Below are 111,899 nucleotides of genomic sequence, written 5' to 3' on the forward strand. Positions count from 1 at the left end.
TGCATAAGTCTGTGGGTCTTATGAGTTCAACGCTCCGTACACCTCCTCGGCTATGTTCGAAAGGGTGACGCGATCGAGGTCGCCCGTTACCGCCCAGGCCAACCCATTGTCCCTCCAGTAAAAAGCTTGGACGTTGCCGTCCTGGGCAAACCGGAAGGACGTGTCCGATCCATTGGTGGACGGCCGGACGTAGAGCGTGATGCGGCGACCCGCCGCATCCTGGTACATAAGCTGGGCGGCTGGTCCCTGCGCGTCGGACAGCAGCCGCCCGCCCACCAGATCATAGCCCTGGGCGGCCAGGCGCGGAGCCCGCAACGGCTTGCCCAGGCGTTTCGAAAGCCAGCCCACCAGATGGGCTTCCTGGTCGGCCCCGACCTCCACCGGGTGGCGGACCTCCACCACGAAGACACGGTGCGCGGCGACCGCATCCGCGACGAAGGCGGCGCTTCCGGTTCCATACCCCGTCCAGCCGTGCGCCAGCCAGCCCATCGCCCCACCGGCCAGGAACACCAACAGCGAGGCGGCGAGTGCCAGCGCCCAGACCGCCACGCGGCGTTTCGGCCGGACGACCGCCCCGGTCGCCATTCCGGCCGGCGGCGCGAAGGGCTGCGCCAGGGTGTCCGGCAGCGAGCGGTCGAGCAGCGGGCCAAAGGATGTGCTGAGCATGGCCCGCTGGGTGCGGTAGCGCTCGAACCGGCGAGCGTCCTCCGGATTGTCGGCGAGGTGGCGTTCGACGTCGTCGCGACGGTCCTCGGGCAGTTCGCCGTCCAGCCAGGCGTGCAGGTCGCCCTCGGTCACGGGGGCACCCCGACCAGCGCCGCTTCCCGCTCCATTTCCCGCGATCATCACTTGATCCTCCTCACCACCGTCTCCTCGCCGCCGTCCAAAAGGACGCGCAAGCGCTCCCGCGCGCGGGCGAGCCGGGACATCACCGTGCCGACCGGCACCTCCAGCACCTCCGCCGCCTCGCGGTAGGACAGCCCTTCCATGCCGGTCAGCAGCAGGATGGTCCGGTGCTCCTCCGACAGCTGGCCGAAGGCGCGGACGAAGTCGCGCACCGACCCGCGGTCAGCCGGCTCCGCGCTGAGCGCAAGGTCGTCGGCGAGGTCCTCCACCGGCACCTCGGCGCCGCGCCGTTTCCGCCAGCGCAGGCCGGAAACGTGCAGGTTGTGCAGGATCGACAGCAGCCAGCCGCCGAGCCGGGACACGTCGCGCAGCGCGTGCCGGTTGGCCAGCGCCTTCTCGACGCAGTCCTGGACGAGGTCGTCGGCGTCGGGCAGGTTGCCGACCAGGGCGGCGGCGTAGCGCCGCAGGCGCGGCACCTGCGCGGCGATGGCGCCGGCATCGACGGCTGTCGAGGAAGGGTCTGGCGGGGGCATGGTGCGGCGGCGCTCCCTGGGAAGGTCGTCCTGCCATCCAGGACGCCCGTGAGGCGCCGATTATTCCACGGCTTCGCCCTTCACGTCGCCGAAAAGCCGGATTTGCCGTCGAAGTTGCACAGGTTCTCGGTCTGGGTGAAATCCAGCCCGTTGCCGGCGAGCCGGCCCAGCAGCTCCACGATGTCGCCGTGGGTCACGGTGGCGCCGTCGCGGGCGGAGAAGCGGCAGCGCCAGTGGTCGGTGTAGAAGGCGTCGGCGTTGCCGTCCGGCCAGACCTTCTGGGACCGGTTTGAGATGCTGGCCAGCTCCAGCTCCGGCGTGGTCAGCGGCTGCACCAGCCCGGCCAGTTCGTCCGGGCTGCCGCCCGACCAGTGCAGGAAGACGTCGACCCCGACCAGCTCCTTCAACGCGATGCGGCGGGGCGACAGGCGCACGCCGGATTCATAGGCCGGGCGGGCGGTGACCGCATAGCCGACGCTGGGCAGCGTCACCGGCATCTGGCCCAGCCGCTCCACCACCGCCTGGGCGAAGGCCTGGGTGCCAACGCGGCGGCGGCTGACTCCGCGGGTGAAGATGTCCACCGTGTGGACCCCGTCCTCGATGGTCTTGAGCCAGGCGTTGTGGATGCGGGCGGCGACGTCGCCCTGGCCAATGTGGACCAGCATCATCACGGCGGCCATCAGCAGGCCGGAGGGGTTGGCGATCCCCTGCCCCGCGATCATCGGGGCGGACCCGTGGATCGCCTCGAACATGGCGCAGGCGTCGCCGACGTTGGCTGAGCCGGCCAGCCCGACGGAGCCGGTGATCTGGGCGGCGATGTCGGACACGATGTCGCCGTAGAGGTTGAGGGTCACGATGACGTCGAAGCGCTCCGGCTGGTCGGCCAGCCGGGCGGCGCCGATGTCGACGATCATGTGGTCGGCCTTGATCTCCGGATACTCGGCGGCGATCTCGTGGAAGATCTTCAGGAACAGGCCATCCGTCATCTTCATGACGTTGTCCTTGACGAAGGCCGTCACTTTGCGCCGGTGGTTGGCGCGGGCGTAGTCGAAAGCATAGCGCACGATGCGCTCCGACCCCGGGCGGGAGATCAGCTTCACCGACTGGATCACGTCGTCGGTCTGCCGATGCTCGATGCCGGCGTAGAGGTCCTCCTCGTTCTCGCGGATGATCACCACGTCCATGCGCGAATGGCGGGAGCGGACGTAGGGATGGTAGGCCACGCAGGGCCGCACGTTGGCGAACAGCCCCAGCGTGGTGCGCGCGGTGACGTTCAGCGACTTGTTGCCGTAGCCCTGGGGCGTGGTGATCGGCCCCTTCAGGAAGACGCGGGTGCGGCGGATCGAGCCCCAGCCCGCGGCGTCGAGCCCGCCCGCGTGGCCGCGGCGGTAGACCGCCTCGCCCGCCGGAACCTCTTCCACCTTCAGGCGGGCGCCGGCGGCGTCCATCACGAAGAGCACGGCGTCCGTGATCTCGGGGCCGATGCCGTCGCCGCGGGCGACCGTGATGGGGGTGATTTCGCGCATCCACACACTCCAGAGGGAACGCGCGACCCTAGTCGAAAATCCCCTGGACGTTCAACATGCGCGCTCCGCCGGAGGTGGGCGGCGCGGTGACGCGGCCCCGGCATGAGACGCCGCAAATCAGCGCGAGCGCAATCGCCGGGCGACGTTGCGGGCCATAACCGTGACAATCAGGCGGTGAAAGGGCTTCACCACGGCGAAATAGCCGGTGCCGAGCCCGTTGTTGATTTTGACGATGGTGGAAACGGCAAGGCTGTTCCCCCGCTCCCCCCTTTGCAGGAGCAGCGAGACCCGGAAGTCGAGATGCCGGTCGTCCTCCCCGAACACGGCCTCATCCCCGGTCAGGGCAATGATGCGGAACACGCCGATGGACTGCCCGACCTGGAAGGGCGGCGCGATGTCGGGCGCGCCCATCGGCCCGGTCTTCAGCCCCAGCGGCGTGACCAGCGCGTTGCGCAAGGCGAGCAATCGGTCGACCCACCGGGGGGTGGAGGCGAAGAAGGCCGGGATCACCTCGTCAATGCTGACGGAGGCCGGGCCGATGTCCACGACGCAGGAGTCGCGATAGCCATAGTGCGGCGCATCCTGCGTCAAAAGGGAGGCTGCGGGGATGGTGTCTTGGATCATGCTCGCCTCGTTGTCCGGGGCCAGTGCAGCAAAGCGGCAGCTTAGAACACAGGGCGACATGGCCGAGGGATGGGGCAAAAGGCCGCGAGGGTAATTTCAGGCGGGCGCCGGCGGCGTCCATCACGAAGAGCACGGCGTCCGTGATCTCGGGGCCGATGCCGTCGCCGCGGGCGACCGCGATGGGGGTGATTTCGCGCATCCACACACTCCGAAGGGAGCGCGCGCCCCTGGTCGAAAGCGGCCCCGGAGTTCAATGGACGGCGGTCAACCACCCCGGGCGGCGGGGTGACGCGCCCCCGCCGCCCCTTCAGTGCCATTCAGGCGGTCCCGTTCAGGCGGCGCGGATGCCGGCCAGGAAGCGCTCCACCTCCGCCCGCAGGTTCTCCGACTGGCGGGACAGCTCGCCGGCCGCCCCCAGCACCTGGGTGGCGGCGGAGCCGGTCTGGGTGGCGCCCTCGCTCACATCGGTGATGTTGGTCGTGACGAGATGGGTGCCCTGCGCGGCTTCCTGGACGTTGCGGGCGATCTCGCCGGTCGCCGAGCCCTGCTCCTCGATGGCAGAGGCGATGATGGTGGCGATCTCGTTGATGGTGCCGATCGTGTCGCCGATTCCGCCGATTGCCGACGCCGCACCGCTGGTCGCCTCCTGCATCGAGGCGATCTGGCCGGCGATCTCGTCGGTGGCCTTGGCGGTCTGGTTGGCGAGGTTCTTCACCTCCGACGCCACGACGGCGAAGCCCTTGCCGGCCTCCCCGGCCCGAGCTGCCTCGATGGTGGCGTTCAGCGCCAGCAGGTTGGTCTGGCTGGCGATGTCGGTGATCAGCTTCACCACGTCGCCGATCCGCTGCGCCTGCGCCACGAGTCCCTGGACACGCTCGTTGGTCTGCTGCGCCTCGCTGACCGCCAAGCTGGCGATGCTGGTCGAGCGCGACACCTGCCCGCTGATCTCCGTGATCGAGGCGGTCAGTTGGTTGGTGGCCGACGCCACGGTCTGCACGTTGACCGACGCCTGCTCGGCCGCCGCCGCGGTGCCCGCCGCACGGCCCTTGGTCTGGTCGGCGGTCGTCAGCATGCTCTGGGCCGTCGCCTCCAGCTCCGTCGCGGCCGACGCCACGGTGCGCAGCATGCCCGAGACGTTCGCGTCGAAGGTCTCGACCAGCCGCTCCAGCGCCTGCGCACGCTGTTCCTTGGCGCGGCGTTCCTCCTCCTCCGCGGCCATCATGCGGTCGCGGTCGACGGCGTTCCTCTTGAAGACCTCCACGGCCTTGGCCATGCCGCCGATCTCGTCCCCGCGGTCGAGGCCGGGGATCGCCACGGAGATGTCGCCGGTCGCGAGGCGCGCCATGGTGTCCGTGATCCCCGCGACCGGACGGCAGATGCCCGCGCGCGAAACCATGACGCCCAGCAGGATGGCCGCCAGCGTGCCGCCGCCGCCGACCGCCAGCATGATGGTGATCATGAGGTTGTAGAAGTCGTCCAGGTCGTCGTTGGCCTTCTGGACGACGGCCATGCTCTGCTTGGACACCACCTCGATGTCCTGCCCCAGCTTGGTGCGGACGGCGCGCGCCTCCGGAGTGTCGCCGGCCTTGCGGGCCATGTCGGGGCTCACCTCGGTGCCCACGCGGGCAACCTCGTTCCGGCTGTCGATGAAGCCCTGCGCACTCTTGCGGATGTCCGCGAGTTCGGCCCGGCGGTCGGGCGGGGTCAGGTTCTCCCAATTTCCGAGCAGCTGACGCATGGTGTCAGTCGAGGCGCGGATGCCCTTGGCGAAGGGAACGGCCTCGTCGGTCGTCTTGGCGGCGTAGATGCCGCGGCTGTCCATAACGACCTTGAAAATCAGCCCATTGACCTGCTCCGCGATCAAAGCCCGCTGCGACAGGTTCTGGATCTGGTCGACCTTCTGATCATAGATCTGCATGCCGTAAAGGCCGACGCCCCCGACGGCCATCGCGACCACGGCCAGCATCGCCACCACGCTGTAGATTTTGGCGCTGATGCCGATCCGCGCGAGAACAACCCCCATGCCCCTCGTCCCCCTGTGACGCCCTATCACGTTTGTGTACGAATAGGTTTTGAGGCCGGCGCAAAGGCGCACAAGAGACAACCGACCAGGATTCCATCGCGCATCCATCCTGTTGCTGAAAAGCACCAGAATCGAAGGAAGAATGGCCCCATCCCGCTTTGCGACCACCAGCATCGCCACAATCAAAACATTCCTACCGAAGTCGGCAGCCTCGCCGGCGGCGGCGCCCGGAGCGTTGGGTGAAACGTTATGAAACACCGTGAAACATGAAATGCGATGATGTTGCACGCGCCCTGACCGCCAAAAATTCGAAATCATAGGATTTATATCCTTGTTCTCCCACCGAGGCAATGGTGGAGAAATTGGTTGCTTGAGAAACCATCAGCGTAAAACGCTTTTACGCTTCGCAGCGGTGAATGTGCTCAAAGCCTCATAAAGCTTGATGCGGAGACACAAGCGAGCACCAAACCACCACCTTTTTGCAAGAATAGCATACATAATTTGTTAACCCGGACAGGGCGATGTTCGTACCACGCACACAGAGTGGACGAGGGAGCGCCACGCTCCTCCGCCGATGTTCCGTTCAAGGTACGGAAGAACAGAGAGATCCGGGCGATGGACACGATGATGACTGTGAATGAAGGCATGGCTAACCGTCAGGCCGCTCCCCATGACACGCTTTCGCTGCTGCGCCGCGTCGAGGCGCATCTCGCGCGCCACATCGACGTCGTCGGTGGCGCGGCGGCGGCCCCGACGACGGCCGAGTTGCTCGGCGACGTTCGGGCGATCCTCGACTGAGCGAACCAGCTTCAGTTTGGTGATGCCGTGAAAGAGCCCGGTCCTTCCCGAAGGACCGGGCTCTTTCACGTGCGCTGCCGCAGAGCGGGCCGACTGTTCATTGGCCAGCTATTCATTGGCCAGCTGTTATTGGATGGTGAGCCGCCGCTCCACGGACCCGGCCCGCCGTTCCCACTCCACCGGCACGGACAGCACGAAGACGGCCCCGCCCCCGTCGCGCGGGTGGTGGGTGACGGTGCCGCCGTGCAGGTCGGCGATGGTCCGGACGAGGGTCAGGCCGATGCCGGTGCCGGGGACGCCAGCGCTGTGGGTCCCGCGGTAATATTTCTCGAAGACGCGCCCCACCTCCTCCGCCGGGATGCCGGGGCCGCGGTCGGCGACGGAGAGGACCAGGGCAGCGCCCTCCTGCCCGGCCGTCAGGTCGATGGCGGCGTCGTCGGGGCCGTAGCGGCGGGCGTTGTCGAGCAGCACGTCCAGCGCGATGCCAAGAAGGTCGGGGTCGGCCGTGCAGGTTTCCGGCAGGCCGGCGATGTCCGCGACGATGGCCGAACCGAGGCTGCGCTGGCGGTCGATCACGCGCTGGACCATCGATGCCGGGGCAAAGGAAGCGATCTTCACCGGCAATTCCTCGTCGACGCGGTCGCCGGCGAGGCAGGTCTCGATCAGGTCGATCACGCGCCGCACCGAGCGGCGAATCAGGGCCAGGCGGCTGCCCACCCCGTCGCGCTCCGTCGGCACCAGCCGCTCCAGCATCTGCACCGAACTGTCGATCACCGCCAGGGGCGTCTTGAATTCGTGAGTCGCCATGTCGAGGAAGGTGCGCAGGCGCTGGCGCGCCATCTGTTCGCCGGCCAGCGCGCGCTCGATGTCGCGGGTGCGCAGGGCGACGCGCTCCTCCAGGCGGCTGTTCGCCTCGCTCAGGGCATGGGCGTGGCGGCCCCGCTGCACGAACAGGACGAAGACGAGGCCGAGGAGAAGCGCCAGCACCCCGATGAAGACGAGCCCGATCATCGCCTCGGCGAAATGGGCCTCCAGGATCGACGGCTGGCGGAAGCGGACCTCCGTGCCGGGCGGTAGCGCGCGCTCGTCGATGCCCCAGCGGCGCAGCTGCCGCCAGTCCACCACAGGCTGCGAGGAATAATGCTCCTCCGCCGGCTCCGCCCGTTCCGACGGGCCGTCGGCCAGAAGCCGAAGCGCCGCCTGGGTGGCGACACGCCCGGCGATGCCGGAATCGTTGACGTAGCCGCCCACAACCCCGGTGCCGACGCCGGTGCCGATGTCGCTGTCGAACAGCACATAGACCGGCGCGGACGACACCTGGGCCAGACGCGCCGCCACCGCGTCGGGCCGGTAATGGCGGCCGGTCCGGTCCACCGTGACGTGGGTGTAGAGGACGATGCTGCCGGGCGGCAGGGCGGCAAGGCGGCGCTCCAGCTCCTCCACGGTCAGGTCGTGGAGGTGTTCGACCGCCATCGGGCGGGCGGGATTTCGGGCCAGCGCCGTGCGGGCGATCCGCGCGAGGTGATGCGACGGCGCCGTGTCGTCGGACACGATGACCAGCCGGGTGGCGGCCGGGTTCTGGGCCAGCGCCATCTCAACCGTCTGGTCGATGTGCGGGCCAGTCGTCACGCGCACCGCGACCGCCGTGCCGGCGGCACCCAGAATGTCGAAATTCGGGAAGATGCCGACGACCGGCGCGTCGCCGAACAGCGACCGCCCATGCTCCGCCACGAACCGGATGGCCGGCGCCCCGTCGGCGATGATCACGCGGGGGTGGGCGTCACGGTACTTGACCCGCAGGAACTCCGCCCAGGCCTTGTCGTCCGGCCGGTCGGGAAAGCGGACGCGGTCGAGCATCTCGACATACAGGTTCACCGGGTCGCCGCGCACGGCCAGCTCCTCCCGCGCGGCGTCGAGCATCGCCTCGGTCCAGCTGACGGTCAGGCTGAAGGAGGAGATGAACAGGACGCCGCCGGCCTCCGCGTGCGCCGCGCGCGAAAGCCCGCCCCCCAGCGTCATCAGAAAGGCGAGCGCTCCCAGCAGGACCGGCAGGACGGTCGCCCGCAGGCACACGGGCCAGCCCCGCCCGCCGCGACGGCACACCGATAGGAAGAAAGGCTTCATGAGGCTGACGGCTGGGATTATTCGCGCGACCGGCGCATACCCCCGCACACTATGGGAACGCCGGAACGCTTTCCAAAGGAAAAGCGCGGACATTCGTCTACGGGCGATTGTGTCGCGTCACCGCAGCAGCTCCCGCATCGCCGCGTCCAGCCCTTCCAGGGTCAGCGGGTACATGCGGTTGTCCATCAGGCGTTGCAGGATGCGCGTGCTCTCCGTGTAGCCCCAGTAAGGCTGCGGCGTCGGGTTCAGCCAGACGGCCCGGCTGTAAACCGACAGCAGGCGCTGCATCCAGGCCTGCCCCGGTTCCTCGTTCCAGTGCTCGACGCTGCCGCCGGCGTAGACGATCTCATAGGGGCTCATGGCCGCGTCGCCGACGAAGACCAGCTTGTAGTCGGCCGGATAGGTGTGCAGGACGTCCCAGGTCGGTGTGCGCTCGTCATGGCGGCGGTGGTTGTCGCGCCAGACGCTCTCGTACACGCAATTGTGGAAGTAGAAGTGCTCCAAGTGCTTGAACTCCGTCCGGGCGGCGGAGAACAGCTCCTCGACCAAGCGGATGTGGTCGTCCATGGACCCACCGATGTCCAGGAACAGCAGCACCTTCACGGCGTTGTGCCGCTCCGGCACCATCTTCAGGTCCAGCCAGCCGGCGTTGCTGGCCGTGGCGCGGATGGTGCCGGGCAGGTCAAGCTCGCTGGCCGCCCCGCTGCGGGCGAACTTGCGCAGGCGGCGCAGCGCCACCTTGATGTTGCGGGTGCCGATCTCGACCTGGTCGTCCAGGTTCTTGAACTCCCGCTTGTCCCACACCTTCACGGCGCGGCGGTTGCGGGATTCGTGCTGGCCGATGCGCACCCCTTCCGGGTTGTAGCCGTAGGCGCCGAAGGGCGAGGTGCCGGCCGTGCCGATCCATTTGGAGCCGCCCTGGTGCCGGCCCTTTTGCTCCGCCAGTCGCTGGGCCAGCGTCTCCATCAGCTTCTGCCAGCCGCCGAGCGCCTGGATCTGCGCCTTCTCCTCGTCGGTCAGGAAGCGCTCCGCCAGCTTGCGCAGCCATTCCTCCGGCAGGTCGACGACGGGGATTTCCTCGCCGCTCTCGCCCCCTTCGGCCGCAAGTCCCTGGAAGGTCCGGCCGAAGACGTGGTCGAAGCGATCCAGGTTGCGCTCGTCCTTCACCAGGCAGGCCCGGCTGAGGTAATAGAAGTCATCGACGCGGAAGGCGGCGACGCCGCGCTTCATGGCCTCCATGAGCGTCAGGTACTCGTTCAGCGAGACCGGCACGCCCGCCTTGCGCAGCTCGAAGAAGAAATTCGTGAACACGCCGTCCCTCCGCCCGTCCCATTCATCGTAGCGCCGACCCGCCCGGAACGCCAAGCCGGGAACGCCAAGCCGGGAACGCTATGCCCGGAACTCCAGCCAGGTAGATTATGACCGCACTCCTCGACTTCGCCCGCGCGCTGGAATTCGCCGCGCACAAGCACATCGACCAGCGCCGCAAGGGCGTGCGCGCCGAGCCCTACATCAACCACCTGTCGGAGGTGGCGTTCCTGGTCGCCGAGGCGACGGAGGGCAAGGACCCGGTCGTCGTCATCGCAGCATTGCTGCACGACACGCTGGAGGACACCGACGCCAGCTACGAGGAGATCGAGCGGCATTTCGGCGCGGAGGTCGCCAGCGTGGTGGCCGAGACAACCGACGACAAGCGCCTGCGCAAGGCGGAGCGCAAGCAGCGGCAGATCGACACCGCCCCCACCGCCTCCCCCCGCGCGAAGCTGGTGAAGCTGGCCGACAAGGTGTCGAACCTGCGCTCCATGGCCTACAGCCCGCCCGCCGACTGGCCCCTGACCCGCAAGGTCGAGTATTTCGAATGGGCCCACGCGGTGGTCGGCGGCCTGCGCGGGATCAACCCCCGGCTGGAGGCCTTGTTCGACCGCGCCTACGAGGACGGGCTGGCGGAACTGCGCGGCGACGGCGTGTAGATCCGTTTCCGGCCAAAGCGTTGATTTGCCGCAATGTGACTACATCACCGAAGGCTTATAAAGGAGGGGCTAGGTTGGCAGTCGCGTCAGCGCGAGGTCGCAAACCATGTCCCTCTCCTCTCATGTTCCCGCCGCAACCGACGCTGAAGAGCCGGGACAGCGGTGGTTCATCCAGCGCCCGAAGGTCTATCCCGCCGACGTCCACGGCCGGTTCCGCCGGCTGAAGTGGCTGGCGCTGGTGATCCTGCTGGGCATCTACTACGTCACGCCGTGGATCCGCTGGGACCGCGGGCCGGGCATTCCGGACCAAGCCGTGCTGGTCGACATGGTCGGCCGCCGCGCTTACTTCTTCTGGATCGAGATCTGGCCGCAGGAGGTCTATTACCTGACCGGCCTGCTGATCATCGGCGCCTTCGGCATCTTCTTCGCCACCACCCTGTTCGGGCGCGTCTGGTGCGGCTATGCCTGCCCGCAGACGGTGTGGACCGACCTGTTCCTGTGGGTGGAGCGCAAGCTGGAAGGCCCGCGGACCGAGCGCATCCGCCTGGACAAGGCGCCGATGACCGCGCACAAGCTGGCGCGCAAGGCGTCCAAGCACGCCGTCTGGGTGCTGATCAGCCTGATCACCGGCGGCGCCTGGATCTTCTACTTCAACGACGCGCCGACCCTGCTGCGGGAAATCGCTACCGGAGAGGTGTCGCGCGGCGTGGTGACCTTCGCGGGCCTGTTCACCGCCACCACCTACTTTTTCGCCGGCTGGGCGCGGGAGCAGATCTGCATCTACGTCTGCCCCTGGCGCAGCTTCCAGGCGGCCATGGTGGACGAGGACACCCACATCGTCACCTACCAGGACTGGCGCGGCGAGGGCCGTGCGCCGCTGCGCAAGTCGCAGAGCTGGGAGGAGCGGACCGCGGAGGGCCACGGCGACTGCATCGACTGCAAGCTGTGCGTCCACGTCTGCCCGACCGGCACCGACATCCGCCGGGGGCAGCAGATCTCCTGCATCGGCTGCGGATTGTGCGTCGACGCCTGCAACGAGGTGATGGCCCAGATCGGCCGACCGGGCGACCTGGTGCTGTTCGACACCCGATCCAACCAGGTCGCCAAGGCCGAGGGGCAGTCGGCGACCGTCCGCCTGATCCGCCCGCGCACGGTGATCTACGCCCTGATCATGCTGGTGGTGGCGGGGATGATGGTGGTGTCGCTGGCGATGCGGCCGAACCTGGACGTCAGCGTGCTGCGCGACCGCGCGCCGTTGTTCGTAATGCTCTCGGACGGCGACGTGCAGAACGCCTACACCATCAAGATCCTCAACAAGACGCACGGCGCGCGCACCTACCGCCTGTCGGTGGACGGGCTGAGGAACGCGGAACTGTCGGTCGCCAGCGTGGACGGCCAGTCCGGCCCGGCCCTGACGCTGGGAGCGGAACCGGACTCGGTAGCGACCTACCGCATCTTCGTCCGCGTGCCGCGTGGGGCGGTGGCGTCGGGCTCGACCGACGTAACCGTGCTGGCGACGGACGGGGCCAGCGGCGAGGTCGGTCGGCACCGCAGCGTGTTCATCGCGCCATAGGAAGGCGCCGTAAGGCCGAAAAGCCCTCTCCTATCCTGGATGGGAGAGGGCTTTTCGTTTGCTCAGTGCATGTGGGCGGTCGCGGCCGCGGCGCCGGAGAGGAGCGTCGGGTCGAGCATGCCGAAAATCATGGCAACGTGCGCCACGATCAGGAACAGGCCGACCAACGCCGCGTGGATCGCCATGCGGCCGTGCTCGCCGCGCCCCCGCGCGACAAACCCGAGGTCCAGCAGCGCGATGCCGCCCAGCGGGACGATGCCGGCGAGGTAGAAGCCGACCGCCAGCACGTCGGCCGGCCCGCGCCAGCCGCCGCCGGTGGTCAGCGGAATGACCGCGTTCTGCAGCAGGTAGGCGAAGACGCCGGTGAAGTAGACGCCGACGGTGACGCCGGCCCAGCGGTTCACCAGCCGCACCGGGCTGTCGTAGTTGCGGCTGTAAAGCAGATACAGCTCGCTGATCGCCACCGTCTCCGCCAGGATGACGGGGACGGCCATGAAGATCAGCAGGTTCCAGGGCTGGTTGACGGCCAGCAGTTCCATGTAGTGGGTCATGGTCATGATGTGACTCGCGCGTGTTCGGCAGGCGCGCCGGAGCCGTGAAAGGCGGCGCGGCCCGATGTCGGGGAAAAGGCGACGGAACGACGGTTGAGTCAGGCGCGCGGCGGCGGCAGGGGCGGCGCGTGGGCGACGGCGGCTGGCGCGTCCTCACCACCCGGCAGGACGGCCGCCACGCGATGGGCGAAGGGAGCGCCGACGCGGACCGGCAGGCCGGCCAGATCGCAGGCCCCGGTCAGGCAGAGGCAGCCCGCGGTGGCATGGGCGTGGTCCCGGCCCGGTGCCGCGGGGGTGTCCGGGTGGTCGCAAGGGGCCTCGTCCGGGGTGCCGCAATGCGACGCGGCGTCGACCGCCTGCGGGTGAAACGCCACATGCGGCTGCGCGTGATGCATCCCCTCCGGAGCGCGCAGGGGCACCGCACCGCCGCCGGGGAGACCAGCGATCAGGACCAGAAGCGCGAGGAAGGACAGCAGGCGGGCCATGGGGGCATCCTGGACCTCCCCGCCGGGCCACGTCGTTGATGTCGATCAAGCGGCCGGGGAAAGCCCGGCCCTCACCGCCCCTCCCGCTTGGCGAGGAAGGCCAGCCGTTCCAGCAGGTGCACGTCCTGCTCGTTCTTCAGCAGGGCGCCGCAGAGCGGCGGGATCAGGGTACGGGCGTCCTTGGCGCGCAGCGTGTCCGGATCCACGTCCTCCACCATCAGCAGCTTGAACCAATCCAGAAGCTCCGACGTGGAGGGCTTCTTCTTCAAACCAGGCACGTCGCGCAGCGCGTAGAACAGCGACATCGCCTCGCGCAGCAGATCGCGCTTCAGGTTCGGATAGTGAACCTCGACGATGCGCTCCATCGTCTCGCGGTCGGGGAAGCGGATGTAGTGGAAGAAGCAGCGGCGCAGGAAGGCGTCCGGCAGTTCCTTCTCGTTGTTGGAGGTGATGATGACGATCGGCCGCTGCGCCGCCTTGATCGTCTGCCGCGTCTCGTAGACGTGGAATTCCATGCGGTCGAGTTCGAGCAGCAGGTCGTTGGGAAACTCGATGTCGGCCTTGTCGATCTCGTCGATCAGCAGGACGGGCGGCACCGGAGCCTCGAACGCCTCCCACAGCTTGCCGCGGACGATGTAGTTGCCGATGTCGTGCACCCGCTCCTCGCCCAGCTGGCTGTCGCGCAGGCGGCTGACCGCGTCGTACTCGTAAAGGCCCTGCTGCGCCTTGGTCGTCGACTTGATGTGCCAGGCGAGCAGCGGCCGGTTGAGCGAGCGGGCGATCTCCTGCGCCAGCACGGTCTTGCCGGTGCCGGGCTCCCCCTTCACCAGCAGCGGGCGCTGCAACGTGATGGCCGCGTTGACCGCGACCATCAGATCCTCGGTGGCGACGTAGGACTCGGTGCCGGTGAAGCGCATGCCAATCGGTTCCGCTGGGTTGGTTGGAGGGCCCGCGCATCCTTCCAGCACGGCGGGCATCGTGCAAGACGGAACCGCCGGATACGGCGCGGCGTTCCCATCGACGGGAGGTGCCGCATGACCGATCGCAATTTCTGGCCGGAGTATCTGGAGCAGCACCGGCACCCGGTGAACCGCGCGCTGCACGTCACCGGCACGGCGGCGGCCACCGCGCTGCTGGCGGTGGGATTGCTGCGGCGCGACCGGCGCGCGCTGCTGGCCGCCCCGCTGGTGGGCTATGGTGCGGCGTGGCTGGGCCATTTCCTGGTGGAGCGCAACCGGCCGAAGACGTTGGAGGCGCCGGTCGCCTCCCTGCTGTCCGACTACCGCCTGCTGGGCCTCGCGCTGTCCGGGCGGCTGGCGCGCGAATACCGGCGTTACGGCATCCCGGACCAGCCCGGTATCGTGGTCCGGAACACGGCGATCCAGAAGACGGCGGCCCGGCCGGCAATGATCCAGGAGGCGGTTACGCCGTCTTCGCCAGAGCGTTCGGCCCGACGATGTGAGGAACCATCTTCATATCCGCCATGAGGATGTGCTGGACGAGCCATTCCGCGGCGAATTTGTAGATGCGCTCGGCGACCATCTTCGCCGGTTCCTCCATGAACTCTTCGCAGATGTCCTGCAGCGCCCGCCGGGCGGTGTCGTGCTGCAGCTTGTGCACGGCATAGTCCGGGTATTCGACGGCGAGCATTAGCTTCTCCTCGCGGTCGAAATGGGACTTCGTGTATTCGCACAGGCGCAGCAGGGTCTGGGCGGTCAACCGCGGATCATAGGCCGCTTGGTTGATCGCTTGGTCCAGGTCGTTCACGCAGCGGATCATTTGTTTGTGATCTTCGTCGATCCGCTCGATCCCGACGCTCATCCTGCTCCGCCACATGATGTACGGCATGCGCACCCCCTGGCCGGGCATTTCCTCCGTTCGTGAAGGTAAATGTCCGGGCCGGAGTGGCACAAGAGGTCGCAGCCGAAACCGGTTGCGACACGACGTAGCAGGGAATTGCGCTTACGACGCAACTTTCGACGCGACGGCCTTTTCGATCGCATCGACCGCCGCAGGCGCCAGCGACGCGTCCGGGCCGCCGGCCTGGGCCATGTCCGGACGGCCGCCGCCGCCCTTCCCGCCCAGGGCCTCCGCACCCACGCGGACGAGATCGACCGCGCTGAACTTGGCCGTCAGGTCGTCGGTGACGCCGACGACGATGGAGGCCTTGCCCTCGTTGGAGGCGATCAGCACGACGACGCCGGAACCGACCTGCTTCTTCAGCTCGTCGGCCATCGGCTTCAGGTCCTTGGCCGGCAGGCCGTCCACGACGCGCGCGGCATACTTCACGCCGGCGATGTCCTTCGCCTCGCCGCCGCCGTCTGCCTTCGCACCGCCGCCCATGGCGACCTGACGGCGCAGTTCGGCCAGCTCGCGTTCCATCTTCTTGCGCTCGTCCACCAGGGCGGCGAGGCGGGTCGGGACCTCCTCCGGACGGACCTTCAGGACGGAGGCCGCCTCGGTCAGCAGGTGGTCGCGCTCCGACAGCCAAGCCTTGGCGCCAGTGCCGGTCAGCGCCTCGATGCGGCGCACGCCGGCCGCCACTGCGCCCTCGGCGACGATCTTCAGCAGGCCGATGTCGCCGGTGCGACGAACGTGGGTGCCGCCGCACAGCTCGATGGAATAGTCGCGGTCAAGCTCGCCGTGCGGGCCGCCCATGGAGACGACACGCACCTCGTCGCCGTACTTCTCGCCGAACAGGGCCATGGCGCCCATCTGGCGCGCCTCGTCCGGGGACATCAGGCGGGTGACCACCTCGCTGTTGGCGAGGATGCGGCGGTTGACCTCGTTCTCCACCGCGGCGATGTCGTCCTGGGTCAGGCCGACCGGCTGGCTGATGTCGAAGCGCAGCCGCTCCGACGAGACCAGCGAGCCCTTCTGCGTGACGTGCTCGCCCAGGCGATGGCGAAGCGCCTCGTGCAGCAGGTGGGTGGCGGAGTGGTTGGCGCGGATGGCCGAGCGGCGCTCCGTGTCCACGCGCAGTTCCACCATGTCGCCGACCTTCAGCGTGCCCTTGGTGACCGTGCCGATGTGGGCCCAGACGGCACCCAGCTTCTTCTGGGTGTCGGCGACCGCGAACTCGGTGCCCTCGGCGGAGAAGATCACGCCGGAGTCGCCGACCTGACCGCCCGACTCGCCGTAGAAGGGGGTCTGGTTCACGATAACCATGACCTCGTCGCCGAGCGCCGCCTGCTCCACGCGAGCGCCGCCCTTGACGATGGCGGTCACCTTGCCCTCGGCGACCTCGGTGTCGTAGCCGAAGAACTCCGTGGCGCCGAGCTCGTCCTTCAGCTCGTACCACAGCGTCTCGGTCGCCGCCTCGCCCGAGCCGGCCCAGGACTCGCGGGCCTTGCGGCGCTGCTCGTCCATGGCGGCCTTAAAGCCGTCCTCGTCCACCGGGCGGCCCTGGGTGCGCAGCACGTCCTGCGTCAGGTCCAGCGGGAAACCGTAGGTGTCGTACAGCTTGAAGGCAACGTCGCCGGGCAGCGGCTGGCCCTCGCCCAGGCGGCCGACCTCGTCCTCCAGCAGGCGCAGGCCGCGCTCCAGCGTCTGCTTGAAGCGGGTCTCCTCCAGCTTCAGCGTCTCGACGATCAGCGCGCGGGCGCGGTTCAGCTCCGGATAGGCGTCGCCCATCTGCTGGATCAGCGCCGGGACGAGGCGGTGCATCAACGGCTCGCGCGCGCCGATCATGTGGGCGTGGCGCATGGCGCGGCGCATGATGCGGCGCAGCACGTAGCCGCGGCCCTCGTTCGACGGCAGGACGCCGTCGGCGATCAGGAAGGAGCAGGAGCGCAGGTGGTCGGCGATGACCCGGTGCGACACGGCGTGCGCGCCGTCCGGCGACGTGCCGGTGCCCTCCGCCGAGGCCATGATCAGGGCGCGCATCAGGTCGATGTCGTAGTTGTCGTGCTTGCCCTGCAGCACGGCCGCCAGACGCTCCAGCCCCATGCCGGTGTCGATGGACGGCTTGGGCAGCGCGATCAGGTCGTTCGGCCCGCGCTGCTCATACTGCATGAACACGAGATTCCAGATCTCGATGAAGCGGTCGCCGTCCTGGTCGGGCGAGCCCGGAGGACCGCCGGCGATGTGCGGGCCGTGGTCGAAGAAGATCTCCGAGCAGGGACCGCAGGGGCCGGTGTCGCCCATGCGCCAGAAATTGTCGTCGGTCGGGATGCGGATGATCTTGTCGTCCGACAGGCCAGCGACCTTGCGCCAGATGCCCGCGGCCTCCTCGTCGGAGGTGTGGACGGTGACCAGCAGCTTGTCGGCCGGAAGCCCGAACTCCTTGGTGACGAGGTTCCAGGCGAACGCGATGGCGTCGTCCTTGAAGTAGTCGCCGAACGAGAAGTTGCCGAGCATCTCGAAAAAGGTGTGGTGGCGCGCCGTGTAGCCGACGTTGTCCAGGTCGTTGTGCTTGCCGCCCGCGCGCACGCACTTCTGCGAGGTGGTGGCACGCTTGTAAGGTCGCGGCTCCGCGCCGGTGAAGACGTTCTTGAACTGCACCATGCCGGCGTTCGTGAACATCAGCGTCGGGTCGTTGCGCGGAACCAGCGGCGACGACTCCACGATCTGGTGGCCGTTCTTCGCGAAATAGTCCAGGAACGTGCGGCGGATGTCGTTGGCGGTCTTCATAAGCGTGTCCAGGCTCCGGCTACGGTCGGCAACAGTCGGCGGCGCGGCCTTGTTCGCGGCCGAAACGTGCTTTTAGCGTGACTTGGTGTGGCTGTCCACAGACTGCCAGCGTCGCGGGCATCGCGATGCGGCGCCGCGGGCCAGCCAACGCGGCGTCAGGTCGCGTCGACAGGACGCAGTGTTCTTGCTTCATCGGCGGCGCGGACGGGCGGTGGAATAGGCCACCGCCCCGCCGCTCATTAGGAGGCTCGTAGGATGAAACGGATCCTCGAACTCCTGATCCTGCTGTTGACGGCGATCAAGCTCGCGCTTGACCTCCTGAACCGCTAGGACCGGGCCGGCGGGCGGGTGCAGGAACATCCGTCCGCCACGCCTGAATATAGGGTTATTCGCGGGTTCGGGCAAGATGGCCCAGCCCATGTGCGGCAGGGCGACATATGGCCAGTGCGGCCGCCGGCGCGAACGGCCGCCGATGCATGATTGACGGCATCATTCTTAAGAACAAATTGGACGAAAGAGTCATTGGTGCGCTTTTTCGAATATTGCGCCGCAGCTCTATCAATATCAATGGCTTATCATAACGACTCGGCGGCATTGTTCTTCCGTATAATACTGACATGTTGAGGAAGCCAATTTATAGACAACATCACTTATTTGCAATGGTTTGACCGTTGTACTTTCGTACAGAGCCTCTCCCCGAGGCCGCACAACACGGACATCACCCCCTTTCATGATCTCCGTTGAGGAGGCGCATTTTTCGCAATTGCGGCAAGAGACTTGCCGTGCGCGCACAATTTTCCGAACGAAAGTACCATTGTTTCCTAATACCCAAACGATCGTATTAGTCCGCCGCACAAGCAGGCGATGGGTCAATTGTTGCGGCCGGCATCTCTGTAGTGAATTCCGGCGCGCGGATGGCCCCTCCTGGACTTCCGGGGACGACGTTTTATAAAGGAAAGACAAAAGCGATGCTGAATGATCCTGGCTCGAAGCTGCGCAAATCCATTGGTTCCCTGGCCCTCAAAGGCGGCGTCGCGGCGGCGGCCTGTGTGACGGCGCTGTGTGTGACGGCGGCTTCGCCGGCCTTGGCGGGTTCGGTGACCCAGCCGGGCGAGACCGTCGGCCTCGCGGTCGGTGCTCCGCTGCCGGAAGGCATCTATTTCGTCGACACCTTCGATTGGGGCGTACGCGAGGGGCAGAACGGCGCTCCCGACACGACGCTGGCCGTCAACATTCCGGTGGTCGCCTGGTCGACGCCGGCCAAGGTGCTGGGCGGCCGCGTCCAACTGCTGGCCGCCCTGCCCGCTCTTGCCGTCGGCGTCCAGGACAGCAACTTCACAAGCGGCATCTACAACCCGCTCCTGGCCGGGCAGCTGGCCTGGGACCTGGGGAACGGCCTCGGCGTCAGCTACCTGCTGGGCGTCTATTTGCCGGTGGGCAACAAGCTGGGCTTTGACTCGACCTCGATCAACCAGCGTGTCGGCATCAGCTACACCGCCGACGACTGGAACCTGACCGCCAACACGATCTACGGCATCCACACCCGTTCGGCGTCGCGGACGATCAACCCGGACTTCCTGAACCTCGACGTGACCGCCACGAAGAATTTCGGCAAGTGGACGGTCGGCCCCGTCGGCTTCGCCTCCTGGGACCTGAACAAGCCGACCTCCACCTACAAGAAGCAGGAGCAGGTCGCGCTGGGCGCCCTGGTCGGCTACAACTTTGAAAAGGTGATCCTGCAGGGCTACCTGACCCGCACGGTCCACGAAGAAAACTACGGCGGCACCGACACCCGCGCCTGGGGCCGCCTGATCGTTCCGTTCTGATCACGTATGAAACGCGCCGGGGCGGAGCCATCCCTCCGTCTCGACGCCAAAGAAAAAGCCCCTTCCCGGCAGACCGGGAAGGGGCTTCGTTCGTCAGCGCACAAGCGCCGCGGCTCACTCCGGCGTAGCGGCGTCGCCGTCGGTTTCCGGGGTGCCCATCATGGCGTCGGCGACGAGGCCCGCGTTGCCACGGATCTTGGCCTCGATGGCGTCGGCCGTGGCCGGGTTGTTGCGCAGGTAGGTCTTGGCGTTCTCGCGGCCCTGGCCGATGCGGGTACCGTCATAGCTGAACCAGGCGCCCGACTTCTCCACCACGCCGGCCTGGATGCCGAGGTCGAGCAACTCGCCCACCTTGGACACGCCCTCGCCGTACATGATGTCGAACTCGACCACGCGAAACGGCGGGGCCATCTTGTTCTTCACCACCTTCACGCGGGTCTGGTTGCCCACCACCGTCTCGCGGTCCTTGATGGCGCCGATGCGGCGGATGTCCAGGCGGACGGAGGCGTAGAACTTCAGCGCGTTGCCGCCCGTGGTCGTCTCCGGGTTGCCGAACATCACGCCGATCTTCAGGCGGATCTGGTTGATGAAAATCACCAGGCAGTTCGACTTGGAGATGGAACCGGTCAGCTTGCGCAGCGCCTGGCTCATCAGGCGGGCGTGCAGGCCGACGTGGCTGTCGCCCATCTCGCCTTCCAGTTCGGCGCGCGGCACGAGGGCAGCGACCGAGTCGACCACCAGCACGTCGATGGCGCCGGAGCGGACCAGTGTGTCGGCGATCTCCAGCGCCTGCTCGCCGGCGTCGGGCTGGGAGATCAACAGCTCGTCCACGTTCACGCCCAGCTTGCGGGCGTAGGCCGGGTCCAGCGCGTGCTCCGCGTCCACGAAGGCGCAGGTGCCGCCGCCCTTCTGGGCCTGGGCGATGGCGTGCAGGGCCAGCGTCGTCTTGCCCGAGCTTTCCGGCCCGTAGATCTCGATGATGCGGCCGCGCGGCAGGCCGCCGATGCCCAGCGCGATGTCGAGGCCGAGCGAGCCGGTGGATACGACCTCCGTCTCGACCGTGTTCTCGCGGGCGCCGAGCTTCATGATCGAGCCCTTGCCAAAGGCGCGCTCGATCTGCGCCAGCGCGGCGTCCAGGGCCTTTTGCTTATCCATGGAATCCTTCTCGACCAAACGAAGCTGTGCGGACGACATGCCCGTCCCCCCTTGTTAGATCACATCTACGGCCCTGGGCCAACGGTCTTGCTATGACGTGCAATGTACCAGTTCCGTTCTCATCGGCAAAGGCTAAAGTTCATCAAACGTTCTCATTTCGGCGATTATGCCGAAGGTGCTAGGCGGCTGGCGCGGCGTTGATGCCCGCACCATGTCCGGCCCGTTCGCGCCTGTCCGCAAGACGGGCTACGGAACGGGTTCGGAGAGGTTTCGATGAAGGTTGAACGGTCCACCCTCGACCGCATGATCGACCGGCTGACGACCCAGCGCACGGCGCTGGGGTGGGCGGCGGGATGCGTCGAAGGGACCCATGGTATGGTGATGGAGATCGGCCTCGGCAAGGGTCGGACCTACGATCATTTGCGCCGCCTGTTCCCGCCCCGGGACATCCTGGTGTTCGACATGTGGGCGCGCGTCCCGTCCGACCTCCGGCCCGACGAGGACCGGCTGTTTCTCGGCGACTTTCGCGAGACCCTGCCCGCGGCGGCGGAGCGGTTCCGAGGCACGGTGCGGCTGGCGCACGCCGACATCGGCAGCGCGAAGGAGGAGGACGAGGACGGCATCCGCGCCTGGATCGGCGGGCTGATCGAGCCGTTCCTGGCCCCGGGCGCGCTGGTGCTGTCCGACCGCGGCATCGGCACGGGCCGCGCCGGCTGGGAGCCGGTCGCGGTGCCGGGGACGGAGGTTTGGCCGTACCACGCGTGGCGGGTGTCGTCGGCCGCGTAATTCGGCCAACTATTTCCCTTCCCGCATGACCTCCTTCACTTTGGAAGCCAGCTGTTTCAGGGAGAAGGGCTTGGGCAGGAAGTGGGCGACCTCGACACCGTCGATCTCGCCCAGGCGGTCCTCGGCGTAGCCGGAGATGAAGATCACGCGCATGTCCGCGCGCTTCTGCCGCACGTGGCGGGCCAGCGTCGGGCCGTCCATCTGCGGCATCACCACGTCGGTGATCAGCAGGTCGATGCCGGTGCCATCCGCCCCGATCTGCTGGAGCGCGGCCTCGCCGTTCTTGGCTTCCAGCACCTGATAGCCCTTGTTGCGCAGCGCACGGGCGGAGAAGACGCGCACCGCGTCCTCGTCTTCCACCAGCAGGATGGTGCCGGAGCCGGTCAGGTCGCTGCCGCGGCGCTCGCGCGGCTCGCCCTGGTCCGGCCGCTTCGCCTCGCCCTGGTGGCGCGGCAGCAGGATGGTGAAGGTCGTCCCCTCGCCCACCACCGACTCCACCAGCACGAACCCGCCGGTCTGCCGCACGATGCCGTAGACGGTGGACAGCCCCAGGCCGGTTCCCGACCCGACCTCCTTGGTCGAGAAGAAGGGCTCGAAGATGCGCTGCAGGTTCTCCTTCGGGATGCCGCAGCCGGTGTCGATGACCTCGATGGAGACGTAGTCGCCGGCCGGGATCGTTTCGTGCTCGCGGCGCAGCGGCTGGTCGACCGTGTGATTGGAGGTGACGATGGTCAGCCGCCCGCCGCCGGCCATGGCGTCGCGCGCGTTGACCACGAGGTTGATGATCACCTGCTCCAGCTGGTTCTGGTCCACCTTCACGAAGCCGATGTCGCGGCCGTGGAGCATCTTCAGCTCGATGTTCTCGCCGATCAGGCGGCGCATCAGGTTCGCCAGCTCCGCCAGCACGTCGGTGACGCTGAGGATGCGCGGCTGGAGCGTCTGCTGCCGCGAGAAGGCCAGCAGCTGCCGCACGAGGTTGGCGGCGCGGTTGGCGTTCTGCTTGATCTGCATGATGTCGCTGAAGGACTGGTCGCCCGGCTTGTGCCGCAGCAGCAGCAGGTCGCAGAAACCGATCATCGCGGTCAGCAGGTTGTTGAAGTCGTGCGCCACGCCGCCGGCCAGCTGGCCCACCGCCTGCATCTTCTGCGACTGGGCGAACTGCGCCTCCAGCCCCTTGCGCTCCGTCATGTCAATGAAGTGGAGCATGAGGTCGGCGCCGCCCCCATCACTGCCCGCGCCGCCGCCCACGCCACCAACCCCGCCGGCGCGGCTGTCGAGCCGCCGCGCGTAGAGCTGGGCCACGAGGTCGCGCCCGCCGGACAGGCGCACCTCCAGCGGGGTCGCCGGGTCCGCCCCGCCCTGCACCGCCGACAGCCGCTCGGCCACCGTCACGCGCTCCGTCGGCACGAACAGGTCGGTGATCGGCCGGCCGATGACGCTGCCCGCGTCGGTGCCGATCAGCGCCAGGAAGGCCTGATTGCATTCCGCCAGCCGCCCGCCGTCGTCGACGCGGGCGATGCCGATGGGCGCGTCCTCGAAGAAGCGCTGGAAACGCTGTTCGGACAGGCGCAGGGCCTCCTGCCACTCGCGCTCCGGAGTCAGGTCGCGCACGACGGAACGGGTGTGCACCGAGCGCCCGTCGTCCCCGACCACCACCGTCTGTGCCACCGAGGCCTGGAAGCGCCGCCCCTGGAGCCCGCGCATGGTAACGTCGCCGCGCTGCTCAAGCCCGCCGCCCTCCAGCAGGTCGTAGGGGGCCGAATTGGCGGTGGCGGGCGGGTTCGCCAGCACGTCGTGCAGCCGGCGCCCGCCCCCAATCCCCCCATCCACGAGGTCGCCCGGCGTGCAGCCCAGCCACTTCGCCAGGGTGGCGTTCACCAGCAGGAAATGGCCGTCCTGGTCCACCGAGAAGAAGCCGATCGGCGCGTTGTCCATGAAGTCGGCGAGCTTCGTCTGCTCGCGCTGCATGACCTGCTCCAGTTCGCGCCGGGCGGTGATGTCCTCCACGCGCCAAAGGATGGCGCCGGGATGGCCGTCGATCGGCTGCGCCTGGACGCGCCGCCACTCCACCCCCTGCCCCTCGGTGGGAACCGGAAGCTCCACCGTCCCGGCCGCCCCGCCGCGTACGCGGTCGAGCAGGCGCCGGAACTCGCCCGCGCTGTCGGCGTCGGCGGCGAACTGGCGTTCCAGCGCGTGGATCGGAGATTCGTCCTCGGTCCAGCCGGTCAGCCGCCGGAAGGCGGCGTTCACGAAGACCGCGCGCCCGTTGCCGTCGCAGACGAACTGGCCCGCCGGCACGCCCTCCAGCGCGCCGCCCAGCAGCGAGCCGATGTGGGACAGCCGCTGCCGCGCGCGGCCGAGCCGCAGGGCGAGCCCCGCGATGCCCAGCGCCGCGAGCACCACGCCCGCCCAGCCGATCGGATCGTGGTCGAGCACCAGCCCGGCGCCCATGGCCGCGAGGCCGGCGAGGATGAGAACCGCCAGCGCGGCCGTCGCAAGCACCCCGCCGGAGCGTTCCGGCGTATGGCCCGCCCATTCGGCGGGGCTTTCGACGCGGGTGCCGTCGAGGAAGGAAGAGGATGCGTCGTCCACCAAAGCTCCGGGTCTGCCGTTCGCCACAAACGGGGCCACAAAATGGGGAAAGCCTGGCCGGATCGATCCGGTGCGGCTCCCGCCGTTTTGAAAGGCCGCCGGCCGCCGTCAGTTCCGGACCGAACGCCCTTTCAGCTTGAAAACATAGGTAATGACTTCCGCCACCGCGCGATAGTGCTCGGACGGAACCTCCTCGTCGATATCGCATGCGGCATAGAGCGCACGGGCGAGCGGGGGGTTCTCCATCACCGGAACGTCATTCTCCTTGGCGATTTCGCGGATCCGGAAGGCGACGGCGTCGGCGCCCTTGGCCACGACCATCGGCGCGGACATGGCCGAGGAGTCGTATTTCAGCGCGACGGCGAAGTGGGTCGGGTTGGTGACCACCACGTCCGCGGTGGGCACGGCGGCCATCATGCGCTTGCGGGCGCGCTCCATGCGGATCTGGCGGATGCGCCCCTTGACCTGGGGATCGCCTTCGGCGTTCTTGTGCTCGTCCTTCACCTCCTGCTTGGTCATCCGCATCTTCTTGTTGTAGTTGAAGCGTTGCCAGAAGACATCGGCGCCGGCCAGCACGGTCAGGACCGACAGTACGCCCACGATCAGGCGGAAGGCGAGGCTGTCCATCTCGCGCAGCAGCAGCATCATATCGATGCCGATGAAATGCTCGATGCCGCTCATCATCGGATGGAGGGCCATGTAGGCCACGCCGCCGACCACCGCGAGCTTCGCCATGCTCTTCAGCAGCTCGACGCCCTTCTGGGCGCTGACCATGCTCATCAGGCCGGGAAGCGGGTTCAGCTTGCCGAACTTGGGCGAGATCAGGCCCCAGGAGACGTGGAAGCCCTTCTGGAAGATGGTCGCGGCGATGCCGGCGGCGCCCAGCAGCAGGATGGGCAGCCACAGCGCCCACAGCGCGTCTTTCAGGACCCGGATCAGGAGAAGCCCGACGGAAGCCTGGTCCATGGGGAACTGGTCGACGTTCTCGAAATAGTAGGACAGGCGCGGCACCATCCCCTTCAACGTCTTCGGCAGGAATGACGTCAGCAGGACGAGCATGGTGGCGACCAGAAGCCAATTCCCGACCTCCGGCGACATCGGCCACTGGCCTTCCTCGTGGGCCTTGTCGAGCTTCTTCTGTGTCGGGTCTTCCGTTTTGGAAGCGTCATCCGCGTCTTCGGACACCGGCGTTTCCCCGCGGTCAGGTCGGTCTCAGGAAATCGACGAAGGTCGATTCGAAGTGGGTCAGCCAGAACATCATCATCGCCGCCAGCGTCAGGGCGAACATGAACAGGCCGATCGCCACCTGGACGGAGGTGAACAGGAAGAAGACCTGGATCTGCGGCGCCAGCTTGTTCAGCAGGCCAAGCGCCAGGGCGAACAGCATGCCGGTGATGAGGAAGGGCGCCGACATCTGCACGCCGAGCAGGAAGCTCTTCGACACCAACTGCCCGACGACGTTGGCCATGTCGTCGATGGGAATGGCCCCACCCGGCTGGAAGGTGGAATAGCTGTCGACCACCGCCATGATCAGCAGGTGGTGCAGGTCGGTGATGAACAGAAGCAGCAGGCCGAGCCAGCCCATCAGCGCGCCCGGCAGCGAACCCTGGGTGGCCATGGCCGGGTTGAACATCTGCGCGTTGGACAGGCCGGTCTGCAAGGCGATGATGGTGCCCGCCACCTCCAGCGCCCCCATCAGCAGGCGGGCTACAGTGCCGAGGAAGATGCCAACGGCCATCTCCCCCACCATCAGCACCAGCAGGCGGAAGACGTCCCCCGGCATGCCGGGCATGCGGTCGCGCAGCACCGGGGCGACCAGCGCGCTGACGGCCAGCGAGAAGAGAAGGCGCGTGCGGGTGGAGACGAAAGCGTCGCCGATGGTCGGCATCACGCTGAAGGCCGTTCCGACGCGCGCGAAGACGAGCAGCCAGACGAACAGCTGCGCGCCCAGGAACTGCTGCAGCAGGCTCATCCGCCGCGGCCGGATACGCCGCCACTGGAAAAGGCGCCACCGGAAAAGGCGCCGCCGGAGAGGGCGCCGCCGGGCAGGTTGCCCGCGTTCGGGACCCCAGTACCGCCCGTGCCGATCGCGACGATGCGGTCGGCGATCTCATGCTCGAAGAAGGACCGCAGCTCGCCCATCATGAAGGGCGCCAGCAGGATCGACAGGCCGAAGACCAACAGCACCTTCGGAACCATGGCCAGCGTCTGCTCGCTGATCTGCGTCACCGCCTGGAAGATCGAGATGACCGTGCCCACCCCCATCATGATGACGAGGATCGGTCCCGCCACCATCACCAGCGTGACGATGGAGGTGCGGCACAGCTCGATGACGTCGGTCTCGTTCATGGCGGCAAACTTTTCGACGGCAATTTATTCGGCGGCGTGCCGTCAGATCGGCATGCGCAGGATTTCCTGGTAGGCGTTCAGCACCTTGTCGCGCACGGTGGTGACGGTCTGCAGCGTGACCTCGGCGTTGGTCACGGCCTGGACCACGTCGGTCAGGTCGGCCTGCCCGACGGCCGCCATGGCCGACATCTTCTCGCTGTTCTTCATGGTGCCGATGGCGTCCTTGGCCGTCTGCTCCAGCACGTCGCCGAAGCTGGCGCCGTCGCGCGGGGCCAGGCCTGGGCCGTTGGTCCGGGCGGCCGTGTTGGCGTAGGCCGCGGCGGCGTTGATGGGGTTGACCATGGGACCCGTATCCTTCCTCTAGACCGTACCGGCGTCAGCCGCGGAGAATGTCGCCCAAGCGGCGTCAGCCGCGGAGAATATCAATGGTGCGCGAGAGCATCTGGCGGGCGCTGTCGATGGCGCTCAGGTTCGCCTCGTAGGTGCGCTGCGCCTCGCGCATGTCCATGGCCTCGATGACCGTGTTCACGTTCGGCATCAGGACGTAGCCGTCGGCGTCGGCCGAGGGGTGCGAGGGGTCGTAGCGTCGCTCGAAGTCCTTCTTGTCCACGTCGATTTTGGCGACGCGGACCGTGTCCACGCCCGTCTGGCGGTCGAGCGCGTTCTGGAAGGTGACGACCTTGCGCCGGTACGGCAGGTCGCCCGGCGTTTCCGCCGTGGTGTTGGCGTTGGCAAGGTTTTCCGCGATGACCTTCAGGCGCGTGCCCTGAGCCTTCATGCCGGCCGCGGACACCGCCATCGACTTGTAGAGATCCATGTCCCGCCTCCCTCAGCCCCTACTCTCAACTCTGGCCGTCCCGCCGCGCCGTCAACCGCCGCTGCGGATCGCCGATTTGATCATGTTGACCTGCTTCTTGTAGAGGTTCGTGATGGTCTGGTAGTCCATGCCGGTCTGACCGACCTTCATCATTTGCTCTTCAAGAACAACGTTGTTGCCGTCCGGCTTCGTCTCGTACGGGTTGCGGACCCGCTGCTCCTTGTTCAGGCCGCCGGGACCGCGGGTGCCCGCCAAATGCATGGGGTTGGTCGCCGTCGTCTCCAGCCGGCGGCCGTCGGACAGCGCGTCACGGAAGGTGAAGGGCTTCAGGTCCATGCCCTTGTAGTCCGGCGTGTCCGCGTTTGCGATGTTCTGGGACAGCACCTGCTGGCGCTGGGTCAGCCAGTCCATCTTGCGCGACATCAGCTTGAAGAGGCCGAGATTGCCGAGGTCCATGGCCCTGTTCCGGATTGCAGGCCGCGCGCGGTGGCGACGGCCCGGATGCACCAAGTCAGGGTGATCATCGGCTGTTTAAGTTAATGAAAGATGAATGCGCGGGGCCGGACTCGCCCTGGACGGGTCGGCGGATCGTGCTAAGCTGCCGGCGCAGAACGCACCCCGGAAGACGATTCGCCATGACCAAGCCCGCCCGCTCCGCCACCCTCGCCGCCTCTTTCGCCCTGGCCCTGGGCTTCGCCGCCGCCCCGGCGCTCGCCGACGGGGGCCTGTCGGTGACCGGCCCCTGGGCGCGGGCCACCGCGCCGTCGGCGCGCAACGGCGGCGCCTTCATGGTGGTGACCAACGGCGGGACGGAGCCCGACCGCATCGTCTCCGCCCAGACCCCCGTCGCGGAGAAGGCGGAGCTGCACACCCACCAGATGGACAACGGCGTCATGAAGATGCGGCCCGTGGACGCCATCACGGTGGCCCCGGGCGAGCCGGTGACGCTCCGCCCCGGCGGGCTGCACGTCATGCTGCTCGGCCTGAAGCAGCCGCTGACCCAGGGCAGCCATTTCCCGGTGACGCTGACCTTCGCCAAGGCCCCCCCGGTGACCGTCGAGGTGCCGGTGCTGGGCGCCGCCGCCATGGGGCCGGAGGGCGCCGCCATGACTCATGACGGCATGAACCACGAGCACATGCAGCACGGCGCCATGGACCACAACAGCCCGGAGCATGAGGCCATGCACCAGCAGCACATGAAACAGATGCAGCAACAAGGCCAGTGAACGTCCGGGGAAACGGCCCAAGGGAACGGCTAATGCGGCTTCACGCTTCGTTAAGCATGTTCCTCCAGGATGCGCGCAACGACTTAGGCCATTCGGCAGGAATCCCTTGTCCGCGCCGTCCTCCAACCACCGCCCTCCCCCACGCCGCCCCGTCGCGGTGGCGCTGAAGTACGAGCCGGGCGCGCAGTCCCTGCCGCGCATCGTCGCCACCGGAAAAGGCCATGTCGCGGACCAGATCCTGGAACTGGCCTTCGCCAACGGCGTGAAGGTGCGCGAGGACGCCGACCTTGTGCAGATCCTGTCGGCGGTGGACATCGACAGCGAGATCCCCATCGAGGCGATCGCCGCGGTGGCCGAGATCCTCGCCTACGTCTACCGCGCCAACGGCACCCTGCCGCCCTCTTCGGAACCGGCCCCGGAATCGACCGACAACGCGAAGGCTCCGGTCGGAGCCTCACCCATCGGGACCGTGCCATGACCGCCGCCCTCCTCCGCGACATCGCCGCCGTCTCCGCGGCCCTGGACGACGCCTGCGCCCAGGCCGAGGCCGGCGCGCCCATCGATCTGGCCGGGCTCGAGTCGCGCGTCGCCGAGCTGTGCGCCGCCGCCGAGGACCACCGCGGAGGCGCGTTGGCCGAGCCGCTGCGGGCGGAGTTCCAGGCGCTGGTCGCGGCGCTCGACGCGCTGGCCGGGGCGCTGGCCCGCCAGCGCGAGACGATGGCCGCCGCCGCCGAGGGCCGGCCGGACCCGCACAGCGCCCGCCAGCGCGCCGCCTCCGCCTATGGTCGCACCGCCACGCCCGCCGCCACGCCCGCCTCTGCGCCCATGCCCCCTTCCGACAAGAAGCCGTCCTGACCCATGGACCTCGATCAGTACATCCGTTTCATCGTCGCCCTGCTGTTCGTCATCGCCCTGATCATGGTGGTGGCCTGGGTGATGCGCCGCGTCGGGTTCGGCGGGCTGGTGTCCACCCCGTCGCGCCAGCGCCGGCTGGGCGTCGTCGAGGTGCTTCCGCTGGACGGCAAGCGCCGGCTGGTGCTGGTGCGCCGCGACGACCAGGAGCATCTGCTGCTGCTGAGCGCCTTCGGCGACACGGTGGTGGACGGCGGTGCGCGCGGTGGGTTCCGCGGGGCACTGTCTGACACGGCCGGACCGGCCCAGGCGACGGAGACCCGGCCATGAGCGGGCCCAAGCGTCTCGCGCTCGCCGGCGCGCTGGCACTTGTCATCGGCGTCGTCGGCGGGCTCGCGGCCAGCCCGGCGCTGGCCCAGAGCATGACCTTCGACTTGGGCGACGCCGGCGGCACCGCGACCGGCCGCATCGTCCAGATGATCGCGCTGATCACCGTGCTGTCGCTGGCGCCGTCGATCCTGATCATGATGACCGCCTTCACGCGCATCGTCATCGTGCTGTCCTTCCTGCGCTCGGCGCTGGGGGTGCAGCAGGTGCCGCCGAACACGGTGATGATGTCGCTGGCGATGTTCCTGACCTTCTTCGTCATGGCCCCGGTGTTCGAGCGCTGCTACACCCAGGGCATCCAGCCGCTGATCAACCAGGACATCGACGAGATGGAGGCGTTCCGCCGGACCGCCGCCCCCCTGCGCGAGTTCATGCTGAAGCACACCGGCGAGAAGGATCTGCGCCTGTTCATGGACATGGCGCGGATTGAGAATGTCCAGGAGGAAAGCCAGACGCCGCTGCAGGTGCTGGTGCCGGCCTTCATGATCTCGGAGATCAAGCGCGCCTTCGAGATCGGGTTCCTGCTGTTCCTGCCATTCCTGATCATCGACATGGTCGTGTCGTCGATCCTGATGTCCATGGGCATGATGATGCTGCCGCCGACCATGGTGGCGATTCCCTTCAAGATCATCTTCTTCGTGCTGGTCGACGGTTGGTACCTGATCGCCGGATCGCTGGCGCGCAGCTTCGGCACGCTGTAGCCCGCATACACAAGAAAGCGCAGATCGTCGCAGGCGCAACAGCGCCGGGACGGGCGGCGCAGCTTGCGCTAGAATTGGTCCCTGGAAGCGCGTATGACGGTTCGACCGGTCGCACGCCGCCGCCCGGCATTGCGCGCTTTGCTTGAGGCTTCTTCGTCCAGAACCGGACCCCCTAACGGACCTCGCCCCCTTCCCCACATGTCAGAAACGACCCTGAAAGCCGCCGCTCCCGATTCGGGCAAGCTGGCCGCGCTCACGCTCGGCGCCCTGGGCGTCGTCTACGGCGACATCGGGACCAGCCCGCTGTACACGCTGCGCGAATGCTTCTCGCCGGAGCACGGGCTGGCGCTCACCCCGGAGAACATCATGGGCATCATGTCCCTGGTGTTCTGGGCGCTGGTGATCATCGTGACCGTGAAGTACGTGCTGTTCGTCATGCGGGCGGACAACAAGGGTGAAGGCGGCATCCTGGCGCTGCTGGCGCTGGCCACCAGCAGCCGCCCGGACGCCAGCGGACGCCTGTCCGGCCTGATGGCCATGGGCCTGTTCGGCGCCGCCCTGTTCTACGGCGACGGCATGATCACCCCCGCGGTGTCCGTGCTGGGCGCCGTGGAAGGGCTGGAGGTCGCGGAGCCGGCGCTGGAATCCATCGTGGTGCCGCTGACCGTCGGCATCCTGATCGCCCTGTTCGCGATCCAGAGCCACGGCACCGACAAGGTCGGCAAGCTGTTCGGCCCGATCATGGTCGTGTGGTTCGTCACGCTGGGCCTCCTGGGCTTGGTCCAGCTGGTCCAGCAGCCGCGGGTGCTGATGGCGCTCAACCCGGCTTACGCGGTGGCCTTCTTCCAGAACAACGGCTGGATCGGCTTCCTGGTGCTGGGCGCGGTCGTGCTGGCCGTGACCGGCGGCGAGGCGCTCTATGCCGACATGGGCCATTTCGGCCGCCACCCGATCAAGGTCGCGTGGCTGACGGTCGTGCTGCCGTCGCTGCTGCTGAACTACCTCGGCCAGTGCGCGCTGCTGCTGAGCGATCCGGAGGCCGTGCGCAGCCCGTTCTATCTGCTGGTGCCGGAATGGGGCCTGTACCCCATGATCCTGCTGTCCACCTGCGCCGCCGTCATCGCCAGCCAGGCGGTGATCTCCGGCGTGTTCTCGCTGACGCGGCAGGCGGTGCAGCTGGGGCTCTGCCCACGGCTGGACATCCGCCACACCTCCAACGAGGAAGGCGGCCAAATCTACATTCCGCGCGCCAACTGGGGCCTGCTGATCGCGATCATCGGCTTGGTGGTGTGGTTCGGCTCCTCCAGCCGGCTGGCCACCGCCTACGGCATCGCCGTGACCGGCGACATGTGCATCACCACCGTCCTGGCGCTGGTCGTGGCCCATCGCCGCTGGGGCTGGAGCGTGCCGGTCTGCGTCACGCTGGGGGCGCTGTTCCTGAGCGTGGAGTTGTCGCTGTTCGCCGCCAACGCGGTGAAGATCCCGCACGGTGGCTGGGTGCCGCTCGCCATCGCCGCCGCCGCGCTGGGCTTGATGTCCACGTGGCGCCGCGGCCGCGCCGTGCTGGCGCACCGGCTGGCCGAGGAATCGCTGCCGCTGGACAGCTTCATCAAGCGTCACGCGAAGTCGGGCGACATTCAGCGGGTGAAGGGCACCGCGGTCTTCATGACCTCCGGCGCCGCCACCGTGCCGATGGCCCTGCTGCACAACCTGAAGCACAACCAGGTCATGCACGAGCGCATCGTCTTCCTGACCGTGCTGGTGGAGGACGTGCCGCGCGTGCCGGCCAAGGACCGCGTCGTCCTGGAAGGGCTGGCCGACGGCTTCTACCGCCTGACCGTGCGCTACGGCTTCTCGCAGGAGCCGAACATTCCCAAGGCGCTGCGTCTGTGCAAGGCCTTCGGGCTGGAGTTCGACGTGATGACGACCTCCTTCTTCCTGGGCCGCGAGACGCTGATCCCACGGATCAACCCGCACATGGCGCTGTGGCGCGAGAAGCTGTTCGTCGTGATGTCCCGCACCGCGGTCAGCGCCACCGACTTCTTCAAGATCCCGCCCAACCGCGTGGTGGAGCTGGGCACCCAGGTGCAGCTGTAGCCTGGGCGCTCCACGACGGACTCGGTTGCGGGGTCACGCTCCGGGCGGCTTGATCCTCCAGATCGCGGCGGGGTTCTGGTTCGGGTCGAGCCAGACGTGCTGGAACTTGCCGATCCAGGTGAAGCGGTGGCCACTGAACAGGTCCTCCACCTGGACGTGGGCGCCGTCGGGCAGGCCCAGCTCCCACAGCGGAACCTCGATGGTGCCACCGTGGCCGTTGTGCGGGTCCAGGTTCACCGCGATCAGGATCACGTTGTCCTTCGCCTCCGTCATCTTGCCGTAGAGCAGGATGTTGTCGTCGAAGGCGTTGTAGAAGCGCAGGTTGGTGAACTGGTGCAGCGCCGGGTTTTCCGCCCGGATCTGGTTCAGCTTCTTGACGTAGCCGACGATGTTGCCGGGCTTGTTCCAGTCCCAGTGCCGGATCTCGTATTTTTCGGAGTGGTTGTACTCCTCCTTGCCCGGGTAGGGATCAGCCTCGCAGACGAAATACGGGGCATAGAGGCCGTAGACACCGGACAGGGTGGACGCCAGCACGGCGCGCATCATGTGCGCGGGCCGCCCGCCATGCACCAGGATCGGCGGCAGGATGTCCGGCGTGTTGGCGAAGAAATTGGGCTGCATGTAGTCCTTGGACTCGCCCTGGGTCAGCTCCGTCAGGTACTCGGTCAGCTCCGGCTTGGTGTTGCGCCAAGTGAAGTAGCTGTAGGACTGGGTGAAGCCCAGCTTGGCCAGCCGCTTCATCAGCTTCGGCCGGGTGAAGGCCTCGGCCAGGAACAGCGCGTCGGGGTAGCGGTCCTGCACCTCGCGGATCATCCATTCCCAGAAGGGGAAGGGCTTGGTGTGCGGGTTGTCGACGCGGAAAATGCGCACCCCCTCCTCGCACCAGAACAGGACGACATCACGCAGCGCGTACCACAGGTCCGGGTAGGCTTCGCGGTAGAAGCTGACGTTGACGATGTCCTGGTACTTCTTCGGCGGGTTCTCGGCGTAGCGGATCGTGCCGTCCGGGCGCCAATAGAACCACTGCGGGTGCTGCTTGATCCAGGGATGGTCGGGGGAGCACTGGACCGCGAAGTCCAGCGCGATCTCGATTCCGTGCCGCCGGGCCTCCTTTACGAGGCGGCGGAAGCCCTCGTGATCGCCGATCATCGGGTCGATCTCGGTGTGGCCGCCCTCGGTCGCGCCGATGGCGTAGGGCACGCCGGGGTCATTCGGGCCGGGGTTCAGCGTGTTGTTGCGCCCCTTGCGGAAGCTGCGGCCGATCGGGTGAATCGGCGGGAAGTACAGCACGTCGAAGCCCATGTCCCGGATGAAGGGCAGCATGTTCGCGACGTCGTCGAAATTGCCCGGTCGCGACGGGTCGGGCGAGGCGGAGCGCGGGAAGATCTCGAACCACGCGGAGTAGCGCGCGGCCGTGCGGTCCACATAGACCTCCAGGTCGCAGCCGTAGCGCGACAGGTACTGCCGCTCCCCATACCGCGCCATGATCCGCCGCGGCTCGTCCGACAGGGCGTAGGCGATCAGGTCCTCGCCCTGGAGCGTGGTCATGCGCTCCACCACCCGCTCCAGCGCGCCCCGGCCCTCGCCGTCAGCAAGGCCGACGGCGTGCTCGACGAAGCGGCGGCCCTCGATCAGCTCCAGGCTGACGTCCATGCCGACGTCGTGCTTCTTCTTGAAGTCGGCGCGCCAGCTCTCCCACACGTCGCGCCAGGCGAGGATGCTGTACTGGTAGCGGCTGTTGCGGGTCAGCGGCACCTTTCCGACCCAGCGGTCGTTCTCGAAGAGGGTCATGGGCACCTCGCGCCACGCCTCCTCGTCCACGGGCCGGTAGATCACGCGGGCGGCCAGCACGAAGGTGCCGTCGGTGTAGATGTCGGCCCAGACCTCCAGCGTGTCGCCGACCACCCGCTTGACCGCAAAGCGCCCGCCCTCGATCTCCGGATAGACGTTCTCGATGGTGACGCGCCGCGCCGCCAGCTCGTCCATCCAGGCGCGCGAGTCCTTGTCGTGCTGCGGCCCCTGCTCGCCCAGATGGTGCAGCTCGATGGGCCGGCGCTGCGCCGGGCGGGCGCGGAACACGCGCATCTCCAGCGGGCGCAGGCGCAGGTCGCGGCCGGGCTCAAAAGGAACGGGCTCGGCGTCCGGGGTCACGTCCTCGAAGTCGGCGAAGGTGCCGCCGGTCTGCGCCAGCACCGGGCCGGGGTCGATGGGGTGCGCCTGCGACTCGTCGGGGTTGACCAGCAGGACGGAGCAGCTGTCCCCCTCCCCATTGGCCCAGCCCTGCGTGCTGCGGACCAGCCCGACCACCGGGTTGTGGGGCGACGTGACGCGGCGCTGCGGCCCCTCGACGTTCAGCGCCGGGGTCTCCGCCTTCATGGCGTTGACCTTGCCGATGAAGCCGGTCAGGTCGAGCTTCGGCGTTTCCCAATCCTCCGGCGTGGTGTGGACCACGTCCAGCTTGCGCGTGAAGCCGTACTCGAACCCCACGGGCATCATCACGCCGGTGGAGAAGGAGGCGGCGAACAGGTAGTGCATCTTCAGCTGGGCGGCCAGCCGCTCCGTGTCCTGGCTGCCGACCTCCGCCGCCAGCCGGTCGGTGTCGTGGCTTTCCGGAAAGGCGATGGAGGGCGCGATCCAGCGGAATTCGTCATACTGGTCGAGCAGCCAATCCGACTTGAAGTCCCACCACTTGGCGCTGTTGAACAGGAAGTCGAAGCCGGCGCCGCACAGGTCGCGCACCTGCTCCACCGTGCAGCCCAGCGTCTCCGCGAAGAACTTGACCTCCGGGTCGACGGCGCGGGAGGAGTCGATCAGCGACTTCCAGACATCGGCCGGGATCTGGTAGGCGGCGTCGCAGCGGAAGCCCTTCACGCCCAGCCCGATGTAATGGCGCAGGTAGTGCGTCCAGTACTCGACCATCCCGGCCCGCGCCTCCGGCTTGTCGTAGTCGAGCATGGCGAGGTCGCCCCACACGGTGACCAGCGACGGGTCGACCGGGTCCACGGCGCGCGGGCTGTACAGTTCGCCGTCGCCGTCGCGCCGGTACCAGTCCGGATGCTCCCCGACCAGCAGCGCGTCCTTGGCCGTGTGGTTGATGACGAGGTCGAGCATCACCGACTGGCCGTGCCGCCGCGCCTCGGCGATGAAGCCGCGCAGCAGCTCGTCCGGGTGTTCCGGCGCACTCCCTTGGAGTCGATCATGCAGCCGGTAATAGTCCTTCACGGCGTAGAGGCTGCCGGAAAAGCCCGGATAGTGGATCGGGTTCAGGAACAGCCAGTCGAATCCCATGCCCTGGATGCGCGGCAGGTGTCCCGCCCAGTCGCGTACCGGGCCGATCAGGGTGGGAAACAGGTTGTAGATGCGCGGTCCAGCGGTGGCCATCCGGGGTTCCTCGTGGTCGGCTGTGGCACGCCCGCCCGGCTTGCCGGTTGACAAGCCGCAAGCCCCCCTATGGGATCGCCCCATATGGGATTGCTCAACGGCGGCAACGGAAGCCCGGCGGTGCGCACGCGCTCAACCCCGGCGAGGCGCGAAGGTTCCGCCATCGGCGGCAGCGGAAGGGACAGGAATGGGAAACGGGAACGGCAAGATCCGCCTCGACAAGCTGGACGTCAAGGCGGCCACCATCGCCAGCAAGGAGGAGTACGAGAAGCGACTCGACAAGCTCCAGAAGGAGCTTCTGCACATCCAGCAGACCTACTGGCACGAAAAGCGCCGCGCCATTGTGGTGTTCGAGGGTTGGGACGCCGCCGGCAAGGGCGGCTGCATCCGCCGCCTGACCGAACCGCTCGACCCCCGCGGCTTCCACGTCTGGCCGATCAGCGCGCCGACGGCCGAGGAGCAGGGCAAGCACTACCTCTACCGCTTCTGGACCAAGCTGCCGGCGCCGGGCACCTTCGCGGTCTTCGACCGCTCCTGGTACGGCCGCGTGCTGGTGGAGCGGGTGGAGGGCTTCGCCGGCAAGGACGACTGGAAGCGCGCCTACGACGAGATCGTCGCCTTCGAGCGGATGCTGACCGACGACGGCGCCCGCATCATCAAGATCTTCATGCACATCACCCAGGACGAGCAGCTCGACCGCTTCCGGGAGCGGCTGACCAACCCCTACAAGCGCTGGAAGCTGACCGAGGAGGACCTGCGCAACCGGGCGAAGTGGGACGACTACACCAAGGCCATCGAGGCGATGTTCGAGAAGACCTCGACCGACACCGCGCCCTGGCACGCCGTCCCCGCCAACTCCAAATGGTACGCGCGCCTGAAGGTGCTGGAGATCGTGACGGAAACCCTGCGCAAGGGCGTCAACGTCGCCCCGCCGCCCATCGACCTGTCCGTCGCCAAGGTCGCGGCGGAGGTGCTGGGCATCCATCTCAGCTTCGGCGTGGACGGGAAGGAGCCGTGAGTTGGGTTGCGCTGCGCTCCACCCAACCTACGGGCCCTGTTGGGAAGCATCGTAGGTCGGGTGGAGCGCAGCGCAACCCGACACCCGCCGCCAAGCCCGCGGGTCAATTGTCCTGAGCGCAGAGGTATAGGGAAAAACCGCAAGGGAACGCGCGATTCGCTCACCATGGGACCGTCACGTCGTCGATGGGAGGGTGAAACATGCGGACTGTTGTTCTGGGAGCCCTTGTTGCCCTTTCCGGCGCCCTGGCCGGGCCGGCCGCGGCCGAGACGTCGCATCCGGTGCCGGCCCCCGCCCTGCACGTCCAGACCGGAATCGCCGGGGGCGTGTACCGGGACGGGACGGGGATCTGGGACATCATGTGGGAGGCCAAGGGCTGCGGCGCGGCGCGCGAGGCCATCTACGCCATCCGGTTCCCGAAGCCCTACGCGGCCGTGCCCGTCGTCACCGCCGCCCTCACCACAGTCGACGTGGCCAATGCGACCAACTGGCGGCTGAAGACCGACGTCTATGACGTCACCAAGGACGGCTTCACCCTCCGCTTTGGCACTTGGTGCGACACCAGTGTCTACAGCGCCAAGGTCCAGTGGACGGCGTTCGGGGTTCCCGCACATTAAAGCGAACTTCGGTTCGCTTTAGATTCACACGTCCTCATCCGCCGGCTCTCAGCGGATGCCTTTGGCATCCGCCTGCCGCCAGCGGGAACTTCGTTCCCGCGAGAGGCCAAGCTTCGGCCGCCAATCTCTGAACAGAAAGCTGGCGGCCGGGACCACGGTCGCGGTCCAAAGCGGATCGCAATCCGCTTTAACCGGCCGGTTCGCCCGCCGCATCAATCACGCCCGTAGAGGCTCCGCTCGCCCAGCTCCTCGCCGCGCTGGCGCTCCAGCTCCTGGCTGTAGCGGCGGAGCGCATAGGCCTCGGTGATGTATCCGGCGATGCGGCGGTCGGTGCGCGCGGTCAGCACCGGCAACGCCTCCACCTCGCAGGCGTGAAAACGCTGGAGCACGCGGCGCACGTCGTCGCCGGGCAGCACGAAGGCCTCCGGGTGCCGGGCCAACTCGCCGACCGGCTGGTGTGCCGCTTCCTCGCCGAGGGAGGGGTCGTGCACCGCGTCCATGTCGATCACCCCGGCATAGGCGCCGCTCGGCTCCACCGCGAAGACCTGCTTGGCCGAGCCCACGGGGTAGAGCCGGCGCAACGCGTCCACGGTTTGGGTGGTCAGCACGGTCTTGGCATCGGCGCGCATCAGCCGCAGGGCGGTCAGCTCCGCCACCCAGCCGATGTCGTAGGCGCCGCGGATCGGCACGCCGCGCAGGTGGAAGCGCCAGGTCGCGAAGGAATAGCCGAAGGCCTGCCGCACGACGGTGGTGGAGACGACCACCCCGATCATGACGCCCGACGCCGCCCAGAAGTCCTGCGTCGCCTCCAGAACCAGAAGCACCATGGTGACCGGCGCGCCGACGATGCCGGCGGCGACCGACCCCATGCCGACCAGCACCAGCAGCATCCGGTCGATGCCGAGCCCCGGGACGTACGCGTCGACGGCGCCATAGAGAACGCCGCCGAACAGCCCGCCCAGCAGGAGCGACGCGCTGAACAGCCCGCCGCGGAAGCCGGAGCCCAGCGACAGGGCCGACGCCACGATCTTGGCGAGGAGCAGGATGGCCATTGCCTGCAGCCCGTCGGTGACGTGCGCCGGGTCCGCGCCGGGGCCGGCGCCCAGCACCTGCGGCACGGCCAGCGCCAGCGCGCCGAGGCAGAGGCCGCCCAGCGCCGGGCGCGCCCACACGGGAACCGGCAGGGCGCGGAATCCGCGTTCCGCCACCGTGACCGCCTGCATGGCGAGGATGCTGACCCACCCCGCAAGAAAGCCCAGCACGCCGCAGCCCACGTAATCCAAGCCCTCGACCGCAACGGGGCGGACGAATTGCAGCGGCATGTCCGCGTCGGTCAGCCCGTTCGCCACCGCCACGGCAGTCACCGCCGCCGCCCCGACCGGGGCCAGCGTCGCGATGGTGTAACCGCCGAGCACCAGCTCGAACGCGTAGAAGGCGCCGGCGAGCGGGGCGTCGTAGGCCGCCGCAATCGCCGCCGCAGCACCACAGCCGACGAGCGTGCGCAGGTCGGCACGGCGCAGGCGAAGCCTCTGCCCCACCACCGAGGCGAGGCCGGAGCCAGCCTGGGTGTAGGCCGCCTCCATCCCGACCGACGCGCCGGAGCCGTTCGACAGCATGGTGGACAGGGTCAGGCGCAGGCTGTCGATCAGCGACATCTTGCCGCCGTACAGCGCGTTCGCCTCGACCGGGTCGACGATCTCGTTGGGCCGCCAGCGCCGCACCAGCTTGACCAGCAGGCCAAGCGCCAGCCCGCCAACCGCGGGCACCAGCGCGATGCGCCAGGGATCGCCCGCCACCGCCTGGCCCAGGTTCATCCCGTCCGGCAAATCGAAGGCCGTCGCCTGCGCCCAGGCCACCGCCTCGTGCAGCAGGGCCACCGCAAACCCGATCACGCCGCCGATCGCGGCGGCCAGCAGAAGGACGGCGAGCGTGCTGTTGCGCAGGCTCTGCCGGGTCAGCGTCGCGGTCGATCGCTCGCTGGTCAGGATGCTGGCGGCGTCGCTCGCCGCCCCACGGATTCCGGTGACGTCGTCGGGCATGCCTTGCATAACCGCGACGGACGGATTTCGCTCCGCCCGCGCGGGTAATGCGCTAGCCCTTATTACGGCTTGGCCTTCTCCGGCGCGGCCGCCTGGGGAGCGGCCGGGGCTCCCGCCTGCGCGGCGGGCGCCGGGGCGGTGGCGATCTTGCGCAGCACCTCCGCGAGGTTGTCGCGGACCTTGTCGGCCAGCGCCTTGTCCGCATCGGCGGACTCGTGGAACAGCACGGTGAACAGGTGCGCCGACGACAGGAAGAAGGTCAGCGAAACGTGGAGGTTGCCCTCCTTCAGCGTGCAGTCCATGGCGCCGGTGCGCAGCGACAGGCCGGGGAACTCCTCCGCGGGATTCAGCGTGGCGGCGTGGGTGCCGTCGCAGCGCTTCTTCATCGCCTCCACATAGGCCTCCGTCAGGTCGGCCAGCTTGGCGTCGTCGCCGACCACCCGCTCCTTGATGCCGCCCATGATCGGGCCGATGCGCCAGGCGAGGTCGGCCGGGCGTTCGTCCTTCGGGATGTTGTCGAGCGCGACCGCCTGCGCGTCGCGCACGCCGGCGGCCCTCAGCAGGTCGGATAGCCCGGCCGGGAGCGCCGGGCCCTTCGGCTTGCCGTCCTTGCCGGTGTTGGACGCGGTGGACATCGGCGGCACGTCGCCCGACTTGTCCACGCAGGTCTTCAGGTCGCCGAGGATCTTCTTGGTGCCCTTCAGCTGGAACACGATGCGGTCGCTGTCGGAGGAGAAGACCAGCTCCTTGCCGCTCATCATCGCGCTGTACAGCTCGTCGTCCTTGCCGTTGGGGACGACCAGCATGTCCGGCTTCGGCGCCACGGCGATGCGCTCGCGCGTCAGCTTGCCGTCAACGGAGACCTTCACCTTCCACTGCTGCCCGCCCGGCAACTCGGCGCCCGGGATCCCGATGCCCAGGTTCACCTCGCCCTTCGGGTTGCGCGCAACCATCAGCGTGTGGCCGGTGTCGAAGCGGCCCTCGATCGCGCAATAGGCGAACTTGCCGTCCTTGTCCTTGGCCGGCCCGCCCTCCCAGCCGTCCTCCAGCACCGACGGGCCGGACTTGGTCGGCGCGGTGCCGGGTGCGGGCGCCTGCCCGGCCGGCGTGGACTGTGCAGCGGGGGCAGCCGGGACCGCCGGCGCTGCGGGAGCGGGCGCCGCGGGCGCTTGGTTGGACGGAAGCGGGTAGTACATGACCGGCGGATCGACCGGCACCAGCTCCGCCACCTGCGGCCCGGCGGCGTGGGCGGCGGTCGCCCCCAGCAGCAGAAGGGCGGAAAGCGCGACGGCGGCGGACGTGTCGGTCATGGTAAAAACTATCCTTGGGGGCCTGCAGGGGGGCGAATCACCGCCGGAAGCTAGCCCTGCACGCCCGGATCGGCAAGCGGAAGAGGAACGCGTCTCCAGAAAGTTCACCCACCCCGGAGCAACCGCCCGAACGCCCGCCCATTACCCACCCAGAAAGGCCTCGCGCAGGGCGTCCTCCGGCAGCTTGTCGGCCGGTCCGTCGTGGACGATGCGCCCCAGCCGCATCAGCACCGCGCGCCCGGTGGCGGCCAGCGCTCGGGCGGCGCTCTGCTCGGCGACCAGAACCGTCGTGCCGGCGGCGGCGATGGACCGCACGGCGCCGAACACCTCGCCCGCCAGCTTCGGCGAGAGGCCGAGCGAGGGCTCGTCCAGCAGGAGAAGGCGCGGCCGCCCCATCAGCGCGCGCCCGACCGCCAGCATCTGCTGCTGTCCGCCGGACAGCCGCCACGCCCGCTCCGCCGCCTTGCCGGCAAGATCGGGGAACAGCGCGAACACCCGCTCCAAGTCGTCGGCGCGGGCGGCGCGGCCCAGCGGGCTCGCGACCTCCAGGTTGTCGCGCACGCTCATGCCAGGGAATACGCGCCGGCCCTCCGGCACATAGCCGAGGCCGCGGCGGACGCGCTTTTCCGGGGCAAGGGTCGTGATCGCCTCCCCGTCCAGCCACAGCCCGCCGCCGCGCAGCGGGACGAGACCGAGGATCGCCTTCAGCAGAGTCGACTTGCCCGCCCCGTTCGCTCCCAGCAGGGCCACCGCCTCCCCCGCGGCGAGCGACAGGGACAGGTTGTTCACCGCCACGGCGCCGCCATAGCCGGCGGTCAAACCCTCGATCCGCAACAGCGGTTCCGGCTCCGGAACGGTCACGGCGCGTCCTCCCCCAGATAGGCGGCAACCACGGCCGCGTCGCCGCGGACGCCCGCGGGCGGGCCGTCGTAGAGGGTGCGCCCCTGGTCCAGGCACAGCACATGGCCAGCCAGCGGCAGAAGGAAGCCCATGTCGTGCTCCACCACCAGCAGCGCCGTGCCCGCGGCGGCGATGGCGCGCAGGTGCCCGGCGAGGTCGGCCTTCTCCGCATCGGTCAGCCCCGCGGCCGGCTCATCGAGCAGCAGCACCGCGGGCTGGCGGGCGAGCGCGCGGGCCAGTTCGACACGCCGGCGCAACGCCGCGGGCAGGTCGGCGCAGGGCCGCTGCGCGAGGTCCGCCGCGCCCAGCCGCTCCAGCGCCCAGAGCGCGTGGGCCTCCGCCTCAGCGACGCTGCGGTCCCGCTCCAGCCGGGCGGCGGCGACCGCCTCCAGCACGGTGGCCCCCTCGGGCAGGCTGACCGCCTGGAAGGTGCGCGCGATCCCAGCCCGCGCGATGCGGTCGGGCCGCTTTCCGGCAAGGTCTTGCCCAGCCACGACGACGCGGCCGGCGTCCGGCCGCTCCAGGCCGGAAATCAGGTTGATGACCGTCGTCTTGCCGGACCCGTTGGGGCCGATCAGCCCGGTGATGGATCCCGCTTCCAGCGTCAGCGCGACGCCGTCGACCGCCCGCACGCCACCGAAGGCCTTCCTCAACCCCTCGACCCGCAGAACGGCGCCTTCTACAGATGCCGCCGCGGAGGGCGCCACCGCCGCCGGAAGCGCCCGCCTGCGCGGCGGAAACAGCCGGTCCAGCAGGCCGGTCAATCCTTCCGGCAGCAAAACGATGGTTGCCAACAGCGCCACGCCGTAGACGATCAGGTAGCTGCGCTCCAGGAAGCGGAACCACTCTGGCAGGTGGACGAGCAGCACGGCGCCCAGCACCGCCCCGGCGACGCGCCCCCGACCGCCGACCACGGCGATCGCCAGGATGGAGACCATGACCGGGAACTCCAGCACCTCCGGCGAGACCACGCGCTGCGTGTGCACGGACAGCGCGCCGGCCGCCCCAGCGTAGACCGCGCTGAGCGCGAAGGCCCCCAGCCGCAGCCGCCCGACGTCGAGCCCCAGCGCGCCCGCCGCCAGCGGGTCGTCCCGCACCAGCGTCAGCGCCCGGCCCCAGCGCCCGCGCGCCAGGCTCCAGGCCAGCGCTCCGCCCAGGGCGACGAAGCCCCAGACCACAGCCGCGAGCGGCAACCCGCGCGGCACCGCCCAGCCGAACAGCACGATCCCCGGCACGCCCGGCAACCCGTTGGCGCCCCCGGTCAGGCCGGGGCAGTTAACCGCCAGCAGCAGGACGACCTGTGCGATGCCCAGCGTCGCCAACGCGAAGTAATGGGACTCCAACCGCAGCACCGGCAGGCCGACCAGCAGCGCCAGTAGGAACGGCACCAGGATGGACAGCGGGAAGGTCGCCGCGAAGGTCCAACCCAGTTGGCTGCCCAGGATGCCCGTGGCGTAGGCCCCAACCCCGAAGAACGCCCCGTGGGCGAGCGACAGGGCGCCACCCAGCCCGAACACGATCTGGAACCCGATGGCCGCCAGCGCGTACACCCCCGCCACCGTCAGCACGCGCAAGCCATAGGGTGACGCGTACAGCAACGCGTACGCCCCCAGCACCGCAAATCCGATTCCCTCCCCCGCCCAGCGGGGGAGGGTAAGGGTGGGGGTCGGTTTCAGCACTCTACGCACGGCGCCGCGCCGCCTCCCCGAACAGCCCTTGCGGCCGGGCCAGCAGGATGACCAGCAGCGCGGCGTAGAGCAGCCCCAGCGCCACGGGGTAGGACAGCACCGACGACACCCCCACCTCGAACAGCGCAATCAGAAGCGCGCCGACCACAGCACCAGGGACCGATCCCCAGCCGCCGATGGTCACTGCGATGTAGGCCTTCAGGATCAGGTCACCGCCCGCCGTCGGCGTGACGAAATAGCGGTTGGCGAGCAGCAGCCCCGCCGCCCCGGCGTAGGCGGTGCCGAGCGCAAAGGTGACCAGGATCATCGCCGTGACCGGCACGCCGCAGGCCCGCGCCATCTCCGGATCCTGCGCGGTGGCGCGCAGCCGCCGGCCGACCTGCGTCCGCGCGAACAGCCATTGCTGCCCGGCGATCAGCAGGCCGGCGACCGCGATGATGGCCAGCGACTGCTCCGCCACCACCAGCCCGCCGAGATCGACCGTCCCTCCGGACAGCAGCGGCGGGGCCGCGCGCGGCTCCGGCCCGAACAGGACGGAGGCTCCGTTCTGCAGGATGATGCCCACGGCAATGGTGCTGATGAAGACCGCCACCGGCGGGCTCCGCCGCAGCGGCAGATAGGCCGCCAGCGCCAGCAGGAGACCGAGCGCCGCCATGATCACCAGCACCACCGGCAGCAGCGCGATCCCGGGCAACGGGATCAGCGGAGCCAGCGCGACCGCCAGCAGCCCGCCGGCCGTGACGAGGTCACCCTGCGCGAAATTCACCGCGGAGGTCGCGTTCAGCACCAGCACGAACCCCAGCGCCACCAGCGCGTAGGCGGCGCCCAGCGCCAGCCCGTTGACGAGGAGCTGCAGGGTGGTCAATCGCCCGCTCTCCTCACTTAACCACGCCAGTGATGTTGTCGTAGCGCTTCACAATGGCCGGCACGCGCGACGCGCCGTCGTAGCAGACGATCACCGCCGAATGGGCCATGTTGCCCTTGCCGTCCGACGTGTAGGTCATGGCGAGCCCCTGGTGGGTGCCGGTGGACAGGGCCTTGCGCACATCCTCGGCCGAGCGGGCGCCGGCTTTGACCGCGTCCAGCACCATGCGCGTGCCGTCATACTGGCCGAGCGCGAAGGCGTCGGGCTCCGCGTTGAAGGCGGCGCGGTAGGCGGCGGTGAAGGCTTCCACCTCCGGGCTGCCGCCAGAGATGGGCGAGGCCGCGGTCTCCGCGCAGACGCCCTTCAGTTCGGCGGGTTCCAGAAGGGCTGCGGTGCTCGGCTGGTGCATGGCGGAACCGGCGACGATCGGGACCGGAATGCCGCTGGCCGCCGCCTGACGGACAAACAGCGCCGTGGGGGCGGAATGCAGGTGCAGGACCAGCACGTCCGGCTTGGCGGCCAGCGCCTTGGTCAAGACCGGCAGAAGGTCCTTCGCGGCGGGGTCCACGCCTTCCTCGAACACCAGCTCGGCCCCCAGCCGCTTGAAGGCCGTCTCCAGGTGCGCCTTGCCGCTCTGTCCGTAGGCCGTGGTCTGGTAGATCAGCGCCGGGCGCTTCTTGCCCAGTTCCTCGACGACGTAGCGGGCGTGCGCCTCCTTGGTCACGGCGTCGCCGGGGAAGAAGCGGAAGACCCAGGGGTTGCTCTGCTCCGTGATGCTGGCGGTGCCCGACACGGTGACGAGCGGCAGCTTGTACTCCGCCGCCAGCGGCAGCATCGCCAGCATCTGCGTGCCCAGCATGCTGGCGACCACCGCGGTCACCGGACCGCCGGCCGCCCGCTCCAACGCCGTCACCGCCGCTTCCGGGGAAGTACCGGTGTCGATCACGGGTGCGTCGGCGGTGATGCCGGCCGGCGGATTCTTCAGCGCCAGCAGCGCCCCGTTGCGCTGGCTGGTGCCCTCCAGCGACAGGAAGCCGGTCAGCGGGACCAGGACCGGCACCGAAACGGACTCCGCCCGCGCGGCCCCGGACGCCGCGCAGAGAAGGGGCACACAGAACAGCAAAGGCAGAATCCGCCGCATGGTCGTCTCCTCATGGCCGGCGGGGAGCGCCGCGCGAGGATGGGAGCCTTGGGGGCGTGCCCTCGAACGGTCGGCTCCCTTCGCTGGCATGACCCAGATCAGGTTCGATGGGTGTTGTCTCAGCCCGCCGCATCGCGGGCACCCCAGCCGTACGCACGCACAGTGTCGCCCCGGCGGCCCACCTGTCAAGAAAGCGCACGGTGTCCGGATTCATGAATCTGAAATCGATCCGCCACGATACCGTTCGCCTTTCCGTGATCCTGTCCGGCCCTCTCACACGGCGGCATACGGCCGTCGCCCAAGGTCGCAGAAGGACACCGGCCGATGCATCCGGCATCGCAAGGCTCCGCCGCAGGACGTTCCGCCGCTCCGCGCGTGGTGCCGTTTCGTACGGTCATCACCCGGTCGGACGCGCGCTGCCTGCACGTCGCCCTCCACGGGCGCATCGACTACGCCACCCTGCCCCGGCTTCGCCCCATGGTCCGCGACCTCGCGGACTCGCAGCACCGGTGTCTGCGCATCGACCTGTCCGGCGTCGATTTCGTGGATTCCTGCGGAATCGGCTTGCTACTGACTTTGCAGACCTTGATCGCGGACCGGGGCGGCAGGGTCGGATTCGAGAACCACACGCCCCGGGTACGGCGCATCCTGAAACGCAGCGGCGTGGCTGCCCTCCTCGCGCCGGCCCTGGGCTGTTCCGAACGCGCGCCGGTGCTCCGCGCGGCCTGAGCGCTGGTGCCGGGATGCGAAGGCCGCGCCGATGCGGCACTTGGTCGCTCGCTTTGGTGCAGAAACAACTCATCTGACATCGGGATAAAAATGTTCGTAGGTTGTATTACCATTAAGGAGAGATAACCAAGCACGGCCGATCGCCGAAAAGGACGCCTGATGCACGCCACCTCAGCCGTTTCGCCCTCCGTGCCGTCCCGGACGGCGGGCTCGGATCGGGAGAGTTTGGATCGCGACCTCTGGCGCATCGACGCGCGGACGGAGGCGATGCTGCGGACGCTGGGCCCCGCGCTCGGCCCCGTTCTCGACACCACCATCGACGCCTTTTACGCCTTCATGGCGAAGCAGCCGGACGTCGCCGCCCTGCTGTCCGATCCGGACCGCACCGCGTCGATCCACCGCGCCCACCGGGCGCAATGGGACGCATTCTTCGCCGCCAACTTCGACGCCGACTACCTGGAGCGCGTGCGCAGGCTGGGCCAAGCCCATCAGAAGGCCGGGCTGGAGCCGAAATTCTACATGGCCGGCTATTCCATGCTGCTGGAGCGCATGGCCGCCCACGTGATCCGCAGCCACCGCTTCGACCGGGACCGGGCGGCGGCCGAGGTGGGGGCGCTGATCCGCGCGGTGCTGATGGAGGCGGAGCTGGCGCTGTCCGTCTACCACCACGCCGCCACCAGCTCCGACATGTCTGCCGAGATGGAGGAGTTCGCAGAGGGCTTCGAACGCGAGCTGGGCGAGGCCTTCGACCTCGTGCGCCACAACGCCGCCAGCATGGAGGGTGCCGCCGACGAGGTGCTGGGGGCGGCCAACAAGGTGGCGAGGGAGGGCGAACACGTCACCGACGCCTCCGAGCAGACGAACATGAACGCGCGCCTGATCGCGCTCGCCGCGCGCGGCCTCTCGGAGTCCTTCAGCGAAATCACCGCGAAGGTGGAGCACGCCACGGATAGCTCCCGCAGCGCCGCCGGGCGCTCGCAGGAGGCGCAGGCCTCCGCCCAGACGCTGGCCGCCGCGTCGGAACGGATCGGCAGCGTCGTCACCCTGATCGAGCGGATCGCCAAGGAAACCCGCCTGCTGGCGCTGAACGCCTCCATCGAGGCGGCGCGCGCCGGCAACGCCGGAAAGGGCTTCGCCGTCGTCGCCAACGAGGTGAAGACGCTGGCCGACCAGACCAACAGTGCCACCGGCGACATCCGCACCCAGATCGAGGCCATGCAGGCTTCCATCTCCCGCACGGTCACCGCCATCGAGGCGGTCGCCGGGCGCGTCACCGCGGTAACGGAGGACATCGCCTCAATCACAGAATCGGTCGGCGAGCAGGCCATCGTCACCCGCGACATCGCGGACAACGCCGACGAGATGGCCACAAGCATGCAGAACGTGCACGAGAGCATCGAGCGCGTGGCGCAGGCGGCCGAACGCTCCACCCGGAAGGCCAGCGAGCTGTGGGAGAACGCCACCGGGCTGGTGCGGCAGATTTTCGGCATCAAGCGGCGCGTCACGGCCAGCCTGCGCGGAACGCGGTTCGGCAACCGCCGCCGGGAGGACCGCGTCGCCGTGGACGTCGCCGCCCGCGTGGAGGTCGACGGCCTGACCTTCGACAGCCGGCTCGACAACATCTCCATGTGCGGCTGTCAGGTGCGCGAGGTGCAGCTGGCCAGCGCCGACGGCTATGCCATCCGCCTGGACATCGAAGCGCTGGGGCGCGCCACCGGAACCATCGTGGCCACCGAGCGCGACATCGCGCACGTCCGCTTCGACCCGCTGCCGCCGGACTTCGCCGCCCGGCTGAGCGCGGCGCTTGCGCGCTGGAACGCCGCGGACCAGGAGCTGGTGGCACTGGCCCAGGAAACCGCCCGGGCGATCGGCGGGCTCTTCGACGAGGCGCTCGACCGCGGCCGGATCGGTTTCGACGCGCTGTTCTCCGCCGAATACACGCTGGTCCAGGGCAGCGACCCGCCCCAATTCACCGCGCCCTTCACCGACCTGTGCGACCGGCTGCTGGCCGACCTCCAGGACCGCGCGATGGCGCAGCATCGGCGGATCGCCTTCTGCGCGGCGGTGGACCGCAACGGTTACCTGCCGACCCACAACCGACGCTATTCGGAACCGCAGCGGCCGGACGATCCGGACTGGAACAACGCGCACTGCCGCAACCGCCGCATGTTCGACGACGCGACCGGCCTCGCCGCCGCCCGCAACCGGCAGCCGGTACTGATCCAGACCTACCGCCGCGACATGGGCGGAGGGATGGTGGTCTCCATGAAGGATGTCGCGGCGCCGATCTATGTGAAAGGCAAGCATTGGGGCGCCTTCCGCATCGGCTGCGAAGACCGGGTGCAGGGATGATTCGACTCTCCGTTGAATTCACCCTATAGTATGCACCGTTTCCCAGGGATGCTCCCATGCCGGACGGCCGCACCGAACACGACCGCATCACCAACCTCGCTATCCAGGTCGAGCACTACGCGCACGCGACCAACACGGAGTTGCGTGCCCTGCGCCAGGGGCAGGAGCGACTGGAAGGCCGCATGGGGCGCCTTGGGGAAGGGCAGGATCGGCTGGAAGGCCGTGGACCGGCTTGAGGAAGGCCAGGAGCGGCTGGAAGGTCGCATGGACCGCCTTGAGGAAGGACAGCAGCAGCTGCGCGTTGAAGTCAACGAGCTGAAGATGGACGTCAAGGAGTTGAAGACGGATGTCGCCCAACTGAAGGTTGACGTCAGCGACCTGCGCGATGGGCAGAAGCAGATGCAGGAAGCCATGAACGAGAACTTCCGGCAGCTGTTCGTCATTCTCAACACCCACCAGGGCTGACGCCGCTCAGCCACCGCGGCGCATCGTCTCCCGGTGCAGGATGTAGAGGCCGCTGGCGATGATGATGCCGGCCCCTGCCAAGACGGCCGGGGTGGGCAGATCCCCGAACACCAGGAAGCCGAACAGCGTCGCCCAGATCATCCCCGTGTACTCGAACGGCGCGACCACGGCGGCTCGCCCCAATCGGAAGGCCTGGGTGATCAGCACCTGCGCCACCCCGCCCAGGGTCCCGACCAAAAGCATCAGGCCGACGTGGTTCCAGTCCGGCGCCACCCAAACCGGCACCGCCGCGATCCCGCTGACCGCCGTCGTGGTCAGCAGCAGGTAGACGACGATCGCCGTGTTGGTTTCCGTCCGGGACAGGCCGCGCACCGCGATCATGGCCAGCGCGTAGAAGAAGGCGGCCGCCACACCCACCAGGATGGGCAACATGGGCGCGTCCGCCTCCGGCCGCGCCATCACGACCACACCACCAAACCCCACCAGCACCGCGGCCCAACGGCGCCAGCCCACGGGCTCCCCCAACAGCGGCATGGACAGGGCGGTGATGAACAGCGGCCCCGCGAAGCTGAGGACATAGACCTCGGCCAGCGGCAGGTGCTTGAAGGCGAAGAAGAAGCAGCCCATCGACAGCAGGCCGGCGAAGGACCGCCCGACATGGGCGAGCGGGCGCCGGGTGCGCAGGCTGTCCCAGCCGTTGCGGGCCAACGACACGCCGCCGACCAGCGCCAGCGCCACGGCCGACCGCACGAACATCAGCTGCGCGACGGGGAAATCGACGCTGAGACGCTTGATCAGCGTGTCCATGCCCGCGAACAGCAGGATGGACAGCAGGAAGCACCCGATGGCGGTGCGGGTGTCGTCGTCGGCAATGGGAAGGGCGTCGGCTCGGCTCATCGCTGCACATTATCTGAGCAGCAGGCGCCAAGCCCAATGCCGCAACCGCAGGTCAGGCCCGCGCAGCCCTTCCGGAGCGCAGGGCAAGGCCACTGCCCATCACGATCAGCGTGCCGACGAGCGTGTCCCAGCCCGGCCCTTCCCCGAACAGCAGCGCGCCGAACAGCACCGCCCACGCCATCGAGCTGTAGGACAGCGGTGCCAGCACGGCGGCGGGGACCAGCCGGTAGGCCTGAGTCATGGCCAATTGCGCCGCGGTGCAGAGCAGGCCGGCCGCGGCCATGCCCACGAGGCCGACCGCGTCGGGCCAGACGAAATCCGGCAGCATCAGCGCGCCGCCCAGCACGCCGCAGGCAAGCGTGAAGTAGGCGACGATTGTGGCGTTGTGCTCCGTCCGTGCCAGCCGGCGCACGCAGATGGTGGCGAGCGCGCTGCACAGCGTCCCCGCCACGCACAGCAGCGCCATGCCCGACAACGCGCCGTCCCCCGGCTTCAGCATCACCAGCACGCCAAGGAAACCGACCACCACCGCCACCCAATGCCGCCGGCACACGGATTCGCCCAGCAAGGGGGCCGACAGGGCGGTGACGAACAGCGGGCCGGCGAAGCTGATCGCGTAGACGTCTGCGAAGGGCATGCCGGAGAAGGCCATGATGAAGCAAAACACCGACAGCGCCCCGACGGCCGACCGGACCAGATGCGCCGCCGGCCGGCGGGTGGCGAGCACGCCCCACCCGCCCGCGCGCGCCAGGACGACGGCGAGCGGGATGGCCGAGAACAGCGAGCGGAAGAACATCACCTCGGTCGCGGGAAAGCGGACCGTCAGGGTCTTCTGAACCACGTCCATCATGGCGAACAGCAGCAGGGAGCACAGCATCCAGGCCACCCCGCGCCGCAGCGGACTCCACCGCTCCGGCCAGACCAGCGCACGGGTAGACGCGGGCAAGGGTGCGGGAAGCGCGCCAGCGAGCGCGGTGTCCGTGGTCATGGGGCAAACCGGGAATGATGGTTGGCGGTCATAGGCCTTTTAGACGAATGCCCGTGATCGGCGGGTGCGAAGCATCACCGCCCCCGATTTGTCCCGCATGGCCCAGCACAACGGTGGGTTTTCCCCGTGTCACGCCCCTGCAAGTCGCGCTTCGCGAAACGACGGAACAGGCGCAAAGCGGCGATTTTGCGTAGAAACCCAGGCGTTTCGCGGAACTGCGCTGGCCCGCGCGGCCGCCGCGGGCAGTCTGTCGGCCATCACCTTGCCCACCATCACCTTGCCCAACGACGCATTCACGCACGGCGAAGGCCCGACCATGACCGTTTCAACCCCCGTCCGCATCGTCCTCGGCTTCTCTCCCTGGATCGCCTTCGGCGCGCTCCAACCGCTCAGCGGCCTGTGGCCGTCTCTCAGCGCGCTTGGCATCAGCCTCGGCCTCTGTGCCCTCGACCGTCGGCGCGGGTCGCTGAAGGCGCCGGAGCTGGTGGCCGCCGCCTTCTTCGCAATTCTCCCGGCCTGCGGGGCGCTGGGCTGGTCCTGGCCCGCGGAGAACATCGGCCTCGTGATCCATCTCGTCCTGGCCGCCATGGCCTTCGGCGGCATCGCGCTCGGCGTTCCCTTCACGCTGCAATACGCCCGCGAGGAGATGCCGCGGGAGTACTGGCACCTGCCGCAATTCGTCGCCATCAACTCGGTCATCACGGCGGTGTGGGGCGTGATCTTCCTGGTCGGCGCCGCGGCCTTCTGGATCGCCCCGCCCTACGCCCCGGCGATCGGTTCGGTCGCCGCCGTGGCCGGTATCCTGGTGAACCGCCGCCTGCCCGACCGGCTGATCAAGCGCGCCATCACGAAGCAGCTGGCCGCACGGGAGCCCTTCAATTGGCCGGCGCCGGCCGTGATCGGCGCGAAGGACCGTGATTTCGACCGCGACGTGGTGGTCGTCGGCGCCGGCATCGGCGGGCTGACCGCCGCCGCCCTGCTGGCGGAGGCCGGCGCGCGCGTCACGGTGCTGGAGGCGCACGACCGGCCCGGCGGCTTCTGCAGCAGCTGGGACCGCAGGGTCCGCCTCGCCGACGGCTCCGTCGGGCGGTTCGTCTTCGACGCCGGCGTACACGACATCAGCGGCGCGCGGCCCGACGGGCCAGTCGGGCACCTGCTGCGCACCGTCGGTGCTGCGGAGCGCGTCACTTGGCAGCCGGTGACCCGCGGCGTCCTGATGGGCGACCGGTTCCGCCTCCTCCCCGGCGAAGCAGACGACCTGGTCGCCATGGTCGCCGCCGAGCATCCGGGCAGTGCCAAGGGGGTCGCGGCCTTCATGGCGGTGATGCGCGGTGTCTACCGCGACCTGTTCCTGGACTGCGGGACCACCGGCCTGCCCCATATCCCACGCACGGTGGATGCCATGCGCGCCTACCCCCGGACCTGCCCGCACGCCTTCCGCTGGCGCGACACCGGCTTCCTGGCGATGCTGGAGCAGTTCGTGCCCGACGAGGGTGCCCGCCGGCTGCTCGCCAGCCTCACGCCCTACCTGTCGGACCGGCCGGAGACCCTGCGCGTCGGCCAGATGGCGCCAATCTTCGGCTATTTCTTCGACGGCGGCGTCTATCCGCAGGGCGGGTCGCAACGTCTGGCCGACGCCCTTGCCGACAGCATCCGCGACAAGGGCGGTGACGTCCTGCTGCGCACCCCCGCTGCCCGCATCCTGGTGGAAGGCGGCCGGGCCGCGGGAGTCCAGACCGCGGAGGGACGGCGCATCGCCGCCCCGGCGGTGATCTCCAACGCCGACGTTCGCCGCACCATGCTGGAGCTGGTCGGGACCGAGCATCTGCCGGACGACTACGCCGCGCGTTGCCGGGCGTTGCGCCCATCCACCTCCGGCTTCATGGTGACGCTGGCGCTCGACGTGGTGCCGGACCTGCCGGCCATGTCCTTCCTGACGGAGGAGAGCATGGCCATCGCCCTGCCGTCGGCCCACGACCTTTCGCTGGCGCCGCAGGGCTGCGCGGCGGTGTCCCTGATCAAGCTCGCGCCCGCGGAGGATGGCTGGAACCGCGAGGCACCGGACTACCGCGCCCGCAAGGAGCGGGAGGGCGACGCGATGATCGCCGCGGCCCGGCGCCTGATCCCCGACCTGGACCGCCACATCCTGCAGCGCCAGGACGCCAGCGCCGCCACCTTCGCCCGCTACGCCCACACGACGGGCGGCGCCATCTACGGCGTCGACCCGACACAGGGCCCCCTGCCCTGCAAGACGCCGGTCCCCGGCCTCTGCCTCGCCGGCGGCGGCGTCTATCCCGGGCCCGGCGTGGAGGCCTGCGTCATCTCCGGCGGCCTCGCCGCGGAGGCGCTGGCCGGGCCGACCGGGGCGCGCCGTCCGGCTGAGGAGCTTTGCGCGGCGTAGCCGTGTTGGAAGGATTCACCACCAAGACACCAAGGCACCAAGAGGTCCTTACGGCGCGGTCGCATCGTCTCCGGCCGGCGCTACCCACTTGGTGTCTTGGTGCCTTGGTGGTGAAAAACGTTACCGCCCGATCCGCTCGGCGATCAGCGGCCCGGCCACCGGGGCCGTGTCGGCGACGGTGAAGGCGCGGCGCAGCAGGATGGTCGCCTGCTCCACCTGGGCCTCGCTGCGGGCGTGGACCAGGGCGAGCGGCCGGTTGGCCGGCCCGACCGCGGCGCCCAGGCCGGCCACGTCGGCCAAGCCCACCGCGAAGTCGATGGGGTCGGTCGTCTTGGTCCGCCCGCCGCCCAGCGCGACCACGGCGATGCCGACCGCACGGGTGTCGATGGCGGCCACCACGCCCGCGCGCTCCGGATAGACCGGGCGGACGATGGGAGCGGCGTCCAGGTAGCGGTCGGGCGCTTCCAGCAGGTCGGCCGGGCCGCCCAGCGCCTGCACCATGCGGGCGAAGCGATCCGCCGCCCGCCCGCTCGCGATGGCTTCGTCGAACATCGCGCGGCCTGCGGTGGCGTCGGGCGCCAGCTTGGCGAGCGCCAGCAGTTCCGCCCCCAGCGCCGCGGTGACCTCGTACAGGCGCGGCTCCGCCTTGCCGCCGCGCAGGATGTCGATGCATTCCCGCATCTCCAGCGCGTTGCCGGCGGTCAGGCCCAGCACCTCGTTCATGTCGGTCATCAGCGCGACGGTGGGCAGGCCGGCGCCTTCCGCCACCGTGACGATGCTCTCCGCCAGTTCCCGCGCCTTGGCGTAGTCGGGCAGGAAGGCACCGGAGCCGAACTTGACGTCCATCACCAGCGCGTCGAGCCCGGCCGCCAGCTTCTTCGACAGGATCGAGGAGGTGAGCAGGTGGATCGTCTCCACCGTCCCCGTGACGTCGCGGATGGCGTAGAGGCGGCGGTCGGCCGGCGCGATGTCGTCGGTGGCGCCGATGACCGCGCAGCCGACCTCCTTGACGACCTTTTCCAGCAGCGCCCGGTCGGGCTTGGCGCGGTAGCCGGGGATGCTCTCGAACTTGTCCAGCGTGCCACCGGTATGGCCGAGCCCGCGGCCGGAGACCATCGGCACGAAGCCGCCGCAGGCCGCCAGCGCCGGAGCGAGGATAAGGCTGGTCTTGTCGCCGACGCCGCCAGTCGAATGCTTGTCGACCACCGGTCCGGGAAGGTCCAGATGGTCCCAGCGCAGGACGTTGCCGGAGTTCCGCATCGCCAGCGTCAGGGCGACGCGCTCGTCCAGATCCATGCCCTGGAAGAAGATGGCCATGGCGAAGGCCGCCGCCTGCCCTTCCGTGACGGAGCCGTCGGTGATGCCCTGCACGAAGGCATCGATCTCGGCGGCGTCGAGGCGCGCGCCGTCGCGCTTCTTGCGAATCAGTTCCTGGGGAAGCATGCGGAGTCCGTGTTGTGCCGGGCTATCAAGGGTTGCCCATCAATAGCCTGCCGTCGCCGGCACGGCCACCGTGTCGTCGCCCTTGCCCCCATGGCCGCTCGCCGCCAGAAGCGAGTCGAGCAGGCTCGATGCGCCGAAGCGGAAGGTCTTCGGCGTCGCCCAGCCCTTGCCCTGGAGCTGGTCGGCCAGCGCCAGGAAGGCCGCCGCGCCGGCCGCGTCGCGGATGCCGCCGGCGGCCTTGAATCCCACCGTCCGGCCCGATTCGTGGATGACGTGCAGCAGCAGCGTCGCCGCCTCCAGCGTCGCGGCCGGCTGCACCTTGCCGGTGGAGGTCTTCAGGAAGTCGGCGCCCGCCGCGATGCTGTCGCGCGCCGCCCAGGCCAGCAGGTCCGGGTCGGGGAAGCAGCCGGACTCCAGGATCACCTTCATGGTCACATCCGGCCCGCAGGCGTCGCGGCAGGCGCGGATCACGCTCATCGGCTGGGTGCGGGCGCCGTCGATGAAGGCCTTGTAAGGCAGCACCACGTCGATCTCGTGCGCGCCGTCCTTCACCGCGGCCTTCGTCTCCGCCGCCACCGATGGGGCGTCGGATTCCCCCTTGGGAAAGTTCACGACCGTGGCGATCTTCACGCCCGAGCCCTTCAGGGCCTTGCGCGCGGTCTTCACGAAGCGCGGCCAGATGCACACGGCGGCCACCGTGCCGGCCGGCGTCACCGCCCGCTTGCACAGGGCGTCCACCCGATCCTCGGTGTCGTCGTCGTTCAGGCTCGTCAGGTCGAGCAGGCCGATGGCGCGTGCGGCGAGCTTCGCGTCGGCCTTCGCGGCCGCGGCGGTGTCGAGCGCCTGTTGCAGGTCGGCGGGGAGTTTCATGGCCGGCGTCCGTCCTCTTCGTTCAGCCCTTCCAGAAAGCCGACCAGCAGCCGCTCCAGGTCGGAGGCGGCGGCCGAGGCGGCCCGCAACGTCTGGTCATGGTCCACCGGCCCGTCGCCGAGCCCCACGCCCAGATTGGTGATGACCGCGCATCCCGCGACCCGCAGGCCGCAATGGCGCGCGATGATGCATTCCGGGACGGTCGACATGCCGACGGCGTCCGCACCCAGAACCTTCAACATTCGGACCTCGGCGGGCGTCTCGAAGGACGGACCGGGATAGGCGGCGTAGACGCCCTCCACCAGGTCGATGTTCTGCTCCAGCGCCTTGCGGCGCATCAGCGCGCGCAGATCCGGGTCCCAGGCGTCGGTCATGCTGGGAAAGCGCGGGCCGAAGCTGTCCTCGTTCGGCCCGGTCAGCGGGTTGGCGCCCAGCAGGTTCAGGTGGTCGGAGATGGCCATCAGCCGGCCCGGCCCGACCTCCACCCGCAGGGACCCCGCGGCGCAGGTCAGCACCAGCGTGTCGCAGCCGGCGAGCTTCAGCGCGCGGATCGCCGTCTTCAGCGCATCGAACCCGTTGCCCTCGTAGGCGTGGACGCGGCCCTGCATGCAGGCGACGGGCTGCCCGCCCAGCTGTCCCATGACGAGGCGGCCGGCGTGGCCCTCCACGCTCGGCACCGGGAAGCCGTCCAGGTCGCGGTAGGAGACGGCGATGGCGTCCCCGATCCGGTCGGCGAGCCCGCCGAGGCCGGAGCCCAGCACGATCCCCACCCGGGGCCGGAAGCCGGCGGCCCGGTGCAGGATTTCCGCGGCGGCGCGTGCGGCGGTCATGGCAGTCGGTCCTTAAAAGTCCAGGTTATCGGGGCCGAACGAATGCGGCAGCAGCTCGCCGAGCGTAAACGTGCGACGCAGCCCCTCCGGTCCGCAAACATGAATTTGCGTCTCGGGCGCGGCGAACTCGCGCAGCCGCTGGCGGCAACCGCCGCAGGGCGTGCAGAGGATGCCGTCGTCGGGTTTTCCGCCCATCACGACGATCTCGCGGATCTTGCGGTCGCCGCCGACGACCATCGCGCCGATGGCCGAGGCCTCGGCGCACTGTCCCTGCGGATAGGCGGCGTTTTCCACGTTGCCCCCGGCGTAGACCCGGCCGGACTCGCCCAGGATCGCCGCCCCTACGGAAAAGCGCGAATAGGGGGCGTAGGCCTTGCCCATGGCCTCGCGCGCCGCATCGATAAGGTCGGTTAAAAGGCTGTTCGGGTCGGACATCACCGTTCCTTCACGTACGGAATGCCGCTGGCCTTGGGCGCCACCGCCTTGCCGACGAAGCCGGCGAGGAGGAGCACGGTAAGGACATAGGGCAGCATTTGGATGAATTGTACGGGTATAACGCCGACCACCGGCAGAGGTACGCCTTGCAAGCGGACCTGCACCGCGTCGGTGAAGGCGAACAGCAGGCAGGCGAACAGGGTCGGCCAGGGCCGCCACTTGCCGAAGATCAGCGCCGCCAGCGCCAGATAGCCCTTGCCCGCCGTCATGTCGCGCACGAATCCGGCGCCGTGCGCGGTGGACAGGTAGGCGCCCGCCACCCCCGTCAGCACGCCGGTGATGATCACCGCCTGATAGCGAAGCTTCGTCACGGAGATGCCCGCCGTGTCCACCGCCGCCGGGCTTTCCCCCACGGCGCGCAGGCGCAGCCCGAAGCGCGTGCGGGTCAGCACCCACTGCGTCGCGACCACCACCAGGACGGTCAGCCAGATCAGCACGTTGGCGTCGTCGAAAATCTCCCGGTAGATCGGGCCGACGATGGGGATGGGGGACAGCGCCTCCACACCCGGCAGGTGGATCTGCGGCAGCCTTGCGGAGGCCGGCAGCAGCGGGGTCTGCCCGCCCTGGTGGAACCAGGCGTAAGCCAGCGTCGGGGCCAGCCCGGCGACCAGGATGTTGATCGCCATGCCGGAGACGACTTGGTTGCCGTTGTGGGTGATGCAGGCGAAGCCGTGCACCAGCGACAGCGCCACCGAGGCCGCGACGGCGGCGAGCAGGCCGAGCCAGGGATTGCCGGTGCTGGAGGCGACGGCGGCGGCGAAGAAGGCGCCGGCCAGCATCTTGCCCTCCAGCCCGATGTCGACCACGCCCGCCCGCTCCCCGTAGAGCGCGGCGAAGGCGGCGAGCACAAGCGGGGTCGCCACGCGGATGGTGGCGTCGACCAGCAGAATGACGGCCAGGAAGACCTCGTCCATGTCAGGCCCTCCCCTCGTTGCGCGTGCCCTCGTTCTTTTTGGGGGGCCTGCGGAACAGCGCCTCAACCTGCGGCTTGAACAGGTTTTCCAGCGCGCCGGCGAACAGGATGACGAGTCCCTGGATGACCATCACCAGCTCGCGGTTCACCGTGGGATACTCAAAGGACACCTGACCGCCCCCCTGCGCCAGCATGCCGAACAGCAAAGCGGCCAGGATGATCCCCAGGGGATGGTTGCGCCCCATCAGCGCCACGGCGATGCCGACGAAACCGACCCCGCCGGTGAAGTTCAGCAACAGGCGGTGCTGCACGCCCAAAATCTCGTTCACCCCGACGAAGCCGGCCAGCGCGCCGGAGATCAGCATGGCGAGCACGATGTTCCGCGACGGCGAGATGCCGGCGTAGACCGCCGCGCGCTCGTTCTGGCCCACGGTGCGGATCTCGTAGCCCCAGCGGGTGCGCCACAGGAACAGGTAGAACAGCGCGCAGCAGGCCAGCGCCCAGGCGAAGGACAGGTTCAGCGGCGAGGGCGCCACCTCGATTCCGATCCAGCCCAGCGCCCGGTCCATGGAGGGCAGCCATGTGCCCGGGTCGAACTCCCGCGTTTCCGGCGACTGCTGGCCCGGCTTGATCAGCACGTCGACCAGCAGGTAGGTCATGATGGAGGCGGCGATGAAGTTGAACATGATCGTCGTGATGACGATGTGGCTGCCGCGCCTGGCCTGCAGCCAACCGGGGATCCAGGCCCAGGCGGCGCCGAACAGAGCCGAGACGAGGACGGCGGCCACCGCGACCACCGGCCAGGGCCAGCCGGTCATCGCCAGCCCGACCAGCCCGGCCCCGAGCCCGCCCATGTAGGCTTGCCCCTCCCCGCCGATGTTGAACAGGCCGCAGTGGAAGGCGACGGCGACGGCCAGCCCGGTGAAGATGTAGCTGGTGGTGTAGTACAGGGTGTAGCCGATGGCCTCCGGATAGCCCACCGCCTCCGTCACCATCAGCGCCAGCACGTCCAGCGGGTTCTCCCCGATCACCAGGATGACCAGCCCGGACAGGACGAAGGCCGCCAGCAGGTTCAGCAGGGGCAGCAGCGCGTAATTGACCCAGCCGGGCACCTCCCCCGGCATGCCGAACCCCTTCCCCGCCATTCCTCGCGCCATTCAGGCTCCATCCTTCGGACGTGTGCGTGCCCGCGTGCGTGTGCAACGCGAACCGCCCAGGAAGGTGCCCCGGCGCGCGGCCCAGCGCAAGCGCGACCGCGGTGGAGGATACCGGCGGGGATCAACGACGACCTCAGGTCGCCGCCTCCACCCCAGCCATCATCAGACCCATGCGACGCTCGTCAGCGTCCTGCGGCGCGACCTCGCCCATCAGGCGGCCGTCGAACATCACCAGGATGCGGTCGGACAGGCTGACGATCTCGTCCAGCTCCACCGAGACCAGCAGGATCGCCTTGCCTTCGTCGCGTAGGCGCACAAGCCGTTTATGGATGAACTCGATGGCGCCGATGTCCACGCCGCGGGTCGGTTGGCCGACCAGAAGCAGGTCGGGGTTCCGCTCGATCTCGCGGGCAAGCACGATCTTCTGCTGGTTGCCGCCGGAGAAGTTGGCGGCGCGCAGACGCGCGTCGCGCGGGCGCACGTCGTAGGCCTCCATCTCCGCCTCGCAGCGGGACAGCACGGCGGCGCGATCCATCAGGACGCGGCCGTTGTAAGCCTGATCGTCGTGGTGGCCGAGGATGGCGTTCTCCCGCGCCTCGAAGCTGGTGATCAGGCCGACCTTCTGCCGGTCCTCCGGCACATGGCCGACGCGCAGCCCCCGCAGCGCCTTCGCGTTGAACAGGCCCGGCCGGTCGGCCAGTTCCTCCCCGCGCAGGCGCACGGAACCGCCGGCGACGGGCCGCATCCCAGCCAGCGCCTCCAGCAGCTCCGACTGGCCGTTGCCGGACACGCCGGCAATGCCGACGATCTCGCCCGCACGAACCGAAAATCCGACGCCCTTCACCCGCTCCACGCCGCTGCCGTCGCGCACGGTCAGGCCCGACACCTCCAGCACCACGGGGCCGGGCCGGGCCGGTGCCTTCTCCACCCGCAGCAGCACCTTGCGGCCGACCATCAGTTCCGCCAGCTGCTCCTTGCTGGTCTCGGCCGTGCGGACGTTCGCCACCACCTCGCCCCGGCGCATGACCGTGACGTTGTCGGTCAGCTCCATGATCTCGCGGAGCTTGTGGGTGATGATGACGATGGTCTTTCCCTGCTCGCGCAGCGCGCGCAGGATGCGGAACAGGTGGTCGGTCTCCTGTGGGGTCAGGACGCCCGTGGGCTCGTCCAGGATCAGGATGTCGGCGCCGCGGTAGAGCGCCTTCAGGATCTCAACGCGCTGCTGCGCGCCCACCGGCAGCTCGCCGACCGGGCGGTCGAGGTCCACCTCAAGCCCGTAGTCGCGGGCGAGCCGGACCAGCTCCGCCCGCGCCCGCTCCATCCCCGCGGCCAGCGTCACGCCCCCCTCGGCGCCCAGCAGCACGTTCTCCAGGACGGTGAAGGGATCGACCAGCATGAAGTGCTGGTGGACCATGCCGACGCCGGCGGCCAGCGCGTCGCGCGGGCTCTTCACCGCGACGGGGCGGCCGTCCACCAGGATCGCGCCGCTGTCGGCGGGCAGGTAGCCGTAGACGATGCTCATGATCGTCGACTTGCCGGCCCCGTTCTCGCCGATCACGCCGTGGATGGTGCCCTTCGGCACGGCCAGCGACACGTCGCGGTTGGCGTGGTTGGCGCCGAACCACTTGTTCACCCCGCGGGTTTCCAGGGCCGGTGGGGTTGGGGCGGTGGTGGGGGTGTCGGGCATGGAGGCTTCTTGATGTGTCGAACGGGATGCCCCCACCCCCCGCTTCGCGGGTCCCTCCCTCCCCCGCTGGGCGGGGGAGGGACAGGTTGCATAGTCCCCTCCCCCGCCCAGCGGGGGAGGGTTAGGATGGGGGTCCTGAGGGTTTACGGCTGATACGGCTTCACCTGCAGCTGCCCGGCGATGATCTGTTGCTTGGCTTCCTCGACCGCCTTTTCCATGTCCGGCGTGACGAGCTTGCGGTTGTTCTCGTCGAGCGCGTAGCCGACGCCCTCCTCCTTCAGGCCGACGACGCGGTGGCCGGCCTTCCAGCTGCCGTCCTTGGCGGTCTTCATGCAGTCGTAGACGGTGACGTCCACGCGCTTGACCATGGAGGTCAGGATGTGGCCCGGATGCACCCAGTTCTGGTTGCTGTCCACGCCGATGCCGAGCTTGCCGGAATCCACCGCAGCCTGGAGCACGCCGAGGCCGGTGGCGCCCGCCGCCGCGAAGACGATGTCGGCGCCGCGGCCGAACTGGCTCTTGGCCAGTTCCGCCCCGCGGGTCGGGTCGTTCCAGGCGGCCGGGGTGGTGCCGGTCATGTTGGTGATGACCTCGCCATCGGCCTTCACGTGTTTCACGCCCTGCTCGTAGCCGGTCAGGAAATTGCGGATCAGCGGGATGTCCATGCCGCCGACGAAGCCGACCTTGCCGGTCTTCGACGCCATCGCCGCCAGCATGCCGACGAGGTAGGAGCCCTCATGCTCCTTGAAGGTCACGGACTGGACGTTGGGCAGTTCCAGCTTGTCGTCGATCAGGCAGAACTTGGTGTTCGGGAACTCGCGGGACACCTTGTCCACCGCCGCGGTCTGCGAGAAACCGACCGCCGCGATCACCGATGCGCCGCGCCGGGCCATGTTGCGCATGGCCTGCTCGCGCTGACTCTCGTTGGTGATCTCGAACTCGCGGTAGGCGATGCCGGTTTCCTTCTTGAAGCGCTCCGCCCCGTTGTAGGCGGCCTCGTTGAAGGACTTGTCGAACTTGCCGCCCTGGTCGAACACGACGGCCGGCACGAACTCGTCGGCGCCCTGCGCCGGAGCTGCTAGGACCGCGGCACCGGTGGCCATTGAGAGGGCCAAGACCGAGTTGGCAAGAACCGCGAGGATACGCTTCGTCATTCTTCTTTCCCTTCCCTGTTCCTTCCGCCCGTTCGCCGGGTCCAGGACGCGCAGGATAGCCGGTCGTTCCACCGCACAACAGGGGAATTGCCGACGCATCCACACCCCCTGGCCACACCCCCAGGCCACAGCCTGTGCGCAGCGAATCCGGGCTTCATCGGTTGACGCAGGGGCGGTGGACCGCTATCACCCCCCGCGGAGTCCATCCGTGACCGAATCAGTTTGTGGGGAGCAACGGCGTGCATGAGTTGGTGGTGCTGCTGCAAGGCATCGTCCTCGGGATCGCCATCGCCGCCCCGGTCGGCCCCATCGGGCTGCTCTGCATCCGCCGCACGCTCCAGTACGGCCCGGCGATGGGGTTCTTCACGGGCTTCGGCGCGGCGGTCGCCGACACGATCTTCGGCGCCATCGCCGCCTTCGGCGTGTCCGCGGCGCTCGACTTCCTCCAGGGGCACGAGGTCGCGTTCCAGCTGGTCGGCGGCATCTTCCTGCTGGTCGTCGCGGTGCGCACCTTCCGCAAGAAGCCCGAGGAGGACGAGCGGGAGGCCGAGAAGGCCGCCGACACGCCGTCCTGGTTCGGCGGATTCATGACCGGCTTGTCGCTGACGCTGACCAACCCGGCCACCATTATGGCCTTCATCGCCATCTTCGCCGGCTTCGGGTTGGGCGGGAACCTGGGGCGGGTGGACGCCACCACGCTGGTGGCCGGCGTCTTCATCGGCGCCTGCACTTGGTGGATGAGCCTGTCCATGGGCGTGGCCGCCGTGCGCCACCGCATTTCCGACGAGCGGCTGACTCTGCTCAATCACTGCACGGGCGTGGCGCTGGCCGGCTTCGGGCTGTGGGCGCTCGGCATGGCCTTTACGGGCATGGCGGGTTGGGCGATGGGCTGAACGCCGCGCCGGCGCTCGCCCGACGGGACTTCTGGTCCCGGCGGATCGACCGGAAATGCCGGATCAGCCGGTACAGGTACAGCCCGACCAGCACCACCAAAAGCCCGATCGTGAAATACCCGATCAGCCGGTTCGCAAAGGGCCAAGTGGACAGCAGGTAGCCGGTCCAGGCCAGCAACAACGTCCACAAGATCGAGCCCACGCCGGAATAGAGGCAGTAGAGCAGGATCGACATCCGGCAAGCCCCCGCCGGGATGGAGATCAGCGTGCGCACGCCGGGCACCGGCTGCGTCAGGAACACGGCGAGCCCGCCGCGCTTGGCGAACCAGTCGGTGCTGCGCCGGACCTTCTTCGGGTGGATGGTCAGCCAGGGGCCCCAGCGCTTCAGGAAGGCCTCCAGCCGGTCGCGGCCGAGCAGGCGGCTCGGCAGGAACCACACCAGCTGCCCGACCATCGAACCCAGCCCGCCGGCCAGCGCGATGCCCATCAGGCTGTATTCGCCGTGCGCCGCCGCCAGCCCGGCCAGCGGGATCACCGATTCCGCCGGCACCGGCGGCACCACCCGCGCCAGCACGAGCAGGAGGAAGATGCCCACGTAATTCATCGTGTGCATCACATCGACCAGCCAGTTCGTTAGCCCGCCTTCCATGCGCGTTCACCCGGAGTTCATGCCCAGGGAGGAACAACGATGACGTGGGCGCGGTTCCGGCAACCCAGCCGCGAGAGTCCTTCGGGGCTATTCCGCGGCGCGGTCGAACTGTAGGGCGGCGAGGCGGGCGTAAAGTCCCCCTTCCCGCACGAGGTCGGCGTGGCGGCCGGTGGCGACGACGCGGCCCTCGTCCATCACCACGATTCGGTCGGCGTTCAGCACGGTTGCCAGACGGTGCGCGATAATCAGCGTGGTGCGGCCCTTCATCAGCCGGTCCAGCGCGTCCTGCACCATCCGCTCGCTCTCCGCGTCCAGCGCGCTGGTCGCCTCGTCCAGCAGCAGCACCGGTGGGTCGCGCAGGATAGCGCGGGCGATGGACAGGCGCTGGCGCTGGCCGCCGGACAGCCGCACACCCTTCTCGCCGAGGTAGGTGTCGAAGCCCTGAGGCAGCGCCTCCAGGAATTCCAGCGCGTGGGCCGCTTCAGCGGCGGCGCGCACCTCGGCGTCGCTGGCGTCGGGCCGGCCGTAGCGGATGTTCTCCCAGGCGTTAGCCGAGAAGACGACGGGATCCTGCGAGACAAGGCCGAGGCGGCGGCGCACCTCCACCGGGTCGGCGTCGCGAATGTCCACGCCGTCCAGCCGGATCGCCCCCGCTTGCGGGTCGTAGAAGCGCAGCAGCAGTTGGAACACCGTGGTCTTGCCCGCGCCCGACGGGCCGACCAGCGCCACCGTCTCTCCCGGCGCGACGTCGAGGGAGAATCCCTCCAGCGCGGCGCCGTTCGGGCGGGACGGGTAATGGAAGCGCACGCCGGCGAAGGAAAGCGCCCCCGTTGCCGGTTCCGGCAATGCCACCGGGCTGGCCGGCGCGCGGATGTCCGGCCGGGTGTCCAGCAGGTCGAACAGCCGCTCCGTCGCGCCGGCGGCGCGCTGGAGGTCACCGACCACCTCGCTGATTGCGCCGACGGAGCCCGCGACTACCACCGAATAGATGACGAAGGCAGACAGCTGGCCCGCCGACAGCCGCCCGGCCAGCACGTCATGCCCGCCGATCCACAGGATGATGCCGACCGCGCCGAAGACCAGGACAATCACGATCACCGTCAGCAGCGCGCGCACCTTGACGCGGCGCACCGCGGTGGCGAAGGCGTCCTCCACCCGCGCGCCGAACAGCACGCGGTCGAGCGCCTCGTGCGTGTAGGCCTGGACGGTGCGGATGGCGCTCAGCGTCTCTTCCACGAAGGAGCCGATGTCGGCGATCTTGTCCTGGCTGGCGCGCGACAGGGCGCGGACGCGGCGGCCGAACAGGATGATCGGAACGACCACCAGCGGCACGACCAGGAAGACCAGCCCGGTCAGCTTGGGCGAGGTGATCAGCAGCATCCCCGTGCCACCCAGGAACAGCAGCAGGTTGCGCAGCGCGATGGACACCGACGAGCCGACGACGACCTGCAGCACCTCGGTGTCGGTGGTCAGGCGCGACAGGATCTCGGACGTTTTGTTCGTCTCGAAGAAGCCGGGCGACAGGCGCAGGACATGGTCGTAGACCGCCCGGCGGATGTCGGCGACGACCCGCTCCCCAATCCAACTCACCAAATAGAAGCGCCCGAAGGTGGAAGCGGCCATCAGCACGATGACCGCCAGCAGGACGAGAAGCGCGCGGTCGAGCAGCGACGAATCGCCGGCCGCAAAGCCCTGGTCCACCAGGACCCGCATCCCCTGACCCATGCCCAGCACGGTGCCGGCCGCCACCACCAGCGCCAGAACGGCGCCGAGGATCTGCGCCTTGTAGGGCCATAGGAAGGGCATCAGCCGGCGCAGCGGGGTCAGGTCGCGGCGGCGCGTGTCATTGGACGCGGCATCGTTTGACGGGGCGCGCGTTGATCGTGAAGATTGGCGAAACACCGGGGCTCCCCTGCGGCAAGGGCACGGCGGAGGTCACGCCGCGCGAGGGCTCAGCCGGCATATAGCAAGGTCGCAGCACACCGACAAGGAGCCTAGGGCGGGGATAAAAAGGCCGCAGCGCGGGGCAAGACGCCCGCGGCACAGCCCAAAACGCCCGTGCCGCAAATCGTCGCGGATGGCGGTTGCATCGTGCGGCCCTCTTTGCTATAGACGCCGCTCGCTTTGCAGGAACCCCGGCCATGAAGACTGATATTCATCCCGACTACCACGAGATCAACGTGGTGATGACCGACGGCAGCACGTTCAAGACCCGCTCCACCATGGGCAAGCCGGGCGACACGCTGCGCCTCGATATCGACCCGAAGTCGCACCCGGCCTGGACCGGCGTGCAGAAGCTGCTCGACACGGGCGGGCAGATCGCGAAGTTCAACAAGCGCTTCGCGAGCTTCGGCCTGAAGAAGTAAGCTTCTTCTCCGCAAAACGAAAAAGGGCGTCCGGTCCGCCGGGCGCCCTTTTCGCGTTTGCGCAGATCGTCACCGACATCAGCCGGCGACGGCGTGCTGCACCTCCATCCGCGCCCGCTCGTCCAGGCGGGACACGCGCATGTAGAGCCTGTGGCTGCGCTCCAGCAGGCTGCGCAAGCCTTCGGGCAGCGCCTCGTTGTCGGGGCCTGAGGGGTCGGTGCAGACATCCCCGCCGGACAACGCGAAATCCTCGCTCGCCGCCTGCTCGCGGGTGATCTCGCCTGCGTGGACGGCCTTCTGCGCCAGCAGCCACGCCATTACTTGCGTCAGGCGGCTGGTTACGCGCATGGATTCGTAGGAGATTTGCAGCCGGACGTGCGGGGGCAGCGTCCGGTGGTTCACGGTATCATGATAGGCGATGTAATTGCGCGCCTCGATCAGCAACGCCATCGTCTCGTCATAGGTACCGTTGAAGAAGGTCGGTGTTTCCATCACGGCCGTACCCCTCCCGCGGCCGGATGGCCCAATCTTGAGCCTCGCCGCAATTGATTAACAATCGATGAGTGTTCCGGGACCGCCATGCGGCGCAAGCCTACTTGGCCTTTCGACAGGCTGACGGCCACCCCGTTTGAAAAAACATAGGCCCTCTTGAACAGGCCAAAGGGTCGCTTATTTCTCGCGGTACCGGCGGACGCCCATACGGGGTCCATCGGGATCGCAAAGTTGGGGATCGACGATGATCGTGGTCCCCGAACGCTGTATCGCTCGATTGGAGGATATATCATGCGTACCTACGACCTTTCGCCGCTGTTCCGTTCGACCGTCGGATTCGACCGCCTCTCGCGCCTCCTGGAGACCGCGATGACCGGCGACGAGGCCGCGGCGTCCTACCCGCCCTACAACATCGAAAAGACGGGTGACGACGCCTACCGGATCACCATGGCCGTTGCCGGCTTCGGGCCGGAGGACCTGGAGATCACCGCCCAGCAGAACTCGCTGGTGGTCACTGGCAAAGCTAAGAAGGATCAGGAAACCGGCCAATTCCTCTACCGGGGTATCGCCGGCCGCGCTTTCGAGCGCCGCTTCCAGCTTGCCGACTTCATCAAAGTGGCCAACGCCAACCTGCTGAACGGGTTGCTCCACATCGACTTGGTGCGCGAGGTGCCGGAGGCGATGAAGCCCCGCACCATCAAGATCGACAGCGCCGTGTCGAAGCAGCCGGCCCTGACCCAGCAGGCCGCGTAACAGGCGACTTCGGTTAGATCACGGCTGGATCGTTTCCTGAACCGAACGGATGGCGCCCTGGGCAACCGGGGCGCCGTTTCGCTTTATCAACGAATTTTCGATACGGAAGCCGAACGTTCCGGCTTTGCCACGACCCTTAAAGGAACGCGGTCGTTACGTTCCCATGGCGTTCAGAAACTCCGCCATGCTCAGTTCGCGTTCCGCCGGCAAATGGACGGTCACCGTGGTGCCCTGCCCCGGTGCGCTGTCGATGCGCAGCGTGCCGCCGTGCGCCTCGACCAGCCGCTTGCAGATCGGAAGGCCGAGCCCGGTCCCCTCATAGCCCCGGGTCATCGACTGGTCGATCTGGTTGAACGGAACCAGCGCCTTCGGGATGTCGTCGGCCGCCATGCCGATGCCGACGTCGCGCACGAACATCTCCACGCCGCCTCCAGCGCCGCGACGGGCGCCGACGGTGACGGTGTCGCCGGCCTTTGAGAATTTCACGCCGTTGGACAGCAGGTTTACCAGCACTTGGCGCAGCCGCAGCGCGTCGCCGCGGACCGGCGGCAGGTCGTCCGCCAGTTCGATGGACACCGCCACGCCGCGCTTGCCGGCCTGGATGGCGATAAGGTTCAGCCCCTGCCCCACCAGATCCGCGACGTCCACCGGCCCGTCCAACAAGTCGAGCTTTCCCGACTCGATCTTCGTGATGTCGAGGATGTCCTCGATGATGCCCAGCAGATGCTCGCCCGACTGGCGGATGCTCGCGGCGTAGTCGGTGTAGCGGTCGACCTCGGTCGCCCCGATCAGCCGCATCTCGATCACCTGGGCGAAGCCGATCACCGCGTTCAAAGGCGTGCGCAGCTCATGGCTCATCACCTGCAGGAAGGCCGACTTGGCCCGGTCCGCGGCCTCCGCCGCCTCCTTGGCGCCGATCAGCTCCCGCTCGATGCGCACCCGCTCGGTGATGTCGCGGATGACCGCGATGAACATGCGCCGGCCTTCCACCTCGATGCAGCTGACCGCCAGTTCCACCGGAAACAGGCTGCCGTCCCCGCGCATCGCCATGACCGGACCGTCCTGCCCGGTGACGCGGGTGGTGTGCCCCACCGGGAACCGGTTCAGGTATCCGGCGTGGCACGCGACGTCGGCGGGCGGCAGCAGCCGGTCGATGCTGCCCCAGACGATCTCGACCGCTGGGATGCCGAACATCTCCTCCGCCGCCCGGTTGAAGCTGTGGACGATGCCCTCTTCGTCGGCGGTGAGGATGGCGTCGGCGGCAGCGTCGACGATGGCGTTGGTCCGCGCCTCCGCCATGCGGAGCGCCTCGGCCGTCCGCACATATTCGGTCATGTCGGTCAGCGTGCCGACGAAGCCCTGGAAACGCCCATCCGCGTCGGCGAGCGGCGAGCTTTGACAGAGCACCGAGGTCGCCGTGCCCTCCGGCCCGAGAAAGCGCAGGTTGACCAGCATCGCGCGACCTTCGGCGGTGCAGCGCGTCCATTCCGCCTCGAACCGGCAGCGGTCATCGGGATGGACGGCGTCGCGCCAGCCACGGCCCTGCACCTCGTCGGCGGCGACACCGGTGATGTGCGCAAAGCGCGGGTTGGCGAAGGTGATGCCGCCCCTGGCGTCCGTCTGGAAGATGCCGACGGGTGCGGAGCGCGCCAGCGTCTGGTACAGCGCCTCGCTCGCCCGCAGGCGGCTTTCGGCCTCCACCCGGTCGGTGACGTCGCGCACGTTGATGACGACGCCCTGAACGTCCGGATCGTCCAGCATGTTGCAGGCGGCGGCCTCCACATGGCGCCAGGCGCCCCCGGCGTGGCGCAGGCGGTATACGGCGGGTTCCAGGGGAGCATTGGGATCGGCCACGCGGCGGGCGAAGCGGCGGGCGGCGTCGGCGCGGTCGTCGGGATGGACATAATCCAGCATGGCGGTGCCCACCACCGCTTCCGGCTCGTACCCGAAGACGCGCAGCGCAGAGCCGCCCACGAACCGGAACAGCCCGTCGCGTGACAGCAGGGCCGTCACGTCGCTGGCGTTCGTCATCAGAGCGGTCGCTGAGCGCTCGTTGATCCGCAAGGCCGAGTCCTCCCACCGTTCCGGCTGGTTGGATTCAGTAGACCGTCACTTCATTAACCGTTTATGACGCCGGCGAAATCAAACGCGAAAAAGCTACCGCGCTTTTGGCGCCAAATGCTGCGCCAGGGCATCCACGACGGCGTCCGGGTCTTCCGTCATGACCATGTGGCCGACACCCGGCAACACGACCACCTGCGACGCCTTGACCCTGGCGGCGAGCGCGCGGCCGGCCTTGGCCGGAGTCATGCGGTCGGCGGCGCCCAGCAGGAACAGCGCGGGGCAGGCCACCGCGGACGCTGCCTCCCCGCCGCGTTCGTAAGCGTTGCAGGCGGCAAGGTCGATCCCCAGCACGCCCGGCGGGGTCCGCTGCATCAGGCGGCGGCCGCCTGGCAGCAGCGCCAGCCCCGGCGCCGCCGATCCGCCGACATGGCCGCGCGGCCCGTGGCCCCAGCCGATGACCAGTTCGATCGACGACGGATCGTTCGCTGCCGCCGCCGCCAACAGGTCGGGATGCACCGGCATCACCTCGGCGACGCCGAGCAGCGCCAGCGATTCGACACGCTCCCCATGGCGCGCCGCGGTATCCAGCGCGACCAGGGCGCCCATGGAGTGGCCGACGAGCGCCGCCCGCTCCACGCCGGCGGCATCCAGAAGCGACACGACCCAGTCCGCCAGTTCCGCCACGGAGGCAAGCGGCACGCCGGCGGAGCGGCCATGCCCCGGCAGGTCCACCGCCAGCACCGCGCGCCCGTGATGGGCGAGGTAGCGGGTTTGCAGGCTCCACACCGTATGGTCCATGCCGGCGCCGTGGATCAGCACCACGGCCGGCAGGGCCGGGTCGAAAGGCCGGCCGCCGGTGTGGGCGTAGACGGCGTGGCCGTTGACGGAAAGCTCCATGACCGGTCCCCTTACGGCTTGGTGGCGGCGCGCAGCGCCTGCCGCAGGTCGTCGATCAGGTCGTCGCAGTCCTCCAGCCCGATGGACAGACGGATCATGTCCTCCCCCACCCCACTGGCCTTCAGCGCCTCGGCGTCCAGCTGCGCGTGGGTGGTGCTGGCCGGGTGGATCACCAGCGACTTGGCGTCGCCGACGTTGGCGAGGTGCGAGAACAGCGTCAGCTTCTCGATGAAGCGTCTCCCCGCGTCTCTCCCCCCCTTGATGCCGAAGGAGATGATCGAGCCGGCACCGTGCGGCAGCAGCCGGGCGGACAGCCGGTGGTCGGGATGGTCGACCAGCTCCGGGTAGGTGACCCAGGCGACCGCGCCCTTATCCGCGTAGGCCTCCGACTCCAGGAAGCCGATCACCTTGCGCGTGTTGTGGATGTGGCCCTTCATGCGCAGCGGCAGCGTTTCCACGCCCTGAAGGATCTGGAAGGCATTCATCGGGCTCATGCAGGCGCCGAAGTCGCGCAGGCCCTCGGCACGGGCGCGCATGACGAAGGCGGCCGGCCCGAACTCCTCCACGAAGTCGATGCCGTGATAGCCGGCGTAGGGCTCGGTCAGGGTCGGGAACTTGCCCGACGCCTCCCAATCGAAGGTGCCGCCGTCGATCACCGCGCCACCGATGGCGACGCCATGGCCGGCCAGCCACTTCGTGCAGGAATGCATGACGAGGTCGGCGCCGAAGGACAGCGGCTTGCACAGGTAGGGCGTGACGAAGGTGGCGTCCACCATCAGCGGCAACCCGGCATCGTGCGCGATCTGCGACACCTCGGGGATGTCCAGCACCTCCAGCCCCGGGTTGCCCAGCACCTCGCCGAACACCAGCCGCGTCTCCGGCCGGATCGCGTTGCGGAATCCGTCCAGGTCGCGCGGGTTCACGAAGGTGGTGGTGATGCCGAAGCGCGGCAGCGTGTAGGCCAGCAGGTTGCGGCTGCCGCCGTAGATCGAGGAGGACGCGACGATGTGCCCGCCCGCGTCCATCAGTGTCAGGATCGCCAGCGTCAGCGCCGCCTGGCCGCTGGCCGTGCAGACCGCCCCGACGCCGCCCTCCAACGCCGCCAGCCGCTCCTCCAGCACCGCCACCGTGGGGTTGGAGATGCGGGAGTAGATGTGCCCGGCACGTTCCAGGTTGAACAGCGAGGCCGCGTGGTCCGTGTCGTCGAACACGAAGGACGTCGACTGGTAGATCGGCACCGCCCGCGCCCCGGTCGCCGGGTCGGGCCGCTGGCCGGCGTGCAGGCTCAGCGTGTCGAACTTGAAGAACTTGGCCTCGGCCATGCACTTCCCCCCTAAAGGTAGGGGGCCGCCCGGTTTTCGAGCGGCCCCCTGTTGTTTTTGCGTTTTTTGCCTGCCCTGCTCAACTCAATGAGCTGAATTGCGCCGAGCGTATGGCTGGATGACCCAAAGGTCAAGCCACCCGCGTTTCAAAATTGCCCAGGATTCGGCAGCATTCGGAAAGCCGAGCGTCTGATTGGCTCACGCGGGCACCTCGATGCCCACCATCGTCTCCTCCACCAACCAGTCGACGACCTGGGCCAGGGCCTCCCACCCCGTCGCACCCTGCTCCAGCGCGTCGCGGTAAATGGCGACTTGGCGGTGGGCGCTGGTGCCGCGGCGGATGATGTCGCGGGCGTGCGCGACCTCCGCGGCGCAGCCGAAATGCTCCGCATCCTCGCGGGTCAGCTCGATCAACTCCTCCATCAGGTCGGTATAGGGCACGATCTTGCCTTGGCCGAAGTCCACCAGCCCGTCGTCCAGGCCATAGCGCTGGGCGCGCCAGCGGTTTTCCTCGATCAGCAGGTTCTTGTAGGGGCGCCATGTGACGTTCTTCAGCCTCAGCCGCCACAGCATGCGCAGCAGGCAGCGGTACAGCGCCGCCACCGTCACCGCGTCCTCCAGCCGGGTGCAGACGTCGGTGATGCGCATCTCCAGCGTGGGGAAGCGCTGCGACGGGCGGATGTCCCACCACAGCTTGCTGGCGTCCTCGATGATGCCGGCGTTGACCAGCACGTTCACCTGCTGCTGGTACTCGCCGAAGCTCTGGAAACCGTCGGGCATACCGGTGCGCGGCAGCTCGTTCCACACCGACAGACGGTAGGATTTGCGCTCCATGTCCTGCCCCCGCCAGAAGGGGGAGGAGGTGGACAGCGCCAGCAGGTGCGGCAGGAAATAGCGGACCTGGTTCATCAGGTCGATGCGCAGGTCGTCGTCCTCGATCCCCACATGGACGTGCATGCCGCAGATCATCAGCCGCCGCGCCGGCGCGCCGAGGTCGCGGGCCAGCATGTTGTAGCGGTCGCGGTTGGTGTGCTTCTGCGGCTCCCACGCCGCGAAGGGGTGCGTGGAGGCGGCGATGGGGGCGAGGTCGTGCTCCCGCGCCACGCCGGCCACGGTGGCGCGCAGGCTGGCCAGTTCCGCCCGCGCCTCCGCCAGATCGGCGCAGACCGGCGTGCCGACCTCGATCTGGCAGCGCAGGAACTCCGGGTGGATGCGGCCCGGCGCCCGCTCCTGGCAGGCGTCCAGCATGCCGTCGGGCGGATTGCGCGCGATGTCCCGCGTGCTGCGGTCCACCAGCAGATACTCTTCCTCAAGCCCCAGCGTGAAGGCCGGTTCCATGCAGTCTCACTCCCGCGGGTGCATCTCGACCCGGTAGAGATCCGGGTCGGCGAGGATGGGCTCCAGCGCGTCGCCCAGGACCTGGGCCCAGGTGGCGACGCCTTCCGGAATGGCGATCAGATCCTGGCGGACCTCGATCAGGACGTTGGGCAGGCCGGCCGGCGTGGCGTGGGTCTCCACGGTGCCGCCCAGCGTCGTGCGCCCAGTGTAGGGTTCGTTGTCGCCCACGCACCAGCGCCCGTCGGCGCGCAGTCGCGCGATCATCGGGACGGGGATGCGCGGGTCGCGGTCCCACAGGATCCCGACGTGCCAGGGGCGCGCCACGCCGCGCATCACCGGCGTGAAGCTGTGGACGGAGACGATGGCCGGAACCTGCCCACGCTCGCGCCGCCGCGCGATCTCCGCCGCGACGGCGTCCTGGTAGGGGATGAAGATCGCCTCGACCCGCCGCCGCTCCTCCGCCGCGTCCAGCGCGCGATTCGCCGGGATCACCACGTCGTCGCTGACCACCGGGATCGCCGTGGGATCGTTCAGCGCGCGGTTCGGGTCGATCACCAGCCGGGAGTAACCGGCCAGCACCGCCGTCGCCCCGAACCGGCGGGCCAGCCGCCGCGTCAATTCCGCCGCGCCGATGTCGTAGGCAATGTGCCGACACAGCTGCTCCTCCGGCAGGCCGAGGTCACCGAGAGCCTTCGGCACCGCGCGCGTGGCGTGATCGCACAGGATCAGCAACGGGCTCCGCGACTCCGGGTTCAACACCGTAAAGGGCGGCGGATCCTCCGGGCCAAGCAGCGGAGGCGGCGGTGCCGCCCGCGGCGGCGTCGGGGCGGTGACCGGCCGGGGGTGCTCGGCGGGTTGGCAGGGGGAGTGCGGCGTCATGGCGGCATAATATTGCAGGGCAAGGCGCGGATCGGAAGCTCGGGCGATGGTTATAGGCACCCCTGGCTTAACACCGTCCCCGCGCCAGGGTTTCCCGCCCCTGCGCCGAACCGCGCTTTGCAGACGTGCCATGCGGCGGGGCCGTTGGCGCCCACAGGTTGCGACCGCTATAACAGCGCTATGACGGACGCCAGCACCCTTTCCTCCACCGCGCGCGTCGACGCCGCGCAGCGGATCGCCTTGATCGCCCTGTTGACGGGTGCGATCGGCATCGCCTTTTCGCCGGTCTTCGTCCGCCTGTCCGAGCTTGGGCCGACAGCGACGGCCTTCTGGCGACTGGGCTTCTCGGTGCCGGTCCTCTGGGCCTGGATGGCGCTGGAGCCCAAGCGCGGCGCGCGCACCCGCAGTCCGTCCTCCGTTTCCGACTACGCGCGGCTGACCGCGGCCGGCCTGTTCTTCGCGGGCGACCTGACCGCGTGGCATTGGTCGATCAAGTACACGTCCGTCGCCAACTCCACGCTGCTGGCCAACTTTGCGCCGATCTTCGTCACGCTGGTGTCGTGGCTGGTGTTCAAGGAGCGCTTTTCGCGAACCTTCGTCCTCGGCCTCGCCCTGTCCGTCGGCGGTGCCGTTGTGCTGATGGGGCAGAGCCTGCAGCTCAGCCCGGAGCATCTGTTCGGCGACGCGTTGGGCATGCTGACCGCGCTGTTCTACGGCGGCTACATACTGTCCGTCGGCCGGCTGCGAGCCGAATTCTCCACCGCCACCATCATGACCTGGAGCGGCGTGGTCACCGGCCTGGCCCTGCTGCCCGTCGCCACGCTGTCGGGCGAGAGCCTCGTGGCCGGCTCCGCCTACGGCTGGGGGGTGCTGCTTGGCCTTGCGCTGTTCAGCCACGCCGGGGGACAGAGCCTGATCGCCTACGCGCTGGCCCACCTGCCCGCCGCCTTTTCCTCCGTCAGCCTGTTGATTCAACCGGCGGCGGCGGCCATCCTGGCCTGGATTCTGCTGGACGAGCCGCTGGGCGCGCTGCAGGCGATCGGCGCCTTGATCGTGCTCGCCGGCATCCTAATGGCGCGCCGCGGGAGCCGATGACGCACTGCAATCGCCCGTGCGCGGATGGACGTTGACGCGCTCCATCCGAGTCGGGTACGACCCATGACTGTTTGCTTATGAAGGGGACTGCTCCGTGTCCGAAGGTGAAGACAACCTCCACGTCCCCGCTTCGTCGCAACGCATTTCCGAATGGGTAGCGCAACAGCTGATGGAGCGGATCGCCCGCGGCGAGCTGGTGCCCGGCGAGCGTCTGCCCGGTGAACGCCAGCTGGCCGAGCAGCTGCACGTCAGCCGCGTGTCTGTCCGCGCCGCCCTTCAGAAGCTGAAGACCCAGGGCTTCCTCACCGCCGTCCAGGGCGGCGGCACCCGTGTGGTCTCCTCGGCCGGCGCTATGGACGGCGCCCTGACGGAGATGGTGCGGGTCAAGCACGCGAACCTCTGCGACCTCGTGGAGATCCGCCAGGCGCTGGAAAGCTGGGCCGCCCGCCGCGCGGCGGAGCGCGCGACTCCGGAGCAGATCGAGCACATCGGCCACATCCTGACCGCCATGGGCCAGATCGGCCGCGACGGCAAGCAGGCGGCCGACGACATGGACTTCCACCTCGCCGTCGCCCAGGCGGCCGGCAGCCCCGTCTACCTGCACCTGCTCTCCACCATCCGCGACATCCTCGGCCAGATGATGGAGTATCACCACACCGAGCCCTTCGCGCTGGGCAAGGAGGCGCTGATGATCGACCATCACCGCGCCATCTATGAGGCGATCCAACACCGCGACGCAGACGCGGCGGCCACGGCGGCCACGGCCCATCTCGGCTGGGTTCTCGACCGCTACAACGACATGCGACGGAAGGCCGAGGAAGCCGCGACGCCGGCCAACTGATCGCCCTTCCCTTTCCGAATCGTCCAAAAGACAAAAGCCGCAGACCCGAACGGGCCTGCGGCTTTTGTCTTCAGAGGCATGGCCCCGGCGCGTCAAGCGGCGAGGAGCGCCTCGATCTGCTTCGTCACGTCGTCGATCTCGGCCATGCCGTCCACTGTCTTCAGGACGCCACGGTCCCGATAGTAGGGCAGGATCGGCGCGGTCTGCTCGTGGTACTGGGACAGCCGAGTCGTCACCGTGGCGGCGTTGTCGTCGGCACGGCGCTTGAACTCCGTGCTGCCGCAGACGTCGCACACGCCCTCGACCTTGGGCTTCTCGAAGGTGTCGTGATAGCCCTTGCCGCACTTGGCGCAGGTGTAACGACCGGTGATGCGGTCCACCAGGATGTCGTCGACCACCTTCATTTCGATGACGTGGTCGAGCTTCAGGCCCTTGTCGGCCAGCATCTTGTCCAGCGCCTCGGCCTGGGCGACCGTGCGCGGGAAGCCGTCGAGGATGAAGCCGTTGGTGACGTCCGGCTTGGAAATGCGCTCGGCGATCATCTGGACCATCAGTTCGTCCGGCATCAACTTGCCGGCCGCCATGATGTCCTTCGCCTGCTGCCCCAGAGGACCGCCCTCGGCGACCATCGCGCGGAGCATGTCGCCCGTCGAAAGCTGGACGAGCCCGCGCGTGTCCTCGAGACGGCGCGCCTGGGTCCCCTTCCCGGCGCCCGGCGGTCCGAGCAGAATGAGATTCATTACTTTCTCCCCCGAAGCTTCGCTTTTTTAATCAGCCCTTCGTACTGGTGGGCCAGCAGATGGGAATGAATCTGCGCGACCGTGTCCATGGTGACCGTGACCACGATCAGCAGGCTGGTGCCGCCAAAATAGAACGGAACGGAATGCTGCGAAATCAGGATTTCGGGCAAGAGACAAACCGCCACAAGGTAGGCCGAGCCGATGACCGTCAGGCGAGTCAGCACATAGTCGATGTAGTCGGCCGTGTTCTTGCCGGGACGGATGCCGGGGATGAAGCCGCCGTACTTCCGCAGGTTCTCCGCGGTCTCGGCCGGGTTGAACACGATGGCGGTGTAGAAGAAGCAGAAGAAGATGATCAGCGCCGAATAAAGCAGCATATACAACGGGGTACCGTGCGCGATGTAGCGCGACACCGTCTGCAGCCACTCCGGCCCCTCCCCGCCCGCGAAGCCGACCGCGGTCAGCGGCAGCAGCAGAAGCGAGGACGCGAAGATCGGCGGAATGACACCCGAGGTGTTGAGCTTGAGCGGCAGGTGCGACGCTTCGCCGCCGAACACCCGGTTGCCCATCTGGCGCTTCGGGTACTGGATCAGCAGGCGGCGCTGCGCGCGTTCCATGAACACGATGAAGAACACGACGCCGACGGCCATCAGCAGCATGAAGACGATGAACACCGTCGACAGCGCACCCGTGCGGCCCAGTTCCAAGGTGCTGACCAGCGCGCGCGGCAGTTCGGCGACGATGCCGGCGAAGATGATCAGTGAGATGCCGTTGCCGATGCCGCGGGCGGTGATCTGCTCGCCCAGCCACATCAGGAAGAGCGTGCCGCCGACCAGCGTAATGACGGTGGCGATTCGGAAGAACAGCCCAGGGTCGCCGACGGCGGCCCCGTGCGACCCGGTCATCGACTCCAGCCCCACCGCAAGGCCGTAGGCCTGGACCGTGGCGAGGAGGACGGTGCCGAAGCGCGTGTACTGGTTCAGCTTCTTGCGGCCCGATTCGCCCTCCTTCTTCAGCGCTTCCATCTGCGGCGACACCGCGGTCAGGAGCTGCACGATGATGGAGGCCGAGATGTACGGCATGATGTTCAGCGCAAAGATGGTCATGCGGTGCAGCGCACCGCCGGCCAGCATGTCGAACATGCCGAGGATGCCCCCGCCCTGCTGCCGGAAGATGTCGGCCAGGATCTGCGGGTTGACACCCGGAAGCGGGATGTAGGTGCCCAGGCGGTAGATGATCAAGGCACCAAGGGTGAACCAGATCCGCTTCTTCAGCTCGGTCGCCTTGGAGAAAGCGCCGAAGTTAATGTTCGCGGCAAGCTGCTCGGCCGCTGATGCCATGGGTCGTATCCCTGTCCCTAACGTGCGAACGGGGCGGTCCTGCACACTGCAGGCCGCCCCTCGCAACTACGCTGTATTTAGTACCGGACGATGCCCGCACGCAAGCGCGGGCTCATCCAATCACTCGGCGGCTTCGGCGGCGGAACCGGTCAGCGTGACGCTGCCGCCCACCTTCTCCACCGCTTCCAGCGCCGACTTGGAGGCGCCGGCGACGGTGAAGCTGGCCTTGGTCGTCAGCGTGCCCTTGGCGAGCAGGCGGACGCCGTCCTTGGCCACCTTGCCGGTGACGCCCGCCGCTTCCAGAGCCACCGCGTCGATGGTCTGGTTGGCGTCGAGCTTGCCGAGGTCGATGGCCTTCTGGATCATGCCCAGGTTCACCACCGAGTATTCCTTCGCGAAGATGTTGCGGAAACCGCGCTTCGGAAGGCGGCGGTGAAGGGGCATCTGGCCACCTTCAAAGCCGTTGATCGCGACGCCGGTGCGCGAGGTCTGACCCTTCACGCCACGGCCGCCGGTCTTGCCCTTGCCCGAGCCGATACCGCGGCCGACGCGCATGCGCTCCTTACGGGCACCGGGATTGTCCCGGAGATCGTTCAGCTTCGTCATGGGTTCAGCCCTCGTTCTCGACGCGGACCAGGTGCGCGACCTTGGCGATCATGCCCCGCACGGCCGGAGTGTCCTCCAGCTCGCGGGTCCGGTGCAGCTTGTTGAGACCCAGACCGATCAGCGTCTCGCGCTGGTCGTGCTTGCGACCGATCGGGCTGCCGGTCTGGGTGACGATGACGGTCTTCTTTTCGGCCATGATCAAGCCTCCTGCGCACCGGCGGCGCCGGTTTCGCGCTTGCCGAGGATGTCGCTGACGCGACGGCCACGACGGGCGGCAACGCTGCGCGGGCTGGAAACCTGCGACAGGGCGTCGAAGGTCGCCTTGATCATGTTGTGCGGGTTCGAGGTGCCGATCGACTTCGTCACCACGTCCTGCACGCCCAGGGCCTCGAAGATCGCGCGCATCGGGCCGCCAGCGATGATGCCGGTACCGGCCGGGGCGGTGCGCAGCACGACCTTGCCGGCACCGAAGTGACCGTTGGAGTCATGATGCAGCGTGCGCCCCTCGCGCAGCGGAACACGGATCATGCCGCGCTTCGCCTGGTCCGTGGCCTTGCGAATGGCCTCCGGGACCTCACGGGCCTTGCCCGAACCGACGCCGACGCGGCCCTTGCCGTCGCCGACCACCACCAGGGCGGCGAAGCCGAAGCGACGGCCGCCCTTCACAACCTTGGCGACGCGGTTGATGCCGACGAGCTTTTCGATCAGCTCGCTCTCTTCCCGATCGCGCTCGCGCGGCTGCCGATCACGGTCGCTCCGCTCGCCTCGTTCACGTGCCATTTCGGAGCCTCCTTAGAACGACAGCCCGCCCTCGCGGGCGGCGTCGGCCAGGGCCTTGACCCGGCCGTGGTAAATGTAGCCACCACGGTCGAACACGACCTCGGTGACGCCCGCCGCCTTGGCGCGCTCGGCGATAAGCGTGCCGACCTTCTTGGCGGCTTCGACGTTCCCGCCGTGCTTGAGCTGCTCGCGCAGCTCCTTTTCCACGGAAGAGGCCGAGGCGACCGTACGGCCGCTCTCGTCGTCGATGATCTGGACGTAGATGTGCAGATTGGACCGGAAAACCGAAAGGCGAGCCCGCCCGCCGGCCTTCTTGGCAATCTGCGCGCGCACGCGCTGCTTGCGGCGCTCGTGGAGTTGCTTTGGCTTGAGCATGGCGGACCTTACTTCTTCTTGCCTTCCTTGCGGAGGATGGTCTCGGTCGTGTACTTGATGCCCTTGCCCTTGTAGGGCTCCGGCTTCTTCCACCCACGGATTTCCGCGGCGACCTGACCGACCTTCTGCTTGTCGAAGCCCGACACCGAGATCGCGGTGGGCTTGTCACACTTGATGGTGATGCCCTCCGGGATCGGGTACTTCACGTCGTGCGAGAAGCCGAGCTGCATGACCAGCTCCTTGCCCTGCACGGCCGCGCGGTAACCGACGCCGTTGATCTCGAGGTTGATGGTGAAGCCCTGGCTGACGCCCGTGACCATGTTGTTGATCAGCGTCCGCGAGGTCGCCCACATGACGCGGGCGCGCTTGCCGTCGTTGGCCGGGGCCACCACGACCTTGCCGTCTTCCAGCTTGGCCGTGATGTCGTCGATGAGGGTCAGGCTGAGCGAACCCAGCTTGCCCTTGGCCGTCACCTGCTGGCCGTTGACGGCAACGTCAACACCAGCCGGGACCGGCACGGGATGCTTTCCAATGCGCGACATCGAAGGATCCCCCTTAGAACACGCGGCAGAGGACTTCACCGCCGACGTTGGCGGCGCGGGCCTCATTGTCCGACATCACGCCGCGCGGCGTGGAGAGGATCGAAATGCCCAGGCCGTTGAAGACGCGGGGCAGATCGGTGATCTTCGAATAGACGCGGCGGCCGGGCTTCGACACGCGGGCGATCTGCTTAATGACAGGCTCGCCTTCGTGATACTTCAGCTCGATCTTCAGGTTCTTGACGCCGGGGCGAACATCTTCCTCGGAATAACCGCGGATGTAACCCTCGCGCTTCAGGACCTCGAGGACGTTGGAGCGCAGCTTGGACGCCGGGCTCTCCACAACAGACATGCGGGCGTGCTGACCGTTGCGGATGCGGGTCAGCATATCGCCGAGCGGATCGCTCAAAGACATTTTCCGACCCTCCTTACCAGCTCGACTTCGTCATGCCCGGGATCTGGCCGGTCGAGGCCAGTTCACGGAGCGTGACGCGGGAAAGCTTGAACTTGCGATAGAACGCCCGCGGACGGCCGGTCATTTCGCAGCGGTTGCGGATGCGCACCTTCGAGGAGTTGCGCGGCATTTCGGCCAGCTTGAGGCGGGCGGCGAACTGCTCTTCCGGCGGGAGGGAACGGTCGGAGGCGATGGCCTTCAGACGAGCGCGCTTGTTGGCATACTGCTTCACCAACTTCGTGCGGCGCTTGTTCTTCTCGATGGCACTGGTCTTAGCCATGGGGTCGTGCTCCAGCCAATCAGGCCACAAACGGCATGTCGAAGGCCTTCAGGAGAGCCTTGGCCTCCTTGTCGGTCTTCGCCGAGGTGACGAAAATGATGTCCATGCCGCGGATCTGATCGATCTTGTCGTAGTCGATCTCCGGGAAAATGATCTGCTCCTTGACGCCCATGGCATAGTTGCCACGGCCGTCGAAGCTGTTGCCGGGAATGCCGCGGAAGTCGCGGACACGCGGCAACGCGATCGTGACCAGGCGATCCAGGAACTCGTACATGCGGTCGCGCCGGAGCGTGACCTTGCAGCCGATCGACATGCCCTCGCGCAGCTTGAACTGCGCGATGGACTTGCGCGACTTGGTGATCACCGGCTTCTGGCCGCTGATCGCCGCGAGTTCGCTCACCGCGTTCTGGATCTTCTTGGAGTCGCCGACGGCTTCGCCGACACCCATGTTGATGACGATCTTCTCGATCCGCGGAACTTCGAGGTCGTTCTTGTAGCCGAACTCGCTCTTGAGCGCGGCGCGGATCTTGGAGTCGTAGATTTCCTTCAAACGTGCAGCCATGGTCCGGTCCTCACACGTCGATAACTTCGCCGGACCGCTTGGCGACACGCACCTTGCGGCCATCCTCAAGGATCTTGAAGCCGACGCGGGTCGGCTTGCCGTCCTTGGGGTCGATGTGGGCGACGTTCGAGACGTTGATCGGCGCCTCGAACTCAACGATGCCGCCCTGCGAGCGGGCGCTGGGGCGCTGGTGCTTCTTCACCACGTTGACGCCCTGCACGACGACACGGCCTTCCGCGGGGATGACCTTGATCACCTCGCCGGTCTTGCCCTTGTCCTTGCCGGTCAGAACGACGACCTTGTCCTTGGTCTTGATCTTCGCGGCCATCACAGCACCTCCGGCGCCAGCGAGATGATCTTCATGAACTTCTTGCCGCGCAGCTCGCGGGTGACCGGCCCGAAGATACGGGTGCCGATCGGCTCGCCCTGCTTGTTGATCAGCACGGCCGCGTTGCGGTCGAAGCGGATCGCGGATCCGTCGTCCCGGCGCAGTTCCTTCGCGGTGCGGACGATGACGGCGCGATGCACGTCGCCCTTCTTGACGCGGCCCTTCGGAATGGCTTCCTTGACGGAGACGACGATGACGTCGCCCACGGTGGCAACCTTCCGCTTGGACCCGCCAAGCACCTTGATGCACTGCACCCGGCGCGCCCCGCTATTGTCGGCGACTTCCAGGTTGGTTTGCATCTGGATCATGGTTCAGTACCTTTCCGTTACGCGGCGCCGCCAGTGGCGGCGGACTCGAGCACGACCGCCCAGCGCTTGCGCTTGGAGATCGGGCGGCATTCGATGATCGAAACGGTATCGCCGACCTTGAACTGGTTGCCCTCGTCGTGGGCGGCGTACTTCTTCGACTGACGAATGAACTTCTTGTACACGGGGTGCATGACGCGGCGCTCGACCAGGACGGTAACCGTCTTGTCGCCCTTGTCGCTGACCACCGTGCCCTGCAGAACGCGGCGAGGCATTGGTAGCCCTCCTTACTTGCCGGCTTCGGCCGAGCGCGAACGCTCGCCGAGAACCGTCTTGATGCGCGCGATGTCGCGACGCACGACCTGCACCCGCGCGGTGTTCTCCAGCTGGCCTGATGCCCGCTGGAAGCGCAGGTTGAACTGTTCCTTCTTGAGCTGGATGAGCTGATCGTTCAGCTCATCGGTGCTCTTCGTGCGAACGTCGACGGACTTCATGCCGCCACCTCCTCACCGCCGCCGAGGCGGGTCACCAGCTTGGTCTTGATCGGCAGCTTGGCGGCCGCCAGGGCGAACGCCTGCTTTGCCACATCGGCCGGCACGCCGTCCAGCTCGAACAGGATGCGGCCCGGATGAACGCGCGCCGCCCAGTATTCGGGCGTGCCCTTACCGGAACCCATGCGGACTTCGGCGGGCTTGGTGGAGACCGGCAGATCCGGGAACACGCGGATCCACACGCGGCCCTGACGCTTCATGGCGCGGGTGATCGCGCGGCGGGCCGCCTCGATCTGGCGGGCCGTGATGCGCTCCGGCTCCAGGGCCTTGAGGCCGAAGGCGCCGAAGTTCAGCTGGGTGCCGCCCTTCGCGTTGCCGTGGATGCGGCCCTTGTGGGCCTTGCGGTACTTGGTACGCTTCGGAGAAAGCATCGCTCTGCCCCTTTACTCGCGGTCGGCGCGTTCGGAGCGATCGCGGTCGCCGCGACCGCGGCCCCCACGGTCCTCACGATCGCCACGCTCACGGCGCTCGCGACGCGGCTCGCCATCGGTGGAAACCGGCTCGGTGCCCATGCGCTTGTCCTGCGCCATCGGGTCGTGCGCCATGATCTCGCCCTTGAAGACCCACACCTTGACACCGCAGGTGCCGTAGGTGGTCTTCGCGGTGGCCGTGCCGTAGTCGATGTCCGCACGCAGGGTGTGCAGCGGAACGCGGCCCTCACGGTACCACTCGAGGCGGGCGATCTCGGCGCCGCCGAGACGGCCCGAGCAGTTGATGCGGATGCCCTGGGCGCCGAGGCGCATGGCCGACTGCACTGCGCGCTTCATGGCGCGGCGGAAGGCGACACGGCGCTCCAGCTGGCTGGAGATGTTCTCGGCGATGAGGCGGGCGTCGATCTCCGGCTTGCGGATCTCGACGATGTTGAGGCTGACCTCACTGCCCGTCATCTTCGACAGTTCGCCGCGCAGCTTCTCGATGTCCGCGCCCTTCTTGCCGATCACCACGCCCGGACGGGCCGAGTGGATGGTGACGCGGGCCTTCTTGGCCGGACGCTCGATCACGACGCGCGAGCAGCCGGCCTGCTGCAGGCGGCCCTGCAAGTAGCCGCGCAGCTTCAGGTCCTGGTGCAGCATGTTGGCGTAGTCGCGCTTGGCGAACCAACGGCTGTCCCAGGTCCGGTTGATGCCGAGGCGCAGCCCGATCGGATTGACTTTCTGACCCATCTTACTCGGCCCCTTCGGCAACGGCGGCGTCGCGCTCGCGCACGATGATCGTCAGGTTGGAGAACAGCTTCTCGACCCGGGCGCCGCGTCCGCGGGCGCGGGCGTGGAAGCGCTTCATCACCAGAGCGCGGCCGACGGTCGCCGAGGAGACGTACAGCCGGTCGACGTCGAGCTGATGGTTGTTCTCGGCGTTCGCGATCGCGGCCTGCAGGACCTTCTTCACCTCGCCGGCAATGCGGCGCTTGGAGAAGGTCAGCTCGGCCACGGCACGGCTCGCGTCCATGTTGCGGATGAGCTGGGCGACGAGGTTCAGCTTGCGCGGGCTGGTGCGGATCATCGGATTGGAGGCCAGAGCCTCGTTCTCCGCGATGCGGCTGGGGTTGGAGGGCTTGCCCATGGCTTACTTCCTCTTCGCCTTCTTGTCCGCCGCGTGCCCGTAGAAGGTGCGCGTCGGAGCGAACTCACCGAACTTGTGGCCGATCATGTTCTCGGTCACCAGAACCGGCAGGAACTTGTGGCCATTGTAGACGCCGAACGTGAGACCCACGAACTGCGGCAGGATGGTCGAACGACGCGACCAGATCTTGATGATCTCGTTGCGGCCCGAGGCGCGGGACTTGTCCGCCTTCTTCAGCAGATAGCCGTCGACGAACGGGCCCTTCCAAACGGAGCGTGCCATCGTCCGACCTCCTTACTTCGAATGACGGCGGCGCAGGATCAGGCCGTCCGTCTTCTTGTTGTGACGCGTCTTCTTGCCCTTGGTCGGCTTGCCCCACGGGGTGACCGGGTGACGGCCGCCCGAGGTGCGACCCTCACCACCACCGTGCGGGTGGTCGATCGGGTTCATGGCGACGCCGCGGACCGACGGACGGACACCGAGCCACCGGTTGCGGCCGGCCTTGCCCAGGTTCGTGTTCATCTGGTCCGGGTTGGACACGGCACCCAGCGTGGCCATGCACTCGCCGCGGACCATGCGCAGCTCGCCCGAGGGGAGCTTCAGCTGCGCGTAGCCGCCGTCACGGCCGACCAGCTGCAGGTAGGTGCCGGCCGAACGGGCCAGCTGACCACCCTTGCCGGGCTTCAGTTCGACGTTGTGCACGACCGAACCGACCGGGATGTTCTTCAGCGGCATGGCGTTGCCGGGCTTCACGTCGACCTTCTCGCCCGACACGACCGTGTCGCCCACCTTCAGGCGCTGCGGCGCCAGGATGTAGGAAAGGGTGCCGTCCTCGTACTTGATGAGGGCGATGAAGCCCGTACGGTTCGGGTCGTACTCCAGCCGCTCGACCACGGCCGGGACGTCGAACTTACGGCGCTTGAAGTCCACCAGACGGTAGACACGCTTGTGACCGCCACCCATCCGGCGCGCGGTGATGCGGCCGGTGTTGTTGCGGCCACCAGACTTGGTCAGACCCTGAGTCAGGGACTTGACCGGCTTGCCCTTCCACAGCTCCGAGCGGTCGACGATGACCAGCTGGCGGAGCGACGGCGTAATCGGGCGGTATTGCTTCAGAGCCATCGGATCACACTCCCGCTCAGATGCCCGTGGTCACGTCGATCTTGTGCCCCTCGGCGAGGGTCACGACGGCCTTCTTGATGTCCGAGCGACGACCGATGGTGCCGCGGAAGCGCTTGGTCTTGCCCTTGGCGATAAGGGTGTTGACCGCGGTCACCTTCACGTTGAACAGCCCTTCGACCGCCGCCTTGATTTCCGGCTTGGTGGCCGACAGCGGAACGCGGAACGTGACCTGGTTGTGCTCCGAAGCCATCGTCGACTTCTCGGTGATGACCGGAGCCAGAATGAGGTCGTACATCCGCTCCTGGCTCACCGCAGGTTTCGACTGCTTGCTCATTTCAGGCGAGCCTCCAGCTGCTCGACCGCGTTGCGGGTCAGGACCAGCGTGTCGCGGCGAAGAATGTCGTAGACGTTGGCGCCCTGCTCCGGCAGCACGTCGATCAGCGGGATGTTGCGCGAAGCCCGAGCGAAGTTCTCGTTCAGGTTCGACCCGTCGATGATCAGCGCCGAGGACAGGCCCAGGGTGGCGAGGCGGGCAGCGAGATCCCTGGTCTTGTGCGTCTCGGCCGAAGCGGCGTCGAGGACCAGGAGCTTGCCTTCCGCGGCCTTCGTGGACAGCGCGGTCTTCAGGGCCAACTTGCGGACCTTCTTCGTCAGGTCATGCTCGTGCGAGCGAACGACCGGGCCGAAGATGGTCGCGCCGCCGCGGAACTGCGCGGAGCGCATCGAGCCCTGACGGGCGCGGCCGGTGCCCTTCTGCCGGTACGGCTTCTTGCCGGTGCCGGAGATCTCGCTGATCGTCTTGGTCTTATGGGTACCGGCGCGGCGCTTGGCCAGCTGCCAGTTGACCATGCGGGCCAGGAGATCGGTGCGGGACGGGAGGCCGAAGACGTCGTCGGACAGATCGATCTCGCCGACGGTCTCGTTGTTCAGGTTCTTAATGGTCGCCTTCATGGCCATCACTCCTGCGGCTCGGCAGCGGCCTCGGCGGCCGGGGCAGCCTTGATGCCGGCGGGGAACGGCAGACCTTCTGGAGCCTTCTTCTTCACCGCGTCGCGGATGCGCAGCCAAGCGCCCTCGGCGCCCGGGACGGCGCCCTTGAGGAAGATCAGGCCACGGTCTTCGTCGACCGACACGACCTTCAGGTTCAGAACCGTGACCTTCTCGTCGCCCAGGTGACCGGCCATCTTCTTGTTCTTGAAGACCTTACCGGGGTCCTGGCGGTTACCCGTCGAACCGTGCGAGCGGTGCGACACCGACACGCCGTGCGTTGCGCGCAGACCACCGAAGTTCCAGCGCTTCATCGGACCGGCGAAGCCCTTACCGATGGAGGTGCCGGTGACGTCGACGAACTGGCCCGGAACGAAGTGCGCGGCCGACAGTTCGGCGCCAACCTCGATCAGCGCGTCGGCGGGAACGCGGAACTCGACCAGCTTGCGCTTCGGTTCCACGCGCGCCTTGGCGAAATGCCCGCGCTCAGGCTTCGTGACGTTCTTCACCTTGATGGCGCCGGCACCGAGCTGAACGGCGGTGTAGCCGTCCTTATCTTCGGTGCGAACGGCGACGACCTGGCAGCTGTCGACTTTCAGCACAGTCACCGGCACGTGCGTCCCGTCATCCGTGAAGACGCGGGTCATGCCGACTTTCTGCGCGATCAAACCGGATCGCATTGTTCTTTATCTCCTGACCAGGGACATCCTCAGAGGGAGAGGTCCCTCAACAGCAACGACTTAGAGCTTGATCTCGACATCCACACCAGCGGCGAGGTCGAGCTTCATCAGCGCGTCCACCGTCTGGGGCGTCGGATCGACGATGTCGAGCAGACGCTTGTGGGTGCGGATCTCGAACTGCTCGCGCGACTTCTTGTCGACGTGCGGCGAGCGGTTCACGGTAAACTTCTCGATCTGCGTCGGCAGCGGGATCGGCCCCCGCACCCGAGCACCGGTCCGCTTGGCGGTGTTGACGATCTCGCTGGTCGACTGGTCGAGCACGCGATGATCGAACGCCTTCAAGCGGATGCGGATGTTCTGGCTGTCCATGTCCAAACGTCCCTTGCACCTCGTTTCGGTGACGCCAACGCGCCACCGGTACCCCAAAACCTTTCCCCCGGGGCCCAACAGCGGCAGGTTTCCCTGCGCCGGTTCACCGAAGCGGCGGGCAGCGGGTTATCCGATCCGAATTGACGGCCGATACGAAAAAGAACATCCCCCGCACTTCCATGCGGACGGATGTTCCTGGCAGCACCTGAGCACGGTTCTAAACCCGCGATGCCGTTCGTCATCGGGCTGCGTCTAGGCCGGACGTGCCTACCACCAACCCTTAATTCCAGAGGGCGTAACGTGTAGGCCCAAGCCGCCTTGGTGTCAACCCACATTTTCCCTCCTGTGACAGAGAGATGGCGGATTGACAACGGCGGGCGCCACGGCCCTTCGGATTTATCCGGTAAACGCAAAAAAAGGGAGCCGGCGTGCGCCGACTCCCCTTCCCGCAAAGCGACTTACTTGATGATCGAGGCGACGACGCCGGCGCCGACCGTACGACCACCCTCGCGGATGGCGAAACGCAGGCCCTCGTCCATGGCGATCGGAGCGATCAGCTCGACTTCCATGGAGATGTTGTCGCCCGGCATCACCATCTCGGTGCCTTCCGGCAGCTTCACCATGCCCGTCACGTCCGTGGTGCGGAAGTAGAACTGCGGGCGGTAGTTGGTGAAAAACGGCGTGTGGCGGCCACCCTCTTCCTTGGTCAGGATGTAGGCCTCGGCCTTGAAGGTGGTGTGCGGGGTGATGCTGCCCGGCTTGGCCAGGACCTGGCCGCGCTCGACGTCCTCACGCTTGGTGCCGCGCAGCAGCGCGCCGATGTTGTCGCCGGCCTCACCGGAGTCGAGCAGCTTGCGGAACATCTCCACGCCGGTCACGGTCGTCTTGACCGTCGCCTTCAGGCCGACGATCTCGACTTCCTCGCCGACCTTGACGATGCCGCGCTCGACGCGCCCGGTCACCACGGTGCCGCGGCCGGAGATCGAGAACACGTCCTCGATCGGCATCAGGAACGGACGGTCCTTCGGACGCTCCGGCTGCGGGATGTACTGGTCGACCTCGGCCATCAGCTTCAGGATGGCGTCACGGCCGATCTCCGGCTGCTTGTCCTCCAGCGCGCACAGCGCCGAGCCCTTGACGATCGGAATGTCGTCGCCCGGGAACTGGTAGGAGGACAGCAGCTCGCGCACCTCCATCTCGACCAGCTCGAGCAGCTCCGGATCGTCGACCATGTCGACCTTGTTCATGAACACCACCAGCGCCGGCACGCCGACCTGGCGGGCCAGCAGGATGTGCTCGCGCGTCTGCGGCATCGGGCCGTCGGCGGCCGACACGACCAGGATGGCGCCGTCCATCTGCGCCGCACCCGTGATCATGTTCTTCACGTAGTCGGCGTGGCCCGGGCAGTCCACGTGCGCGTAGTGGCGGTTGGTCGTCTCGTACTCGACGTGCGCCGTCGAGATCGTGATGCCGCGCGCCTTCTCCTCCGGAGCCTTGTCGATCTGGTCGTAGGCCGTGAAGGTCGCGCCGCCGCTCTCGGCCAGCACCTTCGTGATCGCCGCCGTCAGCGACGTCTTGCCGTGGTCGACGTGGCCGATCGTGCCAATGTTGCAGTGCGGCTTGTTCCGCTCGAACTTTGCCTTCGCCATGGTGTGTGCTCTCCGTCTCTTTGTCGTTCCAGCGGTATCAGGCCATCTTGGCGCGGACGTCGTCCGCAATGGCCTGCGGCACCGGCTCGTAGTGGTCGAACTGCATCGTGTACTGCGCCCGCCCCTGGCTCATGGAGCGCAGCGTGTTCACATAGCCGAACATGTTGGCCAACGGAACCATGCCGGTGATCGTACGGGCGTTCCCCCGCTGGTCCATGGCCATGACCTGTCCGCGGCGGCTGTTCAGGTCGCCGATGATGTCGCCCATGTAGTCCTCCGGCGTCACCACCTCAACCTTCATGATCGGCTCCAGCAGCGTGGGGCCGGCCTTTTGCAGACCCTCGCGGATGGCCGCGCGCGTCGCGATCTCGAAGGCGAGCACCGAGGAGTCGACATCGTGGAACGCGCCGTCCACGAGTTCGGCCTTCAGGTCGATCACCGGGAATCCTGCGACCACGCCGCTGTTCATGGCGGAGTCCAGCCCCTTCTGGACGCCCGGCACATACTCCTTCGGCACGGCGCCGCCGACCACCTTGTTCTGGAAGACGAAGCCCTCGCCGGCGGGCAACGGCGAAAAGACGAGCTTCACGCGGGCGAATTGCCCGGTGCCACCGCTCTGCTTCTTGTGGGTGTAGTCGACCTCGGCGGTCTTGGTGATGGTCTCGCGGTACGCCACCTGCGGCGCGCCGACGTTCGCCTCCACCTTGAACTCCCGCTTCATGCGGTCGACGATGATCTCCAGGTGCAGCTCGCCCATGCCCTTGATGACGGTCTGCCCGGACTCGTGGTCGACGGCAACCCGGAAGGACGGGTCTTCCTGGGCGAGGCGCGCGAGCGCCATGCCCATCTTCTCCTGGTCGGCCTTGGAGCGCGGCTCGACGGCGACCTCGATCACCGGCTCCGGGAACTCCATCCGTTCCAGAACGATGGGCTTGGCGGGATCGCACAGCGTGTCGCCGGTCGTCGTGCTCTTCAGCGCGGTGAAGGCGACGATGTCGCCGGCGTGGGCGTCGGAAATCTCTTCGCGGCTGTTGGCGTGCATCAGCAGCATGCGGCCGATGCGCTCGCGCTCCCCCTTCAAGGGATTCAGCACCGTGCTCCCAGCCTCGACGCTGCCGGAATAGACCCGCACGAAGGTCAGCGACCCGACGAAGGGGTCGTTCATGATCTTGAAGGCAAGGGCGGAAAACGGCTCTGCGTCGTCCGGCGCGCGCTCGTCGGCCTCGTTGCTGTTGACCTTGTGGCCCTTCACCGCCCCGACGTCCACTGGGGCCGGCAGATAGTCCACCACGGCATCCAGCATCGGCTGCACGCCCTTGTTCTTGAAGGCGGAGCCGCAGAGGACGGGCACGAATTTCAGGCCGATGGCGCCCTTGCGGATGCAGGCCTTCAGCGTCTCGACCGAGGGCTCCTCGCCGGACTCCAGGTATGCCTCCGTCGCCGCGTCGTCGAGTTCGATCGCGGTGTCGATCAGCGCCTGCCGGTATTCGGCCGCCTGGGCCCGCAGGTCCTCGGGAATGTCGGTGTAGTAGAATTCGGCGCCGAGCGTCTCTTCCTTCCAGACGATCGCGCGCATCGCGATCAGATCGACGACGCCCACGAAGGAAGCCTCGGACCCGATCGGCAACTGGACCACGAGCGGGGTGGTGCCCAACCGCTCCTTCATCATCTCGACGCAACGGAAGAAGTTCGCGCCGGTGCGGTCCATCTTGTTGACGAAACACATGCGGGGCACGCCGTACTTGTCAGCCTGCCGCCACACGGTCTCGGACTGAGGCTCCACCCCCGCCACGGAATCGAACACAGCAACCGCACCGTCGAGCACGCGCAATGACCGTTCGACCTCGATGGTAAAGTCGACGTGGCCCGGCGTGTCGATGATGTTGATTCGGTGGTCGCGCCAGAAGCAGGTGGTGGCCGCCGACGTGATCGTGATGCCCCGTTCCTGTTCCTGCTCCATCCAGTCCATCACCGCGGTGCCCTCGTGCACCTCGCCGATCTTGTACGACTTTCCAGTGTAGTACAGGATCCGCTCGGTGGTCGTGGTCTTCCCGGCATCGATGTGAGCCATGATGCCGATGTTGCGGTAGCGGTCGAGAGGGTGGGAACGGGGCATGACAAGCACCTGGGTCGGTGGGTGCCTTACCAGCGGTAGTGCGAGAAGGCCTTGTTGGCTTCCGCCATACGGTGGGTGTCTTCGCGCTTCTTCACGGCGGTGCCACGCTGGTTGGCAGCGTCCATCAGCTCACCCGACAGGCGCTCGGTCATGGTGTTTTCCGAGCGGGCGCGGGCAGCGCCGATGAGCCAACGAATGGCCAGGGCCTGGGCGCGGTCCGAACGGACCTCGACCGGAACCTGGTAGGTGGCGCCACCAACGCGGCGGGAGCGCACCTCAAGGTGCGGCTTCACGTTCGCGAGGGCGTCGTGGAAGACCTGGACGGGCTCGCCCTTGATCTTCGTCTCGATGCGGGTCAGCGCACCGTAGACGATGCGTTCGGCGGCAGACTTCTTGCCGTCCAGCATCAGGCAGTTCATGAACTTGGTCAGAACGCGGTCGCCATACTTGGCGTCCGGCAGGACCTCACGCTTCTCGGCGCGACGACGACGGGACATCGTGAATACTCCTTACTTCGGACGCTTCGCGCCGTACTTCGAACGACGCTGCTTACGATCCTTCACGCCCTGGGTATCGAGCGTGCCGCGGATGATGTGGTAACGGACACCGGGAAGGTCCTTCACACGGCCGCCGCGGATCATAACCACCGAGTGTTCCTGGAGGTTATGGCCTTCGCCGGGGATGTAGGAGGTCACCTCGAAGCCGTTCGTCAGACGAACGCGGGCGACCTTACGCAGAGCCGAGTTCGGCTTCTTCGGGGTCGTGGTGTACACGCGGGTGCAGACGCCACGCTTCTGCGGGCACGCCTCCATCGCGGGAACCTTATTGCGCGCGGCCAAGGGCTCGCGCGGCTTACGGATCAACTGGTTGATCGTCGGCATATCTGCCCTTCATCCCTTCAGGTCACTCGGCCGGCGGAGCCGGTCGATTCGATAATATCGCCCGGCGTGCAAGCCGGCCGACATCAATTTACCGTCCGGCAGAGCCGGACGATGCAAAAGCCCGCCTGCGAAGCCCGGAAGGCTTCGAGCGGGCCCGATGGTCGCTCGCCGTCGGACGGGTCCTTCGGCAATGTCGCTTGGGTCTCGATTGGACGCCGGGGGGAGAAGCACGCAGGCCGCTCCGAGGGTCCTTTCGAAGTTCGCGGACTATATGGGGAGCCCCCTGCTCCGTCAAGCGCGCAAATGACGGTTTTGGGTACCGCTGTCGCCCGCGCCGCGAGTCCGCCGCAGCGGGTCCGCCGTAAAAGCGAAGGGCGCGTCCGTTGCCGAACGCGCCCCTGCCCTACCCTATAAAGCCGGCCGTCAGGCCGCGGTGCTCTCGCCCGGCTGCGGCAGGGCCGGCGCCTCTTCCTCGCCTCCAGCAGCGATCGAAGCTTCGCGGTCGCGCTCCGCGGCGATCTGCTTCAGGCGATTGACGACGGAGCCCGTGCCGGCCGGGATCAGGCGGCCGACGATGACGTTCTCCTTGAGGCCTTCCAGGTTGTCGGTCTTGCCCGACACCGCCGCTTCCGTGAGGACGCGGGTGGTTTCCTGGAACGACGCCGCGGAGATGAAGGACCGGGTCTGCAGCGAGGCCTTGGTGATGCCCTGCAGGACCGGATGGCCGCTAGCGGGCTTGAGGCCCTCGCCGACCGTCTTCTCGTTCTCCTCGTCGAACTCCTGCCGATCGACCTGCTCGCCCACCAGGAAGGTGGTCTCGCCGGCGTCGGTGATCTCGACCTTCTGCAGCATCTGGCGGACGATCACCTCGATGTGCTTGTCGTTGATCTTCACGCCCTGCAGTCGATAGACGTCCTGGATCTCGTTGATGAGGTAGTTGGCCAGGGCCTCCACGCCCATCACCGACAGGATGTCGTGCGGGACGGGGTTGCCGTCCATCAGCAGGTCGCCGCGCTGGACATAGTCACCCTCCTGCACGGAGATGTGCTTGCCCTTCGGGATCAGGTACTCGCGCTCGTCACCCGTCTCGTCGTTGCGCACGACGATGCGGCGCTTGGTCTTGTAGTCCTTGCCGAACTCCACGCGTCCGTCGAGGTCCGAGATGATCGCGAAGTCCTTCGGACGGCGCGCCTCGAACAACTCGGCCACACGCGGCAGACCGCCCGTGATGTCGCGGGTCTTGGACGACTCGCGGGGAATACGGGCCAGCACGTCACCAGCCTTCACATGGGCGCCGTTCTCCACGGAGAGGATCGCGTCCACCGACATGAAGTAGCGGGCCTCCAGGCCATTGGCGAGCGTGATCACCTCGCCCCGCTCGTCACGCAGCGTGATGCGCGGCTTCAGGTCCGCACCGCGCGGCTGCTGGCGCCAGTCGACGACCACCTTGGACGAGATGCCGGTCGCCTCGTCCATCACCTCGCGCACGGAGATGCCTTCCACGAGGTCGACGTAGTGGGCGGTACCCTCGCGCTCGGTGATGATCGGCAGGGTGTAGGGGTCCCACTCGGCCAGCTTGTGACCGCGCGTGACCTTCACACCCTCGTCGGCAAGAAGCTTGGCGCCGTAGGGAACGCGGTGGCGCGCCCGCTCGCGGCCCTGCTCGTCGAGCAGCACCACCTCGGTGCTGCGGCCCATGACAACCGGGATGCCCGAGGAGTTGATGACGACGTTGCGGTTGTGGATCCGCACCGTGGCGTCGAACGCCGCCTCCACTTGGCTCTGCTCCGCGCCGCGCTGCGCCGCGCCACCGATGTGGAACGTGCGCATCGTCAGCTGCGTGCCCGGCTCGCCGATCGACTGGGCGGCGATGACGCCGACCGCCTCGCCGACGTTGACCAGCGTGCCGCGGGCCAGATCGCGGCCGTAGCACTTGGCGCAGACGCCGTCCTTGGTCTCGCAGGTCAGGACCGAGCGGATCTTGACGCTGTCGATGCCCGACCGCTCGATGCGGTCGACCGTCGGCTCATCGATAAGGCCGGCGTCCGGCACGATCAGTTCGCCGTTCAGCGGGTCGATCAGGTCGCCCACCGCCGTGCGGCCGAGGATGCGGTCGCCCAGCGGGGAGATGACCTCGCCGCCGTCGATGACCGCCTTGACCGTGATGCCCTTGTCGGTGCCGCAATCGGTCTCGACGATGATGGCGTCCTGCGCCACGTCGACGAGACGACGGGTCAGGTAACCGGAGTTCGCCGTCTTCAGCGCGGTGTCGGCCAGTCCCTTGCGGGCGCCGTGGGTGGAGTTGAAGTACTCCAGCACGGTCAGGCCTTCCTTGAAGTTCGAGATGATCGGCGTCTCGATGATCTCGCCCGACGGCTTGGCCATCAGGCCGCGCATACCCGCCAGCTGGCGGATCTGGGCGGCGGAGCCACGCGCACCGGAGTGGGCCATCATGTACACAGAGTTGACCGGCTTGCCCGGGGCGGTGTCGGAGATGACCTTCATCATCTCCGTGGCCACCTTCTCGGTGCACTCCGACCACACGTCGACGACCTTGTTGTACTTCTCGCCCTGGGTGATCAGGCCATCGAGGTACTGCTGCTCGAACTCCTTGACGCGCTCCTTGCTGTCATTGACCAGCTTCTTCTTCGCCTCCGGGATGACCATGTCATCCTTGCCGAAGGAGATGCCGGCGCGGCAGGCGTGGCCGAAGCCGAGCTTCATCAGCCGGTCGGCGAAGATCACCGTCTCCTTCTGACCGCAATGGCGGTAGACGGCGTCGATGACATTGCCGACGTCCTTCTTGGTCAGCAGGCGGTTGATCAGCGCGAAGGGCACGGCCGGGTTGCGCGGCAGGATTTCCGACAGCAGCATGCGGCCCGGCGTGGTCTCCACGATGGTGGTGACCGGTGTGCCTTCCGAGTCGACGCCGTTGTAGCGGGCCTTCACCTTGGCATGCAGCGTCACGACCTTGGCGTCCAGCGCCTGCTCGATCTCGCCGACGTTGGCGAAGGTCATGCCCTCGCCCTTCTCGCCCGGCCGCTCCATCGTGATGTAGTAGAGACCCAGGACGATGTCCTGGGACGGCACGATGATCGGCTTGCCGTTGGCGGGCGACAGGATGTTGTTGGTCGACATCATCAGCACGCGCGCTTCCAGCTGGGCCTCAAGGCTCAGCGGAACGTGCACGGCCATCTGGTCGCCGTCGAAGTCCGCGTTGAAGGCGGTGCAGACCAGCGGGTGCAGCTGGATCGCCTTGCCCTCGATCAGCGTCGGCTCGAAGGCCTGGATGCCCAGGCGGTGCAGCGTCGGTGCGCGGTTCAGCATCACCGGATGCTCGCGGATAACCTCTTCGAGGATGTCCCACACCTCGGGACGCTCCTTCTCGACCATACGCTTGGCGGCCTTGATGGTCGAGGCGAGGCCGTACAGCTCCAGCTTCGCGTAGATGAAGGGCTTGAACAGCTCCAGCGCCATCTTCTTCGGCAGGCCGCACTGGTGCAGCTTCAGCTCCGGGCCGACCACGATGACCGAACGGCCGGAGTAGTCGACGCGCTTGCCGAGCAGGTTCTGACGGAAGCGGCCCTGCTTGCCCTTCAGCATGTCGGACAGCGACTTCAGCGGACGCTTGTTGGCGCCGGTGATGACGCGGCCGCGGCGGCCGTTGTCGAACAGAGCGTCGACGGCCTCCTGCAGCATGCGCTTCTCGTTGCGCACGATGATGTCCGGCGCCTTCAGCTCGATCAGCCGCTTCAGGCGGTTGTTGCGGTTGATGACCCGGCGGTACAGGTCGTTCAGGTCGGACGTGGCGAAGCGGCCGCCGTCCAGCGGGACGAGCGGGCGCAGCTCCGGCGGAATCACCGGAATGACTTCCAGGATCATCCATTCCGGACGCGACTGCGACGACAGGAAGGCGTCGATCAGCTTCAGCCGCTTCACGAGCTTCTTGCGCTTGGCCTCGGACGAGGTGTCGCGCAGCTCCTCACGACAGGTCTTCTTCTCCTCCTCCATGTCGAGCGCCGACAGCATGATGCGCAGCGCTTCGGCACCGATGGAGGCGGTGAAAGCGTCCTCGCCATACTCGTCCTGAGCGGCGACGAACTCCTCCTCGCTGAGGAGCTGGTGCAACTTCAGCGGGGTCAGGCCGGGCTCGATGACGACGTAGTTTTCGAAATAGAGGATGCGCTCCAGGTCCTTGAGCGTCATGTCGAGCAGCAGGCCGATGCGGCTCGGCAGGGACTTCAGGAACCAGATGTGAGCGACCGGCGAGGCCAGCTCGATGTGGCCCATGCGCTCGCGCCGGACCTTGGACAGCGTCACCTCGACGCCGCACTTCTCACAGATGATGCCGCGGTACTTCATGCGCTTGTACTTGCCACACAAGCACTCGTAGTCCTTGATCGGTCCGAAGATGCGGGCGCAGAACAGGCCGTCGCGCTCGGGCTTGAAAGTGCGATAGTTGATGGTTTCCGGCTTCTTGATCTCGCCGAACGACCAGGACCGGATCCGCTCGGGGCTCGCGATCTGGATGCGGATCTGATCGAAGCTCTGGGGACCCTGGACCTGGCCGAAAATGTTCATCAACTCGTTCATGACCGTCTCCCGCTGGCAGCGCCGCGTTGTCGGTTAAGGGCAGTTCTCGCCGGAAGGGGCCTACATGGCTCCCGTTCCGGCGAGTTCAAGTCTTTGGGGTCAGTACGACCGCTGGTTCAGCTCGACGTTCAGGCCAAGGGAGCGCAATTCCTTGACCAGAACGTTGAAGGACTCAGGGATGCCCGCCTCGAAGTTGTCGTCGCCGCGGACGATCGCTTCGTAGACCTTGGTGCGGCCGGACACGTCGTCCGACTTGACCGTGAGCATTTCCTGCAGCGTGTAGGCGGCGCCGTACGCCTCAAGGGCCCACACCTCCATCTCACCGAAGCGCTGGCCGCCGAACTGGGCCTTGCCGCCGAGCGGCTGCTGGGTGACCAGCGAGTATGGGCCGATCGAACGCGCGTGGATCTTGTCGTCCACGAGGTGGTGCAGCTTCAGCATGTAGATGTAGCCGACGGTGACCTTGCGGTCGAAGGTCTCGCCGGTGCGGCCGTCGATCAGCGTCACCTGGCCCGACCGGTCGAGACCGGCCATCTCCAGGTGGCGGCAGATGTCGTCCTCGCGGGCGCCGTCGAAAACCGGCGTCGCAAAGGGCACGCCCTTGCGCAGGTTGCCGCCCAGCTCCAGCAGCTCGCCTTCGGTCATGTCGGCGATCTGATCGTTGTAGATCTTCTCGCCGTAGCTGTCCTTCAGCGTGATCCGCAGCTTCTCGATGCCCTGAGCCGGGTCGCCCTTGCCCTTGGTCGCGAGGCGGTACTGGTCGATGGCGCGGCCGATCTGCTTGCCTAGGCCCGCCGACGCCCAGCCCAGGTGCGTCTCCAGGATCTGGCCGATGTTCATGCGCGACGGCACGCCCAGCGGGTTCAGCACGAGGTCGACCGGCTGGCCGTCCTCCAGATACGGCATGTCCTCCTGCGGCAGGATGCGGGACACCACACCCTTGTTGCCGTGGCGGCCGGCCATCTTGTCGCCCGGCTGCAGCTTGCGCTTCACCGCGACGAAGACCTTGACCATCTTCATCACGCCCGGCGGCAGCTCGTCGCCCCGCTGCAGCTTCTCGACCTTGTTCTCGAAGCGGTTCTGCAGCGCCTGGATGCTGTCGTCGAAGACCTTGCCCAGGTTCTCGACCGTCTCCATCACCTGCTCATTGTCGATGGAAATCTGGCGCCACTGCCCCCTGGTCAGGTTGGCCAACTCGGCCTCGGTCAGCACCGTGCCGGCCTTCATGCCCTTCGGGCCGGACTGCGCGGTCTGGCCGAGGATGACCTCCTTCAGGCGGGTGTAGAAGCTGCGCTCCAGAATCGCGCGCTCGTCGTCGCGGTCCTTGGCCAGCTTCTCGATCTCCGCCCGCTCGATGGCGAGCGCGCGCTCGTCCTTGTCGACGCCGCGGCGGCTGAACACGCGGACCTCGACGATGGTACCGGCCACGCCCGGCGGCAGGCGCAGCGAGGTGTCGCGGACGTCGGACGCCTTCTCGCCGAAGATGGCGCGCAGCAGCTTCTCTTCCGGCGTCATCGGGCTCTCGCCCTTCGGCGTGACCTTGCCGACCAGGATGTCGCCGGGGCGGACCTCGGCACCGATGTAGACGATGCCGGCCTCGTCGAGGTTCTTGAGGGCTTCCTCACCGACGTTGGGAATGTCGCGGGTGATTTCCTCCTGGCCCAGCTTGGTGTCGCGGGCCATGACTTCGAACTCCTCGATGTGGATCGAGGTGAAGACGTCGTCCTTGACGATGCGCTCGTTGATGAGGATCGAGTCCTCGAAGTTGTAGCCGTTCCACGGCATGAACGCGACGAGCACGTTCCGGCCGAGCGCCAGCTCGCCCAGTTCCGTCGAAGGGCCGTCGGCGATGATGTCGCCGGCCGCCACGCGGTCGCCCACCTTCACCAGCGGACGCTGGGTGATGCAGGTGTTCTGGTTGGAGCGCTGGAACTTCAGCAGGTTGTAGATGTCGACACCCGGCGCGGTGCTGTCGGACGCGTCGGTGGCGCGCACCACGATGCGGGTGGCGTCGATCTGGTCGACGATGCCCTTGCGCTTGGCGACGATGGTCACGCCGCTGTCGCGGGCGACCGTGGCCTCCATGCCCGTGCCGACCAGCGGCGCGTCGGCCTTGACCAGCGGCACCGCCTGGCGCTGCATGTTCGAGCCCATCAGCGCGCGGTTGGCGTCGTCGTTCTCCAGGAACGGGATCAGCGCCGCGGCGACGGACACCAGCTGCTTCGGCGACACGTCGATCAGGTCGATCGCCTCGGGCCGGAACATCAGGTATTCCCCGCCCTGCCGGCACGACACGAGGTCGGCGGCAAAGCGGTTGTCAGCGTCCAGCTCGGCGTTGGCCTGCGCGACGACATAGCGCCCCTCCTCCATGGCGGAGAGGTAGACCACCTCGTCGGTGACGCGGCCGTCGGCAACCTTGCGGTACGGGCTCTCGATGAAGCCGTACTGGTTGACGCGGGCGTAGGTCGCCAGCGAGTTGATCAGGCCGATGTTCGGACCTTCGGGCGTTTCAATCGGGCAGATGCGGCCGTAGTGCGTCGGGTGCACGTCGCGCACCTCGAAGCCGGCACGCTCGCGGGTCAGACCGCCCGGCCCGAGGGCCGAGAGACGACGCTTGTGCGTAATCTCGGACAGCGGGTTGGTCTGGTCCATGAACTGCGACAGCTGCGAGGAGCCGAAGAACTCGCGGACCGCGGCCGCCGCCGGCTTGGCGTTGATCAGGTCGTGCGGCATGACCGTGTCGATCTCGACCGAGGACATGCGCTCGCGGATCGCGCGCTCCATGCGCAGCAGGCCGACGCGGTACTGGTTCTCCATCAGCTCGCCGACCGAGCGGACGCGGCGGTTGCCGAGGTGGTCGATGTCGTCGATCTCGCCGCGGCCGTCCTTCAGGTTTACCAGGACCTTCAGGATCGACAGGATGTCGTCCTTGCGCAGCACGCGCATCTGGTCGTCGGTCTTGAAGTTCAGGCGCGCGTTCATCTTCACGCGACCCACGGCCGACAGGTCGTAGCGCTCGCTGTCGAAGAACAGGCCGGCGAACAGCGCTTCGGCCGACTCCAGGGTCGGCGGCTCGCCCGGGCGCATGACGCGGTAGATGTCGATCAGCGCGTCCTCGCGGGACGCGTTGCGGTCGGCGGCCATCGTGTTGCGGATGTAAGCGCCGACGTTGAGGTGGTCGATCGCCAGCACCGGCAGCTCGTCGACGCCGGCCTTCTCCAGCTTGTCGAGATCGCTCGCCGACAATTCGTCACCGGCTTCGAACAGGACTTCGCCCGTCCGTTCGTTGATGATGTCGACGGCGAGGTAGCGGCCGGTAAGCTCCTCGGTCGAGACGAGCTGCTCGGCCAGGCCGCCCTCGACCAGCTTCTTGATCAGGCGCGGGGTCATCTTGGTCCCGGCCTCGGCGACGACCTGGCCCGAAGCGGCGTCCACGAGGTCGGAGGCGATCTTCACGCCCTTCATGCGGTCGGCGTTGAAGGGGGTCTTCCAGCCGCCGGACGCGCGCGCATAGGTGATGGTGTCGTAGAAGAAGTTGAGGATCTCCTCCTTCGACATGCCCTGCGCCTCATAGGGCAGCAGGTCCTTCTTCGACGCCTTCCGCTCGGCGCGCAGGGCCGCGGTGTCCGCGCCGTCGAGCGCGAACAGCAGCGTGGTGGCCGGCAGCTTGCGGCGGCGGTCGATGCGCACGTAGACGAGGTCCTTGGCGTCGAACTCGAAGTCGAGCCAGGAGCCGCGGTACGGGATGACGCGGGCGGCGAAGAGGTACTTGCCCGACGAGTGGGTCTTGCCCTTGTCGTGGTCGAAGAAGACGCCCGGCGAACGGTGCATCTGGGAGACGATGACGCGCTCGGTGCCGTTGATGATGAAGGTGCCGTTCGCCGTCATCAGGGGCATGTCGCCCATGTAGACGTCCTGCTCCTTGATGTCGCGGATGGAGCGCAGGCCGGTGTCCTCTTCCACGTCGAAGACGGAGAGGCGGAGCGTCACCTTCAGCGGCGCCGCGAAGGTCATGCCGCGCTGCTGGCACTCCTCCACGTCGTACTTCGGCGGCTCAAGCTCGTACTTTACGAAATCGAGGACGGCGCGGTCGGAAAAATCCTTGATCGGGAAGACCGACCGGAAGACCTCCTGCAGGCCCAGGTTGGCGCGCTTCTCCGGCGCCACATCCATCTGCAGGAAGTGGTCGTAGGAGCTGCGCTGCACCTCGATGAGGTTGGGCATCTGGGTGACTTCCGGGATGCGCCCGAAGCTCTTCCGAACACGCTTTCGACCCGTAAAGGATTTGGCCATGGATGTCCCCAAACGTCTGTATCGTGAAGTACGCTCGACCTGGATACGCGCGACCTGGATAGGCTCGATTGAAACTAAGCGGCACCGGGGTCCGGCGGTGATCGTGCGAACCGCCCCCTAGGTGGGGACGGAAAGAGCCGGACCGGGAAGCCCGGTCCGGTGGAAGGCAGAAAACGCCGTGCGGCGGCAGGCCCCATCTGGGACCGGCCGCCGTCCGGCGTGGATATGTCTTATCCGTCGCAGCAAGACGGTCTTACTTAATATCGACCTTCGCGCCGGCCTCTTCAAGCTGCTTCTTGATCTTGGCGGCCTCGTCCTTCGAAACGCCTTCCTTGACGTTCTTCGGGGCGCCCTCGACCAGGTCCTTGGCCTCCTTCAGGCCCAGGCCGGTGATGGCGCGGACTTCCTTGATCACGTTGATCTTCTTGTCGCCGGCGTCGGCGAGGATCACGTTGAACTCGGTCTGCTCCTCAACCGGGGCAGCGGCGGCGGCCGGGCCGGCGGCGGCGGCAACGGCCACCGGAGCGGCGGCGGAAACGCCCCACTTCTCTTCCAACAGCTTCGAGAGCTCAGCGGCCTCGATGACGGTCAGGGCCGAGAGATCGTCGACCAGCTTCTGCAGATCAGCCATTTTGATACTCCAACAACTCGAATTTCTGGGTTTGGTAGACTGTCAGACTTGAGCGGCTCAGGCCGCCTCGTCCTTCTTCGCGTAGGCCGCCAGAACGCGGGCGACCTGGCCGCCCGGCGCCTGGAGAACGCCGGCGATGCGAGTCGCCGGGGTCTGGATCATGCCCACGAGCTTGGCACGCAGTTCGTCCAGCGACGGGAGCGTGGCGAGAGCCTTGACTCCCTCCGCGTCGAGAACCTGGTTGCCGAGAGCGGCACCGATGATCTGGAGCTTGTCGTTGGACTTGGCGTAGTCGGCCACCACCTTGGCGGCCGCGACGGGGTCCTTCGAGTAAGCGATCGCGGTCGGTCCCTTGAAGAGACCGTCCAGGCCTTCGAACTGCGTGCCCAGAAGGGCGCGGCGGGCGAGCCGGTTCTTCGTCACCTTGAAGCCAGCGCCCGCGGCCCGCACCTTGCCGCGCAGGTCGGTGACTTCCGCCACCGTCAGGCCGAGATGGCGGGTGACCACCACAAGGCCCGTGTCCTGCAGCTTGGTTTGCAGGTCCGCGATCGTCGCTTCTTTTTGTGTACGATCCACGGATCGCCTCCTTGCACAGAGGTTTACGAGAAGCCCCTCCCCTAGCGGTTCAGGGCTCCGGCGAACCTGTCCCAGAAGTTCGAGCCGTTCCTTGGCGGCAAGGCCGCTTGGTTAACGGTTCAACTCCTGTCTGCTCTGGCGGGATTAAGCCGGCGCTTGATAGGCGGCACCGGCACCAGCGGTCTTGGACAGGGTGGGCGCCCCGCGAGGGGGACACCCGATCATCGCCGGGAACCGAGGGCCCCGGCGATGAAACTCACGGCAACTCAGGCCTGGGCGGCCAGAGTGGCGAGGTCGAGCTTCAGGCCCGGGCCCATGGTCGAGGACAGCGAGACCTTCTCGATGTACTGGCCCTTGGCACCGGTCGGCTTGGCGCGGCCAATCGCGTCCACGAAGGCGCGAATGTTCTGCACCAGGGCCTCTTCCGAGAAGCTGGCCTTGCCGACGCCGGCGTGCACGATGCCGGTCTTCTCGGCGCGGAACTCCACGGCGCCGGCCTTGGCGGCCTTGACGGCGCCGGCGACGTCCGGGGTCACGGTGCCGAGCTTCGGGTTCGGCATCAGGCCGCGCGGGCCGAGGACCTTACCGAGCTTGCCGACGACGCCCATCATGTCCGGGGACGCGATGCAGCGGTCGAAGTCGATGTTGCCGGCCAGGATCTTCTCGGCCAGGTCGTCGCCGCCGACGATGTCGGCACCGGCGGCCAGGGCCTCGTCGGCCTTCGGGCCCGGACGGACGAACACGGCGACGCGGACGGTCTTGCCCGTGCCGTTCGGCAGGTTGACGACGCCGCGGACCATCTGGTCGGCGTGGCGCGGGTCGATGCCCAGGTTCATGGCGATCTCGATGGTCTCATCGAACTTCGCCTTGGGCAGGCCCTTCAGGAGGGTGACGGCGTCCTCGAGCTTGTAGAACGCGTCGCGATCGACCTTCTTGATGCTGTCGGTCAGGCGCTTTCCGAGCTTGGCCATGGGGTCAGCCCTCCACCACTTCGAGGCCCATCGAGCGGGCGGAGCCGGCGATCATCTTCGCGGCCGCCTCGACGTCGTGGGCGTTCAGGTCTTTCATCTTCTTGGTGGCGATGTCGCGCACCTGGTCCATCGTCACCTTGCCGACGAAACCGCCCTTGCCCGGGGTCTGCGAGCCCTTGTCCAGGCTGGCGGCCTTCTTCAGGAAGTAGCTGACCGGCGGGGTCTTGGTCACGAAGGTGAAGGTGCGGTCGCCGTAGGCCGTGATGACCACCGGGATCGGCATGCCGACCTCGAGGTCCGCGGTCTTGGCGTTGAACGCCTTGCAGAACTCCATGATGTTCAGGCCGCGCTGGCCGAGCGCCGGGCCGATGGGCGGCGACGGGTTCGCCTTGCCGGCCGGGACCTGCAGCTTGATGTAGCCGACGATTTTCTTTGCCATGTCACAACCTCCAGATACGACGCCACGATAGCCTGTGTGGCGTCGCGGGGTTTTGCGGTGCGGCTATGGCGGGCCTTCCGCAGCAGAAAGAAGCACGTGACTGATCATCACGTGCTTCGGGAAAACGAGTGTGTTCAGACCTTCTCGACCTGGGTGTACTCCAGCTCGACCGGCGTGGAGCGGCCGAAGATGGACACCGCCACCTTGAGGCGGGCCTTTTCCTCGTCGACTTCCTCGACGACGCCGTTGAAGGAGGTGAAGGGGCCGTCGCTCACACGAACCTGCTCGCCCACCTCGAAGGTGATCGAGGGCTTGGGGCGCTCAAAGCCTTCCTGCACCTGATGGATGATCCGCTCGGCTTCGCGCTGGCTGATCGGCTGTGGCTTGCCGCCGCCGCCCAGGAAGCCGGTGACCTTCGGCGTGTTCTTCACGAGATGCCAGGACTCGTCCGTCAGATCCATCTTGATCAGGACGTAGCCGGGGAAGAACTTCCGCTCGGTGTTGATCTTGGAACCCCGGCGCACTTCGACCACTTCCTCGGTCGGGACCAGGATTTCCTCGAACTTGTCCTCCAGCCCCTTTTGGGCCGCCTTCTCGCGGATGGACTGGGAGACCTTCTTTTCGAAGCCCGAGTAAACGTGTACGACGTACCAGCGCGCGGCCATGTCGGTCAGGCTCCCAGCCCAAGAATCGTTCGGACGGAGAACGCCAGAACCTGGTCCACGACGAGGAAGAAGAGTGCCGCCACCACCACCATGACGAACACCATGGCGGTCGTCACGCCGGTCTCCTTGCGGGTCGGCCAAGTCACCTTGGCCACCTCGCGGCGGACCTCGCGCGCGAATTCTGCGGGATTCACTTTAGCCATCGTAGACCGTGCGAGCTCCGGTGCGTCTTCTGGGCGGAACTAGGCGCCCACTTTTTGTTGGAGACGGGTGGCAGGAGTGGAGGGGCTCGAACCCCCAGCCCCCGGTTTTGGAGACCGGTGCTCTACCAATTGAGCTACACTCCTAACGCCGTCCGGCTCTACCCCCCTTGGGGGAGCGGAGCTTATAGCGCATCGCCGCGGGACCTGCCAGTCTTTTCACCGGCCTTTCGACCGATTTTCAGACCAACCGCCAGCGGGCAACCCATCAGCCAAAAACCTCCGCCGCCAATCCTGGGATCGGCGGCGGAGGCTCGGCTCAGACCCTTACTTGATGATCGAGGCGACGACGCCGGCGCCAACCGTGCGACCACCCTCGCGGATGGCGAAACGCAGCCCCTCGTCCATGGCGATCGGAGCGATCAGCTCGACTTCCATGGAGATGTTGTCGCCCGGCATCACCATCTCGGTGCCTTCCGGCAGCTTCACCATGCCCGTCACGTCCGTGGTGCGGAAGTAGAACTGCGGGCGGTAGTTGGTGAAAAACGGCGTGTGGCGGCCACCCTCTTCCTTGGTCAGGATGTAGGCCTCGGCCTTGAAGGTGGTGTGCGGGGTGATGCTGCCCGGCTTGGCCAGGACCTGGCCGCGCTCGACGTCCTCACGCTTGGTGCCGCGCAGCAGCGCGCCGATGTTGTCGCCGGCCTCACCGGAGTCGAGCAGCTTGCGGAACATCTCCACGCCGGTCACGGTCGTCTTGACCGTCGCCTTCAGGCCGACGATCTCGACTTCCTCGCCGACCTTGACGATGCCGCGCTCGACGCGCCCGGTCACCACGGTGCCGCGGCCGGAGATCGAGAACACGTCCTCGATCGGCATCAGGAACGGACGGTCCTTCGGACGCTCCGGCTGCGGGATGTACTGGTCGACCTCGGCCATCAGCTTCAGGATGGCGTCACGGCCGATCTCCGGCTGCTTGTCCTCCAGCGCGCACAGCGCCGAGCCCTTGACGATCGGAATGTCGTCGCCCGGGAACTGGTAGGAGGACAGCAGCTCGCGCACCTCCATCTCGACCAGCTCGAGCAGCTCCGGATCGTCGACCATGTCGACCTTGTTCATGAACACCACCAGCGCCGGCACGCCGACCTGGCGGGCCAGCAGGATGTGCTCGCGCGTCTGCGGCATCGGGCCGTCGGCGGCCGACACGACCAGGATGGCGCCGTCCATCTGCGCCGCACCCGTGATCATGTTCTTCACGTAGTCGGCGTGGCCCGGGCAGTCCACGTGCGCGTAGTGGCGGTTGGTCGTCTCGTACTCGACGTGCGCCGTCGAGATCGTGATGCCGCGCGCCTTCTCCTCCGGAGCCTTGTCGATCTGGTCGTAGGCCGTGAAGGTCGCGCCGCCGCTCTCGGCCAGCACCTTCGTGATCGCCGCCGTCAGCGACGTCTTGCCGTGGTCGACGTGGCCGATCGTGCCAATGTTGCAGTGCGGCTTGTTCCGCTCAAACTTTGCCTTCGCCATCGCTTTGGTCTTTCGTTCCCGACGTTCCGGACGCACACAATGGCCCGGCCGAGATCGATGTTTCCCTATGCGCGCGGGATTGGAGCGGGTGAGGGGAATCGAACCCCCGTCGTAAGCTTGGAAGGCTTCTGCTCTACCATTGAGCTACACCCGCCTGCCACGCCCCGCCCGGCGCTATCGACCGGGAAATGCGATCACGGACAAGCCGTGGACGGTAGTGGTGGAAGGGGCTGGATTCGAACCAGCGTACGCGTACGCGGGCAGATTTACAGTCTGCTGCCTTTAACCACTCGGCCACCCTTCCTCAGTCCGCTGCGGGACGTGCCCGCCGCGGAGTTCGGCACTATGAGAATTTTTCGGGCCTTGTCAACACGTCTGAAGCGGTCCAAACCAGAAATGTGAAAATTAGCCCGTTGGGGCTGCGCCCCACCCTCTTCCGCCGGATGCCATGACCCGCAAGACCAAGCCCCTCCCCCCTTCCGGCCGAGCCGACAGCCGCCCGGAGTCCGCCCACAGGAACAGCGCCGAAGGCCGTCAAGAAGGCCGTCCGGAGGGGCGGCCAGAAGGACGGTCCGGCGGGCGCTCGCAAGGCGGCCGCCAGCAGGGCGGGCGCGGCGCGCAGGGCGTGCTGCTCTACGGCCTGCACCCGGTCAGCGCGGCCCTGCTGAACCCAGAGCGGCGCGTCCACCGGCTGATGGCGACCGAGTCGGGACGCACGGCGCTGGAGCCGGTGCTGGCCCAGGCCAAGGCCCGCGGGCTCACCCTGCCCGGCCTGATGCCGGCGGACCGCATGGACCTTGACCGCATGCTGCCGCCGGGCGCCGTGCACCAGGGCGTGGCGCTCGACGTGGCGCCCCTGCCGGAGGTTGGGATCGAGGACATCTGCGCGGAGTCCGACTCGGACCCGTCGGCCCTGGTCGTGGTGCTGGACCAGGTGACCGACCCGCACAATGTCGGCGCGATCCTGCGCTCCGCCTCGGCCTTCGGCGCCAAGGCGGTGGTGGTGACAGAGCGTCACGCGCCGGAGACGACCGGCGTGCTGGCCAAGAGCGCGTCGGGCGCCTTGGAGGCGGTGCCGCTGGTGCGCGTGACCAACCTCGCCCGCGCGCTGGCCGACCTCCAGCAGGCAGGCTTCTGGACGGTCGGCCTCGCCGAGTCGGGCGACAAGACGCTGGCCCAGTGCAACCTCACCGGCCGCACCGCGCTCGTCCTCGGCGCCGAGGGCAGCGGGCTGCGCCGCCTGACCATGGAGCGGTGCGACCTGATCGCACGGCTGCCCACCCAGGGGCCGGTCGGCAGCCTGAACGTCTCCAACGCCGCGGCGGTGGCCCTGTACGAGGTGGCGCGGCTGCGCTGACGCCGCACCCTCCCCTTCAGGCTCTGCCTACTTCCCGAACTTGATCGCGTACTTGGCGAAGCCGTTGGCGGCCTCGCCGGCCGCGGCGATCCGCCCATCGGCCGGCAGGACGTCCTTGGCCTTGGGCGACGACTCGAAGGTCACCAGCGGGTTGCCGTCCAGCCGGGCGAAGGTCCAGTTGCCGTCGGACGACGGGTTGATGGTCTTCTGGTCGTAGATGTAGCTGATCAGGGCGGTGCGGTTCTCGTCCGGCGCCTCGATGGCGATGTTCTTGCCGTCGAGCGCCGGGAACTTGCCGCCGCCACCGGCGCGGTAGTTGTTGGTCGCCACCAGGAACTTGCGCGCGCCGTCGATCGGCTTGCCCTGGTAGGCCAGGTTCTTGATGCGGTGCGCCTCCGGGTGCACGACCTTACCGTCCATGTCGTAGCGCCAGGGCTGGCTGAGGTCGATCTCGTAGGTCACACCGTCGATGACGTCGAAGTTGAAGGACGGGAAGCCGGCGTTCAGCAACGGCTGCTCCTCCGTCTTCTTCGGGTCGATGGTGTTGAACATGCCGGCCGACATCTCCAGCCAATCCCGCACCTCGTCGCCGGTCACCACGACGGCGCGCAGCGTGTTGGGGTAGAGGTAGAGGTCGGCGGCGTTGCGGATGGCGATCGGCCCCGCCGGCACATCGGTGTAATAATCGGCGCCGCCGCGCCCGCCCGCCTTGAAGGGCGCGCCGGCCGACAGGATCGGCAGCTTTTCCAGGTCGGTGCCTTTGACCAGCCGCTGCACGTACCAGGTCTGCGCGTTGGTGACGATCTGGATGGAGGGGTCGTCCTGCACCAGGGCGAAGTAGCTCTGGATGCGCGCGGTGGTCTCGCCGACCGGCTTGCGGACATAGGCGAGCGTCTCCTCATGGATTGCCTTGGCGCCCTGCTCCACCTCCGGGTCCGAGTCGACCAACGCGACGCGCTGCTTGTCCTTCAGCTCGGAGATCGGGCGGGTCGCGGTCTGGGCATCCGCGACCTTCCACTTGCCGCCATCCTTCTCCAGCACGAGGTCCACGACGCCGAGGTGGCTGCCCCAGAAGCCGGGCATGACCACCGGCTTGCCGTTCACCGTGCCCTTCTCGATGTCCGCGCCGGGCAGCTTGGCGTAGATCGGGCCCGGGAAGACGTTGTGCTGGTGCCCGGTCAGCAGGGCGTCCAGCCCCTCCACCTGCGTCAGGTGATAGGCGGCGTTCTCCTCGCCCTCCTGGGGCGGCTCGGCGGACAGGCCGCTGTGGGCCAGCGCCACGACGAGGTCGGCACCCTCGGCGCGCATGCGCGGGACCAGCGCCTTCGCCGTCTCCACGATATCGTGGGCGACCGCCTTGCCCTGCAGGTTGCTCTTGTCCCAGTTGACGATCTGCGGCGGGGCGAAGCCGATGACGCCGACCTTCAGCACCTGCTCCTTCCCGGCCTCGTCGATGACCTTGGACTCGAGAATCCGGTATTGCTCGAAATAGGGCTTGTCGTTGGACGGGTCCGCATCACCATCCGCGCGGTAGACGTTGGCCGAGACGATGGGGAAAGCGGCACCGGCCATCACCGTCGCCAGGAAGTCCAGGCCGTAGTTAAACTCGTGGTTGCCCAGCGTGCCGGCCGTGTAGTCCAACTGGTTCAGCGCCTTGTAGACCGGGTGCACCTCGCCCGGCTTCAGCCCCTTCTCGCGCGCCACATAGTCGCCCAGGGGGTTGCCCTGGATCGTGTCGCCGTCGCCGAACAGCAGCGTGTTCTTCGCCTCAGCCCGGGCCTTGCGGATCAGCGTCGCGGTGCGCGCCAGCCCCTGCGAGGGGTCTTCCTTGTCGCTGTAGTAGTTGTACGGGAAGATCGAGTCGTGCAGATCGCTCGTCTCCAGGATCCGCAGCTTCACCGTGCTTTCGGCGGCCAGGGCGGAACCGGCGAGCGTCGGCGCGGTCAATGCCGTCGACGCGGCAAGCGCCAGCGCGAACAAGGCGGATGTGGGCTTCATGACGTCTCCCGGTGTTGGCGTTTGCGGTGCGCCTGTGTGTTGTGTCTAACCGTGTCTCTGCGGGTGTCTCTGCGGGTGTCTCTGCGGGCTTGCGGGCGGTCAACGCCGCGGCCCTCCCTGGGTGAAACTGTCACCCAACGTGGGCTGCCCCGCAACCGATCCGTCGGTGCCCATGCCGTTGCGCCGGCAAATGCGGAGCTGATGCTTGTCCCCGGCGGCGCGGGGCGCTAAGTTATGCGCCCGCCGCGAGCGGAGCGCCGGTTTAGCTCAGTTGGTAGAGCAGCGGTTTTGTAAACCGAAGGTCGCGGGTTCGAGCCCTGCAACCGGCACCACACTTTCCCTAAGTATTTCAATGGCCTAGTGAAAGCAGACCTCGGCGACGGCCCCGGAAGGGGTTGTCCACGCCGACGGTCCACGCGGCCGGTCCACGTGCGGAATGTGGCTAGGTGGACACATCGAGAGGTGTGTCGTGTCGAATCGATTCCTGCGCAGCGTCGGCGGCCGGCGGATTTTTCGTCGCAGAATTCCCACGGACCTCATTGATCGCTTTGGCGGCCAGCGCGAGATTGTCCGCTCATTGGGCGCCCTGCCCCACGCCGAGGCCATCGCCAAGGCTCGGCGCCTCACCGTCGCCACCGACCGGTTGTTCCAGATGATCGCCAGAAAGCCCGAGCTGGACCGCGAGCAGATCGCCGAGCTCGCCGAGGAGTTTTTCGCCGAGCTGGTCGAAGATTTCGACCGCGCACGCCGACGTGACTTCTCGGACATCGACCACCTAGAACAAGCGCAGCACAGCGCCGACAGGCGCGCGGACGGGGCGATGGAGCTCTTGAGGTTCAACGACACCTCGGCTGCGGCCGAGGCCGCCCAAGCGCTATTGGAGGCTCACGGCATCGCCGTGGACCGGGCCTCCCCGGCTTTCGCCGACCTCTCCCGCGCCGTCCTGCGCGCCTACGCCGAGGCCGCTCGCATCCAGGCTGCGCGCGTCGGCGGCGACTACACAGTGCGTCCGTCCGACCCGCTGTTGGCCCGCGCGCTCACTGCGGAGCGGCAGCCGCAAAGGCAGAAGAAGGGCCTGCCGACGCTCTCCGAGGCGTGGGGGCGGTTCTCGGCCGAGAAGATCAAGGCCAGCTCGTGGCGCCCGTCTATGGCCCACGACGCCGAGCAGGCCCTTGCCTTGTTCACCGAGTCGGCCGGCGACAGGCGCCTGGACCGCTACGAGCGGACGGACGTGTCGTCGTTCGTGGCGATGCTCCAGGCCCTCCCCGCCCATCGCAGCAAGAAGCCGGCCTTCAAGGGGAAGTCGCTCGCCGAGCTGGTGGCGATGACGAAGGCGGACCCGTCGCTAGAGACTCTGGCGCCCAAGACCGTCAAGAAATACGCCAACCTTGTGTCCTCATTCTTCGGCTGGGGCGTCGCTCAGGGCTACATCCGCGAGAACATCGCCAGCGCCGTCTACCGTGCGCCGAAGCGCACCGTGCGCCGGAATGAGGAGCGCGACGCCTGGAGCGGCGAGCAGCTTAAGACCCTGTTCAGCTCGCCGCTCTACCAGGGCGCCAAGAGCACGACCAGGCGCAGCGAGTCGGGCGCCGTCGTCGTGCGCGACGCCGACTGGTGGCTGCCCGTCCTCGGCCTGTTCCACCCCTGCCGGCTGGAGGAGCTGGCCCAGCTTCGTGTCGAGGACGTGAAGGAGCAGGACGGCATCCTCTACTTCGACATCCACGCCGACGATAGTGACGGCGACGACAAGGTGCCCGGCCGACGGCTCAAGTCGCTCGCCGCCGTGCGCAAGGTTCCCGTCCATCATGTCGCCCTGGAGCTGGGATTCCAGGAATACGTCGCCGAGCGGCGCCGCAAAGGCGACGTGATGCTCTGGCCCGAGCTGGAGCCGGGCGGCATCGCCCAGCGCTACGGGTTCGCCTACAGCAAGCGGTTCGGGCGCTACCGGAAGGCCGTGGGCCTTGACGGCGTGGACTTCCATAGCCTCAGGCACAACAGCATCACAGCCCTAGTCCAGTCGCAGGTGCACCCCGACATCATCAGCGCGCTATCGGGCCATGAGGTGCCCGGCGAGCGCGGGCGCTACTCGAAGGGTGCTGACCTGCCCGACCTCAAGACGGCGATCGACAGAATCATGTATCCCGGCATCAACGTGGCCGTGATAGCGAAGCCCTGAACTTTCGACGAGGCACAATCACAATCGACATACGTCGCCAGACAGACATGAAGTTTGCCCACATTGCTGTTAGAGTCTTGCATGAGCGACAGAGAACTGTTTGAGCACTCGCGCAGACTCCGTGAAAAGGTCCGGCAGCTTCTCGAAGAGAGCCGGACCTTGATGGTGCTGTTGCATCAGAGGAATGCTGCAGCGCGCAGGGACCGCGCGCTGCAGCATTCCTCTGCCGATGAGGATGAAGGCGCTTCGCGCTGACAGGGATTCCATAACCGAATCCCTGCGATTCCAAAACCGCAGGTCTCTAACAGCCAAGCCTCCGTTACATTTCATCGCAACGGACGTAGCGATTGTGTGTAACGGAGGCGACGATGGGCAAGACCGGCAGCAAGTACATCAGCTACCTGCGCGTCAGCACCGACCGGCAGGGCCGTTCCGGTCTCGGCATCGACGCCCAGCGCGAGACGGTCACACGCACCATCGGCCGTACGGCGGACAAGGAGTTCGTCGAGACGGAGTCCGGCAGGAACAACGAACGCCCGGCGCTGCGCGAGGCGCTGGCCGCCTGCCGTGTTCACCGTGCCGTGCTGGTCATCGCCAAGCTGGACCGCCTCTCGCGCAACCAGCGCTTCCTGATGGAGTTGATCGACAACAAGGACGTGGAGGTCATCTTCTGTGACCTGCCGCAGATCCCGAAGGGGCCGGCCGGCCGGTTCATGTTGCAGCAGATGGCCGCCGTCGCCGAGCTGGAGGCCGGCCTTATCAGCGAGCGCACCAAGGCCGCGCTGGCCGCTAAGGT

At 67.7% G+C, this 111,899-nt stretch carries 110 protein-coding genes, 4 tRNA genes and 1 riboswitch (1 of these 115 running past the window's edge); of the genes, 29 read left to right on the plus strand and 85 right to left on the minus strand.

The window, feature by feature from the left end:
• Positions 1-18: 18 nt before the first annotated feature.
• The 5 genes from M2351_RS09750 to M2351_RS09770 form a co-directional block, all read right to left on the minus strand.
• Positions 19-798 carry an anti-sigma factor family protein gene (locus M2351_RS09750; RefSeq protein WP_264655899.1) on the minus strand — a complete coding sequence of 260 codons (780 nt, stop codon included), beginning with the start codon at positions 796-798 and terminating at the stop codon, positions 19-21.
• Between the two features lie 47 nt (positions 799-845).
• On the minus strand, positions 846-1,379 hold the full coding sequence (locus M2351_RS09755) for an RNA polymerase sigma factor (RefSeq protein ID WP_264655900.1): 534 nt from the start codon (positions 1,377-1,379) through the stop codon (positions 846-848).
• An 80-nt stretch (positions 1,380-1,459) separates the two neighbouring features.
• Positions 1,460-2,905, minus strand: a complete 1,446-nt coding sequence (locus M2351_RS09760) for an NADP-dependent isocitrate dehydrogenase (RefSeq protein WP_264655901.1) — start codon at positions 2,903-2,905, stop codon at positions 1,460-1,462.
• A gap of 117 nt (positions 2,906-3,022) precedes the next feature.
• Complete coding sequence (locus tag M2351_RS09765; RefSeq protein WP_264655902.1) at positions 3,023-3,529, minus strand: DUF2867 domain-containing protein; 507 nt, start codon at positions 3,527-3,529, stop codon at positions 3,023-3,025.
• Positions 3,530-3,860: 331 nt separating this feature from the next.
• On the minus strand, positions 3,861-5,552 hold the full coding sequence (locus M2351_RS09770; protein WP_264655903.1) for a methyl-accepting chemotaxis protein: 1,692 nt from the start codon (positions 5,550-5,552) through the stop codon (positions 3,861-3,863).
• Between the two features lie 615 nt (positions 5,553-6,167).
• Between M2351_RS09770 and M2351_RS09775 the strand changes: the two genes are divergently transcribed.
• Positions 6,168-6,350, plus strand: coding sequence for a hypothetical protein (locus tag M2351_RS09775; protein WP_264655904.1), 183 nt, complete (start codon positions 6,168-6,170; stop codon positions 6,348-6,350).
• 126 nt (positions 6,351-6,476) lie between these two features.
• On the opposite strand, the gene M2351_RS09780 is transcribed toward M2351_RS09775, so the two are convergent.
• On the minus strand, positions 6,477-8,474 hold the full coding sequence (locus M2351_RS09780; RefSeq protein WP_264655905.1) for a sensor histidine kinase: 1,998 nt from the start codon (positions 8,472-8,474) through the stop codon (positions 6,477-6,479).
• Positions 8,475-8,591: 117 nt separating this feature from the next.
• Positions 8,592-9,785 (minus strand): vWA domain-containing protein, encoded by a 1,194-nt coding sequence (locus M2351_RS09785; RefSeq protein WP_264655906.1) that lies wholly within the window; start codon positions 9,783-9,785, stop codon positions 8,592-8,594.
• Between the two features lie 107 nt (positions 9,786-9,892).
• On the opposite strand from M2351_RS09785, the gene M2351_RS09790 reads away from it, so the two are divergent.
• Both M2351_RS09790 and ccoG read left to right on the plus strand, forming a co-directional pair.
• A complete protein-coding gene (locus M2351_RS09790) occupies positions 9,893-10,444 on the plus strand; it encodes an HD domain-containing protein (protein ID WP_264655907.1) in 552 nt (183 codons plus the stop codon).
• Between the two features lie 106 nt (positions 10,445-10,550).
• Entirely contained in the window at positions 10,551-12,017 is a 1,467-nt protein-coding gene (gene ccoG / locus M2351_RS09795) for a cytochrome c oxidase accessory protein CcoG (RefSeq protein ID WP_264655908.1), read from the plus strand.
• Between the two features lie 62 nt (positions 12,018-12,079).
• On the opposite strand, the gene M2351_RS09800 is transcribed toward ccoG, so the two are convergent.
• From M2351_RS09800 to M2351_RS09810, 3 genes are all read right to left on the minus strand, one after another.
• Positions 12,080-12,574 (minus strand): DUF6803 family protein, encoded by a 495-nt coding sequence (locus tag M2351_RS09800; protein ID WP_264655909.1) that lies wholly within the window; start codon positions 12,572-12,574, stop codon positions 12,080-12,082.
• Positions 12,575-12,666: 92 nt separating this feature from the next.
• Entirely contained in the window at positions 12,667-13,053 is a 387-nt protein-coding gene (locus tag M2351_RS09805; protein ID WP_264655910.1) for a hypothetical protein, read from the minus strand.
• 71 nt (positions 13,054-13,124) lie between these two features.
• The gene (locus M2351_RS09810) at positions 13,125-13,970 is read right to left on the minus strand and encodes an AAA family ATPase (RefSeq protein WP_264655911.1); all 846 of its coding nucleotides are present in this window, start codon (positions 13,968-13,970) and stop codon (positions 13,125-13,127) included.
• Between the two features lie 117 nt (positions 13,971-14,087).
• On the opposite strand from M2351_RS09810, the gene M2351_RS09815 reads away from it, so the two are divergent.
• The gene (locus M2351_RS09815) at positions 14,088-14,540 is read left to right on the plus strand and encodes a DUF962 domain-containing protein (RefSeq protein ID WP_264655912.1); all 453 of its coding nucleotides are present in this window, start codon (positions 14,088-14,090) and stop codon (positions 14,538-14,540) included.
• On the opposite strand, the gene M2351_RS09820 is transcribed toward M2351_RS09815, so the two are convergent.
• A complete protein-coding gene (locus M2351_RS09820) occupies positions 14,476-14,901 on the minus strand; it encodes a bacteriohemerythrin (RefSeq protein ID WP_264655913.1) in 426 nt (141 codons plus the stop codon). The genes M2351_RS09815 and M2351_RS09820 overlap by 65 nt on opposite strands.
• A 114-nt stretch (positions 14,902-15,015) precedes the next feature.
• Positions 15,016-17,685 carry an alanine--tRNA ligase gene (alaS, locus tag M2351_RS09825; RefSeq protein ID WP_264655914.1) on the minus strand — a complete coding sequence of 890 codons (2,670 nt, stop codon included), beginning with the start codon at positions 17,683-17,685 and terminating at the stop codon, positions 15,016-15,018.
• A 968-nt stretch (positions 17,686-18,653) separates the two neighbouring features.
• On the opposite strand from alaS, the gene M2351_RS09830 reads away from it, so the two are divergent.
• On the plus strand, positions 18,654-19,511 hold the full coding sequence (locus M2351_RS09830) for a transporter (RefSeq protein WP_264655915.1): 858 nt from the start codon (positions 18,654-18,656) through the stop codon (positions 19,509-19,511).
• Between the two features lie 114 nt (positions 19,512-19,625).
• Here M2351_RS09830 and recA read toward each other — a convergent pair whose 3' ends face one another.
• Positions 19,626-20,705 carry a recombinase RecA gene (gene recA / locus M2351_RS09835; protein WP_264655916.1) on the minus strand — a complete coding sequence of 360 codons (1,080 nt, stop codon included), beginning with the start codon at positions 20,703-20,705 and terminating at the stop codon, positions 19,626-19,628.
• A 234-nt stretch (positions 20,706-20,939) separates the two neighbouring features.
• Between recA and M2351_RS09840 the strand changes: the two genes are divergently transcribed.
• Complete coding sequence (locus tag M2351_RS09840; protein ID WP_264655917.1) at positions 20,940-21,452, plus strand: class I SAM-dependent methyltransferase; 513 nt, start codon at positions 20,940-20,942, stop codon at positions 21,450-21,452.
• A gap of 9 nt (positions 21,453-21,461) precedes the next feature.
• Here M2351_RS09840 and M2351_RS09845 read toward each other — a convergent pair whose 3' ends face one another.
• The 7 genes from M2351_RS09845 to flgB form a co-directional block, all read right to left on the minus strand.
• Positions 21,462-24,044: a PAS domain S-box protein gene (locus tag M2351_RS09845; RefSeq protein ID WP_264655918.1), complete on the minus strand. Its 2,583-nt coding sequence runs from the start codon at positions 24,042-24,044 to the stop codon at positions 21,462-21,464.
• Positions 24,045-24,152: 108 nt separating this feature from the next.
• Complete coding sequence (gene flhB, locus M2351_RS09850) at positions 24,153-25,229, minus strand: flagellar biosynthesis protein FlhB (RefSeq protein ID WP_264655919.1); 1,077 nt, start codon at positions 25,227-25,229, stop codon at positions 24,153-24,155.
• A 16-nt stretch (positions 25,230-25,245) separates the two neighbouring features.
• Positions 25,246-26,016, minus strand: a complete 771-nt coding sequence (gene fliR, locus M2351_RS09855; protein WP_264655920.1) for a flagellar biosynthetic protein FliR — start codon at positions 26,014-26,016, stop codon at positions 25,246-25,248.
• Positions 26,013-26,393 carry a flagellar biosynthetic protein FliQ gene (locus M2351_RS09860; RefSeq protein ID WP_264655921.1) on the minus strand — a complete coding sequence of 127 codons (381 nt, stop codon included), beginning with the start codon at positions 26,391-26,393 and terminating at the stop codon, positions 26,013-26,015. The genes fliR and M2351_RS09860 overlap by 4 nt, the downstream gene beginning before the upstream one ends.
• 42 nt (positions 26,394-26,435) lie before the next feature.
• Positions 26,436-26,735, minus strand: coding sequence for a flagellar hook-basal body complex protein FliE (gene fliE / locus M2351_RS09865; RefSeq protein ID WP_264655922.1), 300 nt, complete (start codon positions 26,733-26,735; stop codon positions 26,436-26,438).
• A gap of 64 nt (positions 26,736-26,799) precedes the next feature.
• Positions 26,800-27,210 carry a flagellar basal body rod protein FlgC gene (gene flgC / locus M2351_RS09870; RefSeq protein ID WP_264655923.1) on the minus strand — a complete coding sequence of 137 codons (411 nt, stop codon included), beginning with the start codon at positions 27,208-27,210 and terminating at the stop codon, positions 26,800-26,802.
• Positions 27,211-27,261: 51 nt separating this feature from the next.
• Complete coding sequence (gene flgB / locus M2351_RS09875; RefSeq protein ID WP_264655924.1) at positions 27,262-27,666, minus strand: flagellar basal body rod protein FlgB; 405 nt, start codon at positions 27,664-27,666, stop codon at positions 27,262-27,264.
• 179 nt (positions 27,667-27,845) lie between these two features.
• Here flgB and M2351_RS09880 point away from each other — a divergent pair, with 179 nt between their 5' ends.
• From M2351_RS09880 to M2351_RS09905, 6 genes are all read left to right on the plus strand, one after another.
• Entirely contained in the window at positions 27,846-28,436 is a 591-nt protein-coding gene (locus tag M2351_RS09880; RefSeq protein WP_264655925.1) for a copper chaperone PCu(A)C, read from the plus strand.
• Between the two features lie 106 nt (positions 28,437-28,542).
• On the plus strand, positions 28,543-28,914 hold the full coding sequence (locus M2351_RS09885) for an EscU/YscU/HrcU family type III secretion system export apparatus switch protein (RefSeq protein WP_264655926.1): 372 nt from the start codon (positions 28,543-28,545) through the stop codon (positions 28,912-28,914).
• Positions 28,911-29,291, plus strand: a complete 381-nt coding sequence (locus M2351_RS09890; protein WP_264655927.1) for a hypothetical protein — start codon at positions 28,911-28,913, stop codon at positions 29,289-29,291. The genes M2351_RS09885 and M2351_RS09890 overlap by 4 nt, the downstream gene beginning before the upstream one ends.
• A 3-nt stretch (positions 29,292-29,294) precedes the next feature.
• Entirely contained in the window at positions 29,295-29,618 is a 324-nt protein-coding gene (locus M2351_RS09895) for a FliO/MopB family protein (protein ID WP_264655928.1), read from the plus strand.
• Positions 29,615-30,376: a flagellar type III secretion system pore protein FliP gene (gene fliP, locus M2351_RS09900; RefSeq protein ID WP_264655929.1), complete on the plus strand. Its 762-nt coding sequence runs from the start codon at positions 29,615-29,617 to the stop codon at positions 30,374-30,376. The genes M2351_RS09895 and fliP overlap by 4 nt, the downstream gene beginning before the upstream one ends.
• Before the next feature lie 198 nt (positions 30,377-30,574).
• Entirely contained in the window at positions 30,575-32,473 is a 1,899-nt protein-coding gene (locus tag M2351_RS09905) for a potassium transporter Kup (protein WP_264655930.1), read from the plus strand.
• A 33-nt stretch (positions 32,474-32,506) separates the two neighbouring features.
• Here M2351_RS09905 and M2351_RS09910 read toward each other — a convergent pair whose 3' ends face one another.
• A complete protein-coding gene (locus M2351_RS09910; RefSeq protein ID WP_264655931.1) occupies positions 32,507-35,854 on the minus strand; it encodes a maltotransferase domain-containing protein in 3,348 nt (1,115 codons plus the stop codon).
• A 187-nt stretch (positions 35,855-36,041) separates the two neighbouring features.
• On the opposite strand from M2351_RS09910, the gene M2351_RS09915 reads away from it, so the two are divergent.
• Positions 36,042-36,872 carry a polyphosphate kinase 2 family protein gene (locus tag M2351_RS09915; protein WP_264655932.1) on the plus strand — a complete coding sequence of 277 codons (831 nt, stop codon included), beginning with the start codon at positions 36,042-36,044 and terminating at the stop codon, positions 36,870-36,872.
• 200 nt (positions 36,873-37,072) lie between these two features.
• The gene (locus M2351_RS09920; RefSeq protein WP_264655933.1) at positions 37,073-37,489 is read left to right on the plus strand and encodes an H-type lectin domain-containing protein; all 417 of its coding nucleotides are present in this window, start codon (positions 37,073-37,075) and stop codon (positions 37,487-37,489) included.
• A gap of 212 nt (positions 37,490-37,701) precedes the next feature.
• Here M2351_RS09920 and M2351_RS09925 read toward each other — a convergent pair whose 3' ends face one another.
• From M2351_RS09925 to M2351_RS09950, 6 genes are all read right to left on the minus strand, one after another.
• Positions 37,702-39,528 carry a chloride channel protein gene (locus M2351_RS09925; protein WP_264655934.1) on the minus strand — a complete coding sequence of 609 codons (1,827 nt, stop codon included), beginning with the start codon at positions 39,526-39,528 and terminating at the stop codon, positions 37,702-37,704.
• 62 nt (positions 39,529-39,590) lie between these two features.
• Entirely contained in the window at positions 39,591-40,838 is a 1,248-nt protein-coding gene (locus M2351_RS09930) for a hypothetical protein (protein ID WP_264655935.1), read from the minus strand.
• 141 nt (positions 40,839-40,979) lie between these two features.
• A complete protein-coding gene (locus M2351_RS09935) occupies positions 40,980-41,699 on the minus strand; it encodes an ABC transporter ATP-binding protein (RefSeq protein ID WP_264655936.1) in 720 nt (239 codons plus the stop codon).
• On the minus strand, positions 41,696-43,354 hold the full coding sequence (locus tag M2351_RS09940; RefSeq protein WP_264655937.1) for a branched-chain amino acid ABC transporter ATP-binding protein/permease: 1,659 nt from the start codon (positions 43,352-43,354) through the stop codon (positions 41,696-41,698). The genes M2351_RS09935 and M2351_RS09940 overlap by 4 nt, the downstream gene beginning before the upstream one ends.
• Positions 43,355-43,418: 64 nt before the next feature.
• A complete protein-coding gene (locus M2351_RS09945) occupies positions 43,419-44,291 on the minus strand; it encodes a branched-chain amino acid ABC transporter permease (RefSeq protein ID WP_264655938.1) in 873 nt (290 codons plus the stop codon).
• Between the two features lie 13 nt (positions 44,292-44,304).
• A complete protein-coding gene (locus tag M2351_RS09950; protein ID WP_264655939.1) occupies positions 44,305-45,432 on the minus strand; it encodes an ABC transporter substrate-binding protein in 1,128 nt (375 codons plus the stop codon).
• Positions 45,433-45,490: 58 nt separating this feature from the next.
• Positions 45,491-45,588, minus strand: a riboswitch (TPP riboswitch).
• A 168-nt stretch (positions 45,589-45,756) separates the two neighbouring features.
• On the opposite strand from M2351_RS09950, the gene M2351_RS09955 reads away from it, so the two are divergent.
• The 4 genes from M2351_RS09955 to M2351_RS09970 all read left to right on the plus strand — a co-directional run bounded on the left by M2351_RS09955 (position 45,757) and on the right by M2351_RS09970 (position 48,978).
• Positions 45,757-46,161, plus strand: a complete 405-nt coding sequence (locus M2351_RS09955; protein WP_264655940.1) for an STAS domain-containing protein — start codon at positions 45,757-45,759, stop codon at positions 46,159-46,161.
• 159 nt (positions 46,162-46,320) lie between these two features.
• Positions 46,321-48,513 carry a methyl-accepting chemotaxis protein gene (locus M2351_RS09960; RefSeq protein WP_264655941.1) on the plus strand — a complete coding sequence of 731 codons (2,193 nt, stop codon included), beginning with the start codon at positions 46,321-46,323 and terminating at the stop codon, positions 48,511-48,513.
• Positions 48,514-48,569: 56 nt separating this feature from the next.
• Positions 48,570-48,749 carry a hypothetical protein gene (locus M2351_RS09965; RefSeq protein WP_264655942.1) on the plus strand — a complete coding sequence of 60 codons (180 nt, stop codon included), beginning with the start codon at positions 48,570-48,572 and terminating at the stop codon, positions 48,747-48,749.
• A 28-nt stretch (positions 48,750-48,777) separates the two neighbouring features.
• Positions 48,778-48,978 carry a hypothetical protein gene (locus M2351_RS09970; RefSeq protein ID WP_264655943.1) on the plus strand — a complete coding sequence of 67 codons (201 nt, stop codon included), beginning with the start codon at positions 48,778-48,780 and terminating at the stop codon, positions 48,976-48,978.
• 6 nt (positions 48,979-48,984) lie between these two features.
• Here the strand turns inward: M2351_RS09970 and M2351_RS09975 are convergent, their stop codons facing one another.
• On the minus strand, positions 48,985-49,875 hold the full coding sequence (locus tag M2351_RS09975) for a DMT family transporter (RefSeq protein WP_264655944.1): 891 nt from the start codon (positions 49,873-49,875) through the stop codon (positions 48,985-48,987).
• A 52-nt stretch (positions 49,876-49,927) separates the two neighbouring features.
• The gene (locus M2351_RS09980; protein WP_264655945.1) at positions 49,928-50,863 is read right to left on the minus strand and encodes a DMT family transporter; all 936 of its coding nucleotides are present in this window, start codon (positions 50,861-50,863) and stop codon (positions 49,928-49,930) included.
• Positions 50,864-51,179: 316 nt separating this feature from the next.
• On the opposite strand from M2351_RS09980, the gene M2351_RS09985 reads away from it, so the two are divergent.
• On the plus strand, positions 51,180-53,264 hold the full coding sequence (locus M2351_RS09985) for a phytoene desaturase family protein (protein ID WP_264655946.1): 2,085 nt from the start codon (positions 51,180-51,182) through the stop codon (positions 53,262-53,264).
• A gap of 120 nt (positions 53,265-53,384) precedes the next feature.
• On the opposite strand, the gene deoA is transcribed toward M2351_RS09985, so the two are convergent.
• From deoA to M2351_RS10025, 8 genes are all read right to left on the minus strand, one after another.
• Complete coding sequence (gene deoA, locus M2351_RS09990; protein WP_264655947.1) at positions 53,385-54,707, minus strand: thymidine phosphorylase; 1,323 nt, start codon at positions 54,705-54,707, stop codon at positions 53,385-53,387.
• A gap of 39 nt (positions 54,708-54,746) precedes the next feature.
• Positions 54,747-55,577: a deoxyribose-phosphate aldolase gene (deoC, locus tag M2351_RS09995; protein WP_264655948.1), complete on the minus strand. Its 831-nt coding sequence runs from the start codon at positions 55,575-55,577 to the stop codon at positions 54,747-54,749.
• Complete coding sequence (locus M2351_RS10000; RefSeq protein WP_264655949.1) at positions 55,574-56,407, minus strand: purine-nucleoside phosphorylase; 834 nt, start codon at positions 56,405-56,407, stop codon at positions 55,574-55,576. The genes deoC and M2351_RS10000 overlap by 4 nt, the downstream gene beginning before the upstream one ends.
• A 12-nt stretch (positions 56,408-56,419) precedes the next feature.
• Entirely contained in the window at positions 56,420-56,842 is a 423-nt protein-coding gene (cdd, locus tag M2351_RS10005; protein WP_264655950.1) for a cytidine deaminase, read from the minus strand.
• Entirely contained in the window at positions 56,842-57,816 is a 975-nt protein-coding gene (locus tag M2351_RS10010) for an ABC transporter permease (protein WP_264655951.1), read from the minus strand. The genes cdd and M2351_RS10010 overlap by 1 nt, the downstream gene beginning before the upstream one ends.
• Position 57,817: 1 nt before the next feature.
• On the minus strand, positions 57,818-58,972 hold the full coding sequence (locus M2351_RS10015; protein WP_264655952.1) for an ABC transporter permease: 1,155 nt from the start codon (positions 58,970-58,972) through the stop codon (positions 57,818-57,820).
• A 133-nt stretch (positions 58,973-59,105) separates the two neighbouring features.
• Positions 59,106-60,659, minus strand: coding sequence for an ABC transporter ATP-binding protein (locus M2351_RS10020; protein WP_264655953.1), 1,554 nt, complete (start codon positions 60,657-60,659; stop codon positions 59,106-59,108).
• 143 nt (positions 60,660-60,802) lie between these two features.
• A complete protein-coding gene (locus M2351_RS10025) occupies positions 60,803-61,813 on the minus strand; it encodes a BMP family lipoprotein (RefSeq protein WP_406567374.1) in 1,011 nt (336 codons plus the stop codon).
• Positions 61,814-62,052: 239 nt separating this feature from the next.
• Between M2351_RS10025 and M2351_RS10030 the strand changes: the two genes are divergently transcribed.
• A complete protein-coding gene (locus M2351_RS10030; RefSeq protein WP_264655954.1) occupies positions 62,053-62,706 on the plus strand; it encodes a LysE family translocator in 654 nt (217 codons plus the stop codon).
• Here M2351_RS10030 and M2351_RS10035 read toward each other — a convergent pair.
• The gene (locus M2351_RS10035) at positions 62,675-63,355 is read right to left on the minus strand and encodes a DedA family protein (protein ID WP_264655955.1); all 681 of its coding nucleotides are present in this window, start codon (positions 63,353-63,355) and stop codon (positions 62,675-62,677) included. The two genes, M2351_RS10030 and M2351_RS10035, sit on opposite strands and share 32 nt — an antisense overlap.
• Positions 63,356-63,442: 87 nt before the next feature.
• Positions 63,443-65,257: an ABC transporter transmembrane domain-containing protein gene (locus M2351_RS10040; RefSeq protein ID WP_406567375.1), complete on the minus strand. Its 1,815-nt coding sequence runs from the start codon at positions 65,255-65,257 to the stop codon at positions 63,443-63,445.
• Between the two features lie 239 nt (positions 65,258-65,496).
• Here M2351_RS10040 and rpmE point away from each other — a divergent pair, with 239 nt between their 5' ends.
• Positions 65,497-65,721, plus strand: coding sequence for a 50S ribosomal protein L31 (rpmE, locus tag M2351_RS10045; protein WP_014241009.1), 225 nt, complete (start codon positions 65,497-65,499; stop codon positions 65,719-65,721).
• Positions 65,722-65,799: 78 nt separating this feature from the next.
• Here the strand turns inward: rpmE and M2351_RS10050 are convergent, their stop codons facing one another.
• The gene (locus tag M2351_RS10050; protein ID WP_264656861.1) at positions 65,800-66,213 is read right to left on the minus strand and encodes a DUF1465 family protein; all 414 of its coding nucleotides are present in this window, start codon (positions 66,211-66,213) and stop codon (positions 65,800-65,802) included.
• 291 nt (positions 66,214-66,504) lie between these two features.
• Between M2351_RS10050 and M2351_RS10055 the strand changes: the two genes are divergently transcribed.
• Positions 66,505-66,966 (plus strand): Hsp20 family protein, encoded by a 462-nt coding sequence (locus tag M2351_RS10055; RefSeq protein ID WP_264655956.1) that lies wholly within the window; start codon positions 66,505-66,507, stop codon positions 66,964-66,966.
• Positions 66,967-67,119: 153 nt separating this feature from the next.
• Here the strand turns inward: M2351_RS10055 and M2351_RS10060 are convergent, their stop codons facing one another.
• From M2351_RS10060 to M2351_RS10080, 5 genes are all read right to left on the minus strand, one after another.
• Entirely contained in the window at positions 67,120-68,997 is a 1,878-nt protein-coding gene (locus M2351_RS10060) for a PAS domain S-box protein (RefSeq protein WP_264655957.1), read from the minus strand.
• A 126-nt stretch (positions 68,998-69,123) separates the two neighbouring features.
• Positions 69,124-69,927, minus strand: a complete 804-nt coding sequence (locus tag M2351_RS10065) for an alpha/beta fold hydrolase (RefSeq protein ID WP_264655958.1) — start codon at positions 69,925-69,927, stop codon at positions 69,124-69,126.
• Between the two features lie 11 nt (positions 69,928-69,938).
• A complete protein-coding gene (locus M2351_RS10070; protein WP_264655959.1) occupies positions 69,939-71,249 on the minus strand; it encodes an O-acetylhomoserine aminocarboxypropyltransferase in 1,311 nt (436 codons plus the stop codon).
• A gap of 198 nt (positions 71,250-71,447) precedes the next feature.
• Positions 71,448-72,587: a carboxylate-amine ligase gene (locus tag M2351_RS10075; protein WP_264655960.1), complete on the minus strand. Its 1,140-nt coding sequence runs from the start codon at positions 72,585-72,587 to the stop codon at positions 71,448-71,450.
• Between the two features lie 6 nt (positions 72,588-72,593).
• Positions 72,594-73,466, minus strand: a complete 873-nt coding sequence (locus tag M2351_RS10080) for an N-formylglutamate amidohydrolase (protein ID WP_264655961.1) — start codon at positions 73,464-73,466, stop codon at positions 72,594-72,596.
• 180 nt (positions 73,467-73,646) lie between these two features.
• Here M2351_RS10080 and M2351_RS10085 point away from each other — a divergent pair, with 180 nt between their 5' ends.
• Together M2351_RS10085 and M2351_RS10090 are read left to right on the plus strand one after the other, a co-directional pair.
• On the plus strand, positions 73,647-74,561 hold the full coding sequence (locus tag M2351_RS10085) for a DMT family transporter (RefSeq protein WP_264655962.1): 915 nt from the start codon (positions 73,647-73,649) through the stop codon (positions 74,559-74,561).
• 94 nt (positions 74,562-74,655) lie between these two features.
• Positions 74,656-75,402 (plus strand): FadR/GntR family transcriptional regulator, encoded by a 747-nt coding sequence (locus M2351_RS10090; RefSeq protein ID WP_264655963.1) that lies wholly within the window; start codon positions 74,656-74,658, stop codon positions 75,400-75,402.
• Positions 75,403-75,494: 92 nt separating this feature from the next.
• On the opposite strand, the gene M2351_RS10095 is transcribed toward M2351_RS10090, so the two are convergent.
• The 39 genes from M2351_RS10095 to M2351_RS10285 form a co-directional block, all read right to left on the minus strand.
• Positions 75,495-76,142 (minus strand): adenylate kinase, encoded by a 648-nt coding sequence (locus tag M2351_RS10095; RefSeq protein WP_264655964.1) that lies wholly within the window; start codon positions 76,140-76,142, stop codon positions 75,495-75,497.
• Entirely contained in the window at positions 76,142-77,482 is a 1,341-nt protein-coding gene (secY, locus tag M2351_RS10100; RefSeq protein ID WP_264655965.1) for a preprotein translocase subunit SecY, read from the minus strand. Before secY ends, M2351_RS10095 begins: the two co-directional genes overlap by 1 nt.
• A 120-nt stretch (positions 77,483-77,602) precedes the next feature.
• The gene (gene rplO / locus M2351_RS10105) at positions 77,603-78,088 is read right to left on the minus strand and encodes a 50S ribosomal protein L15 (protein ID WP_264655966.1); all 486 of its coding nucleotides are present in this window, start codon (positions 78,086-78,088) and stop codon (positions 77,603-77,605) included.
• A 4-nt stretch (positions 78,089-78,092) separates the two neighbouring features.
• Positions 78,093-78,284, minus strand: a complete 192-nt coding sequence (rpmD, locus tag M2351_RS10110; RefSeq protein ID WP_209767527.1) for a 50S ribosomal protein L30 — start codon at positions 78,282-78,284, stop codon at positions 78,093-78,095.
• A gap of 2 nt (positions 78,285-78,286) precedes the next feature.
• Complete coding sequence (rpsE, locus tag M2351_RS10115) at positions 78,287-78,868, minus strand: 30S ribosomal protein S5 (protein WP_209767528.1); 582 nt, start codon at positions 78,866-78,868, stop codon at positions 78,287-78,289.
• 12 nt (positions 78,869-78,880) lie between these two features.
• The gene (rplR, locus tag M2351_RS10120; protein WP_264655967.1) at positions 78,881-79,243 is read right to left on the minus strand and encodes a 50S ribosomal protein L18; all 363 of its coding nucleotides are present in this window, start codon (positions 79,241-79,243) and stop codon (positions 78,881-78,883) included.
• Between the two features lie 8 nt (positions 79,244-79,251).
• Positions 79,252-79,785 carry a 50S ribosomal protein L6 gene (rplF, locus tag M2351_RS10125; protein ID WP_209767530.1) on the minus strand — a complete coding sequence of 178 codons (534 nt, stop codon included), beginning with the start codon at positions 79,783-79,785 and terminating at the stop codon, positions 79,252-79,254.
• A gap of 13 nt (positions 79,786-79,798) precedes the next feature.
• Positions 79,799-80,197: a 30S ribosomal protein S8 gene (gene rpsH, locus M2351_RS10130; RefSeq protein WP_209767531.1), complete on the minus strand. Its 399-nt coding sequence runs from the start codon at positions 80,195-80,197 to the stop codon at positions 79,799-79,801.
• A gap of 13 nt (positions 80,198-80,210) precedes the next feature.
• The gene (gene rpsN, locus M2351_RS10135; protein WP_264655968.1) at positions 80,211-80,516 is read right to left on the minus strand and encodes a 30S ribosomal protein S14; all 306 of its coding nucleotides are present in this window, start codon (positions 80,514-80,516) and stop codon (positions 80,211-80,213) included.
• 19 nt (positions 80,517-80,535) lie between these two features.
• Positions 80,536-81,078 (minus strand): 50S ribosomal protein L5, encoded by a 543-nt coding sequence (gene rplE / locus M2351_RS10140; protein ID WP_264655969.1) that lies wholly within the window; start codon positions 81,076-81,078, stop codon positions 80,536-80,538.
• Between the two features lie 10 nt (positions 81,079-81,088).
• A complete protein-coding gene (gene rplX / locus M2351_RS10145; protein WP_209767534.1) occupies positions 81,089-81,409 on the minus strand; it encodes a 50S ribosomal protein L24 in 321 nt (106 codons plus the stop codon).
• The gene (gene rplN, locus M2351_RS10150; RefSeq protein WP_085555126.1) at positions 81,406-81,774 is read right to left on the minus strand and encodes a 50S ribosomal protein L14; all 369 of its coding nucleotides are present in this window, start codon (positions 81,772-81,774) and stop codon (positions 81,406-81,408) included. The genes rplX and rplN overlap by 4 nt, the downstream gene beginning before the upstream one ends.
• 17 nt (positions 81,775-81,791) lie before the next feature.
• Positions 81,792-82,046, minus strand: a complete 255-nt coding sequence (rpsQ, locus tag M2351_RS10155; RefSeq protein WP_264655970.1) for a 30S ribosomal protein S17 — start codon at positions 82,044-82,046, stop codon at positions 81,792-81,794.
• 12 nt (positions 82,047-82,058) lie between these two features.
• Entirely contained in the window at positions 82,059-82,265 is a 207-nt protein-coding gene (gene rpmC, locus M2351_RS10160) for a 50S ribosomal protein L29 (RefSeq protein WP_264655971.1), read from the minus strand.
• Positions 82,262-82,693: a 50S ribosomal protein L16 gene (gene rplP, locus M2351_RS10165; protein ID WP_209767537.1), complete on the minus strand. Its 432-nt coding sequence runs from the start codon at positions 82,691-82,693 to the stop codon at positions 82,262-82,264. The genes rpmC and rplP overlap by 4 nt, the downstream gene beginning before the upstream one ends.
• Positions 82,694-82,705: 12 nt before the next feature.
• On the minus strand, positions 82,706-83,485 hold the full coding sequence (gene rpsC, locus M2351_RS10170; protein WP_264655972.1) for a 30S ribosomal protein S3: 780 nt from the start codon (positions 83,483-83,485) through the stop codon (positions 82,706-82,708).
• 1 nt (position 83,486) lies between these two features.
• Positions 83,487-83,882 carry a 50S ribosomal protein L22 gene (rplV, locus tag M2351_RS10175; RefSeq protein ID WP_209767539.1) on the minus strand — a complete coding sequence of 132 codons (396 nt, stop codon included), beginning with the start codon at positions 83,880-83,882 and terminating at the stop codon, positions 83,487-83,489.
• Positions 83,883-83,885: 3 nt separating this feature from the next.
• On the minus strand, positions 83,886-84,164 hold the full coding sequence (gene rpsS / locus M2351_RS10180) for a 30S ribosomal protein S19 (RefSeq protein ID WP_014241034.1): 279 nt from the start codon (positions 84,162-84,164) through the stop codon (positions 83,886-83,888).
• Positions 84,165-84,176: 12 nt separating this feature from the next.
• A complete protein-coding gene (gene rplB / locus M2351_RS10185) occupies positions 84,177-85,004 on the minus strand; it encodes a 50S ribosomal protein L2 (protein ID WP_264655973.1) in 828 nt (275 codons plus the stop codon).
• Positions 85,005-85,020: 16 nt separating this feature from the next.
• A complete protein-coding gene (locus tag M2351_RS10190) occupies positions 85,021-85,338 on the minus strand; it encodes a 50S ribosomal protein L23 (protein ID WP_209767541.1) in 318 nt (105 codons plus the stop codon).
• Positions 85,335-85,955, minus strand: a complete 621-nt coding sequence (gene rplD / locus M2351_RS10195; RefSeq protein ID WP_264655974.1) for a 50S ribosomal protein L4 — start codon at positions 85,953-85,955, stop codon at positions 85,335-85,337. The genes M2351_RS10190 and rplD overlap by 4 nt, the downstream gene beginning before the upstream one ends.
• A gap of 5 nt (positions 85,956-85,960) precedes the next feature.
• A complete protein-coding gene (gene rplC / locus M2351_RS10200; protein WP_264655975.1) occupies positions 85,961-86,671 on the minus strand; it encodes a 50S ribosomal protein L3 in 711 nt (236 codons plus the stop codon).
• Between the two features lie 60 nt (positions 86,672-86,731).
• Positions 86,732-87,040 (minus strand): 30S ribosomal protein S10, encoded by a 309-nt coding sequence (gene rpsJ / locus M2351_RS10205; protein WP_014241039.1) that lies wholly within the window; start codon positions 87,038-87,040, stop codon positions 86,732-86,734.
• A gap of 458 nt (positions 87,041-87,498) precedes the next feature.
• Entirely contained in the window at positions 87,499-88,689 is a 1,191-nt protein-coding gene (tuf, locus tag M2351_RS10210; protein WP_264655976.1) for an elongation factor Tu, read from the minus strand.
• Positions 88,690-88,726: 37 nt separating this feature from the next.
• Positions 88,727-90,805, minus strand: coding sequence for an elongation factor G (gene fusA, locus M2351_RS10215; protein ID WP_264655977.1), 2,079 nt, complete (start codon positions 90,803-90,805; stop codon positions 88,727-88,729).
• Positions 90,806-90,831: 26 nt separating this feature from the next.
• Entirely contained in the window at positions 90,832-91,302 is a 471-nt protein-coding gene (gene rpsG / locus M2351_RS10220; protein ID WP_209773845.1) for a 30S ribosomal protein S7, read from the minus strand.
• Positions 91,303-91,314: 12 nt separating this feature from the next.
• Complete coding sequence (gene rpsL / locus M2351_RS10225) at positions 91,315-91,686, minus strand: 30S ribosomal protein S12 (RefSeq protein WP_012973201.1); 372 nt, start codon at positions 91,684-91,686, stop codon at positions 91,315-91,317.
• A 423-nt stretch (positions 91,687-92,109) separates the two neighbouring features.
• Positions 92,110-96,279 carry a DNA-directed RNA polymerase subunit beta' gene (gene rpoC / locus M2351_RS10230; RefSeq protein ID WP_264655978.1) on the minus strand — a complete coding sequence of 1,390 codons (4,170 nt, stop codon included), beginning with the start codon at positions 96,277-96,279 and terminating at the stop codon, positions 92,110-92,112.
• A 99-nt stretch (positions 96,280-96,378) separates the two neighbouring features.
• Positions 96,379-100,572 carry a DNA-directed RNA polymerase subunit beta gene (gene rpoB, locus M2351_RS10235; protein WP_264655979.1) on the minus strand — a complete coding sequence of 1,398 codons (4,194 nt, stop codon included), beginning with the start codon at positions 100,570-100,572 and terminating at the stop codon, positions 96,379-96,381.
• Between the two features lie 253 nt (positions 100,573-100,825).
• The gene (gene rplL, locus M2351_RS10240) at positions 100,826-101,203 is read right to left on the minus strand and encodes a 50S ribosomal protein L7/L12 (protein WP_264655980.1); all 378 of its coding nucleotides are present in this window, start codon (positions 101,201-101,203) and stop codon (positions 100,826-100,828) included.
• 57 nt (positions 101,204-101,260) lie between these two features.
• Positions 101,261-101,779 (minus strand): 50S ribosomal protein L10, encoded by a 519-nt coding sequence (gene rplJ / locus M2351_RS10245; RefSeq protein ID WP_264655981.1) that lies wholly within the window; start codon positions 101,777-101,779, stop codon positions 101,261-101,263.
• Positions 101,780-102,045: 266 nt separating this feature from the next.
• Complete coding sequence (gene rplA, locus M2351_RS10250) at positions 102,046-102,750, minus strand: 50S ribosomal protein L1 (RefSeq protein WP_209773865.1); 705 nt, start codon at positions 102,748-102,750, stop codon at positions 102,046-102,048.
• A gap of 4 nt (positions 102,751-102,754) precedes the next feature.
• Positions 102,755-103,189 (minus strand): 50S ribosomal protein L11, encoded by a 435-nt coding sequence (rplK, locus tag M2351_RS10255; RefSeq protein WP_209773868.1) that lies wholly within the window; start codon positions 103,187-103,189, stop codon positions 102,755-102,757.
• 134 nt (positions 103,190-103,323) lie between these two features.
• The gene (nusG, locus tag M2351_RS10260; RefSeq protein WP_209773870.1) at positions 103,324-103,854 is read right to left on the minus strand and encodes a transcription termination/antitermination protein NusG; all 531 of its coding nucleotides are present in this window, start codon (positions 103,852-103,854) and stop codon (positions 103,324-103,326) included.
• Between the two features lie 5 nt (positions 103,855-103,859).
• Positions 103,860-104,057 carry a preprotein translocase subunit SecE gene (gene secE, locus M2351_RS10265; RefSeq protein WP_209773871.1) on the minus strand — a complete coding sequence of 66 codons (198 nt, stop codon included), beginning with the start codon at positions 104,055-104,057 and terminating at the stop codon, positions 103,860-103,862.
• Positions 104,058-104,125: 68 nt separating this feature from the next.
• A tRNA-Trp gene (locus M2351_RS10270) sits at positions 104,126-104,201 on the minus strand.
• 180 nt (positions 104,202-104,381) lie between these two features.
• The gene (gene tuf, locus M2351_RS10275; protein WP_264655976.1) at positions 104,382-105,572 is read right to left on the minus strand and encodes an elongation factor Tu; all 1,191 of its coding nucleotides are present in this window, start codon (positions 105,570-105,572) and stop codon (positions 104,382-104,384) included.
• 80 nt (positions 105,573-105,652) lie between these two features.
• Positions 105,653-105,726, minus strand: a tRNA-Gly gene (locus tag M2351_RS10280).
• Between the two features lie 64 nt (positions 105,727-105,790).
• Positions 105,791-105,876 (minus strand) — tRNA-Tyr (locus tag M2351_RS10285).
• Between the two features lie 144 nt (positions 105,877-106,020).
• Here M2351_RS10285 and rlmB point away from each other — a divergent pair.
• Positions 106,021-106,929 carry a 23S rRNA (guanosine(2251)-2'-O)-methyltransferase RlmB gene (rlmB, locus tag M2351_RS10290; RefSeq protein ID WP_264655982.1) on the plus strand — a complete coding sequence of 303 codons (909 nt, stop codon included), beginning with the start codon at positions 106,021-106,023 and terminating at the stop codon, positions 106,927-106,929.
• Between the two features lie 27 nt (positions 106,930-106,956).
• Here rlmB and M2351_RS10295 read toward each other — a convergent pair whose 3' ends face one another.
• The gene (locus tag M2351_RS10295) at positions 106,957-108,927 is read right to left on the minus strand and encodes a bifunctional 2',3'-cyclic-nucleotide 2'-phosphodiesterase/3'-nucleotidase (RefSeq protein ID WP_264655983.1); all 1,971 of its coding nucleotides are present in this window, start codon (positions 108,925-108,927) and stop codon (positions 106,957-106,959) included.
• A gap of 256 nt (positions 108,928-109,183) precedes the next feature.
• Here M2351_RS10295 and M2351_RS10300 point away from each other — a divergent pair.
• The 4 genes from M2351_RS10300 to M2351_RS10315 all read left to right on the plus strand — a co-directional run.
• Positions 109,184-109,259: transfer RNA gene (locus M2351_RS10300), tRNA-Thr, on the plus strand.
• 137 nt (positions 109,260-109,396) lie between these two features.
• The gene (locus tag M2351_RS10305) at positions 109,397-111,103 is read left to right on the plus strand and encodes a DUF6538 domain-containing protein (protein WP_264655984.1); all 1,707 of its coding nucleotides are present in this window, start codon (positions 109,397-109,399) and stop codon (positions 111,101-111,103) included.
• Positions 111,104-111,184: 81 nt separating this feature from the next.
• A complete protein-coding gene (locus tag M2351_RS10310; RefSeq protein WP_264655985.1) occupies positions 111,185-111,358 on the plus strand; it encodes a hypothetical protein in 174 nt (57 codons plus the stop codon).
• Between the two features lie 113 nt (positions 111,359-111,471).
• On the plus strand, positions 111,472-111,899 hold the 5' portion of the coding sequence (locus M2351_RS10315; RefSeq protein ID WP_264655986.1) for a recombinase family protein. The gene runs 265 nt beyond the window's last position; 428 of the gene's 693 nt are visible here — the first part of the coding sequence; the start codon lies at positions 111,472-111,474; its stop codon lies off the right edge, out of view.

This window comes from Azospirillum canadense (assembly GCF_025961225.1).
Taxonomy (GTDB): Bacteria; Pseudomonadota; Alphaproteobacteria; order Azospirillales; family Azospirillaceae; genus Azospirillum; species Azospirillum canadense.

What these genes read in the sequence shown, in the direction of transcription:
- M2351_RS09755 (WP_264655900.1), bottom strand. Translation starts at nt 1,379, where the DNA reads ATGCCCCCGCCAGACCCTTCCTCGACAGCCGTCGATGCCGGCGCCATC.
- M2351_RS09760 (WP_264655901.1), bottom strand. Translation starts at nt 2,905, where the DNA reads ATGCGCGAAATCACCCCCATCACGGTCGCCCGCGGCGACGGCATCGGC.
- M2351_RS09765 (WP_264655902.1), bottom strand. Translation starts at nt 3,529, where the DNA reads ATGATCCAAGACACCATCCCCGCAGCCTCCCTTTTGACGCAGGATGCG.
- M2351_RS09770 (WP_264655903.1), bottom strand. Translation starts at nt 5,552, where the DNA reads ATGGGGGTTGTTCTCGCGCGGATCGGCATCAGCGCCAAAATCTACAGC.
- M2351_RS09775 (WP_264655904.1), top strand. Translation starts at nt 6,168, where the DNA reads ATGGACACGATGATGACTGTGAATGAAGGCATGGCTAACCGTCAGGCC.
- M2351_RS09780 (WP_264655905.1), bottom strand. Translation starts at nt 8,474, where the DNA reads ATGAAGCCTTTCTTCCTATCGGTGTGCCGTCGCGGCGGGCGGGGCTGG.
- M2351_RS09790 (WP_264655907.1), top strand. Translation starts at nt 9,893, where the DNA reads ATGACCGCACTCCTCGACTTCGCCCGCGCGCTGGAATTCGCCGCGCAC.
- ccoG (WP_264655908.1), top strand. Translation starts at nt 10,551, where the DNA reads ATGTCCCTCTCCTCTCATGTTCCCGCCGCAACCGACGCTGAAGAGCCG.
- M2351_RS09800 (WP_264655909.1), bottom strand. Translation starts at nt 12,574, where the DNA reads ATGACCATGACCCACTACATGGAACTGCTGGCCGTCAACCAGCCCTGG.
- M2351_RS09805 (WP_264655910.1), bottom strand. Translation starts at nt 13,053, where the DNA reads ATGGCCCGCCTGCTGTCCTTCCTCGCGCTTCTGGTCCTGATCGCTGGT.
- M2351_RS09810 (WP_264655911.1), bottom strand. Translation starts at nt 13,970, where the DNA reads ATGCGCTTCACCGGCACCGAGTCCTACGTCGCCACCGAGGATCTGATG.
- M2351_RS09815 (WP_264655912.1), top strand. Translation starts at nt 14,088, where the DNA reads ATGACCGATCGCAATTTCTGGCCGGAGTATCTGGAGCAGCACCGGCAC.
- M2351_RS09820 (WP_264655913.1), bottom strand. Translation starts at nt 14,901, where the DNA reads ATGCCGTACATCATGTGGCGGAGCAGGATGAGCGTCGGGATCGAGCGG.
- alaS (WP_264655914.1), bottom strand. Translation starts at nt 17,685, where the DNA reads ATGAAGACCGCCAACGACATCCGCCGCACGTTCCTGGACTATTTCGCG.
- M2351_RS09830 (WP_264655915.1), top strand. Translation starts at nt 18,654, where the DNA reads ATGCTGAATGATCCTGGCTCGAAGCTGCGCAAATCCATTGGTTCCCTG.
- recA (WP_264655916.1), bottom strand. Translation starts at nt 20,705, where the DNA reads ATGTCGTCCGCACAGCTTCGTTTGGTCGAGAAGGATTCCATGGATAAG.
- M2351_RS09840 (WP_264655917.1), top strand. Translation starts at nt 20,940, where the DNA reads ATGAAGGTTGAACGGTCCACCCTCGACCGCATGATCGACCGGCTGACG.
- fliR (WP_264655920.1), bottom strand. Translation starts at nt 26,016, where the DNA reads ATGAGCCTGCTGCAGCAGTTCCTGGGCGCGCAGCTGTTCGTCTGGCTG.
- M2351_RS09860 (WP_264655921.1), bottom strand. Translation starts at nt 26,393, where the DNA reads ATGAACGAGACCGACGTCATCGAGCTGTGCCGCACCTCCATCGTCACG.
- fliE (WP_264655922.1), bottom strand. Translation starts at nt 26,735, where the DNA reads ATGGTCAACCCCATCAACGCCGCCGCGGCCTACGCCAACACGGCCGCC.
- flgC (WP_264655923.1), bottom strand. Translation starts at nt 27,210, where the DNA reads ATGGATCTCTACAAGTCGATGGCGGTGTCCGCGGCCGGCATGAAGGCT.
- flgB (WP_264655924.1), bottom strand. Translation starts at nt 27,666, where the DNA reads ATGGACCTCGGCAATCTCGGCCTCTTCAAGCTGATGTCGCGCAAGATG.
- M2351_RS09880 (WP_264655925.1), top strand. Translation starts at nt 27,846, where the DNA reads ATGACCAAGCCCGCCCGCTCCGCCACCCTCGCCGCCTCTTTCGCCCTG.
- M2351_RS09890 (WP_264655927.1), top strand. Translation starts at nt 28,911, where the DNA reads ATGACCGCCGCCCTCCTCCGCGACATCGCCGCCGTCTCCGCGGCCCTG.
- M2351_RS09895 (WP_264655928.1), top strand. Translation starts at nt 29,295, where the DNA reads ATGGACCTCGATCAGTACATCCGTTTCATCGTCGCCCTGCTGTTCGTC.
- fliP (WP_264655929.1), top strand. Translation starts at nt 29,615, where the DNA reads ATGAGCGGGCCCAAGCGTCTCGCGCTCGCCGGCGCGCTGGCACTTGTC.
- M2351_RS09905 (WP_264655930.1), top strand. Translation starts at nt 30,575, where the DNA reads ATGTCAGAAACGACCCTGAAAGCCGCCGCTCCCGATTCGGGCAAGCTG.
- M2351_RS09910 (WP_264655931.1), bottom strand. Translation starts at nt 35,854, where the DNA reads ATGGCCACCGCTGGACCGCGCATCTACAACCTGTTTCCCACCCTGATC.
- M2351_RS09915 (WP_264655932.1), top strand. Translation starts at nt 36,042, where the DNA reads ATGGGAAACGGGAACGGCAAGATCCGCCTCGACAAGCTGGACGTCAAG.
- M2351_RS09920 (WP_264655933.1), top strand. Translation starts at nt 37,073, where the DNA reads ATGCGGACTGTTGTTCTGGGAGCCCTTGTTGCCCTTTCCGGCGCCCTG.
- M2351_RS09925 (WP_264655934.1), bottom strand. Translation starts at nt 39,528, where the DNA reads ATGCCCGACGACGTCACCGGAATCCGTGGGGCGGCGAGCGACGCCGCC.
- M2351_RS09930 (WP_264655935.1), bottom strand. Translation starts at nt 40,838, where the DNA reads ATGACCGACACGTCCGCCGCCGTCGCGCTTTCCGCCCTTCTGCTGCTG.
- M2351_RS09950 (WP_264655939.1), bottom strand. Translation starts at nt 45,432, where the DNA reads ATGCGGCGGATTCTGCCTTTGCTGTTCTGTGTGCCCCTTCTCTGCGCG.
- M2351_RS09955 (WP_264655940.1), top strand. Translation starts at nt 45,757, where the DNA reads ATGCATCCGGCATCGCAAGGCTCCGCCGCAGGACGTTCCGCCGCTCCG.
- M2351_RS09960 (WP_264655941.1), top strand. Translation starts at nt 46,321, where the DNA reads ATGCACGCCACCTCAGCCGTTTCGCCCTCCGTGCCGTCCCGGACGGCG.
- M2351_RS09965 (WP_264655942.1), top strand. Translation starts at nt 48,570, where the DNA reads ATGCCGGACGGCCGCACCGAACACGACCGCATCACCAACCTCGCTATC.
- M2351_RS09970 (WP_264655943.1), top strand. Translation starts at nt 48,778, where the DNA reads ATGGACCGCCTTGAGGAAGGACAGCAGCAGCTGCGCGTTGAAGTCAAC.
- M2351_RS09975 (WP_264655944.1), bottom strand. Translation starts at nt 49,875, where the DNA reads ATGAGCCGAGCCGACGCCCTTCCCATTGCCGACGACGACACCCGCACC.
- M2351_RS09980 (WP_264655945.1), bottom strand. Translation starts at nt 50,863, where the DNA reads ATGACCACGGACACCGCGCTCGCTGGCGCGCTTCCCGCACCCTTGCCC.
- M2351_RS09985 (WP_264655946.1), top strand. Translation starts at nt 51,180, where the DNA reads ATGACCGTTTCAACCCCCGTCCGCATCGTCCTCGGCTTCTCTCCCTGG.
- deoA (WP_264655947.1), bottom strand. Translation starts at nt 54,707, where the DNA reads ATGCTTCCCCAGGAACTGATTCGCAAGAAGCGCGACGGCGCGCGCCTC.
- deoC (WP_264655948.1), bottom strand. Translation starts at nt 55,577, where the DNA reads ATGAAACTCCCCGCCGACCTGCAACAGGCGCTCGACACCGCCGCGGCC.
- M2351_RS10000 (WP_264655949.1), bottom strand. Translation starts at nt 56,407, where the DNA reads ATGACCGCCGCACGCGCCGCCGCGGAAATCCTGCACCGGGCCGCCGGC.
- cdd (WP_264655950.1), bottom strand. Translation starts at nt 56,842, where the DNA reads ATGTCCGACCCGAACAGCCTTTTAACCGACCTTATCGATGCGGCGCGC.
- M2351_RS10010 (WP_264655951.1), bottom strand. Translation starts at nt 57,816, where the DNA reads ATGGACGAGGTCTTCCTGGCCGTCATTCTGCTGGTCGACGCCACCATC.
- M2351_RS10015 (WP_264655952.1), bottom strand. Translation starts at nt 58,972, where the DNA reads ATGGCGCGAGGAATGGCGGGGAAGGGGTTCGGCATGCCGGGGGAGGTG.
- M2351_RS10020 (WP_264655953.1), bottom strand. Translation starts at nt 60,659, where the DNA reads ATGCCCGACACCCCCACCACCGCCCCAACCCCACCGGCCCTGGAAACC.
- M2351_RS10025 (WP_406567374.1), bottom strand. Translation starts at nt 61,813, where the DNA reads ATGACGAAGCGTATCCTCGCGGTTCTTGCCAACTCGGTCTTGGCCCTC.
- M2351_RS10035 (WP_264655955.1), bottom strand. Translation starts at nt 63,355, where the DNA reads ATGGAAGGCGGGCTAACGAACTGGCTGGTCGATGTGATGCACACGATG.
- rpmE (WP_014241009.1), top strand. Translation starts at nt 65,497, where the DNA reads ATGAAGACTGATATTCATCCCGACTACCACGAGATCAACGTGGTGATG.
- M2351_RS10050 (WP_264656861.1), bottom strand. Translation starts at nt 66,213, where the DNA reads ATGGAAACACCGACCTTCTTCAACGGTACCTATGACGAGACGATGGCG.
- M2351_RS10055 (WP_264655956.1), top strand. Translation starts at nt 66,505, where the DNA reads ATGCGTACCTACGACCTTTCGCCGCTGTTCCGTTCGACCGTCGGATTC.
- M2351_RS10060 (WP_264655957.1), bottom strand. Translation starts at nt 68,997, where the DNA reads ATGACGAACGCCAGCGACGTGACGGCCCTGCTGTCACGCGACGGGCTG.
- M2351_RS10065 (WP_264655958.1), bottom strand. Translation starts at nt 69,927, where the DNA reads ATGGAGCTTTCCGTCAACGGCCACGCCGTCTACGCCCACACCGGCGGC.
- M2351_RS10070 (WP_264655959.1), bottom strand. Translation starts at nt 71,249, where the DNA reads ATGGCCGAGGCCAAGTTCTTCAAGTTCGACACGCTGAGCCTGCACGCC.
- M2351_RS10075 (WP_264655960.1), bottom strand. Translation starts at nt 72,587, where the DNA reads ATGGAACCGGCCTTCACGCTGGGGCTTGAGGAAGAGTATCTGCTGGTG.
- M2351_RS10080 (WP_264655961.1), bottom strand. Translation starts at nt 73,466, where the DNA reads ATGACGCCGCACTCCCCCTGCCAACCCGCCGAGCACCCCCGGCCGGTC.
- M2351_RS10085 (WP_264655962.1), top strand. Translation starts at nt 73,647, where the DNA reads ATGACGGACGCCAGCACCCTTTCCTCCACCGCGCGCGTCGACGCCGCG.
- M2351_RS10095 (WP_264655964.1), bottom strand. Translation starts at nt 76,142, where the DNA reads ATGAATCTCATTCTGCTCGGACCGCCGGGCGCCGGGAAGGGGACCCAG.
- secY (WP_264655965.1), bottom strand. Translation starts at nt 77,482, where the DNA reads ATGGCATCAGCGGCCGAGCAGCTTGCCGCGAACATTAACTTCGGCGCT.
- rplO (WP_264655966.1), bottom strand. Translation starts at nt 78,088, where the DNA reads ATGACGAAGCTGAACGATCTCCGGGACAATCCCGGTGCCCGTAAGGAG.
- rpmD (WP_209767527.1), bottom strand. Translation starts at nt 78,284, where the DNA reads ATGGCCGAAAAGAAGACCGTCATCGTCACCCAGACCGGCAGCCCGATC.
- rpsE (WP_209767528.1), bottom strand. Translation starts at nt 78,868, where the DNA reads ATGGCACGTGAACGAGGCGAGCGGAGCGACCGTGATCGGCAGCCGCGC.
- rplR (WP_264655967.1), bottom strand. Translation starts at nt 79,243, where the DNA reads ATGCTCAAGCCAAAGCAACTCCACGAGCGCCGCAAGCAGCGCGTGCGC.
- rplF (WP_209767530.1), bottom strand. Translation starts at nt 79,785, where the DNA reads ATGTCGCGCATTGGAAAGCATCCCGTGCCGGTCCCGGCTGGTGTTGAC.
- rpsH (WP_209767531.1), bottom strand. Translation starts at nt 80,197, where the DNA reads ATGTCTTTGAGCGATCCGCTCGGCGATATGCTGACCCGCATCCGCAAC.
- rpsN (WP_264655968.1), bottom strand. Translation starts at nt 80,516, where the DNA reads ATGGCTAAGACCAGTGCCATCGAGAAGAACAAGCGCCGCACGAAGTTG.
- rplE (WP_264655969.1), bottom strand. Translation starts at nt 81,078, where the DNA reads ATGGCTGCACGTTTGAAGGAAATCTACGACTCCAAGATCCGCGCCGCG.
- rplN (WP_085555126.1), bottom strand. Translation starts at nt 81,774, where the DNA reads ATGATCCAGATGCAAACCAACCTGGAAGTCGCCGACAATAGCGGGGCG.
- rpsQ (WP_264655970.1), bottom strand. Translation starts at nt 82,046, where the DNA reads ATGCCTCGCCGCGTTCTGCAGGGCACGGTGGTCAGCGACAAGGGCGAC.
- rpmC (WP_264655971.1), bottom strand. Translation starts at nt 82,265, where the DNA reads ATGAAGTCCGTCGACGTTCGCACGAAGAGCACCGATGAGCTGAACGAT.
- rplP (WP_209767537.1), bottom strand. Translation starts at nt 82,693, where the DNA reads ATGCTTTCTCCGAAGCGTACCAAGTACCGCAAGGCCCACAAGGGCCGC.
- rpsC (WP_264655972.1), bottom strand. Translation starts at nt 83,485, where the DNA reads ATGGGTCAGAAAGTCAATCCGATCGGGCTGCGCCTCGGCATCAACCGG.
- rplV (WP_209767539.1), bottom strand. Translation starts at nt 83,882, where the DNA reads ATGGGCAAGCCCTCCAACCCCAGCCGCATCGCGGAGAACGAGGCTCTG.
- rpsS (WP_014241034.1), bottom strand. Translation starts at nt 84,164, where the DNA reads ATGGCACGCTCCGTTTGGAAGGGCCCGTTCGTCGACGGCTATCTGCTG.
- rplB (WP_264655973.1), bottom strand. Translation starts at nt 85,004, where the DNA reads ATGGCTCTGAAGCAATACCGCCCGATTACGCCGTCGCTCCGCCAGCTG.
- M2351_RS10190 (WP_209767541.1), bottom strand. Translation starts at nt 85,338, where the DNA reads ATGAGCAAGCAGTCGAAACCTGCGGTGAGCCAGGAGCGGATGTACGAC.
- rplD (WP_264655974.1), bottom strand. Translation starts at nt 85,955, where the DNA reads ATGAAGGCGACCATTAAGAACCTGAACAACGAGACCGTCGGCGAGATC.
- rplC (WP_264655975.1), bottom strand. Translation starts at nt 86,671, where the DNA reads ATGCGATCCGGTTTGATCGCGCAGAAAGTCGGCATGACCCGCGTCTTC.
- rpsJ (WP_014241039.1), bottom strand. Translation starts at nt 87,040, where the DNA reads ATGGACAGCCAGAACATCCGCATCCGCTTGAAGGCGTTCGATCATCGC.
- tuf (WP_264655976.1), bottom strand. Translation starts at nt 88,689, where the DNA reads ATGGCGAAGGCAAAGTTCGAGCGGAACAAGCCGCACTGCAACATTGGC.
- fusA (WP_264655977.1), bottom strand. Translation starts at nt 90,805, where the DNA reads ATGCCCCGTTCCCACCCTCTCGACCGCTACCGCAACATCGGCATCATG.
- rpsG (WP_209773845.1), bottom strand. Translation starts at nt 91,302, where the DNA reads ATGTCCCGTCGTCGTCGCGCCGAGAAGCGTGAGGTCCTGCCGGACGCC.
- rpsL (WP_012973201.1), bottom strand. Translation starts at nt 91,686, where the DNA reads ATGCCGACGATCAACCAGTTGATCCGTAAGCCGCGCGAGCCCTTGGCC.
- rpoC (WP_264655978.1), bottom strand. Translation starts at nt 96,279, where the DNA reads ATGAACGAGTTGATGAACATTTTCGGCCAGGTCCAGGGTCCCCAGAGC.
- rpoB (WP_264655979.1), bottom strand. Translation starts at nt 100,572, where the DNA reads ATGGCCAAATCCTTTACGGGTCGAAAGCGTGTTCGGAAGAGCTTCGGG.
- rplL (WP_264655980.1), bottom strand. Translation starts at nt 101,203, where the DNA reads ATGGCTGATCTGCAGAAGCTGGTCGACGATCTCTCGGCCCTGACCGTC.
- rplA (WP_209773865.1), bottom strand. Translation starts at nt 102,750, where the DNA reads ATGGCCAAGCTCGGAAAGCGCCTGACCGACAGCATCAAGAAGGTCGAT.
- rplK (WP_209773868.1), bottom strand. Translation starts at nt 103,189, where the DNA reads ATGGCAAAGAAAATCGTCGGCTACATCAAGCTGCAGGTCCCGGCCGGC.
- nusG (WP_209773870.1), bottom strand. Translation starts at nt 103,854, where the DNA reads ATGGCCGCGCGCTGGTACGTCGTACACGTTTACTCGGGCTTCGAAAAG.
- secE (WP_209773871.1), bottom strand. Translation starts at nt 104,057, where the DNA reads ATGGCTAAAGTGAATCCCGCAGAATTCGCGCGCGAGGTCCGCCGCGAG.
- tuf (WP_264655976.1), bottom strand. Translation starts at nt 105,572, where the DNA reads ATGGCGAAGGCAAAGTTTGAGCGGAACAAGCCGCACTGCAACATTGGC.
- rlmB (WP_264655982.1), top strand. Translation starts at nt 106,021, where the DNA reads ATGACCCGCAAGACCAAGCCCCTCCCCCCTTCCGGCCGAGCCGACAGC.
- M2351_RS10295 (WP_264655983.1), bottom strand. Translation starts at nt 108,927, where the DNA reads ATGAAGCCCACATCCGCCTTGTTCGCGCTGGCGCTTGCCGCGTCGACG.
- M2351_RS10310 (WP_264655985.1), top strand. Translation starts at nt 111,185, where the DNA reads ATGAGCGACAGAGAACTGTTTGAGCACTCGCGCAGACTCCGTGAAAAG.